At 67.8% G+C, this 102,298-nt stretch carries 76 protein-coding genes; 28 read left to right on the forward strand and 48 right to left on the reverse strand.

Translation table 11 applies throughout. The features are described from left to right. Positions 1–597: 597 nt before the first annotated feature. Together DB30_RS25515 and DB30_RS25520 are read right to left on the reverse strand one after the other, a co-directional pair. Positions 598–2,112: a potassium channel family protein gene (locus DB30_RS25515; RefSeq protein ID WP_165703943.1), complete on the reverse strand. Its 1,515-nt coding sequence runs from the start codon at positions 2,110–2,112 to the stop codon at positions 598–600. Positions 2,113–2,146: 34 nt separating this feature from the next. After that, a complete protein-coding gene (locus DB30_RS25520) occupies positions 2,147–2,545 on the reverse strand; it encodes a helix-turn-helix transcriptional regulator (protein ID WP_052553567.1) in 399 nt (132 codons plus the stop codon). Between the two features lie 354 nt (positions 2,546–2,899). Here DB30_RS25520 and DB30_RS25525 point away from each other — a divergent pair, with 354 nt between their 5' ends. Then, positions 2,900–3,940, forward strand: coding sequence for a tetratricopeptide repeat protein (locus DB30_RS25525; RefSeq protein WP_146660577.1), 1,041 nt, complete (start codon positions 2,900–2,902; stop codon positions 3,938–3,940). 110 nt (positions 3,941–4,050) lie between these two features. Here the strand turns inward: DB30_RS25525 and DB30_RS25530 are convergent, their stop codons facing one another. Both DB30_RS25530 and DB30_RS25535 read right to left on the reverse strand, forming a co-directional pair. Beyond that, entirely contained in the window at positions 4,051–5,175 is a 1,125-nt protein-coding gene (locus DB30_RS25530; RefSeq protein WP_052553571.1) for a S1 family peptidase, read from the reverse strand. A gap of 150 nt (positions 5,176–5,325) precedes the next feature. Then, positions 5,326–6,402: a coproporphyrinogen III oxidase gene (locus DB30_RS25535; RefSeq protein WP_052553573.1), complete on the reverse strand. Its 1,077-nt coding sequence runs from the start codon at positions 6,400–6,402 to the stop codon at positions 5,326–5,328. Positions 6,403–6,520: 118 nt separating this feature from the next. Between DB30_RS25535 and DB30_RS25540 the strand changes: the two genes are divergently transcribed. The 3 genes from DB30_RS25540 to DB30_RS25550 all read left to right on the forward strand — a co-directional run bounded on the left by DB30_RS25540 (position 6,521) and on the right by DB30_RS25550 (position 14,181). Then, on the forward strand, positions 6,521–7,675 hold the full coding sequence (locus DB30_RS25540; RefSeq protein ID WP_205633062.1) for a sulfotransferase family protein: 1,155 nt from the start codon (positions 6,521–6,523) through the stop codon (positions 7,673–7,675). A 107-nt stretch (positions 7,676–7,782) separates the two neighbouring features. Continuing rightward, positions 7,783–13,431, forward strand: coding sequence for a protein kinase domain-containing protein (locus tag DB30_RS25545; protein WP_052553578.1), 5,649 nt, complete (start codon positions 7,783–7,785; stop codon positions 13,429–13,431). 24 nt (positions 13,432–13,455) lie between these two features. Continuing rightward, complete coding sequence (locus DB30_RS25550) at positions 13,456–14,181, forward strand: iron-containing redox enzyme family protein (protein WP_052553580.1); 726 nt, start codon at positions 13,456–13,458, stop codon at positions 14,179–14,181. Positions 14,182–14,195: 14 nt separating this feature from the next. Here the strand turns inward: DB30_RS25550 and DB30_RS25555 are convergent, their stop codons facing one another. Both DB30_RS25555 and DB30_RS25560 read right to left on the reverse strand, forming a co-directional pair. Then, positions 14,196–14,582 carry an SPOR domain-containing protein gene (locus DB30_RS25555; RefSeq protein ID WP_052553582.1) on the reverse strand — a complete coding sequence of 129 codons (387 nt, stop codon included), beginning with the start codon at positions 14,580–14,582 and terminating at the stop codon, positions 14,196–14,198. Between the two features lie 484 nt (positions 14,583–15,066). Next, positions 15,067–15,456 carry a hypothetical protein gene (locus DB30_RS25560; RefSeq protein WP_052553584.1) on the reverse strand — a complete coding sequence of 130 codons (390 nt, stop codon included), beginning with the start codon at positions 15,454–15,456 and terminating at the stop codon, positions 15,067–15,069. Between the two features lie 337 nt (positions 15,457–15,793). Here DB30_RS25560 and DB30_RS25565 point away from each other — a divergent pair, with 337 nt between their 5' ends. The 3 genes from DB30_RS25565 (at position 15,794) to DB30_RS25575 (ending at position 21,706) form a co-directional block, all read left to right on the forward strand. Continuing rightward, positions 15,794–16,414 (forward strand): hypothetical protein, encoded by a 621-nt coding sequence (locus DB30_RS25565; protein WP_052553586.1) that lies wholly within the window; start codon positions 15,794–15,796, stop codon positions 16,412–16,414. Between the two features lie 155 nt (positions 16,415–16,569). Next, a complete protein-coding gene (locus tag DB30_RS25570) occupies positions 16,570–18,135 on the forward strand; it encodes a CotH kinase family protein (protein ID WP_052553588.1) in 1,566 nt (521 codons plus the stop codon). A gap of 847 nt (positions 18,136–18,982) precedes the next feature. Beyond that, positions 18,983–21,706 carry a M48 family metalloprotease gene (locus DB30_RS25575; RefSeq protein ID WP_052553592.1) on the forward strand — a complete coding sequence of 908 codons (2,724 nt, stop codon included), beginning with the start codon at positions 18,983–18,985 and terminating at the stop codon, positions 21,704–21,706. 36 nt (positions 21,707–21,742) lie between these two features. On the opposite strand, the gene DB30_RS25580 is transcribed toward DB30_RS25575, so the two are convergent. The 12 genes from DB30_RS25580 to DB30_RS25630 all read right to left on the reverse strand — a co-directional run bounded on the left by DB30_RS25580 (position 21,743) and on the right by DB30_RS25630 (position 34,905). Then, positions 21,743–23,989, reverse strand: coding sequence for a phytanoyl-CoA dioxygenase family protein (locus DB30_RS25580; RefSeq protein ID WP_052553594.1), 2,247 nt, complete (start codon positions 23,987–23,989; stop codon positions 21,743–21,745). 334 nt (positions 23,990–24,323) lie between these two features. After that, on the reverse strand, positions 24,324–26,297 hold the full coding sequence (locus DB30_RS25585) for a serine/threonine-protein kinase (protein ID WP_052553596.1): 1,974 nt from the start codon (positions 26,295–26,297) through the stop codon (positions 24,324–24,326). A gap of 249 nt (positions 26,298–26,546) precedes the next feature. Next, entirely contained in the window at positions 26,547–27,206 is a 660-nt protein-coding gene (locus DB30_RS25590; RefSeq protein ID WP_052553726.1) for a protein-L-isoaspartate(D-aspartate) O-methyltransferase, read from the reverse strand. Between the two features lie 159 nt (positions 27,207–27,365). Then, entirely contained in the window at positions 27,366–28,529 is a 1,164-nt protein-coding gene (locus DB30_RS25595) for an NHL domain-containing protein (protein ID WP_146660583.1), read from the reverse strand. Between the two features lie 6 nt (positions 28,530–28,535). Then, a complete protein-coding gene (locus tag DB30_RS25600; protein ID WP_052553600.1) occupies positions 28,536–29,054 on the reverse strand; it encodes a hypothetical protein in 519 nt (172 codons plus the stop codon). 44 nt (positions 29,055–29,098) lie between these two features. Beyond that, positions 29,099–29,572, reverse strand: coding sequence for a hypothetical protein (locus DB30_RS25605; RefSeq protein ID WP_052553602.1), 474 nt, complete (start codon positions 29,570–29,572; stop codon positions 29,099–29,101). After that, positions 29,569–30,894 carry an NHL domain-containing protein gene (locus DB30_RS25610; RefSeq protein ID WP_146660585.1) on the reverse strand — a complete coding sequence of 442 codons (1,326 nt, stop codon included), beginning with the start codon at positions 30,892–30,894 and terminating at the stop codon, positions 29,569–29,571. Before DB30_RS25610 ends, DB30_RS25605 begins: the two co-directional genes overlap by 4 nt. After that, on the reverse strand, positions 30,891–32,096 hold the full coding sequence (locus DB30_RS25615) for an NHL repeat-containing protein (RefSeq protein ID WP_052553606.1): 1,206 nt from the start codon (positions 32,094–32,096) through the stop codon (positions 30,891–30,893). Before DB30_RS25615 ends, DB30_RS25610 begins: the two co-directional genes overlap by 4 nt. Continuing rightward, positions 32,093–33,097 (reverse strand): WD40/YVTN/BNR-like repeat-containing protein, encoded by a 1,005-nt coding sequence (locus tag DB30_RS25620; RefSeq protein ID WP_146660587.1) that lies wholly within the window; start codon positions 33,095–33,097, stop codon positions 32,093–32,095. The genes DB30_RS25615 and DB30_RS25620 overlap by 4 nt, the downstream gene beginning before the upstream one ends. Before the next feature lie 126 nt (positions 33,098–33,223). After that, complete coding sequence (locus tag DB30_RS42835) at positions 33,224–33,349, reverse strand: hypothetical protein (RefSeq protein WP_276204381.1); 126 nt, start codon at positions 33,347–33,349, stop codon at positions 33,224–33,226. Between the two features lie 72 nt (positions 33,350–33,421). Continuing rightward, the gene (locus DB30_RS25625; protein WP_052553611.1) at positions 33,422–33,814 is read right to left on the reverse strand and encodes a hypothetical protein; all 393 of its coding nucleotides are present in this window, start codon (positions 33,812–33,814) and stop codon (positions 33,422–33,424) included. Positions 33,815–33,939: 125 nt separating this feature from the next. Beyond that, complete coding sequence (locus DB30_RS25630) at positions 33,940–34,905, reverse strand: aldo/keto reductase (RefSeq protein WP_052553613.1); 966 nt, start codon at positions 34,903–34,905, stop codon at positions 33,940–33,942. Between the two features lie 105 nt (positions 34,906–35,010). Between DB30_RS25630 and DB30_RS25635 the strand changes: the two genes are divergently transcribed. Further along, positions 35,011–36,198 carry a choice-of-anchor L domain-containing protein gene (locus DB30_RS25635; protein ID WP_153258404.1) on the forward strand — a complete coding sequence of 396 codons (1,188 nt, stop codon included), beginning with the start codon at positions 35,011–35,013 and terminating at the stop codon, positions 36,196–36,198. Here the strand turns inward: DB30_RS25635 and DB30_RS25640 are convergent. Together DB30_RS25640 and DB30_RS25645 are read right to left on the reverse strand one after the other, a co-directional pair. Further along, positions 36,195–36,338, reverse strand: a complete 144-nt coding sequence (locus tag DB30_RS25640) for a hypothetical protein (protein WP_153258406.1) — start codon at positions 36,336–36,338, stop codon at positions 36,195–36,197. The genes DB30_RS25635 and DB30_RS25640 overlap by 4 nt on opposite strands. 172 nt (positions 36,339–36,510) lie before the next feature. Next, complete coding sequence (locus tag DB30_RS25645) at positions 36,511–38,637, reverse strand: tetratricopeptide repeat protein (RefSeq protein WP_052553618.1); 2,127 nt, start codon at positions 38,635–38,637, stop codon at positions 36,511–36,513. A 135-nt stretch (positions 38,638–38,772) separates the two neighbouring features. On the opposite strand from DB30_RS25645, the gene DB30_RS25650 reads away from it, so the two are divergent. Next, positions 38,773–39,696 (forward strand): hypothetical protein, encoded by a 924-nt coding sequence (locus tag DB30_RS25650; protein ID WP_052553621.1) that lies wholly within the window; start codon positions 38,773–38,775, stop codon positions 39,694–39,696. A gap of 2 nt (positions 39,697–39,698) precedes the next feature. Here the strand turns inward: DB30_RS25650 and DB30_RS25655 are convergent, their stop codons facing one another. Continuing rightward, positions 39,699–41,588, reverse strand: coding sequence for a radical SAM protein (locus DB30_RS25655; RefSeq protein WP_146660594.1), 1,890 nt, complete (start codon positions 41,586–41,588; stop codon positions 39,699–39,701). A 190-nt stretch (positions 41,589–41,778) separates the two neighbouring features. Between DB30_RS25655 and DB30_RS25660 the strand changes: the two genes are divergently transcribed. Continuing rightward, a complete protein-coding gene (locus tag DB30_RS25660) occupies positions 41,779–44,268 on the forward strand; it encodes a radical SAM protein (protein ID WP_052553625.1) in 2,490 nt (829 codons plus the stop codon). 225 nt (positions 44,269–44,493) lie between these two features. Here the strand turns inward: DB30_RS25660 and DB30_RS25665 are convergent, their stop codons facing one another. Beyond that, the gene (locus tag DB30_RS25665) at positions 44,494–45,423 is read right to left on the reverse strand and encodes a radical SAM protein (RefSeq protein WP_052553629.1); all 930 of its coding nucleotides are present in this window, start codon (positions 45,421–45,423) and stop codon (positions 44,494–44,496) included. A gap of 433 nt (positions 45,424–45,856) precedes the next feature. Between DB30_RS25665 and DB30_RS25670 the strand changes: the two genes are divergently transcribed. Beyond that, positions 45,857–47,185 (forward strand): hypothetical protein, encoded by a 1,329-nt coding sequence (locus DB30_RS25670; RefSeq protein ID WP_052553631.1) that lies wholly within the window; start codon positions 45,857–45,859, stop codon positions 47,183–47,185. A gap of 128 nt (positions 47,186–47,313) precedes the next feature. Here the strand turns inward: DB30_RS25670 and DB30_RS25675 are convergent, their stop codons facing one another. The 3 genes from DB30_RS25675 to DB30_RS25685 form a co-directional block, all read right to left on the reverse strand. Then, positions 47,314–48,501 carry an HEXXH motif domain-containing protein gene (locus tag DB30_RS25675; RefSeq protein WP_052553632.1) on the reverse strand — a complete coding sequence of 396 codons (1,188 nt, stop codon included), beginning with the start codon at positions 48,499–48,501 and terminating at the stop codon, positions 47,314–47,316. Next, complete coding sequence (locus DB30_RS25680) at positions 48,501–49,535, reverse strand: radical SAM protein (RefSeq protein WP_146660599.1); 1,035 nt, start codon at positions 49,533–49,535, stop codon at positions 48,501–48,503. The genes DB30_RS25675 and DB30_RS25680 overlap by 1 nt, the downstream gene beginning before the upstream one ends. A gap of 113 nt (positions 49,536–49,648) precedes the next feature. After that, on the reverse strand, positions 49,649–50,257 hold the full coding sequence (locus DB30_RS25685; protein WP_052553637.1) for a hypothetical protein: 609 nt from the start codon (positions 50,255–50,257) through the stop codon (positions 49,649–49,651). Positions 50,258–50,687: 430 nt separating this feature from the next. On the opposite strand from DB30_RS25685, the gene DB30_RS25690 reads away from it, so the two are divergent. The 6 genes from DB30_RS25690 to hxsC4 all read left to right on the forward strand — a co-directional run bounded on the left by DB30_RS25690 (position 50,688) and on the right by hxsC4 (position 57,019). Next, positions 50,688–52,595: a radical SAM protein gene (locus DB30_RS25690; RefSeq protein WP_146660601.1), complete on the forward strand. Its 1,908-nt coding sequence runs from the start codon at positions 50,688–50,690 to the stop codon at positions 52,593–52,595. 356 nt (positions 52,596–52,951) lie between these two features. Beyond that, the gene (gene hxsD / locus DB30_RS25695; RefSeq protein WP_240480327.1) at positions 52,952–53,413 is read left to right on the forward strand and encodes a His-Xaa-Ser system protein HxsD; all 462 of its coding nucleotides are present in this window, start codon (positions 52,952–52,954) and stop codon (positions 53,411–53,413) included. Continuing rightward, on the forward strand, positions 53,410–53,628 hold the full coding sequence (locus DB30_RS25700) for an HxsD-like protein (protein ID WP_052553643.1): 219 nt from the start codon (positions 53,410–53,412) through the stop codon (positions 53,626–53,628). The genes hxsD and DB30_RS25700 overlap by 4 nt, the downstream gene beginning before the upstream one ends. A gap of 32 nt (positions 53,629–53,660) precedes the next feature. Further along, positions 53,661–55,193, forward strand: a complete 1,533-nt coding sequence (hxsB, locus tag DB30_RS25705) for a His-Xaa-Ser system radical SAM maturase HxsB (RefSeq protein WP_052553646.1) — start codon at positions 53,661–53,663, stop codon at positions 55,191–55,193. A 260-nt stretch (positions 55,194–55,453) separates the two neighbouring features. Continuing rightward, the gene (locus tag DB30_RS25710) at positions 55,454–55,786 is read left to right on the forward strand and encodes a hypothetical protein (protein ID WP_052553647.1); all 333 of its coding nucleotides are present in this window, start codon (positions 55,454–55,456) and stop codon (positions 55,784–55,786) included. Between the two features lie 168 nt (positions 55,787–55,954). Next, positions 55,955–57,019, forward strand: a complete 1,065-nt coding sequence (gene hxsC4 / locus DB30_RS25715) for a radical SAM protein HxsC4 (protein WP_052553649.1) — start codon at positions 55,955–55,957, stop codon at positions 57,017–57,019. 98 nt (positions 57,020–57,117) lie between these two features. Here hxsC4 and DB30_RS25720 read toward each other — a convergent pair whose 3' ends face one another. Further along, positions 57,118–58,068 (reverse strand): alpha/beta hydrolase, encoded by a 951-nt coding sequence (locus tag DB30_RS25720; protein ID WP_052553651.1) that lies wholly within the window; start codon positions 58,066–58,068, stop codon positions 57,118–57,120. Positions 58,069–58,526: 458 nt separating this feature from the next. Here DB30_RS25720 and DB30_RS25725 point away from each other — a divergent pair, with 458 nt between their 5' ends. From DB30_RS25725 to DB30_RS25735, 3 genes are all read left to right on the forward strand, one after another. Then, a complete protein-coding gene (locus DB30_RS25725; protein ID WP_052553654.1) occupies positions 58,527–59,186 on the forward strand; it encodes a hypothetical protein in 660 nt (219 codons plus the stop codon). An 11-nt stretch (positions 59,187–59,197) separates the two neighbouring features. Continuing rightward, positions 59,198–59,914: a hypothetical protein gene (locus DB30_RS25730; RefSeq protein ID WP_052553656.1), complete on the forward strand. Its 717-nt coding sequence runs from the start codon at positions 59,198–59,200 to the stop codon at positions 59,912–59,914. Between the two features lie 178 nt (positions 59,915–60,092). Next, on the forward strand, positions 60,093–60,722 hold the full coding sequence (locus tag DB30_RS25735; RefSeq protein WP_052553659.1) for a hypothetical protein: 630 nt from the start codon (positions 60,093–60,095) through the stop codon (positions 60,720–60,722). 52 nt (positions 60,723–60,774) lie between these two features. Here DB30_RS25735 and DB30_RS25740 read toward each other — a convergent pair whose 3' ends face one another. From DB30_RS25740 to DB30_RS25760, 5 genes are all read right to left on the reverse strand, one after another. Further along, entirely contained in the window at positions 60,775–61,968 is a 1,194-nt protein-coding gene (locus DB30_RS25740) for an FG-GAP repeat domain-containing protein (RefSeq protein ID WP_165703945.1), read from the reverse strand. A gap of 131 nt (positions 61,969–62,099) precedes the next feature. Then, complete coding sequence (locus DB30_RS25745; RefSeq protein WP_146660603.1) at positions 62,100–63,371, reverse strand: NAD-binding protein; 1,272 nt, start codon at positions 63,369–63,371, stop codon at positions 62,100–62,102. A gap of 63 nt (positions 63,372–63,434) precedes the next feature. Continuing rightward, a complete protein-coding gene (locus DB30_RS25750; protein WP_052553666.1) occupies positions 63,435–63,809 on the reverse strand; it encodes a DoxX family protein in 375 nt (124 codons plus the stop codon). Then, complete coding sequence (locus tag DB30_RS25755) at positions 63,806–64,270, reverse strand: SRPBCC family protein (RefSeq protein ID WP_052553668.1); 465 nt, start codon at positions 64,268–64,270, stop codon at positions 63,806–63,808. The genes DB30_RS25750 and DB30_RS25755 overlap by 4 nt, the downstream gene beginning before the upstream one ends. Continuing rightward, on the reverse strand, positions 64,267–64,596 hold the full coding sequence (locus DB30_RS25760) for an ArsR/SmtB family transcription factor (protein ID WP_052553728.1): 330 nt from the start codon (positions 64,594–64,596) through the stop codon (positions 64,267–64,269). The genes DB30_RS25755 and DB30_RS25760 overlap by 4 nt, the downstream gene beginning before the upstream one ends. A gap of 83 nt (positions 64,597–64,679) precedes the next feature. On the opposite strand from DB30_RS25760, the gene DB30_RS25765 reads away from it, so the two are divergent. Together DB30_RS25765 and DB30_RS42840 are read left to right on the forward strand one after the other, a co-directional pair. Then, positions 64,680–65,333, forward strand: coding sequence for an RNA polymerase sigma factor (locus DB30_RS25765; RefSeq protein WP_052553670.1), 654 nt, complete (start codon positions 64,680–64,682; stop codon positions 65,331–65,333). Next, positions 65,330–67,129: a pentapeptide repeat-containing protein gene (locus DB30_RS42840; RefSeq protein WP_052553673.1), complete on the forward strand. Its 1,800-nt coding sequence runs from the start codon at positions 65,330–65,332 to the stop codon at positions 67,127–67,129. The genes DB30_RS25765 and DB30_RS42840 overlap by 4 nt, the downstream gene beginning before the upstream one ends. 31 nt (positions 67,130–67,160) lie before the next feature. Here the strand turns inward: DB30_RS42840 and DB30_RS25775 are convergent, their stop codons facing one another. Together DB30_RS25775 and DB30_RS25780 are read right to left on the reverse strand one after the other, a co-directional pair. Then, positions 67,161–68,630 (reverse strand): trypsin-like serine protease, encoded by a 1,470-nt coding sequence (locus DB30_RS25775; protein ID WP_146660608.1) that lies wholly within the window; start codon positions 68,628–68,630, stop codon positions 67,161–67,163. Between the two features lie 118 nt (positions 68,631–68,748). Beyond that, a complete protein-coding gene (locus DB30_RS25780; protein WP_165703946.1) occupies positions 68,749–69,936 on the reverse strand; it encodes a radical SAM protein in 1,188 nt (395 codons plus the stop codon). A gap of 210 nt (positions 69,937–70,146) precedes the next feature. On the opposite strand from DB30_RS25780, the gene DB30_RS25785 reads away from it, so the two are divergent. The 4 genes from DB30_RS25785 to DB30_RS25800 are packed head-to-tail and all read left to right on the forward strand — an operon-like array spanning position 70,147 to position 77,938. Next, positions 70,147–71,631, forward strand: coding sequence for a TolC family protein (locus DB30_RS25785; protein WP_052553680.1), 1,485 nt, complete (start codon positions 70,147–70,149; stop codon positions 71,629–71,631). Beyond that, complete coding sequence (locus DB30_RS25790) at positions 71,628–73,472, forward strand: efflux RND transporter periplasmic adaptor subunit (RefSeq protein WP_052553683.1); 1,845 nt, start codon at positions 71,628–71,630, stop codon at positions 73,470–73,472. The genes DB30_RS25785 and DB30_RS25790 overlap by 4 nt, the downstream gene beginning before the upstream one ends. Before the next feature lies 1 nt (position 73,473). Then, complete coding sequence (locus DB30_RS25795; RefSeq protein WP_240480326.1) at positions 73,474–77,421, forward strand: efflux RND transporter permease subunit; 3,948 nt, start codon at positions 73,474–73,476, stop codon at positions 77,419–77,421. A 13-nt stretch (positions 77,422–77,434) separates the two neighbouring features. Next, the gene (locus DB30_RS25800; RefSeq protein ID WP_052553685.1) at positions 77,435–77,938 is read left to right on the forward strand and encodes a cupredoxin domain-containing protein; all 504 of its coding nucleotides are present in this window, start codon (positions 77,435–77,437) and stop codon (positions 77,936–77,938) included. 63 nt (positions 77,939–78,001) lie between these two features. Here DB30_RS25800 and DB30_RS25805 read toward each other — a convergent pair whose 3' ends face one another. The 8 genes from DB30_RS25805 to DB30_RS25840 form a co-directional block, all read right to left on the reverse strand. Next, complete coding sequence (locus tag DB30_RS25805; protein WP_052553687.1) at positions 78,002–79,057, reverse strand: radical SAM protein; 1,056 nt, start codon at positions 79,055–79,057, stop codon at positions 78,002–78,004. A 56-nt stretch (positions 79,058–79,113) separates the two neighbouring features. Next, positions 79,114–81,357: a hypothetical protein gene (locus DB30_RS25810; protein ID WP_052553689.1), complete on the reverse strand. Its 2,244-nt coding sequence runs from the start codon at positions 81,355–81,357 to the stop codon at positions 79,114–79,116. Between the two features lie 405 nt (positions 81,358–81,762). Continuing rightward, positions 81,763–82,818: an SMP-30/gluconolactonase/LRE family protein gene (locus tag DB30_RS25815; RefSeq protein WP_052553692.1), complete on the reverse strand. Its 1,056-nt coding sequence runs from the start codon at positions 82,816–82,818 to the stop codon at positions 81,763–81,765. A gap of 23 nt (positions 82,819–82,841) precedes the next feature. Then, a complete protein-coding gene (locus tag DB30_RS25820; protein ID WP_146660611.1) occupies positions 82,842–83,462 on the reverse strand; it encodes a hypothetical protein in 621 nt (206 codons plus the stop codon). Between the two features lie 77 nt (positions 83,463–83,539). Further along, positions 83,540–84,493, reverse strand: a complete 954-nt coding sequence (locus DB30_RS25825; protein ID WP_052553696.1) for a DUF1684 domain-containing protein — start codon at positions 84,491–84,493, stop codon at positions 83,540–83,542. Next, positions 84,490–85,443: a hypothetical protein gene (locus DB30_RS25830; RefSeq protein ID WP_052553698.1), complete on the reverse strand. Its 954-nt coding sequence runs from the start codon at positions 85,441–85,443 to the stop codon at positions 84,490–84,492. The genes DB30_RS25825 and DB30_RS25830 overlap by 4 nt, the downstream gene beginning before the upstream one ends. A gap of 190 nt (positions 85,444–85,633) precedes the next feature. Further along, positions 85,634–87,310 (reverse strand): glucose-6-phosphate isomerase, encoded by a 1,677-nt coding sequence (gene pgi, locus DB30_RS25835; RefSeq protein WP_052553700.1) that lies wholly within the window; start codon positions 87,308–87,310, stop codon positions 85,634–85,636. Positions 87,311–87,441: 131 nt separating this feature from the next. Then, positions 87,442–87,654, reverse strand: a complete 213-nt coding sequence (locus tag DB30_RS25840) for a hypothetical protein (protein ID WP_052553702.1) — start codon at positions 87,652–87,654, stop codon at positions 87,442–87,444. A gap of 413 nt (positions 87,655–88,067) precedes the next feature. Here DB30_RS25840 and DB30_RS25845 point away from each other — a divergent pair, with 413 nt between their 5' ends. Next, the gene (locus DB30_RS25845) at positions 88,068–88,334 is read left to right on the forward strand and encodes a hypothetical protein (protein WP_052553704.1); all 267 of its coding nucleotides are present in this window, start codon (positions 88,068–88,070) and stop codon (positions 88,332–88,334) included. Positions 88,335–88,394: 60 nt separating this feature from the next. On the opposite strand, the gene DB30_RS25850 is transcribed toward DB30_RS25845, so the two are convergent. Then, the gene (locus DB30_RS25850; RefSeq protein WP_146660615.1) at positions 88,395–90,062 is read right to left on the reverse strand and encodes a glycoside hydrolase family 10-like protein; all 1,668 of its coding nucleotides are present in this window, start codon (positions 90,060–90,062) and stop codon (positions 88,395–88,397) included. Here DB30_RS25850 and DB30_RS25855 point away from each other — a divergent pair. Further along, positions 90,061–91,170, forward strand: a complete 1,110-nt coding sequence (locus DB30_RS25855; RefSeq protein WP_052553708.1) for an AAA family ATPase — start codon at positions 90,061–90,063, stop codon at positions 91,168–91,170. The genes DB30_RS25850 and DB30_RS25855 overlap by 2 nt on opposite strands. A 324-nt stretch (positions 91,171–91,494) precedes the next feature. Here the strand turns inward: DB30_RS25855 and DB30_RS25860 are convergent, their stop codons facing one another. From DB30_RS25860 to DB30_RS25885, 6 genes are all read right to left on the reverse strand, one after another. After that, complete coding sequence (locus DB30_RS25860; RefSeq protein WP_052553710.1) at positions 91,495–93,672, reverse strand: vWA domain-containing protein; 2,178 nt, start codon at positions 93,670–93,672, stop codon at positions 91,495–91,497. Then, a complete protein-coding gene (locus DB30_RS25865) occupies positions 93,669–94,769 on the reverse strand; it encodes a DUF58 domain-containing protein (RefSeq protein ID WP_052553713.1) in 1,101 nt (366 codons plus the stop codon). Before DB30_RS25865 ends, DB30_RS25860 begins: the two co-directional genes overlap by 4 nt. Before the next feature lie 78 nt (positions 94,770–94,847). Continuing rightward, positions 94,848–96,566: a PepSY domain-containing protein gene (locus tag DB30_RS25870; RefSeq protein WP_052553714.1), complete on the reverse strand. Its 1,719-nt coding sequence runs from the start codon at positions 96,564–96,566 to the stop codon at positions 94,848–94,850. Then, positions 96,560–97,864, reverse strand: a complete 1,305-nt coding sequence (locus DB30_RS25875) for a lysine N(6)-hydroxylase/L-ornithine N(5)-oxygenase family protein (protein WP_052553716.1) — start codon at positions 97,862–97,864, stop codon at positions 96,560–96,562. The genes DB30_RS25870 and DB30_RS25875 overlap by 7 nt, the downstream gene beginning before the upstream one ends. 2 nt (positions 97,865–97,866) lie before the next feature. Continuing rightward, positions 97,867–99,654, reverse strand: a complete 1,788-nt coding sequence (locus DB30_RS25880) for an IucA/IucC family protein (RefSeq protein WP_052553718.1) — start codon at positions 99,652–99,654, stop codon at positions 97,867–97,869. Then, entirely contained in the window at positions 99,648–102,173 is a 2,526-nt protein-coding gene (locus tag DB30_RS25885) for a GNAT family N-acetyltransferase (protein ID WP_146660622.1), read from the reverse strand. The genes DB30_RS25880 and DB30_RS25885 overlap by 7 nt, the downstream gene beginning before the upstream one ends. Between the last annotated feature and the right edge of the window lie 125 nt (positions 102,174–102,298).

Genomic DNA, 102,298 nt, shown 5'->3' on the forward strand with positions numbered 1-102,298 from the left:
TATTGTGCCCCGCCACGCGACGCGACGCGACGCGACGCGACGCGACGCCCCACGACGCGACGCGACACCACGCGACGCGACGCGACGCCACTCGGATGCTCGCGTGCGACAGCGCCTGGGTCGACGTCGTGCTCGGGGGGCACGGACCGCAGCACGGGCCGCAGCACTCGGAAATCCCATCGGCGCTCGGACGCGCGCGATCGGTGCACCGCTCGATCACTCGAAAGCGTTCGATCGACCACCGCAAGCATCGAGTGCAACCAACGCAGTCAGCATTGTTGGACCCCAAGACGCCCCTCGATCCCGAGCACGTAGCCGCCGTCTCGAACAACGAGAAGCGCACAGAAGACCCGTGAGGGTCTCTCCGGGCACAATAAGAGGGCGTTGCGAGTGCATCACCGAAGCCACAGCCCGACCTCGCCGACAGCGATCCATGACAACGCAAATTAGCGTCTTGAGCCCTCCGTGCCCGGAGAGACCCTCACGGGTCGTGCGCGCTGTCCGATCAGCACATCGACCCCCGCACCCGCTAAGCCGCCCACCGAGGCGATGTCCATGCAGAGGTCCACAAGCTCGACGGTCTGAGGCGAAACCTCGCTAGAGTTCAGGCTCTGCCCTCGACGAGAAGTACAGCACCTTCGACCCCGCGGGGATCATCTGCGTGGCGTCGGGGTTCACGTGGTGCGCGCCGGTCTTCAAGTCCCGGTAGCCCACCACGAGTACCCCATGGCTCAGCTTCAGGTCCTCGAGCACCTGGAGAAATGTCCCCGCCTCGGCGATTCCCTTGCGCGAGACATACAAGCTCTGTGCACCGCGCTCCGCCACCCGCGAGAGCACCTCGGCGGTGCCGGGCATCGAGGTGGCGTGGGCCAGTAGCGCGTAGCCGACCCGCTTGGTCTCGATCACCTCGTCGCAGCCGGCGGTCTGAGCGTGCCCGGCGTTCTCGCTGTCGAGGATCTCGGCCAACAAGTACAGCGGCCGGGCGCGATCGGCACAATGTCGCGCGACATACCTGCGGATCGTGAACGCGGTGAGCACCGTCGTCGCGTCCGCGGTCTGGGCTGAGACCCCGTGCTCAGCCACGATCACCGCGATCGCAGCCTTGTCCATGCGGACCTTGGCCAGCTCACTCTCGCGGGCGGCCTCGCCCGACACCCACGAGAAGTCGGATGGCAGGTCGGCCGGGCGCTCGCCCTTTGCGAACACGACCATGCGATCTGCGTACGTGGACCCGAGCTCCGCCGTGAGATCCGCGAGCAGGCTCTTGGCCGCAGGGTCGTAGCCGCAGACGACCACGTGATCGACATATCCGCTCATTCGAAACTCCTCCTGCCGCATCGTCATGACGACGTTGAGCATGGTGTTGCCAACAATGCCGGCGAACAGCGCCAGCGTGAACATGCCCAGCACCATCAGCACGGCCGCGACCATCCGTCCGACCGAGGTGACCGGAGCGATGTCGCCAAAGCCCACGGTCGTGAGGGTGACGATCGACCACCACAGCCCGTCGGCCAATGTGGTGATGCCGTCGTTGGCATGGCGCTCGATCATGTAGATCGTGGTCCCGAAGGTCACGACGACGACCCCGAGAAAGCTGAGCGCGAAGATGAAGGGCAGCCGGTTGTCGGTCAGCGCCCGCGCGAGCCCAGAGAACGGGCTGGAGTATTGAAACACGCGGGTGCTTCGCAGCAGCCGCAGCAGCCGAAGCGCGCGCAGGCTCCTCAAGGCTGGCACGACCGCCAGGACCGACAGCAGATCGATCAAGTTGAGCGGGCCGGTGAGAAAGCGCAGGCGCCCCACGACCTCCCAGTAGATCCGCTGGGTCGGGCTGCCTGCGTAGAACACGGTCTCTGGCGGTTGGTAGGTCAGCACGCGCGCCGACAGCTCCACGACCAACAGCCACAGCACGACTTTGTCGAAGATCTCGAGTCGGGCCAGCAGCAGCGAGTCGTCGTCCCACCAGATCTCGGCGCCCAGGATCGCAACCGAGCTCAAGATCAGGATGGTGACCACGACCTGCGTGATCGCCCAGCCCGGATCGTTCTCGTCGTGCAGCCACGAACGAAGCGTCTCGACGGGCGAGCGTTCTGCGCTCCGAATCCGGGCTGCCACTTGGGCGCTGTATAGCACGCAGGTTTGGGGAGGATCAGGCCCGCGACGGCGAGGTCCAGCGGGGTGAGCCCACGATCCCGTGCCGATCCGCGAGCCGAAGACCAACCTCGAGCAACCCGCGGCGGCTGTTCGTGCCGCTCTTGGCGTACACCCGGTGCAGGTGCTTGTGCACGGAGGTGTCGCGGATCCCCAGCCGCTCGCCGGTCGCGGCGGCGTCGTGGCCAAACAAGAAGTGATAGAGCAACTCGCGCTCGCGGGCGCTGAGCGGAAACGCGCGACTGAGACCCTCGATGATCCGGGTGAGCATCTCGTTGGCCATGTCGCTGGGGACCCGGTCGACCGAGGACTGCGGGCAGTAGTGGCTGCGCGAGCCATGACGACGGAGCGGGCGACGGGCGGCGGGGCGGGTCTGCGATTGCGCGGCGGGGTTCATCTGGGATCCAATATGGTGGTCGGGTGGGCGAACCGTCAGGGACGCCAGTGCCACCGACGGGTGTCCGACCCGGCGTCGCGGTTGGGTCTGGGGTCCCCCCTCTAGACTGGCTCCTAGGCCGGGTTGGGTGGTCGTTTTCGCTACCTACGGGGTCGCGGCCCAAGCTCCGCGAACCGCACTGTGGCGTCGCGAACCAAGCGTCACCGATCGTCACCACGCGAGTCGGCGGCCCGACCCAGTCAGCCTGTCCGCCTCCCGCAATTTGCGAGCCGGTGACCGGGACCTTTTCACCACCGCCTGCGTCAGTAGCCGCTCGCCGCCGACATCCGCCGGCCACGTCCGTCGAAGGTTCGCATGCACGCATCACGTCGCCCCTGCGCCCGCTTGGCTGCTGTCAGCCTGGCCGCGTTGCTCCTCGTTCCGGCTGTCCGCCACGCCCAAGCTGATGACGACCAGGTCAAGCGACTCGAGCGTCTGATCAAACACACCGAACAGAGCGATCCGGATTACCCGGATTTCTTGTTCCGACTCGCTGACCAATACCTCGCTCGCAAGCACGACCTCCAGGGCCAGGCGTTCGCGCTCTACGACAAGATCGACGCGGCCACGGCCAACGGCAAGCAGGGCCAGGCTCGCGCGCTCGAGACCCAACAGGCCAACCTCTTTGGCGAGGCTCGCATCGCCAGTGAGACCGCGGCCAACATCTACGAGGACTTGGTCGACAACCCGGCGTTCGCGTCCTACTCGCGCCTGGATGAGGCCCTGTACCTCTACGCGTTCGAGCTAGGTGAGCTTGGCGAGGGTCAGCGCATGCGGGCCGCCTACATGCGTCTGATCCAGGATTTTCCCCGCAGCGCCTTCCTCCCGCACGCGTACCTGAGCTTCGCTGAGCACTACTTCAACGAGGGCGACCTCGCGGCGGCCGTCCAGTTCTACGAGAAGGTGGCGCAATTCAGCGGCAGCTCGGTGCGTGCCTATGCGCTGTACAAGCTTGGATGGTGCCACCTCAATCCAATCGGGAGCGCCGCGCCCGACTATGTGGCGAGTCTCCAATCCTTCGTTGCAACCATTGACGCGACCCTCGCAGCTGGTGCGAGCTCGGATCCGCAAGGCAAGCATCTGCGTCGCGAGGCGCGGCGCGACCTGGTCCGCGCTTACGTGCACGTTGGCAAGCCGGGCACGGCGTGGGCGTTTCTTCAGAAGGTCGGCAACGGCCCCGGCGATGACGAGCAGCACGCCCGCGACCTGATGCTTCGGCTCGCCGGGCACTATGCCAACGAGGGCATGTACGGCGATTCAACGATCATCTACGAGGAGCTGAAGACCCAGTTTCCCAACGACCCGCTGACCGCCGACTGGCAGGCCAAGGTCAACGCGAACACCCTGGCCAAGTAGCCGGGCAGGCAACTGGTTTTAGCGTTGCCTGCCCGCCCAGAGCCCGCACCCTCCCGCAGGCAACTTGTTTTAGCGTTGCCCGCCCAGAGCTGTCTCAGCCGAGCGCGAGCTCAGGGACAGCCCGGACCTTCGCAGGTGTTGCCCACGTAGCAGTAGCGCTTCTTCGGCTTGCCGCTGGTCTTGCCGGGGCAGTCGGCGCTGCAGCTGGTGGTGCCGTTGCGGCCGTCGCAGCTCTCGCCGGCTTCGCACACGCCGTTGTCGCAGGTCGCCCCGCCGCCGCCGCCACCACAATCGGGATCCTCGCCGGGACCACACTCGACATTGCACTGGCTGTCCGCCGAGCAATCAGGCGCGGCCTCGCCGATGAAGTCGTCGATGAAGCCCTGGAACGCCGAGACGTTGGTGCTCACGCCATAGAGCAGGCACTGGGCATCGCCGTATGAGGTGATGCCAGCGACGTATTGGGTGCCGTTGCGCGAGATGAACGCCGGACCGCCGCTGTCGCCGTTGCAGGGGCCATAGTAGGGGCTGCCGTCTTGCTCATACGAGAACTGGGTGGTGTACCCACCGCTCGAGCAACCTTGCACCGCGCAGCCCAACCCCGCGATCGGCACCTCGGACTGCAGCTTGACGCCATACTCGCTCTTCTGGATGTCAGCGTAGCCAAAGCCCACGTGGTCGAGCATGACGCCAGCGTCGTTGTTGCTCAGACCGATCGAGGCGGGCAGGTGCGGGACCGTGGGCGAGTCGTGATTGGGCGTGGACAGACGCAGCAGGCAGATGTCGTTGGCGAGCGAGTAGCGGTTGTAGCTGGGGTGGACGAGCACCTCGGACACCCAGTAGAAATCACCGTTGACGGCGTTGCCGACGAACGCCGGGCCGTCGCCAAAATACACGGACGCCTCTTCCGGCTCCATCGGGTTGAAGTTGGACCCACCCATGGCCTCGTCGCAGCAGTGCGCGGCCGTGAGCACGACCTCGGGGCTGATCAGGGTGCCCGTGCAAAATGGGCTGATCGAGACTTGGTTGCCAGAGCGCTGGTGGATGCCGACGGTCGCGGCGTACTTGTCGACGTTGCTGTAAGCCGGGGCGCCATTGATGACGCGAAACTGGTCGTCTCCAGAATCGTCGAGATCGGCGACGCAGCCAAGGCCCAGCGTCATGGCCAGGGTCATGGTGGTCAGACCCGCGCCGAAAATTGTGCGAAGGAACAGTTGGTCGTGTCGGATATTCATGGCGTTGTCCGCCTCGATGAGCGTAGCTCCAACCGAAGGCGTAGGCCTTCTCCCAGACCAGCCCATCAGGATCAAGGAATTAATTTTAGAAGTGTGGCGATTGTGAGCACATTGGCCTTTAGGACAATGCGGTGCAGATCCATCGGTATGTCACGCCCTATGAATTTCGTTTGTCACGATACTACCGCTAGCCTGCAGCGCGAGCGCCTCGGGGTGTGCTCGATAGTGCGCCCGCAAGCGCTTGGCCAGCGCGGCGCGGGTCTCGTCGCTGACGAGGCTTGGCGAGCGCTGGGGCAGCGCGTCCAGGATCCCGCGCAGCAGCGGCTTTTGCACGTCGGGTAGGCGCGGCAGCCAGGACGCGAGCAGCTCGCGATCCACGAACGACGGCAGCGAGCCCATGATGCCGACGTCGTTTTGATCGTGGACCAGCAGGCCCGAGGTGGTTCCGCGGTCGAGCGTGAGGACCTGGAACAGATACAGCGAGTGATAGGCGAGCTGCTGCGCGCGCTGCTCCTCGCTCGGCGGTTGGCTGGGCTCGATCGCCTCGCCGAGCAGCGCGAGGTAGCGGTCGATCGCCGCCTCTCCAAAGCGCTGGGCCAGGCGCAGGTCGGCGTCTAGATCACCGCTCGCGTGACCCTCGAGGTAGTAGTGCGTCGCGCCGCGGCAGCGCCCGAGCGCCGGGATGAAAAAGTAGCGATCCCCCTCGGCGCTGGCCTGGGCATACAGCTCCGGCGCGACCTCGCGCAGGGCCGCGGCGAAGCTGGCGGTCGCTGCAGGATGGGGGATCGCCGGGTTGAGATCGGCCATCAACCGCCAGTACCCAAGTTGATCTGTGTCGGGCTGAGGCCCGGGCTTTGGTGGTGGAAGCCGAGGCTTGCGCTCGGTCCAGCTGATGTGGATGTGGACCGAGGGGGCCCGCGGATCCTGGGGGTGGATGATCGTCGAGAGCGCCGAGGCCGAGCCGAGCTTGCGGCTGGGATCGTCGTCGTAGTGGACCTGCGACACGTTGATCGCCGCTCGGTTGAACACCTGGGTCTGGCCAGCGACGTAGCGGTGCCCGCCGCCGTGACGGCCGTCGTCGCGCAGCCACTCGAGCGTCTCGAACGACGGCGCCGCACCAAGCTGCACGCACAGCTGCTCGAGGCCAAGCTTGAAGCGGCGCTGCAGCGCCTCGACCAGGTCGAGCGCGGAGCCGGCGGACTGCGAGCGGGAGCGGATCCTGGCCACACCCGTTGATAGCGCAGCCGGTCAGGTTCAGGCGAGGGCGGTCGCCAGCGCGCGCGAAAAGCCCGTACCGTTGGACTCCGCCCCACCCCCGCACATGTCCAACAAAAAATTGTGGTTCGTGAACCGTGTGACGTCGCTGCTCCCTGCGCCGTCGTTCGACAACGCGCGGTTGCTCGAGACCGCGGCCAAGCTCGAGGGCAAGACCGACTTCGGCGACGCGTACTTCGAGGCTGGCCTGGCTGCGCTGACCCGCTCGCTCGAGCGCGACGCCAAGCTGTCGCCGATGGGACGCCAAGCGATCTATCGCATGATCATCCGCAATCTGTGCATGCGCCTGCGGCTGGTCGCCGACCAGCGCGAGCGGCCGCAGGTCTACGCCCGACCCCTGACGCCGCCGATCTTGGTGCTGGGGCTGCCGCGCGCTGGCACGACTTTTTTGCATCGCCTGCTCTCGGCCATGCCCGGCGCGCGCCCGGGTCGGACCTGGGAGATCAACCAGCCGCTCCCGCCAACTCGGGGCAAGGACGATCGCTACCGGCAGGCCGCCAAGCAAGTCGCGATGATCCGCAAGCTCGCCCCCGAGCTCGACGCCAAACATCGCGTCGATCCAGACGAGCCCGAGGAGTGCGTCTTCTTGCTCAACCCCAGCTTCTGCAGCATCGCGTGGTGGATGATCGCGCCCGTCTACAGCTACCTCGACTGGTACGACGAGCAGGACCTCGGACCCAGCTACCACGAGTACCACGCCTACTTGCGCGCGCTGCAGGCCGCGGAGCCGGGTCGTTTCGTGCTCAAAGCTCCGGCTCATACTGGTCACCTCGCGCAGATCGTCAGTGAGATCCCAGACGTCGTGATCGTGTACGCCCACCGTGATCCCGTGACCGTCGTGGCCAGCGTCTCGAGCCTGTTCGACAGCATCTTCGGGCTGGTCACCGAGCACCACGACGCGCACCGGACGGCGCGTCGCAACCTGGAGCTGTTCATCAGGATGAGCGATCGCTGTCAGGCCGCGCGCGACGAGGGCCTCGATGATCGGGTGCTCGACATCCACTACGACGACTTGGTCACCGACCCGGTCGCCACGGCCCGGCAGATCTACGCGCACGGTTCGATCCCGTGGCCCGAAGATGGGGAGCAGGCGCTGCGAGCACACCTGCAAGCGGGGCGGCGAACAAAGAGCCGGCACGTGTACCGGCTCGAGGACTGCGGCCTGAGCGAGGCTGAAGTTCGCGCGCGCTTCGGGGCCTATTCCGCTCGCCACCTCGACAGGTGAAGCTGCCGGCTAGCGAGCCGCGATCCGCACCAAGCGTTCCGTGATATCGGCCAGCTAGCTCCCCAGCCATTTCTCCGGCCATTTCTCCAGCTAGTTGGGCGAGACGCATGAACCTTCCACTGCCAGAGTACCGCGTGATCCGCCTGCTGCGCGGCTCAGGCCACGCGCGCGTGTTCGAGGCTGTGTCGGAACGAGATGGGCGTCGCGTGGTCGCGAAGGTCTACGACATCGAGCATGCGTCGGTCGAAGATCGGGTGCTGCACGAGTTCGAGCTGATCGAGCGTCTGGACATCCCGGGGGTCGTCGTTGCTCGCGAGCTGCGCCGGGCTGGCGATCAATTGGTGTTGGTGCTCGACCATGTACCCGGCGTCAACCTGCGCGAGTACGCGAACGGGCAGGCGCTGGCGCTCTCGCGGTTCTGGCCGATCGCGCTCGCGCTCGCAGACATCTTGGCGCAGACCCACGCGTGTCGGGTGATCCACCGCGACATCAAGCCGACGAACATCATCGTCGACGAGGCCGGCGGCGTGCACCTGATCGACTTTGGGATCTCGGTGCTGCTCGAGAGCGAGCGGCGGCACGTCTACGACGTTGACGTGCTCGCCGGCACGCTGCCCTATGTCTCGCCCGAGCAGACCGGGCGGACCAACCGGGCGGTCGATCTGCGCAGTGATCTGTACAGCTTGGGCGTGACCTTTTACGAGCTGTTGACGGGGCAGCGGCCGTTTGAAGATCAGGCGCCGCTCGAGCTGATCCACGCTCATCTCGCGCGCACGCCCGCGCCGCCAAGCCGGCTGCGGAGCTCGCTGCCCGAGCCGCTCTCGCGCCTGGTGATGAAGCTGCTCGAGAAGGCGCCCGAGCACCGCTACCAGACCGCGGCCGGGCTCGCCGCCGACCTGCGCACGCTTCGGGATCTTGGCGAAGAGCTCGAGGGGCGTGACGCCGACGCCGAGCATGCGTTCGTGCTTGGCTCGGCCGATGTCTCGGATCGGCTGGCGCTGCCGCATCAGCTGTACGGGCGCGAGGTCGAGCAGGCGGCGTTGCTTCGCGACTATCGAGCCGCGGTCGAGTCCCGGACCACGCGCGCGAGCTTGGTGACCGGGCCGGTTGGGATCGGGAAGTCGGCGCTGCTGCGTGCGCTCGAGCTGGCGGTCGCCGAGGACAGCGGCTTGCTCGCGCGGGGCAGCTTCGCCGAGCTGCGCGAGCTGCCCTACGCCGGCTTCATCGACGCGCTGACCAGGCTGTGCGAGCAGCTGCTGACCGAGAGCGACGCTGGCCTGGTCCGTTGGCGGTCGCGGCTGCGCGAGGGCCTGGGCAGCTTGGCCAGCGTCGCTGTCGAGCTGATACCCCGGCTGGCCTTGGTGCTCGAGCTCGAGCTCGCGCCGCCGCTGGTGCTCGAGCCGATCGAGGCTCGCAACCGGATGCGCCTCGCGTTGGAGCGCTTGATTGCGAGCTTGTCCGACGGCGAGCGCCCGCTGGTGTTGGTGCTCGAGGATCTAGACCGCGCCGACGCCCCCAGCTTGGGCCTGTTCGAGTCGCTGCTGAGCGCTCGCGCTGGCGGCGGACTGATGCTCGTCGCCACGCTCTGTGACGAGCGCCTCGATCCGGAGGGGCTCCTCGCCAAGCTGATCACAGAGGTCGCCGCGCCAACGCAGCGGGCTCGAAGGGTGCGCCACACCAAGCTCGAGCCGCTCACGCCTGCGTCGATCCAGGCGCTCCTCGCCGACACCTTGGGCCGGCCCGTGACCGAGGTCGAGCCGCTCGCTCGGGTGTTCGCGCGCAAGACTGGGGGCGTGCCCTTGTTTGTCGAGCAGCTGCTTGCCGAGCTGCTCGAGCGCGGCGCGCTGCGTCCGAGCCCGCAGGGCTGGCGCTGGGATCAGGCTGCGGTCGAGCTCGCGCAGATCCCCGACGACGCGGTGCAGATGATGCACGCGAAGTTCTCGGCGCTCGGCGTCCAGGCTCGTGAGCTGCTTGGCCGCGCCGCCTGCATTGGCGCTCGGTTTGGGATCGCACAGCTGGCCACGGTCAGCGAAGCGCCGCGCGCCGAGCTGGCCGCGAGTTGCTTCGCGCTCCTCGATCACGGGGTGTTGTCGAGCGTGGGCCCCGAGTTTGGGTTCGCGCACGAGGGGTTGCGGCGCGCGGCCCTGGCCCAGCTCGCGCCCGAGCAGCAGCGGGTCGTGCATTGGACCTTGGGCCGACACCTGCTCGAGACCCGCGCGAGCGTTGACGCGCAGTTGTTCGACATCGTCGATCACCTCAACGCGGGGATCCCTGCGCAGCTCGACGAGGAGCAACGCCTCGAGCTCGCGCAGCTCGAGCTGCGAGCCGGGGCGCGAGCCTTGGACTCGGGCGCCTACGAGTTCGCGCTGCGATACCTCGATCATGGCATCACGCTGGTCGCACAGTGGACACCGGGCGTGGCCGAGCGGGGACCCAGCAGCGAACACTACGCGCTCTCGTTCGAGCTGCACTTCGCCCGCGCGCAGTCGCTGGCCTTGGCACAGTCGCGCGACCACGCCAACGAGGCGTTCGACGCGTTGCTGCGCTGGCGCCTGGAAGATCACCACTTTGGCAAGGTCGTCGCCCGTCGCTGTCGGATCCTGCGCGAGAACGGCTGCGCCCGAGAAGCGGTCGATCTCGCGTTCGCTGCGATGGCGCGGATGGGCCTGGATCCGGGGCTGCTCGGCAACGCGGGCATGCGCGCGCGGGCGCTGCTTGGCATGCTGCGAACGGCGAGGCGGGTGCGTAGGCTGGGCCGTGAGGGCCTGATGGCGTTGCCTGCATGCACCGACGAGCGCACGGCGGCGCTGATCGAGATCGTCGCTGAGGTCAAGTACTCGGCGTTCATCGTCAACCCCGTGGTGGCGATTCGCGTGGCCGCGATGCACCTGGACTTGATCTGTCGCCACGGCTTCCATCCTTCGGCCTGCGGCGCCCTGGCCGATCTCGCGCTGGGGGTCAGCGGCGCCCTCAACCGGCCCGCAGACGGCGTCGAGATGATCGAGACCGCGCTGGCGCTGTGCGAGCGCACGCCCAACCCCGCGCGCACGCGGCTCGCCGTGATCGCGCCGGGGCTGACGCTCGTGCTGCATCGCGGTCGCAGCTTCGCCGAGGTCTCGGCGATCGTCGACGACAGCTACCCCCGGGCGCTCGAGCTGGGCGAGTTCGGAGCCGCGAATTTCCTTGCCATGCGCGCGTGCCATTTTCCGATGGAGATCGGCACGCACTCGAGCGTGGTCGAGCGACGCTGCGCGGAGCTGCGCGCGGATCTGGATCGCTGGGGCACCAGGCAAGCCGCCACCTTGGTGTGGCTGCTGCATTGCTGGTACGTCACGCTGCTGGGTCAGGCGGCTGGCTCGGACGGGGGCTGTGGTGGGTCGAGCACGCGCGGCGGCCTGGTCGACGCGCGTGACATCGACGCTGAGATGGTCCTCGCGCGGGGCGGCACGGCCACGACCGTGTGCATCAGCGCCGTCAATCGGGCGATCGTGTTGTTGTTGTTCGGGGATTCGCGGGCGGCGATGGCTGCGGCGCTGGGGGTGGTCGGCACGGTCGAGCGGCTCGCCTTGAACGCCTCGCTGATCCCCCAGGCCGCGCTGGTCATGGTCGTGGCGGTCGATCGCCTGCGGGTGTCGGGTGAGCAGCCCCCAGGCCCGGCGCTGGCGGCTGCGCGCAAGGGCTTGCGACTGCTGCGACGCTGGGCCAAGACCGGCCGCGACAGCTACGGGCACTACGCCGAGCTCGCGCTGGGCATGCGAGCGGCCGCGAGCGGGCACTTTGACCAAGCCGCCAAGCACCTCGAGCGTGCATGGACTGGCGCGCGATATCAGGGCTGCCGCTGGGTCGAGGCGCTGTCGGCCGAGTGCACGGCCGAGCTGCTCGACCAGCGTGGCCTGACCCTGCTCGCCGAAGGGGCGTGGCGGCGGACCTGGGATGCCTACGCGCTGTGGGGCGCGGCCGCCAAGCTCGAGCTGCTGCGCGCCGCCAAGCCGACCCTGTTCGTCGAGCTGGCGCGCGCCGAGTCCAGCAGCGAGCAGCTCGAGCGCAGCTCTGACATGCGATCCGAGCACGGCCCCGGCACCCGACCCGGGACGCGCTCGGGCCCCGGGACGCTCGACCTCGACGGTGTGCTGCAGAGCGTCGGGGAGCTCTCGGAGGATCTCGGTCTCGAGCAGGTGTCGTGCCGGGCGCTGGACGCCGCGATGACCAGCGCGGGAGCCGATCACGGCATGCTCTTGCTCGAGCGTGACGGCGAGCTGGCGTTGGTCGCTCACGCCTCGAGCGCGACGGCGGCCACCATGTTCGCGGACGCCCCGGCGCTGCGCGACGCCAGCGAGCGCGCTCCGGCCACGCTGATCAACTTTGTCGCGCGCACCCATCAATGGCTGGTGTTGGACGATGCCCGCGAAGATCCCCGGTTCGCCGCCGATCCATACTTGCAGGCGCACGCGTCGCGCTCGATCTTGGCGCTGCCGATCCTCAAACGCGAGCGGCGCGTGGGCGTGCTCGTGCTCGAGAACCGGCTCACCAGCCACGGCTTCACGCCGGCGATCATCGAGACGCTGCGGCTGATCATGGACGCGGCCGCGAGGATCCTCGACAACGCCCGGCTTCACGCTGCGCTCGGTCGCAGCGAGGCGCGCTGGCGTTCGCTCGTCGACAGCGCCCCCGACGTGATCGCGCTGCTCGACGAGCGCGGTGAGATCGCGCTGCTCAATCGTGGCGGTCCGTTCGCGAGCGTGGCGGCCGGCGGCTCGACCCGCGCCGGCTCGCTGACCAAGGCGTCGACGCTCAGCTGGCGTGAAGCGGTCGCGCGCGTGCTCGACCATGGTCACGCGCAACAGCTCGAGCTGGAGTTCACCACCCCCGAGGGCGCGACCAGCTGGTACGAGGCCCGGCTCGCGCCGATCGAGCTCGCGCCCAGCTTTGTCGCGCCCGAGCCCGAGCCACGCCCGGTTCGGCGCAACGCCGTGGTCGTGGCGACCGATGTCAGCGCCCGCAAGCAAGCCGACGCGGACAAGCAGCTGCTCGAAGCGCAGCTGCGCCAGCAGCAGCGGCTCGACTCGATCGGCACCCTCGCAAGCGGGGTCGCCCACGAGATCAACAACCCGATCCAGGGGATCATGAACTACGCGGAGCTCATCGGGCAGTCGTCGCACAAGCCCGAGGTGGTCGAGGAATTTGCCAGCGAGATCACCCACGAGAGCGATCGGGTCGCAACCATCGTTCGCAACCTGCTCGCGTTCTCGCGGCAGGAGCGAGATGAACAGCGAGAGCTGGTAGAGGTCAGCGGCGTCATCGAGGCCACGCTGTCGCTGATCCGCAGCATCTTGCGCAAGGATCACATCACGCTGGTGCTCGAGCTTGGCGCGGGCACCCCCCGGGTTTACTGCCAGATCCAGGCGATCCAGCAGATCATCATGAACCTGGTCACCAACGCGCGTGACGCCCTCAACGAGCGCTACACGGGCTACGACGCGCGCAAGCGGATCTTCGTTCGCGTCGAGCGGCTGGACACCGAGGCCAACGAAGCTCGGGTCCGCGTCGTCGTCGAAGACACGGGCTCGGGCATCGAGGCCGACGTGCTCGCGCGGATCTTCGACCCCTTCTTCACGACCAAGACCCGCGACCAGGGCACGGGGTTGGGCCTGTCCGTATCGCACGGGATCGCGCTCGACCACGGCGGCGAGCTCTCGGTCGAGACGACGCTTGGGGTTGGCACGCGCTTTTACCTGGACTTGCCATTGGTCGAGTGAGGCCGGTGGAGGCATGATCACGACATGACCCGCGACGGATTTTGCGAGGCGCTGTTGCAGATCATGGAGCGCAAGCAGCACTGGGCGTGGCCAAGCTTCAATTCGGGTGAGGTCGCGGCGGATCGCCTGCATTTGCACCTCGAGCAGGAGTACGCCACCTATGTGCGCGACTTCCCGGTCTTGGTTGGGCGGGCCTACGTACAGTGCCCGGTCCCCGCCGTGCGCCGCGAGCTCGCCGAGAACCTCTACGAAGAAGAGACGGGTGGGATCGCGGCTGGGCGCCCGCACCCCGAGCTGTTCCTCGAGTATCCGCGCGGCCTGGGCATGGACCTGAGCCGGTTCGAGGCGGTCGAGCTGCTGCCGGCCGCGGCGGCCTATCGCGCGACGCTCGACGACCTCACGATCGCGCGTGGCTGGGTCACGGCCGCCTGCGTGGTGACGATCTTCATCGAGGGGACCCGCCACGATCGCGGCGAGCTCGACCCGGACACCCCCCGGCGCCCTGCGCCGCCGCTCGAGCAGCACCCCTTGGTCGTCCACTACGGTCTGCCGCTCGAGGCGCTGGCGCTGACCAAAGCCCACCGCGCCGTCGAGGGCGATCATCGGGCGGCCGCGTGGCGCTGCGTATTGGATCACAGCCCCGAGGGCGCCCGGGCCGAAGCGGTCGCGGCGATGCAGCAGACCCTGACTGCCTGGCTGCGCTACCGCGATGAGGTCGCGGTGTCCTGTGGGCTGACCCCACCCGATTAATTTGCGGCGAGATCTCAGCAGCCAACAACGACGGCGAGCTGGCGGACGAAGCCATCGAAGCCAAGCTGCGCGAGCGTCAGCTGGGCGCGCTCGGCCTGCTCGAACTCGTCGAAGGGGCCCACGCCAATCCGAAAGCTGGGGGGCAGCTCGCCCTCGCCGCCAACGGCCTCGACGAAGACCGAGAGCTCATCGCCAAGGCGCCGCTGCAGGTCGGCGGCCAGCGCGTCCGCGCTGTCGCGGTCGGGGAGCAGCTCGATCTGGACGGCGCTCAGACCCTGGATCGCGGGCGCCTCGAACACGTCGGTGACCGCAACGCGCTGGATCAGATCAATCAGCTCCCCAGCGGCGGGGTCGAAGGAGGAGAACCAGGAGAGGACCACCAGCGAGATCTGCGAGAGCATGGCCGCCGACAGTTCACGGTGCGTGCCAATCTACAAACGGGGTCTGGATGACCCCCACAGGCGCCTTCGCACTTCGGGTCCCTCGCTTCGCTCGCTCCCATCGGGCGTTTGTTCGCAGGGGCATGTGTGGCCCCCTAGGAGCCCTAGAAGGGGGCTCTTCGCTGGCAATGCCCGCCCATGGTGTTCTGAGTAAGCTTGCAATCATTGGTGACAAGTATGATTGCAACACGACGCCGGCAGCACGACGCGGGCAAGTCGCATGGAGCGCCGCCCGGTGGCCGTTGGTGCCCAGACAAGAGCCCCTCCAGACAAGAGCCCCCTTCTAGCAGACAAGAGCCCCTTCTAGCAGACAAGAGCCCCTTCTAGCAGACAAGAGCCCCCTTCTAGGGGGCCACACATACCCCTGCGAACAGCCTACCCATTGGGAGCGAGCGAAGCGAGTGACCGCGAAGTGCGAAACCGGCTGTGGGGGTCTAAGGAGGGTCTAAAACACCCCAGCCGTCGGATCGAAGTGCAAGACGGCGATCGCCGCGCGCGGCATCAACCGCAGCCGGAAGTCGATCGAGTGCTCGGGGTCGGTCACGCGCAGGCGCAAGCTCGTGCCGATCGTCGCTTGGGTCTGGCGTTGATCGCGTTGGAATTCCCAGCGCTTGTAGGGCTCGAAGCCGGCCAGAAAGCCGTAGTCCGTGGCTGGCATCCACTCGACCGGCAGGACCAACATCAAGCGGGCACGCTCGGGCTGGAGTTGAAGCGGCGGCGGCATGGTCCAGCTGAGCCGCTGGATCCCGAACACGGTCGTACCCAGCGCGGGCTGGGGCATGGTTTCGGCGGCCGACTCGGGCTTGGTCGCGCCCGCCTCTGGTGCAGTGAGCACAGTCGCCAGCGACGCCGCGGCAGCGCACGCCCAACTAACGACGCGCGTGGATCGTGAGGGGCGGGGGCTGCAGCGAGACTTGGACATGCCGTGACCTACGCGATCATTGTACTGAACCCACGATCAATTGAGAAGCGTGTCACGCAGCGTGTTCGGATCAATTCGAGGCCTCCGGCAAACGTGGCACAACGCCCCATCGGCGATCGAAAGCGAGCGCTTCACAGCAATTCGAGTGGGGGAGCATGCAAAGTGAACGGTTGCGCCCGCGCGCCAAGCTGTCTTCAGCTCGGGCGAGGGCTTCTCGCCCGCTTGCAAACGTTTTCGTAGACTGCCCGCCGTGCTGCGTCACTTCATCCCGTCCCTCGCGCTCCTCGTCTGCGCGTGCTCGACCACAACTCCCACGCAACCGCCTCCGGCCAAGGAGCACAACGGGGCGGCGTCGTCGGCTGACGCAGACCCAGCCGCTGGGGACGCCGGCGCCACCGCCGAGCCCACGCGACCGTCCGAGCTGGCGCTGCCCAGTGGTCCGCTGTGCGATACCAACGCCGACTGTAGTGACGGGCAGGTGTGTGAGGGGGCAGGCTGCGAACCCGGGCAGGGACGTTGCGTCAGCGCCGAGCGGGCGTGCACCCGAGATCTCGCAGAGTACTGCGGCTGCGATGGCAAGACCTTCTCTGGCTCTGGCTCGTGCCCAGGCGCTCGCTATGCCTACCGCGGCGCGTGTGCGCCCAACAAAGAAGACGGCGAGCCGTGCAGCGACGGCCGCCAGTGTCGCTCTGGTCAGTGCGTGGGCGAAGGTCTCGAGGGTTGCACCAAGGCGGACCTAGGTGTGTGCGGCGTAGCGCCGTGCACCAGGGATCTGGCGACCTATTGTAGTTGCAACAATACATTGATGCAGAGCTCTGGGTCGTGCCCGGATCGGCAGTTTGCCTATCGCGGGCCCTGCGAATCCAACTGATACAAATCGGTGATTGGCTGACGCGGCGCCCCGCAGTTTGTGCGTGGGCGAGGCGCCGTGGCCCGCGATTATAGACATGACACACCAATGACACGCAGATGAAACTAGCGCTATAGAGTTCGAGCGGTGTCACATCGCAGCATTCGAGGTTAGACATGACGAATTCGGTGCGGACAGGTAGTCTCCATATTGCCCTCTCGATTGCGCTGGCCGGGTGCTCCGGGTCAGCGACAGGATCTGGAGATCCTGTCGCCGAGGGCACAGACACGGGCTCGAGTGGGCTCAGCGACCCGGAATCGGGCTCGGACGCGAGCACCGACACGACCGCCGAAGCGGACGACGGGACCGACGACACCACTGACGATGGCGGCGCGATCGAGCCAGACCTTCCACCCGAGACGCCGCCAGATCCCGCCGCGCCAGAAAAATTATTCTCGCACGACTATCTGCCGGTCTATCGGATCACCATGCATGGCGCCGACTGGTCACAAGCCTGGGACTATCTCTTGGCCCAGCTCGACTCCAAAGCCAAGTGCGCGGAGCGGCCGTTCATCGAGGCGGACATCGAGTTCGAGAACCCGTGGACCGGCGAGACCGAGGCCTACGAGCAGGTCGGGTTTCGGATTCGCGGGCACGACCTCCCCGAGCAGATCCTGAGCCAGCCGGACGAGCGCTTCGGGTTCAAGATGTCGTTCGTGGAGTATGTGCCGGGGCGGCGGTTCCACGGGCAGCGACGTCTGAATTTCTTGTCCTCCGAGCGCGACGACACGCTGATGCGACAGTGCCTGGTCTACGAGATCATGCGCGACTTCGATGTCCCGACGGCGCGGTGTAACTTCGCTAGTGTGTATGTCAACGGGGACTATGTTGGCGTGTTCGCGCATGTCGAAGAGCGCGACGACGGCAGCTATGTACAGAATCGCTTCCCCGACGATCCCGACGGCAGCATGTACGAATTTGGGGATTGCTGGGGCGACGAAGAGGACGTCATGAGGGACCTGGGCCCGGATGTCCAGCCATACGCCGAGACCTACCAGCTCGAGGCCGGCACTGTGGAGACCGACATCCTGACCGACCTGATCCCCTTCTCGCAGTGCGCGAGCGCGCCCCAGCAGGAGTTCGAGGCGTGCATCGAGGACCACATCCACCTCGACGAGTGGCACCGCGCGATGGCCTCGATCTTGGCCATCCCCGAGATGGACGGCTGGGCGTCCAGCAGCAGCAATTTCGTGATGTACAACTATGGACCGCTGGGGGCGTCTCGGCGCTTCGTGGTGTTTCCGTGGGACGTGGATCGGGCGTTCAAGGACACCTGCGACGAAAATGATGACGAGGGCGACAACTTGACGGGTCCGTGCCACATCATGGCCAAGAGCTGGGAGGACGGCATGTCACCGCTCCTGGTCAACCGACTGCGGGAGCCCCCGTTCCGCGCGGGGTTCTGCGCCGCGATGGAGTCCTTTGTCGAGCAGCTCTACAATCCCGCGGCGATCGCCTCGCGCGTGGCCGATCTACGCACCCGGCCCCGGCTGGCGGCCAAGCCCTTCGAGGGGATGACCGAGCCCAGCCTGGAGTACTTGATGCAGCACGATCCGCTTTGGGATCACGCGCGCTTCATGGACGGGATTGAGGACATCGTTGAGGAGCGGGTGCCCGACCGACACGCGGCGTTGGTCCAGCAACTCATGGATTGCGAGATGTCGCCGCTCGTTGATGGGTAGCTATTATTTATTACCCCCACAGGCGCCTTCGCACTTCGCGGGCCTTCTGTGACCCCCACAGGCGGTTTCGCACCACGCGGTCACTCGCTTCGCTCGCTCCCAACGGGCCGTTTGTTCGCATCCGCATGTGTGGCCCCCTCGAAGGGGGCTCTCGTCTGGGCACCTGGAGCTGGGTGGGTGCCTCTCCATTTACGTGGTCGATTATGACCCCCACAGGCGCCTTCGCTCCTTGGGGGCGTTTGTTCGGACTTAGAAGGGGGCTCCGAACGCATTTCGTGGGTCGATGGGACGGGCAGCGCGCGGAGATGGAGTGGACTTCGGGTGTGCGGTGCTGCGGGATCCGAAGCTTCGGGGGCGGGCGGACAGCTGCGCGGTGAACTGGGTGAGCAGGAGTCCGACGACGCCGCCTAGCAGGGCCAGGTCATGCCACTGGGCGGTCAGGGCGAGGGCCATCGCGGGGAGCGCCACGCGGGCGGGGGCGCTCCATAGTGTGCTGGCGCCGTCGCGCTGTGCGACCAGCTTGTTCAACGACCGACGGTGGATCAGCAGGTAGCTCTCGCCGGCTGCGACTCCGATCGAGAAGCCCGCGAGGACCAACGCTAGCTGTTCAACCGTCATCTCGTTTGACCTCGCGTCCCGACGCCGATCTGCCGCCAGCAGGGGAGTCGGGTCAGCTTATGCCCAGGGGCGAGTCTTACGCAGCAGTGATGCCGGCAAACAATTCGGAGGGCAGGGCAGGGCAGGCGCAATAATCGACGATGACAACTCCCCGTGAAGCTGCTGCAAGCGGGGATCTGCGCGCCGCCAATGCAACTTGGCTGCCACAGTGGTAGGCCATGAGCAGGCCATGCCCGAAGCTCCAAGCCAGCGACGCGACGCCGCCGGGCGTCTTCACGAGGCCGGCAAGGGCGAGCTGCTCGAGGAGCTGCGCCTCAACGGTGAGCTCGAGCTAGGCGGGGGCAACCGATCGTCGGCGAGCTTGTGCCTGACGAACGCGGGCCTGTACTTGGTGTTGCTGCAGGTGTCGGTGCTGCAGCACGGGCGGGGGCAGCCGCACCCCGATGTGATCGACCTGCTCGGCGCCAACCGGCGGCTCCGCTATCACACGCGGCTGCTCGGTGATCGCCTGGAGATCGATCGTTGGATGTTGAGCGTCCCTCGCGGCCACGCCGAGCAGGCGCTGCGGATGATCGGGCTCGCGCGGATCCGCCGGGCGTTTGGGCGCGTCGCGGGCAGCGGGCCCGAGCGACGCGAGCAACAGGCGGCGCAGGGGCGGGCCCGGATCGATGATCCGGACGGACCGTGGGCGTGGTCGGGGCCCTTCATCGACGAGATCAGCCCGATCGAGCGGGCTTGGCTGCTGCGCTGGCTCGATCGTGACGAGCGACTGCTGGTCTGGAAATTCAGCGACGAACGGCACCGCTTCGACTCCCGCGTGCTCGGGGTGGTCGAGCGTGAACAAGCGCTGGTGATCACCGAGCGTCGGCAGAGCTTGGTCGCGATCTCGCCGGTCGGGGATCCGTGGTCGGCGGCGCTGCCCGACGCGCCGCTCGAGATCATCTCGAGCACGGTGGGGCGCTCGGTCGCGCGCAGCGGGGGCCACCAGCTGCGTCTGTCGCTTGGCGATGGGCGCTCGTTCGAGGAGCTCGCGCTGCTGCCGGGGCGCCGCGGGGTCGCGCGGCTGCGGGGTCTGGCGCGGGCGCTGTGGCGGCACGGTCGAGGCGGGGGCGCGATTGATCGAGCCTCGGCGATCCTCGACGAGCTCGCGCCAAACGATCCATTCGCACGCCTGACGCGGGCGCTGTTGATCGACCCGCGCGATCGTGACGCCGAAGCCAGCGGGCCCGGCCAGGCTCGGCCCGACCCGGACTCCAGCTCGCTCGCTGCGTTGGTGGCCCCGCTCGAGCCAACTTCTGCGCGAGCCTCTGTGAAGGTGGGGGGCCTGCCTGATCCGGTGTTCGAAGCCCTGCGCGAGCTGGTCGAGCATGCGCAGGGGGACGCGGCCGGGATCGGGGCGGCGCTGGTCGAGTGGTGGCGCGACTGGGAGCTGGGCCCCGAGCTTGGCGAGGTGCTCGTCGAGCACCTGTGCGAGCTGGGTCGGGTCGGGCTGGAGATCGGCCTGCCCTTGCACGAGGAGCTGCGTCCGCTGTTGCAAGCCCAGCTCGACGACAACCCGGTCGACGCGGCGTTGCTCGACTTCGTGCTCGCCGAGCATCTGCTCGCGCTCGGTCGGGCGAAGCAGGCGCTGCAGCTGCTCACCCAGCGGCGCCAGCAGCTGCCGAGCGAGCAGCTTCAGGACTTGCTGCCGCCCTCGCCAGCGCGCGGTGGCCAGCGGATTCGCATCGAGCTCCATGAGCTCGCCGCGGCCGCGCATGCCCAGCTTGGTGACGATCAGGGCGTCGCGCTGTCGGAGCTGGCGCGGCTGCAGCCGCTGGTGCTCGAGCGGGTCGAGCAACTGATCGAAGACCTGCGCGCGCGCGCGCTCGAGGATGGCGACCCCAAGCGGTCGCTGCTGATCCGAGCCAAGCGTGTCCGCGAGCTGCTCGACGAGCAGGGCTTCGCGCCCAAGCCGGCGTTGGCGGCCGGCTCGGATCCGCGGCCGGACGCCGAAGCGAGCCCCGAAGGCGACGCAGGCGGGACGCTGGAGCGCTATCGGGTCCGCTCGCTCGACGCTGAGCGGCTCGAGCTCCTGCGCCACCCCGCGGCTCGCGTCGATGGCGTGCTCGGTCGCTTGCAGGGCGCGCTCGCCAAGGTCGCCGTGCCGGACTGCTCGGTGCTCAAGAGCTACTGCGAGCGGGCCAACCTGGCGCGCAACGCCGCGCTGGCGCGGGCGCTGACCGATGCGACCGTGGTCCTCGGGCTTGGCAGCGTAGAGGTGTTCGTGTCGCGGGGCGACAAGTCGGTGGGCTTGCGCGCCTATGAGGGGGACACCTCGTTCTTGCTGGTTGGCGGTGATCACCTCAACCCCAGCAGCGACGCGTTCTTGGATCCGGCCGCGCTACGCTTCGCGGTCGCAGCCGAGCTCGCGCACCTTCGCTACTCGCACACGCGGGTGACCGGCGATGAAGTCTGGGCGGGCACCGTTGGGCTTGGGCTCCAGGGGCTGGGGATGCTGATCGTCGCCGCGCCGATCCTCAAGGGGCTCAAGGCACCGGCGCAGCACCTGCTCGACAAGGTCGGCGCCCCCGCGATCACCCGCTGGCGCAAGAAGCTCGAGGGCCGCGACGCGCACACGCTGGCGAGCGACAACAGCCAGGTCATCGCCGCGCACCGAGCCATGCAGCTGAGCGCCGACCGAGCCGGGCTGGTGGTCTGCGGGGATCCGCGCGCCGCGATCCGGGCCATGTTCTCGGTCCATCCGGCCTACCTCACCCTGTGGCCCTTGGTTGGTAGCCACGGCCTGCGGACCACGGTGACCCGGGAGCTGCGGGCCGACGACGAGCGCGAGCGCAGGCGGCTCGAGGATCTCGCCGTCCGCGTGGCCGCGCTGCTGAGCTTCTACCTGTCCGAGGACTACGCGCTGCTGCGGGCGGCGATCATGCCAGCTGATGCGCCCGCGGACGTCAGCTGATCCCTCGCCACGGGTCGCCGTCTTCGCCTTGGCGCGTCACGGGGTTTGGATCGCCCGATGGATCGCCAGCTCGACCGGCGACAATTGCTCGACCGGTCGCGTGATGTCCAGCGGCTGCTTCATGTACACCATTGGATTGGCCATCCAGCGGATGCGGCCGCTGCGGTTTTGCGAGGCCGAGTGCATCAATAGAGGGTGCAGCAGCAAGATGTCGCCAGCCTCGCCCACGACCTCGTGGAAGCGCTCGCACAATTTGGTGATGCGGCTGCCCCGATCGGTGACGAAGTCGACGCCCGAGGGGTTCGCGGCCAGCTCACGAGCCACGCGCGCGACCGAGTCCAGCGCCAACCACGTGTTGCCCGAGCGCGGCAGCAGCTTGTCGAACAACGCGATGCACACCAGCCCGTTGCGGATCCGATCCACGCGGGTGGTTGGGCTTGGGTCGTCGATGTGCCAGCTGGTCGCGTGGCCCGAGGGTTGATCCTTGGCGTCGGGGTCGTCGTCGCGCAGGTTCAAGATCAGGTAGTTGCCCCAGCTCGTGGTCTCGATCCGCGCGGGGCCACCCAGCAGATCGCAGATCGCCGCCCACGCGGTCGGTGAAAACTCTTCGATGACCAGGGTCTCGGGCCCGAGCAGGTCGATGCGCGAGCGGTTCCAGGTGCTGGGATCGTCGGCCGAGAAGCCCGCGAGCGAGCGGCTCTCGTCGCTGGGATCGTAGCCCCGGACCCACCGCTCGGGCTCGTCGCGGAGGCGTCGCTTGGCGTCTTCCCGCCAGCGGCGGGCCAGCTCGGGATCAAAGGCACCGGGCAACACGATGAAGCCATCGCGCAGGAACTGCTCGATCTGCGCGGCGCTCAGGTAGCGGGGCGTCCACAGCTGGGATGGATCGGAGTCGTCGCGGCGCTGGGCCTCGTGCTCGGTGCGGCGCGCGTCGGCCTGATCCGGCCGCGGCGGACGGACGCCGATCGCCCACACCAGCGTCGCCTCGTACTGCGAGATCAGCTCGTCTTCATCGTGGTGGAGCTTGGCGCAGTGGCTGGGACCCTCGCCGACAGGGGCGACGTGGCGCAGGTGCAGGCGTCCGTTGGATCCCTTGCGCGCGTAGGTGGACAGGCTCACGTCGCGCTCGCTGGTCAGCATCCCGTGGGCGCGCTGGAGGATCTGCGCCTTGATCTCGCGCTCGGCGGCGGGACCGTCATCGGTCCACAGCGACAGGCCCGCGCTCGCGGCCGCGTCGGCGAGCAGCCCGGGCGCCCACTCGAGCAGCTCTTCAAACCGCCGCTCGATGCCGGCGGTGAACTCGTGGGGATCTTGCAGGTGACGCGTCACGGCCAGCGCCAGGTTGATCGCAACCGAGTTCGGCAGCGCGACGCGGGCGCGCTCGAACAGCTCGGCGGCCTCGCCGGGATCATCGACCAGCAGGCGGGTGGCGAGGCCGCGCAGGTACAGCAGCTGCGGATCATCACCGGCCTCGCGGGTCAGCAGCAGCGCTTGGTTGGCGTCGCCCCAGGCCAGCGCGAGCGCGGCCCGCTCGGCGCGCAACGCCGCCGCGTTGGCATCGGAGAGCGCCGCCGCGCGCTGCTCGGCGGACTCGAGCTGATCGAGGAGCAGCTCGAGCCGCAGCCGGGCACGCAGCAGCGCCGGGTGATCTCCGTGGCGGCGCAGCAGCGTGTCCAGGGCCTCGCCGGCCGCGTCCGGGCCATCGCGGAACAACAGCGCGTACGCCTTGCGTGCGCTGAGATCGGGCGGACCTTCGAGCGCTTGTTGGGCGCGGCGACGGATCGCCGCTTGCCGCTGCAGCTCGAGGCCGTGGGCGCGCAGGTGCTTGGCGCCGTGGATGTCGAGGGTGGCGATCGACTCGCGTAGCTCGCGAGCTTCGTGCGACCAGCCCAGCAAGGTCGTGTACTTGAGCGCCAGCTTGCGGGCCCGGGTGGCGACGCCAACCTCATCGTTGGGCCCGGCGTTGGCGGCGGCCCGCGTGAGCGTGGCGACGCCGCGATCGTAGTCGCGGACGGCGATCAGGCCGGCGCCGCAGATCCACAGCAGCAAGGGATCGGGCTGCTGCTGGTCATCCTGGTCATCCTGGTCATGCGTGTCATGCAGCTCGAGCGCGGCGAGAAAGTCCGCGCGGGCGCGGCCCCACGCACGCCGCCGCGCACGCGCGAAGGCCCGAAACGCCAGCGCGCGCGACCCAAGCTGATCCAGCAGCGACTGCGCCTCGGGCGAGTCGAAGCGCGAGTCGTTGAGCTCGGCGAACAGGCGCAGGTACAGCTCTTCGGCCACGGGCACGAGGATAGCGTGTCGAGGCCGCGGTCTCGACACGCTGACGCCAAGCGGTTGGCCAGCGACCGCGCACAGGCGAACGCGGAACGCGGAACCCGCGACGCTGGCCCCAGCCAAGGCCGCCAACACCGTCGAGGTTCGCCTCTCTAGGCCCGAATCAAGCGCTGCGCGCTCGACTCGGGCCTACTATGTCTTCAAGGGGGCTTTCAAAAGCCCCCTCGCTTCGGCGGCGGAGCCCCCTTCGCTCACCCCAAACGCTCGCCTGTCGGCTCGTACTAGCCCCAAATCATTCACCTTTTCCAATTCAGCGCTTGATTTGGGTCTAGGACCACTCTCAGCCCGAGCGAAGCTCGTTTGGCACCCGCCGGAACGACTCTGGCCGCCACACGACAAACAGCGTCAGCGTGAGCACGGCGTGTGAAGCCGACATGATGCACATGCTCAGCTCGTAGGGGGTGGGATCCCAGCTGCGATCCCAATTGGCCAGGGTCCAGGCGACCGCGAGGAAGCCCAAGCCATAGCCGACCGCGGCCGGCCACAGGCGCGGGTCGAGCAAAATTGTGATCATCGCGCTACACACGAACCACAAGAAGAGCTGCAGCAACAACACGAGCTCGACGGAGAACCCGTAAAGGATCCCACCGAGGATCAGCACGAGTGGCGCCGCGATCGAGAACACCATGGCGCTCGCGGCCTTGCGATTGAACGCGGTCTTGGCCAGAGACTCGCGGCCCCAGATCATCACGACCACCATGATCACCACGAACAGCGCGGGGAGGCTGAACATGGTCGTGAGGTCGCTCGGCGGGGGCCACCTCGACAGGACCAACGGCAGCCCGCTCCAGCACGTGCCCAGCATGACGAGCGCGAACCACCGGGTCCGCTGGCCGATGCGTGCGTCGTGGTCGTCGCCAAACTTGCGCAGCCGCTCGACTTCCTCGCGGTCTGCCTCGCTCGCGGCGATCGCCAGCTCGAGCGCGGTGACGAGCTCTGCAGGCGGATCGTGGAGCTCGGCCAGCAGCAAGCTCGCGGCCCGATGTTCGCCGTGGTCGAGCTCGTAGCGGGCGACCAGGGTCAACAGCTCGCGGGTGCCTTGGCGGGCCTCGGGGTTGTCGGTCCAGCGATCCAGCGCGGCCTGAAACCCAAACCGACAGGCGGCGAACAGATCGTGGACCTCGAGGCGCAGGTCGTCCTCGCTGGCGTTGGTTGGGTTGCTGGCTTGGCGAGCGATCGTGGCCTCGAGCGCGACGAGCCGCTCGCGGGCCTCGTGGGCCAAGCGGCGCGAGCCTCGATGCCGCAAGTACGCCTCGATCGCCCCTTGCAGCGCCGCGACGTCGGCGTAGCGATCCTGGGGCGACCTGGCCATGGCCCGGCAACAGACCGCGCGCAGCTCGTCATCCATGCCGCGGACGAAGCGAGGGGACGACTCGACCACGCTGTCGACGAACGCGGTCAGGCTCTCGCAGCGATGCGGCGGTGTGCCCTCGATGATCTCGTAGAGGATCGCGCCGAGCAGGTAGACGTCGGTCTGAACCCCGAGCGCGCTGGCGCTGGCGCTGAGCATCTCGGGCGCCATGTAAGCCGGGGTCCCGACGGTTTGATCGACCTCGCGGGCGAGCGGAAACCGACCGCTGCCGTCATCTTCGAGGCTGACGGCGATGCCCCAGTCGAGCAGGTAGACCTGGCCAAACCGGCCGATCATGACGTTCTCGGGCTTGAGGTCGCGGTGAATGATCCCACGGCTGTGGGCGAACCGGGCCGCGTTGCAGACTTGCAGGAAGATCCGCAGGTTCCAGTCGAGCAGCTCGTCGCTGCCATGCTGCTCGCGGACGGCCTGCTCGTCGCGCATGAGGCTGCCCCAGTCGTTGCCGTCGACGAGCCGCATCATGATCACCGGCGCGCCGTCGGGGTCGAGGCCGACGTCGTAGATCGGCACGATGTTGGGGTGCTCGAGCGCGCCGGTGACCCACGCCTCGCGCAGCAGCTTGAGCGTGGTCGCCTCGCTGCGCGCGTGGACCCGAGCGGTCTTGACCGCGACCGGCCGGCCCATCGAGCGCTGGGTTGCGTGGCGGACGATGCCCATCCCACCCTCGCCAAGGGTCTCGCCTAGCTCGACTTCGCGGCGCAGATCACCGAGGGCGCCCGCTTGTTCGACGAGCGCGGCGACAGCTCGACGGCCGCGGGTGCCCGCGGTCTCGTCCGCCGGCGCCGGGCGGATCGTTGATTTGGGGGAGCGTTGGATCGCGTCGGCGAACGGGCCCAGAGTCTGCAGCAGGGCGGCGGGGAGCGTGTGGTCGTCGCCTTGCATCGGCAGAGCGAGCCTACACCTTCTCGTGCTTCAACGAGCACGAGCTAGGAGCCCGTGGTGCAATGCATCGCGTCGCCTCGCGCCGGGATTTTCGTCGAGATTGAGGAGCCGAAACGCACCTGTACCGGGCGTACTGGAAGTTTCGGCGACGAAGAGCTCGGCGGAAAGACCAAGCGAGGCGGCGTGAGGCGTTGCACCACGGGCTCCTAGGCTGGTATGGGCCCTGACGTGGACCTCGTTCGAGCGCGCTCAGTCTGAAATCGTCCCGGGCAGCATCGGCACGAACGCGACATCGAGCACCTTCTTGCGGACCAAGGCGTCTTGCTCGCGCTCGATCACGATCAGCTGCTGCCAGCCAAGATCGCTGCCGACCGGCGCGACCAGCCGGCCGCCAAGCGCGAGCTGGTCCGTCAGCGCCTCGGGCAGCTTGGGTGGCGCGGCGGTCAGCAGGATCGCGTCGAAGGGCGCGCGCTCCGGCCAGCCCGCGTAGCCGTCGGCGTGGCGAACTTCGACGTTGGCGTAGCCGAGCTCGTGCAGGGTCGCCTCGGCCCGGCGAGCGAGCGCGGCGATCCGCTCGATCGTGTAGACGGTCGCGCCAAGCTCGGCCAGGACCGCCGCTTGGTAGCCAGAGCCGGTCCCGATCTCGAGCACGGTCTCGCCGGCCTCGAGCTCGGCGAGCTGGGTCATCAGCGCGACGATGTAGGGCTGGGAGATCGTGACCCCGTGACCGATCGGCTGGGCTCCGTCCGCGTAGGCTCGACCGGCGACGTTGGCCGGCATGAAGCGATGGCGCGGCACGGCGAGCATGGCCGCGAGCACGCGTGGGTCGTCAATGCCACGGGTCTGCAGCTGACGCGCGACCATCTGGGCCCGCTCGTCCTCGCGTTCGAAGCTGCGCTGGGTGATCATGCTGCGTCCGCTATCGACTGGCGCTTGCTTGGACCGACAGCTGAAGGTCACGACGATGAGCGTCAGTACTCGCAGGGCGCGGCGCATGGGCCGATTGAACCCGAGCCCGACAAGCGGAAAACCGAAAGATCTGCGCGAGGCGCCCGTGGACCTCGCTTGCTAGCGGACACCCACTCGCCAGATCTTGGAGTTTGACTGGTCGACCACCACGAGGCTGGCGTCGTCCAGCGCGATCCGAGCCGTGAACCCCAACGTGGACTCCGTGGCAGGGCCGGGGTTGCCGGGGCCCTGCTTGCCGGTCCCGGCGATCGTCGTGATCACGCCCATGGGGTCGACGCGCCGGATTCGAAAGTTGCTGCGATCGGCGATGTAGAGCGTGCCGTCGTCGTCGCGGGCGAGGCCGAAGGGCTCGTTGAGCTGGGCTTGGGTCGCGGGGCCCCCGTCGCCCTGATCGCCCTCGACGCCGGTGCCAACGACCGTGCTGATGGTGGCGTCGGTCGCGAGCCGGCGCACGGCGTGGTTGAAGGTGTCGACGATGTACAGGTTGCCCTCGCCGTCGAGCTCGAGCGCGGTCGGCCAGCGCAGCGCCGCCTGAGTGGCCGGCCCCCCGTCGCCGCTGTAGGCCGCCTCGCCGGTGCCTGCGACGGTCGTGATGACGCCGGCTTCGATCTTGCGGACCCGGTTGGCCAGGCTGTCCGACACGTAGATCGTGTCGTCGGGCGTGACCGCGATCCCGTCGAGCTGGATGAACAAGGCGTCAATGGCCGGGCCCCCGTCGCCCTCATCGCCGACCGTGCCGACGACCCCATCCGCGGCGCCGGCGATCGTCTCGAGCGTGCCGTCGTCCGCGACCGCTAGCACCCGGGGGTCGTGATAGGACACGAACACCGGGCGATCATCCGACAAGAACGCGAAGTCGATCGGGTTCTCGAGCGGGGTGTCCCGAACCGGCAGATCGACCGACGCGATCGCATGAAAGCCGCTACCGACGACGGTCTCGAACAGCCCATCTTCGCCGATCCGGCGAAACCGCTGGTTGTTGAAGTCCATGACGTAGAGCAGCCCGTCCGGACCCCGTCGCGCCGCCGAGGGCAAGAAGAAGTCGGTGTCCTCTGGCGCGAGTCCGTCGCGGTTGAAGCCAAGATCGCCAGTGCCTGCTAGGTGGCACAGCTCGCCCAATTGAGCCCCATCGTCGCAGGGATCCGACGCACAGCCAGCCATGACCAAGCCGACCACGCCGACCAAGCCGACCACGCCCAGCGCCCAAGACCCGGCCCAAGACCCGGACCCAGCGAAGCTTCGGCGCTGTGATGTGCTACCCACGAGCTCCTAGCCGCGCGCAGGCGTGACCTGCACCGCGATGACTTCCCAGGTGTTCGGGCCATGGTTGTGGACGTGAAGTTGAATCTCGGCGTTGGGGGGAACGCTGTGGCCAACGCTGAAGCTCTGCTTGAACACGGCCGCAGCGGCGGGGATCGGGACCTCGAACTCCCAGACGAGCTCACCGTCGAGCGCCAGGCCGAGGTAGCCAAGCGCGGGCTCGGGCGCGCTCAGATCGTCGTGATAGCCCGAGACCGTCACCAGGTCGTTGGGGCCCAGCTCCCGCAGGATCGTCTGGCTCAGCGTGAGGTAGTTGCACACGTCAGTCTCGATCTCGATCGACTGCGCGAAGGGATCGACAAACCAGCCGGCGTCGTCACACGCCGCGTCTGCGGGTCGCTGGTCGGCGAACGCGTCGGCGCTGGGATCCGTGATCCGTGCCCACGCGTCGGCGCTGACGAGGGCCACGGGATCGGGGTCGGGGCCCGGCGGTGTCGGCTCGTCGGGGCAGCCCGCCAGCGTCAACATGCAGACACACACAGACAATGGCGAGACGCGAGCGGGCATCGGGTTCACGGCATCGCGCAGGTTCCGTCGTACCCTTCGGGGCCGACCCCGCACCCGGTGTGGCAACCAATGCACCGCGGCGCGTCTTCGTCGAGCACCTTGCGCTCGAGGTCGACCCGCTGCCAGGCCCAGTCCAGGGTGTCGGGTGCGCTGCCGTCCGGCAGCCGCCGCATCACCGTCCACTGCTTGATCGGCCCGGTGCAGTCGAAGTCACCAAAGTCGTACTCTTCTTTGAGGACCACCGCGTCGACCGGGAACGGCTCGACCCGGCCCTGATAGGGCTCGAGCGCGGTGGGCCCGGCGAGGATGCGGATGTTGTTGAGGTCATGATCGCCGCTGCCACGGCAGTCGCGGACCTCGACGTAGCTGGCCTCGTAGTCGGCCGGAAAGTCCGGCTCGATCTCGGGGTCTTCGTCCGGACATCCGCTGAGCAAGCCCAGCACGAGCGCGGCGGTGAGGAGGTTGATCGAGCGGGTCACGGCAGCAAGATACTCCGAATCACGCTGTTGCCGGTGTCGCTGACGAGCAACCGCCCATCGGCCCACTCCACGCCGAATGGAAGGTTGAGCAGGGCGTCCTCGGGCGGACCGCCGTCACCCTCGAAGCCGGACTCGCCGCAGCGGCCGACCGCCGTGCGGATCATGCCGTCTGTGTCGATTGCGCGGACGCAATGGTTGTACACGTCGGTGAAGTACAGCGTGCCGTCATCGGCCAGCGCGAGGTCGACCGGGAAGTTGAGCTTGGCGTCGAGCGCCGGCCCGCCGTCACCCGCGTAGCCGCTCTGCGGCACGCCCGACTGGGGTGGGGTGCCGGCGACGCGGCGGACCATGCCGTCGGTGTCGATCATGCGGATCAAGTGATTGGCGGTGTCGGCGAACAACAGGTTGCCCGCCGGGTCGAACAGGATCCGACCCGCCGGTGACGCCGACTGCCCAAACGGCTGCGCCATGCGCATCTGCGCGGCAGGGATGTCATCGCCCGAGTACCCGGGCGTGCAGGGCTTCGAGCAATACTCGTCGATGTCGCCGCAGGTGAATTTGCCGGACGGGCCGTTGGGACCGTCGGGACACTGCACGGGGTCAACGCCATCGGGGCACGGACCCGGGCCGCCGGGCGCGGGCGCGTCGACGATGCACTGGCCGGCGAGCAGGTGAATGTCGCCGCCCGGATCGACCATGCGCAGCACCTGATTGGCCTGATCCATGATCACCAAGTTGCCGTTGGGATCAAACGCCAAGCTGGCCGGCAGATCCAACGACGAGCTGGCCGCGTCGCCGCCGTCACCAAAGTACGCGCGCTTGCCATCGCCGCAGGTGTCCGAGACGACCCCGGTCGCGCGGTTGACCGTGCGGATCTTGCTGTTGTGCCAGGCCGCGATGATGATGTTCTCGCCGCTGGCGTCGAAGATGATGTTGGTCGGGTGGTTGAAGTCACCGTTGGCCGGATCATCGAGGCTGCCGCCAAGCTCCCCGCGGCCAGCGAGCCAGCTCAGGTTGCCTTCGGTGTCGAGCAGCCGCAGCCGGTGGTTGTTCCAGTCGAGGATGTTGATCGAGCCATCGGGCGAGGTCAGCGTGTCCTGCGGCAGCGACATCTTGGCCTCGAGCGCGTCGAGCACGGTGTCGTCGGCGTTGCGGTCGTAGCCGTTCTCGCCGTTGCCCGCGATCGTGCAGATCGTCCCGACCACGGTTGGATCGCAGTGGGGGAGCTCGGGCTCGCCGGGACAGCCGGTCAGGACCACGGCGCCCCACGACGCGAGCGCGGCGGCGCCGAGCACCGAAGAAGCTGAGCGAGGCGCGTTCATCGGGCCACCTTGACGATGCGAGAGTTGAGCGTGTCCATGACGTAGAGGTTGCCGTCGGGATCGAACGCGACGCCAAACGGGCGCCGCAGCTTGATCTCGGTGGCGAGCATGCCCTCGGTGTCCTCGATCCCCAGCTCACCCGTGCCGACCACGGTTCGGATCATGCCGGTCTCGAGGTTGATCGCGCGGACCTTGCCGTTGTCGGTGTCGGCGAAGTAGAGGTCCCCGTCGGGGCCGATCTCGAGGTCGCGCGGGCCGTTGAGCTGGGCGTTGATCGCCGGGCCGTTGTCGCCCGAGTCGCCGCCCTCGTAGGTGCCCGCGAAGCGGTTGATCGTGCCTGCCTCGAGGTCGATCACGCGGATCACGTCGGCCTCGGTCTCGGACAGGTACAGCATGCCCTCGTGGTACAGGATGCCGCCGCTGGGGTTGGGGTTGGACCCGACGGCCCACGAGAACTGGGCCATCGCGGCGGGCCCACCATCACCGTTGGTGGCGCCGTCACTGTTGCTCGTGCCGTCGCCCGCGATCGTGGTGATGATCCCGTTGGTGTCGATCTTGCGGACCCGCTGGTTTTGCTGGTCCACGATGTAGAGGTTGCCCGCCTCGTCGAAGCTGGCGTCGTTGAGCTGCTTGAACAGCGCCGACTCGGCCGCCAACATGCCGTCGCCCGCGTAGCCCGCTCCGCCGCCACAGACCACCGTCACGAACCCAGTGTCCGGGTCGACGGTGAGCAGCTTGTGGTTGTGCCACGCGACGACCAGCACCTTGCCGTCGGGCTGCATCAGCAGGTTTGTTGGGTGGTTCAACAACCAGTCCGAGCCGTTGGCGCCCATCGGCGGCAAGCCGGAGAAGGGGCCGTCACCGGGGAAGATTGGGTTGGTCAAGCCAACGACCGACTCGACCGTGTCATCGGTCAGGACCCGGCGGACCAAGAAGTTGTTGAAGTCGGTGAACCACGCGGTGCCGTCGGGCAAGAACAGCAGGTCTTGTGGCTGGTTGAGCAGGGTCTCGCGGCGGTGGAGGTTGTCACCGTTGAAGCCCTCGCCGCTGCGCAGGCCGATCCACGTGCACGCGTGCCCTGGCTCGAGATCCTTGCAGGGCTGATCGATGTTGGGCTCGTCTTCGCAGCCGGCGAGGCAAACCAGGCCCAGGGCCAAGACCGAGGCGAACAGCCGGGGTTGGAGCTTAGAGAAGTTTTTCATAGTCCACCGCTGGGGATCGACGGTCCCCGATGAATCAGCAGTCCGTCGTTAAATGGCGGGCTATAGACTTGCCCACCGACTGCCCACACGCAACCTTGGTCGTCGATCCAGGCCGCGTGAAGGGTCATGCCAAGGTTGAAGCCGAGGTCTTCGGCAGCCCACCCGGCGGAGGAGCGCGTGTACACGGCGCCGAAGCTACCGACCGCGACACCAAAGTCGTCCTCGCCGAGCGCGACGCCCGAGAGCCCCGGTGCTGGCGGATCGACGGCGACCGTTGTCCACTGGCCAGCTTCGTACTCCGAGATGATGCCCGTGGCCGCCCCACCAACGGCGACGTAGCGATCTTCGCTGGCGTGCACGGTGAACAACGAAGAGCCCACCCCCGAGTCCCCGAGCGTGAGCGCGGTGCCGTCCCAGTGCATGGCGACGCCGTTGCTGCCGACGAGCCAAGCATCATCTGGGCTGGTGCCAAACACCTTCCAGATCGATCCGGCGTCGCTGACCTCGGCGGGCAGCGACGGTTCGGGGGTCCAGGTGTCGCCGCTCAGCCGCCACACAAACCCGCCGGTCGAGTCCGACGCGCCCCCGACCGCCCACACATCGTCGGCGCTCGCCCCCCAGATCCCGAACACGGTGTCGGTGCCTGGCGTGTCCATGAGGGTGAACTCGCCGGCCTCGTAGCGAAGGATCACGCCGCCCTCGCCACCCATGAACACGGGGCCGTCCTCGAACCCGAACACCCACCACAGGCTGCCTTGGGTCTGGCCCGACTCCACGCGCGTCCAGGTCTCGCCGTCGAAGTGGATGATCGTGGGGCCCAGGCCATCCTGGCTGTCGCCGCCCACGGCCCAGACGTTGGTGGAGCTGGTACCCCAGACCGAGAGCAGCGCGCCGGGCAAGCCGCGATGGACGATCTCCCAGCCCTCTTCTGGGGGGTCTGGCTCGCTTGGACACGCGACCAGACACGAGGACATGAGCACGAGCAGAAGTGGGCGTGACACGTTCTAGCAGCCTAACAGCCGCCGAATTACCCGACAAGCTGCGCGCTCGTGAGCGCACACCCTCGCTGGATCGCCATGCAGCGTGATCGAACCCGGCCTGTGATGGCACGGGTGTTCTAGAGCGCTCTAGGGGTTCGACTTCGTGGTCGCGCTGGGCTTGTCTGCGAATGGGCTGCTCTCGCCGGTCAACCACGCGATCGCGACCAGGACCGAGACGAACAGCAGCGCCATGATCAACCCTCGTGCTCGCACGCCGCGATTGTGCCATGCACCGTTGGTTCGCGCCTCGTCGCCGCGCCAGCTCGCCGAAGCGGTCGCGCAGCGCTAGCTCTGCGGGTCGGCGGGCGGGTCCGCGGGCGGGTCGGGCGTCTCGGTTGGGTCGTCGGACTTGCCGCGGATGATCCCCTGGACCCGATCTTCGAGCCCCCGGCGCGCCTGATTCCGCGCCTCGATCAACGCTTGGATCGCCAAGTTCGCGTCGGCGTCGGCCATGGCCTGGTCGACGGCGAGGTTGGCGAGCGCGGTGATCCGGTCACCCCAGTGCTGCTCGAGGTGCCGCTTGGCCGCGTCCTTCAGCAGCTCGCGGTACGCCTCGCGGACGATCGACTCGGCCTCGTCGAACATCACCGCGTGCAGCTCGAAGTCCAAGAAGCTGGTGTCGGGGCCTCCGTTGCGAGAGCCCTGCGTGCATTGATCGTCCTGCTCGTGCTCACTCATTGCTACCTCTGGGCGCCATCATGGCACGAGGGCGGGAGTGGCGGAAACCACGACTCGCTTGGCCGCGGGAGGGCCGGGACGCGGGGCCGGCAGGGCCGCACTCGCGGCGGGTGTTCACGAGCCGCTCAGACCCGGGTGCGATCCACATGCGGCTGCAGGGCCGCCCAGATCTTCTCGCGTCCGATCAGCTCGAGCGCGCGGACCTGCTCGGCGACCTGCGCGGCCCGCTTGGCCCCGACAATCGCCACGCTCACGCCGGGCTGACGCAGCACCCACCCAACCGCCAGCGCGGCCGGCGGGACGTTCAGCTTGGCGCCAACGAGCCGCAGCGCGGACACCAACCCCTGCGCGCGCGACCACAGGGGCTCGCGGAAGCGCTCGTCGTTGTGGCGCAGATCCGTGCTTGGGAACCGCGGCGCCGCACCAAACTTGCCGGTCAACATCCCCCGGCACAGGGTCTCGTAGGCGAGCATGCCGAGCGCCTGCTCGCCCTCGGGCGCGACCACGTCGCGCAGCGCGAACTCGAATTCTCGGCGCAGCATCGAGTAGGGCGTCTGCAGCGACGCGAGCTCGGGCGCGTAGGCGAGCGCCTGTTGCAGCGGGCGGCTCGCGTAATTGCACAGCCCGAAGTAGCGGATCTTGCCGCCGTCGCGCAGGGCCATCAGGGCCTCGAGGGTGGCCTCGAGCGGCGTGCTGCACTCGCAGGGCCAGTGGACTTGCAACAGGGGGATCGTGTCCAGCCGCAGGCGGCGGAGGATGCACTCGCAGTCCTCGATGATGTGGTCGGGGCTGAGATCGCTGAACGCGTGATCGTTGATCTGGTGGCGCCACCGGACGCCGACCTTGGACGCGATGATCACGTCGTGACGCCGACTCCCGAGCGCCTTGGCGAGCAGCTCCTCGGCGTGGCCGTGACCGTACAGCGGCGCGGTGTCAAACCAGTTGATGCCGTGGTCCACGGCCGCGTGGATGGCCGCTATCGAGCTCTTGTCGTCGACGTCGTCGCCCCACCACTTGCCGCCGATCGCCCAGCAGCCGAACCCGATCGCGGACAGCTGCAGATCGGTGCGGGGCAGCGTCCGGTACTTCATCGGCGCGCATTGTACCCAAAAGTTGCGCACGCGGGCGGTGCGCCTGTCACGATCACGAACAACCCTTGAATCCGTGGCCGTTTGGCGTGACGATCACACCTCATCATGCAGCTTGAATTTTCGCAGCTCAAGTCCTCGCTACGTCAGACGATCCTGACTCCTTTGTGGGCGTGCCTCGTGTTGGCGCCGCTCGGCTGCAGCGATGACACCAGCGGTCGCGACACCGAGACGGGTGTCAACACCGCCAACAACACGAGCAACAACGACACCACTGGCGACGGCGACGGCGACGGTGACTCGGGCGACGGCGACACGGGCGACGGCGACACGGGCGACGGCGATCCAACCGAGGACACCGGGCCGATCCCCGAGCCCAAGTGGGACGTCGGCACGATGCCCGACTCGCCAGACATCTGCCTGGTGCCCAACCACCAGCCGTGTGATCACCTCGACTTCCCCAGCGAAGAGCAGCGGGCATGGCGAGCGCTCGGGCTCAACTGTCCCGGCGAGTTTCAGGCGATCCTAGACTACAACGGCCACTACGACGCGCTCGAGGTGCTCGTCGAAGATCTCGGCACCCACAACCCGCCAACCTACCCGATCCTCGAGGGCGTCAAGATGGTCGCGCTGTCAACCGGCAACGCCCTCGACATCCTGATGCCGGGCAGCGACGGCGACACCACCCTGCCTGGCAACGACCCCGGCGCGCTGCCGGCCCCCATGAATCCCAACGCGGTGGCGGGTGACTGCGTTCAAGATCCGGGGCTGGTCGGCACCGGCGACTGCTCGGGCACGATCGGGCCGCAGTTCATCAACACCGCGGGCGCGTTCGACTACGCCGAGATGCGGTTTAGCATCGACGTCCCCGAGGCCGTCAACGGCTTCGCCTACAACGTCGCGTTCATGTCGTGGGAGTACCCCAACTTCTACGGCTGGGCATACAACGACATCTACATTGCGTGGCTCGAGTCCGAAGAGTGGACCGGCAACATCACCTTCGATGACTTTGGCGCGCCGCTGTCACTCAATGCAGGCTTTCTCGACTTCAAGGACGCCCCCAATGACATCGACTGCCCGCTGCCCTGCTCCGCCCCGGAGCTCGATGGCACCGGCGTAGAGGGGCACGCGGGCACCCGCTGGCTCGAGACCAACACCGGCGTGACGGCGGGCGAGAACATCACGGTGATCTTCGCGATCATGGACATTCAGGACAACATCGTGGATTCCGTCGTGCTGCTCGACAACTTCCGCTGGACGTGCATCGGTGGCACGCCCGGCACGGTCGTCGGTTAGCGATCACTGGCGCGGCGGCCACCCGACACGCGACCTTTTTGCTTGCCGCGAAGGTCGAAGCTGTAGCCCTCACCGTAGATGAGGCACAGGCCGCCGATGATCAGAATGACAACGCTGGAGGTGACTGCGATGAGTGACATGCCGGACTTGACTGCATGTTCTGGACCCACACACAGCGGCACTCACTGGCACAAAATCATCAGCAAAATCAAACGCTTGCTAATAGGCAGCGAGTGTCACACATCGTAGGGCAACCTGTGTTGCCAGCGTACATCTAGAAACTCTCGAATCCTGGATGCTGCGCTGGCCAGCTCAGACCGCCCGCGGACCTTTGTAGTGCGCGAGTGCCTTGAGCAGCATGCGCTTGGCTTGCTCGAGGTGCTCGTGCTCGCGCTCGTGCGGGCCGTGGCCGGAGTGGGGCCACAGCTGGACGAAGCGCATCTTGTGATCGCGGGTCCAGTAGCTGAGCAACCCCGAAGACCGGTTGCCACCCATCATTTTCAGGGCGTGCTCGAGCACCGCGACCTTGACCTCGGTCGCCGGCTCCCAGCCCGCGTCGCCCACGATCGTCACGTCGAGCTCGTAGGCCGCGTCCGACAGCAGACCCGACGCCTGCTCGTCCCGCAGCCGGCGCCACAGCGGCTCGAAGGACTCGAGCATGCCCTTGGCGTGGTAGGCGAGCGCGAGGTTGATCGTCCCGCTCGCGCGCGCCGGGTGCCACTGAACCGACTTCTCGAGCTCGGGGATGGCCTCGTCGAGCATGCCGAGCTTGCGCTTGGCTTCGCCGCGGTACACGTACACCGCGGGTCCCTCGGTGCCATTCATGACGCGGATGCCCTTGGCGTTGATGTCGAGGGTGTACTGGTAGTCGCCGTTGACGAGGCCCAGGGTGGACAGGCCGATGTACGCCCAGCGGGTGCCGCTGACCTCGGCGATCGCCCGCTCGAGGTCGGCCTTGCCGCCTTCATAGTCGCCAAGCCACAGCTTGAGCTCGCCGCGGTGGCAGTAGGTCAGCGACGAGCCGGGGTACTTCTCTACGAGCGGATCGTAGAGCGCCATGCACTCGTCGCCCGGCGCCACGCGCAGCAGCTGCAAGACCCAGCGCGACTCGTGGCGACACCCGGTGCGGGCGTGCAGCCGGGTCAGCTCGCCGTTGACGACGTGGGTCGCGTAGATGCCCCGGTTGCCGCGCAGCGCCGTCATGGCGGCCTCGACCGCGGCGACGATGTCCGCGTCCTTGCGCGAGCTCAGGCATTGTTCGGCGAGCGCGGGGCACAGCTCGCGGATCACGTCGTCAAACTCTTCGGTGCGGCGCGCGGGGATAATGGCGTCGGGCGGGGTCTGCTCGTCGTACGAGACGATCAGGTAGCGCAGCAGCCACGCCACGAACAAGAACCCGCCAGCGTTCATGGTCCCGTTGTGCAGCTGGGCGTGGGCTTCGTCGTAGCGCTGGGTCCGAAGGTACGCCTCGCTCAGCCACACGTGCGCTTGGTACTCCTTCGGGTCGAGCTCGACGGCGCGGCGCAGCGTTGCAATTGCCTCGTCGTAGCGCTTGGCCAGGACCTGCAGCGCGCCCTGCATGCGCACGGCTGGGGCGTATTCGCGGTCGAGCGCGAGCGCCTGCTCGGTGTGGGCGAGCGCTTGCGCGTCGTCGCCTTGCCAGCTGCGCAGCTCGGCCAGCTTGACGTGGTGCTCGGGGTCTTGGGGATCGAGCTCGATCGCGCGGTTCAGGCACGCGAGCGCGGTCTCGAAATCGCTGGCGTCGATCGCCACGCGGGCGCCCTCGATCCGATACGCGAGCTCTTGATCCGCCGGGATGTTGGCCAGCGCCCGCGCGAGCGCGGCCGCGGCCGGCTCGCGCTGATCGAGCTGGGCGTGGAGCCCGGCCGCCTCCATCCACATCCGCGAGGCCTCCGGCGCCAGCTCGAGGGCCCGCAGCGCGTGCTCGAGCGCCTTTTGCCAGTAGCGACCGCGGACGAAGAAGCGCACGGCCTGGGCGTGCCAGGTGGGATCTTCGGGCTCGGCCGCGATCCCGGCCTCGAGCGCGCGGCGAACATCGTGCTCCCAGCCCAAGCTGCCGGCCGCGCCAATGATCTGCTGGTAGGCCCGGTGCGCCGCGTTGGGCGACAGCTTGGCCGCGCTCTCGAACTGGTTGAGGGCGCGCTGATAGTCGCGGGTTGCGTACAACACCATCGCGGCGACCAGCTCGACGACCGGGTTGCCGCGCCCGACCTCGAGCGCCTGGTCGACGTCGGCCCGCGCCGAGCCGTACTGGTGGTCCTGGGCCAAGTAGCAGGCCCGCAGCAGGCGAGGGAGCGCGCTCGGGGCCGCGAGGATCCGCTGGGTCAACGCCGAGTCGTAGCGCTTGGCGTCGAGCTCACCAAGCAGCTGCTCGGTCACCCGGATGTTGCGCCGACGCATCATCGTGTTGGTGTTCACGGGGCGCAGGGTACTATGGGAGCTCGTGGTGCAACGCACCGCGTCGCCTCGCGCAGGAATTTACGCTGGGCCACGCCGATCGAAGGGGGGCCCGCACCAACACCCGAAGGTCGCGCTCTCGTGATAGCCTGGGCCATGAGAAACGGTCAGCTTCGGCGCGCATCATGGACAGCTGGATGGCTCGCGCTGGTCTCGCTCGGCGCCTGCACCAGTGACCCCGAGGTCCACACGTGCGTGGTCCAAGAAGATTGCCCGGCGTCGCTTTCTTGTCTGCAGCAGGTCTGCGAGTCGATCGCGCTGCCGCAGGTCACGCTGCTCAACCCCGAAGACGATCAGGTCTACCCGTGGAACGGAGATGGAAGCGCGCACACCGAGCTGCTCACGATCGTGGCCGCTGATCTGGTGCTGCGCCCGAAGGCCGAGTCCAGCGCGCGGGTTGTGGGTGACGGCTACCTGGTCGTGTTCGTTGACGAGGTCGAGGTCGCGACGATCGACTCTGGCGATCTCCAGGCGGGGGTTCAGGTCGAGGTCAGCTTCGACGACACGCCGGGTGTCCATCGCCTGCGTGTCCAGGCCAGGCTCAACGACGGCACCGACTACGACAATGGCGAAGGCTCCGCCCGCAGCCTGCTCTGGGTTGACGACGGACGCGAGCATGTCGCGCTGCGCCAGCCGTGGCCCGGCGACGCCTTCTCACTCGACAGCCAGCTCATCGACGCCGAAGTCGTCGCGATGCCAGGGGGCGCCGTCACGATCGCGCCGCCCTCCACTGAACAGCAGATCGGCCACGTGCACTACGACGCGGAGCCGTTTGATCTGTGCTTGATGGAGCCGCAATGCGTCGTTGGATACAACGGGGTCGTTCCCAGCAATGAGGATGCGTTCGGGCCGGTGCTATTGCCTAGGTCGGAGGCGGGCATGGTCGCCCTGACGGTGCTGGTCACGCACCACTATCACACGCCGTACTTCTATGACGACGAGATGGGGATCGAGCGGCAGGTGTACTCGTCGATCCAGATCGAGCGCACCGACACCGTGGTCACACCACCCCGGCCGTGAAGTCAGCCTTCAACCGGCTGCATCAGCGCGAACCCGTGCGCGCGGATGTAGCTGATGTGCATGCCCCGGCAGTCCTGCGTGTAGATGCAGGTCTTGCAGCGCAGCGACTTCCGCCAGTAGCGATCCATGATGTAGCGCTTGATGTAGCGGAAGATCTCGAGCTTCCCCTGCAGGTTCATCATGCTGGTGTCGAGCTGCTCACGCCGCGTGCGAGCCGGCCGACCGATCACGCAGCTGGGTACGTCGTCGACCGGGACCGCGTGCTGGAACTGCGAGAAGAACACCGGCAGATCCAAGTCGAGCTCGCCGGACTCGGTCTGGCGCTCGTAGGTCGGCTGGCGCAGGGCCAAGCGCGCGGGCGCCTGCTCGCGGGCGGCGACCTCGAGCAGCCACGGCTCGACGTGCTTCGACAGCTCCACGCAGACCTCGAAGTCGGCGTCGACGGCCAACATCGCCTCGGCGTCGGCCGCCGTCCGCACGATCACGCGGGTGACCTGCTTGCCAAACAGGGTGGGGGACTTCGCCAGCGCCTCGGCGACGCCAGCGTAGTTCTGCAGCTGTAGCTCGAGCTGCGTGGTCCCAGCGAACAGTGAATCGATCCGCGCGGCGTCGGCCTGGGCGTGCTCGAGATCCGGCGACACCAACCACAGCGACACCGCGCCCGCGCGCTCGATCTGGGTTGGCAGCGGCGGGTACTCGGGCTTTTTGTAGGCGCTGCCCGGACCCACCCCGAGCAGCGGCAGCCGCAGCTTGCGGTGCTCGACCTGGTCCTGCGGGATCCCAAACGCCGCCGCCGCGGCCTCCGATGCGATCTGGCTGCCGTCGCCCTCGGCCTCGGCCAGCATCTCGACCATCTTGCGCCGGGTCTTGCTGCGCTCGGCCGAGGCCGGGTCGCCGCCAAACACCGCGCCTTGGGCCGCGTCCCACTCCGTGTCGTAGCGGATCACCTCGAACTTCGACTCCGCCACGGTCGCGCGCACGTCCTCGAGCTCGTCACAGATCGGCTCGAGGTAGCAGTGCGAGCAGCGGTGCGGGTTGCGACAGTCCAGCGGCACGCCGTGGTCGATCAGCAGCTCGTACTCTTCTTTGCGCCCGCGGATCTCGTCGTTGAGCTTGTAGGGATCCTGGATCAGGTTCTCGTAGCCCTCGAGGTGTGGGACCGGGAACCGGTTGAGCCAGATGTGCATGTTGGGGCGCTTCGAGTACTCGAAGGCCTTCAACAGGTACGGCCGCATCTCTTCGAGGTCGTAGAACAGCGTCTCTTTGCCCTCGGTGTAGGCATTGCCGAACGGGATCACGTGCAGGAGGTCGTACTCGTAGACCCCCATGTTGGTGAACTTCTCGAGCAGATCCGGGAGCGTCTTGACGTTGCCCCGGTTCACGCACACGTCGATGTTGACGATCACCCGGCCGTCGTCGAGCGCGTTTTGAAGCCCGCGGACCTCTTGCTCGAACGCGCCCTTGCTGCCGACCAGCGCGTCGTGGATCCGGGCGTTGACGCCGTGGATCGAGAAGGTGATCTCGCCAAGGCCCGCGTCGATGCTGCGGGTGATGAACTCTTTGTAGCCAAACAGCCGCCCGTTGGTGACGGTCTGGATCTTTTTATAGCCAGCGAGCCGCCCAAGCTTCACGAACTGCACGAAGTCCGGGTGGATCGTTGGCTCGCCGCCCGAGAGGATCAGCCGCTCGGCGCCCTTGCGGCGACCGTCGAGGATCTGGGCCTTGACCTCTTCGCGCGAGCGGTTGGTGCCGTTGTGCGTGTGGGCGTCGAGGCAGAACACGCAGTGGTCGTTGCAGTCGAAGGTCAGCCGCACCCAGTTGCGCTTCTGATGCGCGGCGTCTTCTTTTTCAACTTCCTTGAGAGCCTGGGATTGCGCAGTTCCGCCGTCCATCGCCGGCATCATACTCGGCCCCGCGTGCTGGCGTCGAAGCGTCGGCGGCGTGCGCGAGCGCCGAACCCCCGCGCATGCACCAGGCGCGAAGGTCGGGCCGCGGGTGACCCTCACCACTTGGCGCACGCGCGTGAGGTTGACGAAGTTGCAGCCCAGGGCCCGAGTGCGTGGCGTGATATGCTGCGCGACGATGGGGGAACCCCGCGTCCTGGTTATCCACCCGCCCGTCAGCGTCGCGCGGGACTTCATCGACTATCCGTATTTCGCCGATCTTGGCGCGGTGCAGCTGGCCGCCGTGCTCGAGCATGATCGTGGCCGAGCGCATGTCGAGCTGGTCGACAGCTTCGCGCTCCCGGGCGCGCAGCTGCGGTGGCGCGAGGACGGTCGCGCGCACCTGGGCGTCGAGGTTGATCAGGCGCTCGCGCAGGTGCTCAGGCTCGCGGCGGACCAGGACTTCGCGGCGATCGTGGTCGCGTACACCGTGTTTCATCGGCCGCCGCATCGCGATGATGTGCTCGCGGCGGTGCTCGAGGGCCTGCGCGCGCGGTTTGAGACTGCGCCGATCCTGCTCGCCGATTGCTACCAGTCGGGCCAGCACTACATCGAGTTCCCGGGTGACGCGGTGCTCGCCAGCTACCCAGAGGTCGACGCCTACATTAAGTACGAGGCCGAGGTCACCGTGCCGCAGCTGCTCGCCAGCTACTTGGTTGACATGGTTGACATGGCTGACGCCGACCCTACCCGCCCGCGCGGGAGTCATCGCGGGGCCTCGCCCAAGCTCGACGAGCTGCCGTTCCCGGCCTGGGATCGCGTGGATCTGGCCGCCTACGATCAGTTCAAGCACAGCGTCGTCGCCGAGCTCGGGCGGCCGGTGTGGACCTTCCCGATCGACGGTCGCACGATGCCGTTGGTCACCAGCCGCGGCTGCCCGTTCACCTGCATTCACTGCTCGAGCAACCCCGAAGCTCGCAAGCCGTGGGTTACGGATGACTCCTCGGGCGCGCAAGCCGAGCAGCCCCGCGAGCCCAAAGTGCAGCGCCGCTACTCGCCCGAGCGCCTGCGCGAGTACCTGCGCTTCCTCGCCTCGCTCGGGGCCACGCGCCTCGAGGTCAGCGATGAGCTCATCAACGTCAACGAGCGGCACTTCGACGTGTTCCTCGAAGAGGTCGTCGCGCTGGATCTGAAGTTCGACTGCCCCAACGGCATGCGCGCGGACTACCTGCTGCCGCGTCACCTCGAGCAGATGCGCGGGCGCGTCAACATGCTCAGCGTCAGCGCGGAGTCCGGGGTCCAGCGGGTCGTGACGGAGGTCGTCAAGAAGCGCTTGGATCTGCGCGCGGTCGAGGACGCGGCCAAGCACGCCGACGAGGCCGGGGTGCCGCTCATGATCCATTATATGATCGGCCTGCCCGGCGAGAGCGCAGAGGAGATCAACGGCACGCTCGGGTTTGCGCTGCGCTTGTGGGACGAATTCCACGCGTGGCCGGCGGTCCAGTACGCGACCCCGCTGCCCGGCACCGAGCTGGCCGCGATCGCGCAAGAACGCAGCGGTCACAAGCTTCCGGTGATCCCAAACATCGAAGACTGGGGCCCGTATTTTCAGACCGCGCCCTCGAACTCGACCGGCGATGGGGTTGATCAAGCCACGCTCGAGAGCTTCATGTGGACGTTCCAACAGCGCTTGAACGCCTCGCAGGGGGCCAAGAAGCTGATCATGAACGTCACCTACGTGTGCAACAACCACTGCACCTTCTGTGCGGTCGGTACGCGCACGCAGCTCGACGGCCACCCCACGCGCCAGCGCGAGAAGCTGCTCGAGTACCGCAAGCAGGGCGTGGTCATGGTCGACTTCGACGGCGGCGAGCCCACCCTCAACCCCGAGCTGATCCCGCTGATCAAGTCGGCGCGGGCGATGGGCTACCAGCGCGTCAACGTGACCACCAACGGTCGCCGCTGCGTCTATGACAAGTACGCTTCGTCGCTGGTCAACTCTGGGCTGACGACGCTGCTGTTCTCGGTCCACGGCCACGACGCCCGCACCCACGCGCAGCAAGTTGGCGTCGCCGAGGCGTTCCAGCAGACCACCGACGGGATCCGCAACTGCCTGCGCTACGCCCCCAAGGGCGTGGAGCTGGGCATGAACATCACGGTCACCAAGGGCAACCACGACAAGGTCGACCTGCTCGCGCAGCTGTGCTGGGACCTGGGCCTGCGGTGGATGAACATCCAGTTCCTCACGCCCTTTGGTCGCGCGACCAGCTGGGTCGCCCCCGACACCCAAAAGGCGGCCGACAACGCGGTCGCGGTGATGGACGCGTGGGCCGGCAAGATCCGGTTTCAGGTCATCAACCTGCCGTTTTGCTTCATGCCCAAGCACCGCGATCTGATGCAGGGCGACCTCGCCAAGCTCGAGCGGCACATGGTGTTCGTCAACAACGAGACCGTGAACCTGGCCGAGTATCTGGCCGAGCGGCGGGTCCGCAAGCCGGTGTGCAAGACCTGTCCGCACGCGTGTTTTTGTGGTGGCTTCTATGAGCTCGATCAGGTCCCCGAGCCGCCGTGGTTGATCTCCGCCGACGACCTGGTCCGCCCGCTCAATGATCCGCGCCGCCACGAGTCGGTGCCAGCCGGCTTCTCGGACCGCGTCAAGAAACGCCTACGCGACGAAGGCGTGATGTAGTTTAGACCCCCACACACGCCTTCGCACTTCGCGGTCACTCGCTTCGCTCGCTCCCAAGGGGCCGTTTGTTCGCCCTCGTATGTGTGGCCCCCTCGAAGGGGGCTCTCGTCTGGGCATCTACGGCCACCGGATGGCGCTCCATCCGAATCGCGCTTCGGCGGGGGTGTGTGGGGGCCCTAACAGGGCTACCAGGGCCCGCCAAAAGAAACCCAAAGGGGCCTAAACTCAAGGCCTGATTGGGAGGCGGACGACGCCGGGGATCGTGGGGGCTTGGCCTCGGGCCGTGGCGATCTCGGTGTCGCCGAAGCGCTGTAGGTAATCGTCTCGCACGCCCGGACAGATCGCTTCGAACTGACAGCCTGCGCAGGCTGGGACGTGGTTTCGGCCGGCGAGGCGGCTGTCTTCGAGCTCGAAGGTGGCGTCGGGGGTGACGACGAGGACCCGCATCGAGCCGGGATCCCACGCGTGCGTCCAGTCTTCGCCAAGCAGGCAGCGGGGGATGTGCAGCGAGGAGATCTGCAGGCCGCGCTCGCGCCCGATCGCCAGCGCGCGGCGGACGAAGGGCATGGTCGTCGTCATTGCTGGCAGGCTCTCGACGCGGGCGGCGTTGCCGTCGGTCAGCGAGACGTACCAGAGGTGAACCTCCTCGACCCCGCGCGCGGCGATCCACTCGATCGCGTCGGGCAGGCGCCGGTAGGTGTCGGTCTTGATGATCACGTCCACGACCACGTGGCGACCCGAAGCCACGACGTTGCGCAAGCCCTGCTCCATCAGCGCGTAGGCGCCGTCACGCTGGACCAAGGCGTCGTAGGCCGTCGCGTCGTGGGTGTGGATCGAGATGTGAAAGCGCGTGACTCCAGCGTTGACCAGACGCGCGACGTTGGCCTCGGAGAACAGCAGGCCGTTGCTCTGAACCTTGATGTCTTCGAACCCGAGCTGGCGCGCGGCCTTGATCAGCGCGACCAGATCCGTGCGGATCGTCGGCTCGCCACCCGTGAACGCGATGCGGTCGTAGGCCTGGCTGCGACCGCGTCGCATCGCCGCGACCACGGCCTTGGGGGCGAGCGCTCGCTCGCGCATGGTCGGCGTGATCGTGCAGTAGTCGCAGGCGAGGTTGCAGTCGTAACCAAGGATCACGTCGAGGAGGCCGGGCATGCGCGCACCTTGCTTGTCCCATGCTTTGCGAGCGGTTTGGATCTCGGCCGATCTGCGGTCCGAGGGATCGACTGCCACGACTGACGACATGTGAGATCTCGGACCGCCAGATGTGGCGCGCGCAGAGCGAGGCTGCGCGGGTTGCTCACCGACCGGTCTGTGACTTGGTGGTTGGCCACGACCGACGGTCGGTGAGCGCGTCGTCGCTCGCCGCAGCCGAGGCGTGTGCGCGGTTGTAGATGTGGTCTGATTATCTCACAGGGCGGGTCTGCGTCGCCGTATAGGCGCGAACCCGCGAGTTCATGACCCGACAGCGTGAACAGCGCTATCGGAGCGACTCGGGCGTGGGATTCGATCGAGAATCGCGACCTATCAGCGCCGACTTTCTGGTATGAGTAGAACCGGCCCTTCGGCTTAACTGGACGTCCACGCCATGGTTTCTCGCACGCTCCCCACTAGCCTCATCCTCTCCCTCGCACTGGTTGGCACCGCCTGTAACGACGACGTCACTGCGGATGCGACGACGACGTTCAGCACTTCGGCGTCGACGAGCTCCGACACGGGCGACACCGCCGACGAGACGGCTGACAGCTCGATGGGCGATGGCGATGGCGATGGCGACACCAATAGCGGTGATGGTGACGGCGACCCTGGCGACGGTGACGGCGATGGCGACGGTGATGGCGACGGCGACGGGGACGGCGACGGTGACGGCGACGGCGAGTGCCTCGACCTCGACCAGGACGGCTTCGGCAACAACTGCCCAATGGGCACGGATTGCGACGACAGCGACTTCAATAACCACACCGTCGACGGTTGCGCGAACTGTGCAGACAACGACGGCGACGGCTACTGGGTCGGCTGCGACACCTTCGACGAGAACAAGCCCGGGCCAGACTGCGACGACGCTGACTTCAACGTCTTCACGCCCAATGGCTGCGCCAACTGTACCGACAACGACAACGACGGCGTCTGGGTTGGCTGCGATCAGTACGGCCCCATGAAGCCGGGCCCCGACTGCGACGATGGCAACGCCAACGTCGGTCTCGACGACGCAGAAGAGATCTGCAACGGCTTGGCAGAGAACTGCGCTGGCGAGGTCGACAACGCGCCACCCAGCGAGATGTGCCCGCCGATGGGCGTCGTCGCGCCAAACGTCGCGCCGCAGGGCGGGTGGTGCTGCGATCCGCCAGCTCCGGGTCAAGACGGCTGCAAGATCTGTGGCTGCGTGGAGCAGTACTACGATCTCGACGAAGTCGTGAACAACGGCTGTGAGTGCCAAGGCACCTCGCGGACCAGCAGCCTCGCGGCCTGCTCCAACGCACCGCAAGGCTACCTCGGCGCAATCGGTGAGAGCGAGCAGCTGCAGAACGCGGTGATCGGCACCATCCCGCAGATCGACAACCTCATCGGCAACGGTCGCGAGGACTGGTACTCGGTCGACTTCGAGGAGAACGACGCCATTGGCATCCGGCCCAACACTGGCAGCATTCGGGTCAGCTTCGCGCTGAACGAGGGCAACGACTACCGCTTCGAGGTGTTCCGCTCGTGCCAGGGTGTGGCCTTTGCTGGCAGCCTGGCGACCCAGTATGGGGTCGGCGCTCCTCCAAGCCGCGAGTGGTGGTTCTTCGACAACCACGCCGCCCCGGCGCCGCAGAACGACGTGGCGTGGCCGAGCAAGGTGTACATCCGGGTGTTCCGGGTTCAGAACGACAAGACCTGCAACCACTACCAGCTGGCGGTTCAGCGCGTCGACAACTAGTCCGACGCCAACCACCGACAAAAGGGCCCCTCTCGAGGGGCCCTCTTTTTTGGCTCGGGGTTTTGGCTCGGGGCCTTTGGTTCGGGCGAGGCCCGCCCCGTCGGGGCTCCGTCCAGCTCAGTGGGTGTTCACCACGGATGCGCGTCCCAGCGACGCAGCTCGTCGAGCAACCCACGGCCGATCTCGGTTGGTTGGCCATGCTCGAGCAACACGCTCGCGCCCTCATGGTTGCCCTTGATGATCTGCGCGTAGCGGCGCTCGAAGTCGGGCCGGCCCGTACCTTCATGACCGGCCTCGCGCATCAGCTGATACAGACGCGCGACGGGAACGAAGGCATGGACCGCCAGCAGCACCCCCTGCAGTGGACGCGGGTCGGGACGAACCGGGGAGCCGTAGAGCGGGTGGAAGGCGTTGTGTAGCAGCGGATCGAGCTCGAGCTGGGCGTGCAGCTTGTTGTGCTGGAACTCGTGGATTGTCGCCTCGACCATGGTCATCAGCTGCGGGTGCAAGGTCATGTAGACCGTGCCGATCACCTCTTGATACGAGGCCGAGAGGTGCGTGTGTTCGTCGTAGCCAACCGGGACGATCTGATGCAGGTAGAGATCGATCTCGCCGCGCAGCGCGGGCATGTAGCGGCCGATCAGATCGAGCGCGCTGGCCAGCGTGTCAGCCCACGCCTTGGCCGGGCGGCCGCCAAGGTCCAGGCTGTTGCCGGCCTTGTCGGGGTGGGCCTCGGACATTGCGAGGGGGTTGTTGTCGACGCAGGCCAGCGACAGCTGATCGGTGATCTTCACGAACGCAGCCTCGTCGCTCGCGGCCTGCTCGAGCGCGATCGTTGTCCGGCCGGCGGGCCCGATCAACACCAGCTCGTGGTTGCGAAACTCGGCGCGCTCGATCTGCGGGGGGATCGTGACGACCCGGCGAGCCGGCAGGCTCACGATCCGCGCGGGCAGGCGCCGCTGCGAGACCGGTTGGCTCAGGGCGCCCGCAAGCGCGAGGTCGGTGTGAATGGTTGCGAGCAGCTCGGCGACCCCAGCCGAGAAGTCGAGCTCGGGGGCGCGCCGTCGCAGGCAACGAAGCAAGCCAGAGACCGTAGGTGATCGCAGCACGCTGGCCACGGCGCCAGGGGACTCGGACAACAAGCGCTTGAGGGTGGGCTTGAACGCGCGCAGCTCGGGATCCGGGGCCGCGGTCAGCCGCATCAGATCCTGCATCGCCTTGCGGATCGAGCCCGACAGCGCGTCGCGGGCGGTGGTCGAGCCAGGCTCGGGGATCGTCAGATCACGCGGCGCGAGCTTGGGCGTGGACGATGTCATCAGGGCACGGGATCGGTGGGGCCGCTGTCGTTCGGGAGCACGGGCAGCCGCAGTGACTTCTTGGTCTCGCCGCCAGCCTCATCACCAGCTTGGGGGCTGACGGGTGTACGCAATTGCGGAGGCCGCTCGACGAGCTCGCCAACACCCACGAACATTCGCATGAGCTTCTGGCGGCCGTGATCGAAGGGGCTGATCGGCCGCGCCGGTCCGGGCCGCAGCTCGCTCCCGCCAAACACCTCGAGGTAAGCCGGATCGACCCCAGCACAGCGCGGCTTCGCGGGACATTGGGCGCACGCGGCCGCGTAGACACCCGGCGGTGAGCCGGCCTCGGCTGGCAGCGCGGCCGCGGCGAACGGCCCAAGCGAACACAGCGGGGCGCCACGGATCCAGGCCGAGAGCGCGTGGCGTCGGGCTTGTTCGAGGGCGTGCAGCGCCCAGGGCATGGCCATGCCAAAGCGCGGAACGATCCGCGCGAACCCATCGGCGGCGCGGCCGTAGGGGCGAACCGGTTGCAGCAACCACGCCGAGACACCGCGACGCTTGAGCATCGGGGGCATCTTGGGCAGCTCACGAAGATTCGAGCGGGTCACGATCGTGGTGACGACCACGCTGAGGTTTGCCCGCTGCCCACGCGCGAGGAGCTCGAGACAGTTGGCGAAGCTCCCCGGGCGACCCGTGTGAAAGTCGTGGGCTTCGGCGCTGGGGCCGTGGATCGACAGGTGGAGATCCGTCAGGCCCGCTTCTACGAGCGCGGTGAACAGGCCCGGTTGGGTGGCCAGCGCCCAGCCGTTGGTCTGCAGTCCAACGGCGCTGAAGCCGAGCGCGCGCGCCGTCTCGATCGCGCCGGGCAGGCGAGCATCGAGGGCCGGTTCGCCACCGACGAAGCTCAGCTCGTCGTGGTGCTCGCGCAGCTGCACGAGCTGCTGTTCACCGATCTCGACCGCGTCAGCGCGACCGTCTTGCCCGCAGAAGACACATGCGTTGTCGCAGGCGAAGCTCAGTCGGACGATGGCCCTGGACGCTGAAGACGGCACTTGTCGAGATACAAACGGCGAGCCGAGGCCCGCCGTGGATGGTTGCCGAGCGAGGCCCGGCGTTGTGTTGTTCGAGCGGGGAGGAGGGCCCTCCCGCTTGGGGGCGGCTCAGCTTACCCGAGGATGCCGTAGTTGCCGAACGGATGCTGGCGCTCGCGCTGGGCGAAGGTCATCAGCTCGGGGAGCGGCGCGCCGCTTCGCTCGGTCCGCGAGATGTGGTGCGCGAGCACCTTGACACCACGCGCCTGCCACTCGTCCGTGGACTTGGAGCCGTTGCCGCTGTTGGCGATGAACAGGCTGAAGTGCTTGGTGTCCGCGAGGCCCGCTGCGCTCGCGTCACGCCGGAGCATGTCGACCTGGAAGGCGTCGCCCTTGGGCGTGCGCATGACCACCGCGATCGCGCCGAGCCGCGGCGCTTGAACCTTCTCGATTGACCAGTTGCCCATGTCGAGGCCGGCCGGGATCAAGGCCTCCACCATTGCGAGCTCGCGCGCCGTCGCGGCGTCGTACTCGATCTGTTGGACGGCCTCCTGCGCGGTCACGGTGTCCGCGGCAGGCTGTGCACCGGCAGCGCCGACGTCGGCAGCCGAGCCAGCGGCGCGGGCCGTGCCCACTCCGACCAGGGCAATGCCAGCGACAGCCGTCGTGATACCGGCGAGGGTGCAGAGGGCCTGACGACGGCCGATCAAGTTACGCTCAAAGGTCGATTGCTCGTACGTCATGGGACTCCAGCGGAATCGACGCTAGCCCGGCATGGCCCTCCGCGTCAAGCAAAGTTCATGGGCGGGACCTCGAATTTCGAGCGGCACGAGCGGGCCCCGACCATTGGGTAGTTCGGGTGTTTGCGTGGGGTGCGAGCGGCCTTCGAGTGGGAGGACCGTCGGTCGGCGTGGTCGCCCCACCAGTGGGCGTAGCGTGGTCTTTGGGGTCGCGCGGCGATGCCTCTGTGATCAGTGAGTTCGCAGCTCGCGGTCAGTTCGCGCTGATCCCACGCGTCGTCCTTCGTCAGCTTGCCCATCGTTCGAATCAGCGCAGGGCGGGGGTTCCTGGTGCATGCGGGGGACCGCGGGGATCGCCCCGGCCGCGCGCTGAGCGATCGCTCCAAGAACGCGACCCACTGAGCCCCGGCTCCCTCCGCTACACTGCGCGGACGTGAGTAGCCCAGGCCAAGCGAGCGAGCGCGAACGGACGCGTGCGTTGGGAGTGTTGCCGGGATCTCGAAGCGGCACGAAAGCGCTGATCAAGGTCGGCTACGCGTGCAACGAGCACTGCTCGTTTTGCCACACGCTCGAGGTCCGTCACATCCAAGGATCGACCGCGGAGGTCGACCACAAGATTCGCCGCGCCGCCGAGCTCGGTCACGAGATGGTCGTGCTCTCGGGTGGCGAGCCAACCATCCGGCCCGAGCTGGTTCACTGGGCCTCGCTGACCGCGTCGCTGGGCCTCGACTTTGGGTTGGTCACCAACGGGCAGATGCTGGCGTATCCCGAGCTGGTCGAAAAATTGATCGCTCGGCGGCTGCGCTATGTGTACCTGTCGCTCCATGGTGGGACCCGCAAGATCCACAACCTCATGGTCCGCAGCGACGCGTTCGATTCGGCCTACAAGGCGGTCGAGCAGCTGTCTGGCCGCGGCCTCGACTTCGCTGTCAATTGCGTGGTCACCCGCCACAACGTCGAGCACCTGATCGGGCTCGTCGACGCGCTGCTTCCGTACCCCGACGTCGGGGTCAAGTTCTCGATGGTCGAGCCCAAGGGCGGCGGCGACAAGCTGTTCGACCACCTGATGCCGCGGGTCGAGCTGGTCGCCGAGCGCGTGATGCAGGCGATCGAGTACGGCGATCGTCGGGTCGCCGCGCTCGGCCAGTCCGGGCCAAGCTTCAGTCATGGGGCGATCCCGCTGTGTCTAATGCCGGGCTACGAAGATCGCTTCGACGATCTCAAGACCCACGCGTATCGAACCATGATCGAGGTCGGCGAGCCCGACTTCTTCCCGGTCGACGACCTCAACAAGACCCACGCCACGCCGTGCCACGCGTGCGCGCTGCGGGGCCCGTGTCCAGGGCTCTACAAGGGCTACCACGAGGTCTACGGCGCGACCGAGGTCCACCCGCACCGGGATCGCCCGCGCTCGAATTCGTACAACTACAAGCTCGAGAAGCTGGTCAGCGTCGGGTTCGAAGGCTCGACTCACACCGAGTGTCCGCTCGTCAATGGCCTCGGGGTGACACCCTGGGATCGCGGTCGTGATCTGTTCGTCCGCAACGGCAAGCGCGTCGCCAGGTTCCGGGCCGAGAGCCGCGACTTCTCCGACCAAGAGATCATCGAGATCAAGCACGACCTCGGTCAGCTGTACCTCGATGTCTCGACCAAGCCCGCGCCCGACGACTTCGCCCGCGACCTCGTGCAGCTGGTCCGCAGCCCGCTGTGTGACGGCTGTCCCAGCTTTGGCGCGTGCACCGGGATGTTCGAGCCGCTGTTCGAGGACGTGTTCACCCGCGATGACACCAAGGTCCGCGAGGTGCTCGCGCAGCTCCGCGGCGAGATCCTGGATCTTGGCTGCGGCGAGGGCCCCTACGAGGACATCCTCGCGCCGCTCGCAACCGCCGGGACGATCAACTACCTGGGCGTAGATCCCCACGCGGGTGCGATCGCAGCGCTGCGCGAGCGGTGGCCGTGGGCGCAGCTGCGCCAGACCGGTGGTGAGGAGCTCGAGCTCGAGCCCGAGCGTCGCTTCGATCACGTGTTGATCCTGCGCGCTTGGAACCACCTGCGCGAGCCGGACAAGATCCTCGCCGAGCTGCTGCCGCGCATCCGCGCGGGCGGAACGCTGACGATCGTCGACAACGTCGCGTTTGGCCTGGCCCGGACCCGCGACCAGACCCAGCGTGCGGAGCGGTCTCGAGCCGCGTTCGAGCACTATCGCAACGACAGCTCCAACGACGCTGCGCGGGTGCTCGAGCCGTTTATGGAGCGCTTTGGCCTGGCGGTGATCGCTCGCCACGAGGTCGGTCCGCACGCGAGCAACCAGTGGCTGCTGCGCGTTCGAGTGGATGGCTAGTGGCTTCTCGCCCGCTTGCGGACACCCATGTGGACTGGTTCACCCTGGGCAGCGAACTGTTTTCAGCTCGGGCGAGGGCTTCTCGCCCGCTTGCGGACGCTTTCGTAGACGGGTGCACCCTGGGCAGCGAACTGTTTTCAGCTCGGGCGAGGGCTTGCGGACACCCATGTGGACTGGTTCACCCTGGGCAGCGAACTTTTGCCGAACTCCAGAGACATGCGACGGGTCGGCTGTTACCCTCGCCCGCGAACTTTTGACCCCGACGGGTAGTTCAGATGAGCAGCGAAAATCAGATTTCATTCACAGACATCCCCGACGCCATCGCCTCCGCCTCCGGTACGGATCGCTCGGTGAGCATGACGGTCGACAGCGAGCTGTATCCGCTGCAGGCCGTGTACGGGGCGTCTTACATCTTCATCGATCGCTGCTACGTGTTCATCGATCGTCCCGCGCCCGGCAGCTATCGGATCACCTTGTCGGCCAAACAGTCTGTCGAAGAGGCCGAAGCCCTGCGCCAGCTCGTTGGCGAGTTCGCCAACGAGCTGCTGTCGTGCACGTGGCGGCACCAGGTCACCCAGGACAACCGGGTGGCGATCGAGACCGTGACCGTCCAGGCGATCGCCGGGGCCATGGGTGAGCCCTCGCTCGACGATCTCGCCGACTTCGACTTCACCGACGAGGCGCTCGACGATCCGCTTGGCATCGCGCAGTCGTGGGAAGAGAAGCACGGACGGCCCAGCCCCGACGCCAAGGCCAAGACCGCCAGTGAGCCTGGGGCCGACGAAGCCAAGGCCGACGCCGAGGAGGCCTCGGCGTGACCGAGCTTCGCTTTGCGCGCGACGTCTACGCAGGCGAGGCCGTCGACGAGGCGGTCAAGACCTGGAGCCGCTTCGCCGACTTTGCGCTGACCGAGACCGAGGCGCACTGGGTCGTGCAAGTCACCCCCAAGCACGAGGCCGCCGCCCGCCAGATCATCGGTGAGTTCGGCAATTTCGTCCTGGGCCTGACCGTCGACCGCGGCGGCGTCAGCTGAACTCCCCCCCAAAAAACCAAACGAGTGATGACATGAAGCCGATCAACCTCGCCGAGATCAAACCCCGCCCTGGTACTCAGGCATTCTTTCGCTGGCGCCAGATCGGCGACGACGCGATCCTGATCACCAACCTCGAGGGCAACTGGCTGATCCTCACCGTCGAGGAGTTCACGCAGTTCGCCCGCGGCGAGTCCACGCCCGACTCGCCGCTGCACGAGCGCCTGCTCGACAAGAACTTCCTGCGCAGCAACTACGACGTCCAGGCCGCCTCCGAGCGGGTCAAGGCGCGCAAGTACTTCGTCCACGGCGGGCCGCTGCTGCATGTCATGGTCGTCACGCTGCGCTGCAACGAGACCTGCGTGTACTGCCATGCCTCGCGCGCCAACATGGACGAGGTCGACACCGACATGTCGATCGAGACCGCGCGCAAGGCCGTGGATCTGGCGCTGTCGAGCACCAACGGGTTCATCACGATCGAGTTCCAGGGCGGCGAGCCGCTCGTCAACTTCCCAGTCGTCAAAGAGATCATCGAGTACGCGACCGAGCGCAACAAAGAGATCCAAAAGCGCCTCGAGTTCACGATGGTCTCGAACTTCGCGCTGCTGACCGAAGAGAAGCTGCAGTACCTGCTGGCCAACAAGGTCCAGCTGTGCACCAGCATCGACGGGCCAGAGGAGCTGCACAACGCCCAGCGCAAGCTGCCGGTCAGCCACAACGCGTTCCAGGCCGCGGCCGGCTGGATCAAGCGGGTCAACGAGGCCTACATCGAGATCGGCCTCGACCCGACGCTCTATCACGTAGAGGCCCTGCTCACGACGACCAAGGCCACGCTCGGAAAGTGGAAAGAGGTCGTCGACACCTACGTCGGGCTGGGTTGCAAGACCATCTTCTTGCGGCCCGTCGATCCCTTCGGCTTCGCCGAGCGGGCGCGGCTGCGGCTCGAGTACCCGCGCGGCGAGTACCTCGAGTTCTATCGCAAGTCCGTCGACTACATGATCGAGCTCAACAAGCAGGGCGTCGAGATCCTCGAGCGCTACGCGGCGATCTTCCTGACCAAGATGCTGCGCGGCGAGGACCCCAACTTCCTCGACAACCGCAACCCGGCCGGCGCCGGGATCGGCCAGCTCGCGTACAGCTACGACGGCAAGGTCTACAGCTGCGACGAGGGCCGCATGCTCGCGGCCACCCAGGATCAGACCTTCTGTCTGGGCGACGTCGACACCCCGTATCGCAAGATCGTCGGACACGAGACGATCCGCGCGATGGTGATCGCCACCAACCTCGATCAGCAGCCGGATTGCGTAAACTGCGCCTACAACCCGTACTGCGGAACGAACGCGGCCTACAACTACAAGGCCCAGGGCTCGGTGTTTGGGCGCATGCGCGATAACAACGTGTGCGCCGTTCACAAGGGTATCCAGGATTACCTGTTCGAGAAGTTGGCTGAGAACGACCCCGAGGTCATGGCCATCTTCGAGCGCTGGACCACGATTCGGCCGCGCGAGCACTTCGTTCAGGATCCAGGACAGACCCCCGCCCTCGAGGCCGCGGAAGCGGAAGTCTGACTGTCCCAACCGCTCACGTGAGCCGCGCAACTGCGGCTATCCCGGCGCCCAAGTGGGCGCCGTTGGCTTGTCGCCGACCAGGCCCGCGCTGAAAACACTGTCGGTTGGGGGATCGGCCCGACCGGCGACAGGTGCGACGCTCTTGCGACTTCGTCCAAAAATCTGTGCGCCAGGTCCCGATCAAATCACGACAAGGGCCCACCGCTCGTGATAGTGTTCGAGCGCATCCTTCAGTCTAACTCCTGAAGAGGTCCCTAAAAATGGCAAACGATCCGAAGAACCCCGTCGAGCTCGAGCTTCCCGTGTTTGGGCGCAAAGCCAGCCCTCTGCTCAACTCGGAACAGCGCGAGATCTCTGACAACGCGGTCGCCTTCGCTGACACCTCGCGCTCGGTCGCGATGTTCGAGGCACCCGGCGATCCTGGCCACGGTTCGCACGGCTCGCACGGCAGCCACGGCTCGCACGGCAGCCACGGCTCGCACGGTTCGCACGGCAGCCACGGCAGCCACGGTTCGCACGGCTCGCACGGCAGCCACGGCTCGCACGGTTCGCACGGCAGCCACGGCAGCCACGGTTCCCACGGCAGCTGGTGAGGCCGCTGCCCCAGCGAGACGCCCGAGCTGAAACCAGCTCGCTGCCCAAGGTGAACCAGTCTACGAGTGTGTTCGCAAGCGGGCGAGAAGCCCTCGCCCGAGCTGAAAACAACAGGCGGATGCAGGTACCTGTGTCCGCCTTTGGCTTGGTTTTGAGGTTCAACGTCCATGCTCGATCAACCAGCCCATACGCAGTCTGAAGCGGCGGAGCCGAGCTCCGAAGAGACCGTTGCCCAGCGGATCTCCAGTCGCGCCGCGCGGGTTCACATCCTCACGGGTGCGGTCTGCAACAACAACTGCGTGTTCTGCATGGAAGAGGATCGCGAGCAGCGCTACGTGACCAACTCGCAGACCACCGACGAGACCGTCACGTGGATCTTGAGTCAGCACGAGCAGTTCGAAGAGGTCTGCTTCACCTCGGGCGAGCCCACCACCAACCCGCGGCTGCACCATTGGGTGAAGATGGCCAAGGACGCGGGCGCGCGCTGCATCTCGATGATGACCAACGGCCGCGCGCTGAGCCACGAGAAGTTCGCTCGGCGGCTCATGGCCTTGGGCATGAACCGCTTCTACATCTCGATCCACGGCCACACCAAGAAGCTCCACGAGGGCCTCACCCGCACGCCCGACTGCTTCGAGCAGACCGTTGGCGGGCTCGACATGATCGCCAGCTTCAAGCGCTACGGGATCGAGCTGCACACCAGCACGGTGATCACCCGGCGCAACCTCCCGCACATGGGCGAGATCTATCGCTTCTTGCGCTCACACGGCGTCGACCAGGTCGTCTTCAACATCATGCAGGCGAACGGGCGGGCCGACACGTACTTCGACCTGCTGTTTCCGACCTACTTGGAGATCGCCGCCGTCGCGCGCGAGTTCCTGGCCGAGCAAGGCAAGCGCGAGGATCCGATCAACGCAGTGTTGGTCGACATCCCGCTGTGCACGACCGAGGGCATGCCCGACGTGAACCGCGGGTACGTCGAAGCGTACGTCCACTACGAGCACGAGGACACGCACGGGCTGCTGAGCCAGGAGATCCTGGGCGAGCGAACCGGCGGCAAAGCTGGCGAGCTCGTGCAGATTCGGCGCAGTGATCTCGACGAGAGCGCCCGGCACAAGCGGGCGGAGTGCAAGACCTGCAAGTACGACAGCGTCTGCGAGGGCGTGTGGGGCAACTACCTGCGCCGACGCGGGTGGGACGAGTTCGTGCCGATCCCTGCTGCAGGTAGCTGAGCCCAGGCGCTGCGCCCAGGAGCTGAGCCCAGGAGCTGAGCCCAGGAGCTGAGCCCAGTAGCTGAGCCCAACTCCTGAGTCCTTCCGTTCGCCGAGCTCTAGCCGTTCGCCAAACGTGGCCTAGGGTCGAAGTCGGCCGCGGGCACCGTCGCGTCGCCAAACCAGGCTTCCACGTGCTCGCCGATCGCCTCGAGAGCTTGGTTGGCGTCGGGCAACGCTGGCGCGAAGAAGTGCCAGACGTGCCAGAGATCCTCGTAGATGTCGACGCGAACGTCGACGCCTGCCGCTCGGGCGCGTTGCTCAAAGCGGGTCGAGTCCGACAGCAGAATCTCTTGCCCCCCCACGTGGATCAAGATCGGCGGGAGACCCCGGAGGTCGGCTTTGAGGGGCGAGGCCAACGCCAACTCGGGGTTGGCCCCATAGGCCCGTACCATGAGCTCGCACCCGGCCGCCGTAATCCATGGGTCGACGTCGGCGAGCGACGTCATGGTTGGTCCCGAGAGCGTTGGATCGAGCCACGGCGAGAGCATCACGATCGCCCGGGGCTGGGGCAGGTGCGTGTCTTTGGCGAGCAGGGCCATTGACACCATGAGCGCGCAGCCGGCCGAGTCTCCGGCAAAGATGATCTGACTTGCTGCGGTCCCTTGACGGAGCAAGGCGCGATATACCGCCATCAGATCCTGAAGACCCGCAGGGAACGGGTGTTCTGGTGCGAGGCGATACTCCGGGACGATGCACTGTGCGCGGCAGACGGTGGCGACGCGTGCGGCCAACGCCCGGTGCGAGTCACATGAGCCTGAGCAGTAGCCCCCGCCGTGGACGTAGATCACGACTCGCTCCGCGCGCGACAAGGGGGTGAGGCGCTCGACCGCGACGCCGCCAAAGGTGTCCCGCTCGACCAGGACCCCTGTCGGTATTTCCGCTTGCGAGCCCAATGCGTCGAGCGTGCCACGCTGGACCTCGATCGGAACGTCGGCGCCGAGCAGTGGCGCGAGGTCGTTGGCAATCATCGTGCGCATTTGATCCCTGATCTGTGTGGTCTTGCTCATTCGTACCTCGTATGTATAGGGTCGCGGAATTTAGAACGATTAGCTCATCTTTTTTCCAAGAAATTCACGGGCTGAAACTTACGTGACTGTCTGCGCGAAATGCATGCGCCCATTGCGTTCACCACGCATGGTTTTCGTGCTGCTAGACTAGGCTAGAGCCTGCGTGAAGCCCAAGTAGGGGGGGACCGCTGATGTCGGGCACGGGCGCGCGCCGACGAGCATTTGCACTCGCCATTGAAGGCGCGCTCGGTAAGCGCGCTCGCGAATGAACATGTACTGGTGCTAGTGGCACTCGATCGCTGCTCGCGCCCGCGCTTGGGGCGGCGCCGTCGACGGGGGCGCCGCGGCGCGACCGAGCGGCGCCATGTAGGACTCGGCGAAAATCCGCATCGCTGAACTCGGCGTAGAACTCCGAGGCGGGTGCGTTCGATCGTGGTGTTGTCCCAAGGATCGTCAGCTTGTCGTCGCCGACTCTGGAGGCCGCGCGGATCAGCTTCCTCACCCCCGTCGTGCAGGCGGGTCGTCAGTTTGGCGGCGACGCACAACGCTGCCACACTCGCCGGGTGGATCCCGACGATCGAAGCGCACGGATCATCGCAGCCAACGCTGGCTTCGAGATCGTCGAGGTGGAGGGTCGGGTGTGGTTCTTCGATCGTCGCACCCGCGGCCCGGGCATCGCGGCCGCCGTGAGCGGCGGCGTCGCTGGGATCACGTTGATCAACGCCTTCGTCATGGCGCTCGGCGCCCTGTCCGGTGCGAACCTTGGGGGGTCGTGGTGGGGAGCGCTGGCGCTCGGTGGCGTGGCTGCGCTCGCGGGTGGGGTCTGCCGCGCGGCGTTGGCCTTGCGGCAGCGGCGACTTGGCTGCAAGCGGGCGGACCTCCGGCCCATCGCCATGGTCGATCGTGCGGGCGGGACCGTGCTCGACGCTCGCGGCACAGCGATCGCTCCGGTCGCCCAGGTTCGCGCGGGGCGGGGCATGTTGATCGGCAGCTCGGCGCCCGCGCTGTTCCTGCGGCCGCCCGGCGGGGGCCGGATCGAGGTGTTTCGCGGTTCGCTGTTCGGCGGTGGGATCGAGCGCGCCCAGGTGGCCTTGGCGAAGCTGGGCTTTTCTCGCTAGGGTGGGCAGCGGTGGACACGCTCAAGCAAGGCTGGGGAGCGCTTGGGAGCACGGTCTTGGCGATCGCGTGTGTCCCCCGGGTCTCGGCTTCGATCGTGGTCGAGCCGCCTCCGAAGCCGCCCAAGGCAGAGGGGCCGGCCACGGCCGATGTCGCCAAGCCCAAGCCGCGCACGCGCGGCGATGACCCGGGTCCACCTCAGATCGTTCGCGCCGAGCAGCTGTCAGCGTCGCAGCTGCGCCTGCACTTTAGCGAAGCGATCGCGCCGCTCGGCGAGGTCGATCCCAACGACTTTCGCGTCAGCGTGTTGAGCGTCTACATCAACCCGCGGGCGGGCTACTCCTACGCCTACTACTACGACTTTGGGTACCGCTCCTACGGCCAGATGCTGCGCTTCACGAGCGCGCAGGCGGGCACGCTCGAGCTTGATTTGTACTTCGCGCCCGCGGTGCCGCAGCACTACTGCCGGCAGCTCGACTATCAAAACAGCTACGCGCCGCCGGGCGCCCACGCCGAGACCGCCCTGTTCCTGCACTACGCGGCCGGAGCCATCCCGATCCTCGATACGGGCGGCACCGCGCTCCAGAATTTTGGCGCCGATTGGGTCGTGGCCGGGCGAGGCGACGCGCCCGAGAGCCGTCGGGAGGTCCCGAAATCCCAGGCGCAGCGAGCCGGGCAGGGCTTGGTGCGGATCGAGTGTGGGCCGGCAATTCCGCCGGGTCCCCGATGAGCGGGACGCTGGGTTGAATGTGAAAGATCAATCCAACTCGCGCGTCGTTGTTGCGATCATGCCAACGAGTCCCTCCCCCGCGCGCGTGCCCGCTTTGGTCGAGTTATTGGGAGTTGGTGCGGCTACTCTGGGGGTCTCGGGGCTGGCGTGCTCGATGCCAAGCGCGAACATTGGGTCGGTGGCGCCTGGTCCCGACAAGGCGAGCGATGCCAAGCAGACCCGCAGCCAGGCCAAGGCCGCGCGCAAGTCTGCGGCGCCCCGGCAAGGACCCACGCTGACAGAGGCGGAGCTGCTCGGCGAGGGCGAGCACCTCCGCCTGCACTTCAGCGAGCCGCTCGCGCCCACGGATCGCGTTGATCCCAATGACTTTCGCCTGAGCATGGCAATGGTCTATTCGTACAAGATGTATGCATATGCGTATTACTACGATCCAGGTCTGGCCGAGGGCGAAGAGCTGATGGTCGTCACGTCCATGCGCGGTCAGGGGGACACGCTCGATCTCTACCTCAGCCCGCCCTTCGAGCTCGCCTATTGTGAAGAGCTGCGGCGGGAGCTCGCCGACATGCAGAGCGAGCCGGGCGTGCGCGCCGACGGTGGGGTGTTCTTGCACTACGCTCCGGGCGAGGTGCCGATCACCGATCTCGACGGCAATCACATGGCGGCGGTCGCTGCCGAGTGGGTGCTGCACAGGCGCCGCGGGACCGAGGACCCCGAAGAGATGTACTTCGAGGGCCCGCCGGCCCGTCGCGCGCTGCGGGAGCCGATCCGCGTGCGCTGTGGGCCGCGGCTGCCACCTGGGCCGCGGTAGGGTGAACGTTGCCGACCGCGGCGGGTCGCCAGTGGGGGGCGAGCAGACACGATCAGGGCGCGCTCGACATCATGATGCAGATGCCAGCGTCGGTCATTGTCGCGACGTCGCCCACGCAGTCGCCGTTGAGGTCACCAATCGCGACCTGCTTGGGGTTTTGACCCTGACACACACCCTGGATCGCCAGACCGAAGCCCGTGCCCGTGGACAGGTAGGCGGCGATCGTGGTGCCGCCAACGATCGCCACGTCGTCGCGCCCGTCGAGATCGATGTCGCCCAGCGCGACGCTGGTGGGTGCAGACGGGGCCGAGATCTCGACGTCGGGTCCCAGGGCGCCAGTGCCATCGCCAAAGAACAGATGTCCCGCGTCGAAGCCCCCGCCGAGCGTGGTGACGACGACGTCGAGGTGGTCGTCGCCGTCGACGTCGCCGATCGCCACGTCGCTGGCCGCGCCCATGAACGTCTGCGGTGAACCTGGAGCGACGATGCCCATGCCCGAGTTGATCGCAACGTAGACTTGCCCGAGCGCGGCCACGACGACGTCGTTGCTCTCGTCTTCGTCGAAGTTGCCGATCGCCACGCCGCCAAGGTTGGCGCCCCACGGGGCGCCGCTCACGATCGGGCTCTCGGGCAGGTAGCTCTCTTGCAACGATGCGCCAAACATGTACGTCAGCGCGGCCTTGGGCGACACGATGTCGATCGTCGCGTCGCCGTTCATCTGGCCAAGCGCGAACAACGGTGACGGGGCATCGAGCGACTCGTAGTCGTTGAACCCGCCGCTGCCGTCACCGCGCATGCGGACCAGCACGGTCGTGTTGGTGTACGCTCGAAACACGACATCGTAGACTCCGTCAGCGATCGCCTGGCCGTGGACCGCCGAAGGAAAGGTCTCGACCGGGAGCATCGTGATCACCGGAGCGCCAAAGCTGCCGTCGCCAGCGCCGAGGTAGACCCGCAGCTCGTGGTCGTCGTAGCTCGTCGAGACGAGATCGAGCGCGCCGTCGCCATCGACGTCACCGAGCGTGAGTCCCTGCGGGTTGGCGCCGGCCAGGAGCATGATCGGATCGGCGTAGTTGACCGGGTAGGGACCCCCTTCACACGTTTCGGGGTCACCGTCACCGTCGCCATCGCCATCGCCATCACCGTCGCCGTCGCCGTCGCCGTCACCCGGGTCACCATCACCATCACCATCACCGTCGCCCGTCTCGTCCTCACCCGTCTCGTCCGCACCCGTGGGAGGAACCATCGGATCCTCGAAGCACCCGAACAGGGTGAGAGCCAAGATCGTCGAGAGTGGACAGAGCGGTCGCAGTCGCATGACAAGCTTCTTCGAGCCGGTAGTCTACACCGTCCGGCGGTGCGACCGGCCAGCCCCGATCAGTCTGGCGACTCCGCGAACCACCGCTGGGGCATGCTGCGGCTGATCAGCTCGGCGAGCACGAACGGGTGCAGCTCCGTCTTGGCCGAGACCTGCGTGGCAAACGGCGAGTGCCCAAAGCTGCGCACGGTGATGTGCGCAGTTGGGTAGCGGCGGCGCAGGTCCAGCGCGGCGTGAAAGTTGGTGCCCTCGTCGCCGGTCCCGACCACGATCACTGGATCCCCGACGTCGCCCGCGAGCACCTCGTCGATCTGCCGCCAGATCGCTGGGTGCCGAAGGTGGCCCTCGAACACGTGGCGGGGATGATCGCAGAACCCCGGGCTCTCGGCGAACTTCAGCGCGTTGGCGTTGGCCTCGAGATCGACCAGCACGATCGTGCCAAACGCCTCGCTGGCTTGGGTCTGCAGCTGATGCAGGACCGTCTGACCGAAGCGGCCAAACCCGGCGAGCACGACCAGGTCGCGGTGGGTCGATGCCCCAAACCGAGCGATCAGGCGTTGCTCGACCAGCTGGATCGCGGCGGACTCGAGGCTGTTGAAGGCTTCGTAGCCGCCGTCGATCGCCTCGGCTGGGACCGCGCGCATGAACGCGAGATCGGCCACGTGCGCGACGATCCGCCCGCGCAACCAGGGGCGCCGGATCAAGACCCGCGAGGCCGTGTCGAGGTTGACGAAGTCGTCGCCGGTCAGCAGCATCACGCGGCGCGCCCGGGCGATGCCGACGGCGTCGCGGACCTCGTCACTGCGGATGTCGCCGATGACCACGAGCGCCTTGTAGGCGTGCTCGAGCTCGCTGATCCGAGGATTGTTGGGGTCCCGCTCGAGCACGACCACGTGGACGTCTGGGTCGAGCTCGCGCAGGCGCTTGATGTACAGCAGCGAGAGCCGACCCGCCCCGCCAACGATCACGTGATCGCGCATGCGTCGGACCCGACGCGCGAACGGGTTCAAGATCCGCAGCGCGGCCTCGACCACGGCGCTCGCGGTGATCACCGGCGCAAAAAAGTACGCTCCCCACAGCACCCCGCGCCAGATCGGCGGCCCGCCGTGGGGCGTGCCAAGGTCGACGCCGCCGACCACGAACAAGCCGAGCGCGTAGTAGGCCTTCGCCCAGTAGCCGACCTCGCTCAGCTCGCGCTCGCTCACCTCGACCCCCGAAGACAGGCCGAAGAAGCCGGCGAAGAACACGAGCACCACCGGGATTGCGCGCCAAGCCCTCGCGCGGGGCCCGAGCCCCGTGGGTGACGACAGGCCGGTACGAATGTTCGGCATGGGTAACGGTAGCAAGTAACCACCCCCACAGAGACCTCGGCGAAGGCCGAGGTCTGTGAGGGGTCAACTACCGTTCGGCCTTTTTAGGACCAGCCTGCCGTACGCAATGAACGTGCAGATGGCAGCCACGACCAGCCAGTAGATCATGGGACCGTGACTCGGGTCACCGGAGCAGACGTGCAACGCGACAAACAGCAGCATCTCGGCGGCGATGCAGCCTGCGGCGATCGGGGCCAGCTTGGCCAGGCGCTTGTTGAAGGCTGGCAAGATCAGGGCCACGCTGCAAAGTAGCTCGATCACGCTCAGCGCCAGCCAGACTGCGTGGGGCATCGCGTCGAGCGAAGGTATCATCTGCTCCGAATTCGAGAACTTCCACACCGCACCCGTGACGGTGTGCAGGGCGAGCAGCACTTGAAGTACCCACAGCAGAATGTTCATGGCTCAGCTCGCCAATCCTTGTCGAGCAAGTCGACGAGCTTCCCGCCCATCAGCTTCCAGCCGTAGCGCGCGCCGCCAAAGTTCTGCTTCTGCGCCGGCTTGAAGCCCGACTGCACGAGCGAGAGATGGGTGCCCGACGGGGTGGGGGTGAGCGTGAACGTGACCACGGTGTCCAGCTCCATGTCGCCGACAACCCACGCGTAGCTCAGCTTCCGAGGCGGCTCGGCCGCGAGGATCCGGCAGTTCACGGTCCCGTCCCACCCCGGGTGCGGCTGGGTCTTGAACGTGAACGCGGTCCCCGGCTCGAGCGCGAGCGCGGGCTCGACAATGGGCAGGAGCCACTCGCTGAGCAGCACGGGGTCGGTGAGCGCGTGCCAGACTCGCTCTGGTGAATGACGCAGATCGAATTCAAACGAGATTGACTCGCTCTGCGATGGGACTGTCGTGTCGATAGGTGTCATTGGTCCATCTTGTCGAGCAGTTGTTCGAGGCGATCGACGCGCTCTGTCCAGAACGCACGGTAGTGCGCGATCCAATCGATGAGGGGCTCCATTCCACGCGGCTCGACGCGGTAGTGGACAAGGCGTCCCTCTCGTCGACTGGTGACCAAACCTGCGCGCTTCAAAGTGGCGAGGTGCTGTGAGACCGCTGGCTGCGAGATGTTGAATTGGGCAGTGAGGTCCTTGACCGCCGCTTCGCCGCGGGTGAGCGACTCGAAGATCGCCCGGCGGCTGGGGTCCGCTAGCGCTTGGAAGATCTTGTCCTCGAGCCCGGTCGCGCGCGGCACGGACAACAGATAAGCCGTGGCTTATCTGTTGTCAAGCACGGGTCGAGCTGCAAATTCATCGAGCGTGGCGACACTCAGTCTCGATGACGCGACTCGCATCCGACGTCGATGTGGAGAGCCTCGCGTTCGAGGCTGGCGTTGGGGCCGTCTATGCTGTCCCCGAAGTGAGCCGGGAGGTCGAGCTGATGCGAGCCGCGATCGCGGGCGACCCGGCGGCGATGCGGTCGATCTACGAACGCGAGGCTCCGCGCCTACTTCGACGGCTTGGGCACCTCTGCGGTGACCCTGCGCTCGCCCAAGACCTGCTGCAAGAGTGCTTCTTGCGGGCCTTCGCGGGCGAGGTCAGCTTCTCGGGCACCTCGACGGCGGCGCCCTGGCTGCATGGGGTCGCGCTCAATCTCTGGCGCAACGAGCTGCGCAAACGCGAGCGGCGAGGCGGCCTCCTGCGCAGGCAGGGCGAGGCCCTCGAGCCGCGTGCGCTCGCAGCCCCGGGGGAGCGGCGGGAGCACGACGAACTCGCGCTCCGGTTGCGCGAGGCGCTAGCTACGCTCGACCCAAAGCTGCGCGAAGCCTTCGTGCTGCGGGTGCTCGAAGAGCTTCCGCTCGCGCAGGCCTCGGTCCTGGCCGGGGTGTCGATGGCCACGCTCTCGCGCCGAACCAAGCGTGCGGAGGCCAAGCTCCGCAGTCACTTCGAAGACTCCAACCGCCGCGCGAACGAAAAACTGAGGGCCCCATGAGCTACGAACGAGCAATTACACAGACCCGATCGGGCGCCCAACCTGGCGCCGCCACGCTCCCAGATTTTGCCGACCTCGCGCCGCGGATCGCCGAGCGTCGGGCGGCGCGGAGCGGCGACGACGTGCGCGTGCGAGTCCGGGCCAGGCGCTGGTTTGTGGTCGCGATGGCGGCATTTGGACTGATCCCCGCCGATGTCCTGTTGTACGCGTGGCTCACCGACACCGCGCCGCAGTTCCAGGGGATCGCGCCCGCTGTGTTGCTGCCGATCGTCATGCTGGCCTGGGCAGCCCGACTCGTCACTCGCCCCAGCTTCCGCGCGCAGGTGCTCGTTCGCTCAATCGCGGTGTCCAACTTGATCGTCGCGCTGTTGCTCGCGCTCTCGGTCGGAGGGGTGTTCGGGGCCGCGTCGCAGATCATCATCGCGGTCAGCTGCGCGCGCGTGCTGAGCCTGCTTGGAGATCGGGGCCTCGACGTGAGCGAGGGCGACGCAACCTTCACCCCTGTCGCGTTTCGCGGGTTCCTGTTGCTCGCCCTGATCATGGCCTTCGCGGACGCGCAGACGCTGATGTTCTCGGCGCTGACACAGGGCAGCTTCCTGTTCACCGATCCGCGGACCATGCTCATCACCTCCCGCATGGTGCCGACCCTGATCGCAGCGGGGATCATGGCCTGGAACGTGTGGGGCCTGTTTCGGCTCCGCACGTGGGCGATGCTGCTCAACATCGTCGCCAACCTGGTCATCGCCCGCATGGCTCTGACGGGGGCCTTGAGCGTGAGCGTGTGGGTGGCAGGGTCGCTGTCCCTGACGGCGGCCGTGCAGCTGCTGCTGCCGGTTCCGATCCTCGCGACGTGGCTCGGCGACCAAAATGCTGGCGGCCGCGAGTGGCAATGGGGTGCACGCCTGCTGCGCGCGTGTGCGCCTGTGGCGGTCGTGTTGACGATGATGGCGGCCGTGTCGAACTTAGGCTTGGTGCGCATGTGGGGCTGGCTCGACGGCAACATCGGCGCGACAGCCAACTGGCGTGGCGTCCCATTGACCGACGCTCAGATCGCCTCAGAACACCCCCTTGGGGGCGGCGACCCCAGCGTTGCCTATGGACCGCTGTTGGGCCCCGGCATGAGCTTGGAGTACGCGGTCATGACTGATTGCGATCTGTCGGACGCACGCGCCCCGGGGCTGATCGTCAAAGCGGGATTGTACATGAACGCCGACTTCAGCAGGGCGACGCTCCGGGACGCGGTGTTCGTGGGAGCGCGGCTGACCGGCGCCAGCTTCCGAGACGCCGACCTCGAGGGAGCCATGCTCGCGGAGTGCGAGCTCGACGACATCGACTGGCGCGGCGCGACCTGTCCCGACGGCTTCGTCGCCACCGCCGACACAGGCTGCCTCGAACACCTGAGCCACGCCCGCCGCGTGGAGGCCGAAGCGCTCGCGCGCTGGATGGGCCCCGCCCGGAATGCGTGCATGCTCGACGGCGCGCTCGCCCACGAGTGCGACGCGCTCGATCGCAACGACAGCGCCGATCTGTTCGCGCGTGGAGATGATCTTGTCATTGCGTGGGGTCCAACGGACGCGCGGCACGAGCTCGTACTCGAGCGTGAAAGCGGCGTGTCCTGGTCAAACGAGGGGAAGCTCGTGCGGCTCATCGCGACCCCCACGGCGAATGGGCACTTCGACGTGCTCGTCGTCGATCAACGCCTGTCAGGCAGGAGCTACTGGCGGAGCAGCTGGGCCCGGGCAGAGCCATGGCGCGCGCGGCTCGACTGGTTGCACAACGCGTTGCCATGGCGCTGAGCCAGGCCCTGGTCTCACTCGCCCCGACCGCTCAGGATCGGCGACGCAGCCCAACCACCAGCAACAGCCCAAGCCCGAACGCAATCGCCCCACCACCCTCGTTGCGGGCATCGGTCGCGCACGCGCACCCGTTGTCCCCGTCGCCAACCCCAGGCCCGGTGCTGAAGCCCGTATCGAAGCCCGTATCGAAGCCCGTGTCGGGGGACCCCGTCTCGCCGTCGCTGTCTTCACCGCCGCCGCCATCACCGTCGCCGTCGCCGTCGCCGTCTCCGGGATCGCCATCGCCATCACCATCGCCGCCGCCGTCGCCCACGATGATCGTCACGGTCGCCGACTCGGCGGTGTTGCCGGAGAAGTCCTCGGCGATCGCAACCAAGCTGTAGGTCCCCGTTGGGAAGCTGGCGTTGGCAAACACCCACGGCGCCTTGTTGTCCGTCGCGACCTGCTCGCCGTCGATCAGCAGCGCGACGTTGACGACCCCAAACTCTGGATCCTGCGCGTCGACAACGATGTCGAGCAGCTCATCTGGGACAATGTTGGCGCCATCGATTGGATCCAAGATTGCGACAGACGGCGGGTTGTTGTCGGGCGGCGATCCAAACGCCGGCCCGCAGGTGGACTTCAGGCTCGACAGCTGGGTCGAGCAGCCGCTGTTCCACGAGACCGCGCTGTTGGTTGGATCCGTAGCGAACCCGCCGCAGGCCGCGGTCGGGTTCCACGTGCCGTCAACGTCGTGGCAAGGCGTGATGTCGACGCCGGAGTTCTCTTCGATGAAGGGCACCGCGCGGTGGATCAGCGAGTAGGTGTCGGCCCCCTGACCGCACGGCGGACCGCCCGAGACGATCCCAAACGCGTGCCAGCTGCCGTCGGGAAATTGAAAGTAGGCCGGACCGCCCGAGTCGCCGCCGCACGCAGCGGATCCAACCTGACCAACGGCGACGATCTCACTGCCCTGCAGCACCGGCGTCTGGATGATCGTCTCGGCCCAGCGCTTGGTCCCGGCCCCGCTCTCACCTTGGTTGGCGCCAAACCCCACGATCATCGAAGGGGCGTTGGGCGTGAGCATGTCGAGCTCGCAGCCGTACATGGGCGGCGTGATTGGGACGTCGTTGACCGGCTGCGAGAGCTTGCAGAACGCATAGTCGTCGCCGTTGACCCCGTTGTTGTCGTTGGGGTTCCAGGCCGGGTTGCGCATGCAGAAGTCGACGCCGACCGAGCGATCGGGGTTGCCCATCGACTCGCCAAAGCGGACCTGGTTGACGGTGGGACAGTGCGCGGCCGTGACCACGATCTGGGGGTGGACGAGGGTGCCCGAGCACAGGTTGCCGTTGCTCGTGATCAGCACGGTCGTGGGCCACTGACAGTTCTGCGCCGGGGTGCCGCTCGAGATCAGCGGGTCGGTGCTGGGTGCCTCGACTTCAGGTTCGGCAGCTTTGGCGCCGAGCGGGAGGAGCGTGAGCAAAGACAGGGAAGCCGCGAGGGGCCAGGGGTACCGACGCATCGCCGGAAAGTATCACTTATTGCGCGCGCATCCAGACATATGACCAAGCGGAGTCATGTGAGCGCCGCATGGTCACTTCACGACCAAACTGCAATTCAAATTGCAGAATATTGAGGCTCTATTCGTTGGTGAGCGCCCGCTCGATCAGCTTGGTGTTCTCGAGCGAGACCCCCGACTTCTCGGCCTTCTTGCCCTCTGCGCGGCGCTTGGCCTCGAACAGCTTGCGGCTCTTGTCGGTCACCGCGCCGACGGTGGGCCCTTCCCCCCGCATGCTGGCGGGGGGCAGATCGCTGTCGTTGTTGGCGGCGACCGGCGGACCGTCGAAGCTGTCCTTCCACTCGTCGAGGGTCAGCTTGCCAAAGCTGGGATCGGTGGGGTCGCGCAGGATCGTCTCGACGATCGCGTCGCGGCTGACGAACACCGGCGAGAGCTCGGCTGGATCGTAGGCGTTGCCGCGGTCGAACACGCCGCCGCAGATCGAACGCAGCGAGCACTGCTCACACGCGGGCGCGTACTTGTGGCCCCACTCGCGCTGCCGCACGGTCTGCTTATCGTCGAGGAAATGCACGATGCGCTCCTCGGACTTGACGATCTTGCGGGTCTCTGTGCTGGCCCAGGCGAAGTCGGTCATGTAGCACAGGGGGACCTTCTCGATTCGGAAGGTCCGACCGCTGCGCTGCAGCAACCGGCAGCCACGGTGCAGTGAGAGCTCGAATTCGGCGAGCCGCGGGGTGTACTGATCTTGGTTGACCTCGGCCCGGCCCATTGAAGGATCGAGGTTGTTCCACACGAAGTGGCGAATGTACGGGTGGTGCTCGATGAAGTAGCGAATGTTGAGGTCTAGGTGATCCGCGTTGAGCTTGTTGATCACGCAGTTCATGTTGACGTCGATGCCAAACTCCGCGGCGTTGTCGAGCGCCTGCAGGGCGATTGGCAGGGTCCCCGGGGTCCCGCGCAGGATGTCCTCGACCTCTTCCTTGACCGAGTAGATCGACACGTGGACGATCTTCAGGCCGGCGTCGGCCATGGCCTTGGCGAACTTCTTGTCGGCCATCCGCGTGCCGTTGGTGATCATGCGGACGTGCAGGCCGCTGTCGCTGGCGTACTGGCAGATCTTCGGGAGCTCGGGGTGCAAGCTTGGCTCACCGCCGGTCAGGATCACGCCAAAATAGCCACGCTCGACGAAGTCGTCGACGAGCACCTTCATGGACTCGAAGGTGTGCGAGTAGGGGGTCGTTGGGTTGGAGCAGAACCCGCAAAAATGGTTGCAGTGCCGAACGACCTGGATGTACCCGATGTTTGCCACTGGGGGCAGCATAGCCTTGGTCGCGGTGCGCTCACCAGGTCGGCGTTGTGGCGCGGGTGTGCGCCAGCGGCTGCAGCGGCGAGGTGCGAAGGTCGCCGCGTTGGAGGTGACCGCCCAGGCTTTCCCAGATCGGCGAGATCTGTAACGCTCACGCTGCCGCTGCGTCCGAGCTAGGTGGACGCGGCACGGGACCCGACGAGGCGACACAACGTGCTCGAGAACTCGCTGCTGCAAGGTGACACCACGGGCGCACGCGGAGCGCGATCGCGCAGCCGCGCCAACACCACGCTGGCGGGTGTGTTGGTGGTTGGGCTGAGCACGGCCTGCGCCGGGAGTGCGCAGCGATCCATGCAGGCCGAGCTCGAGCGCGCGGGCGTGGGCTTGGCCGCCGTGCCGCAGGCGGGGTCCAACGCGCCGCTCGGCAACGAGGGGGCCGCGAGCGAGCTGCCGCGCTTCGACGGGACGCCCGAGCCCTACGTCACCTACGCGCTTGTCCAAAGCCACGAGCTGCGGGCCAGCTGGGAGCGGTGGCGAGCGGCGACCCATCGGGTCGCGCGCGAGCGACGAATGCCGTCGCCCACGCTGACCTACGCGGTGTTCGTGTCGCCGGTCGAGACCCGCGTGGGGCCGCAGCGGCATCGCCTGGGGGTGCATCAGCGGTTCCCGTGGCCGGGCGAGCTGCTCGCGGGGGCCGACGCAGCCACGGCGGCGGCCCGGGTCGAGCAGCGCAAATTCGAGGCGGCGGCGCTCGAGCTGCGGGCGCGGGTGTTGGTTGCGTACTGGCAGCTGTGGACGCTGCGCGAGATCGAGGTGGTCGAGCGCGAGCAGCTCGAGCTGTACGAGTCGCTGATCGAGATCGCGAGGGGTCGGCTCGAGGTCGGGCAGGCGTCGCTCGCCAATGTCCAGCAGCTCGAGCTTGGCCGCGCGCGCCTGGCCGATCAGATCGACGGGCTCCGCGAGGCTCAGCGCGCGGCCCAGGCTGCGCTGCTGGGGGCCGTCGCGGCGCCGCCCGACACCCCAACGCCAACCACCTCGCAGCTGCCAACCTTGGTCCAGCCACGCGCCAGCGAAGCCTCGCTGCGCCAGGCGCTCGTGGATCATCCCAGCTTGGGCCGCTGGCAGGCGCAGGCGGAGGTCGGGGATCTGCGGGTCAAGGAAGCCCGGCACGCGCGGGCGCCTGGGTTCTCGGTGGGGGTTGACTGGGTCGAGGTTGGGCCGGCGCGCATGGACAACGTCGCGGACTCGGGCAAGGACGCGGTCTCGATCAGCGTCGGGCTGGAGTTGCCGCTGTGGCAGCGCAACTACGCGGAGGACCAGCGCGCGGCACAGGCCGACGCCGCGGCCGCGCGGGCCGAGTGGGCGGCCACGCGGGATCGGGCGACGGCGCAGCTGGGCGCCGCGCTCTCGCAGATCCGCGACACGGCCCGCCGCGCGGCCCTGCACGAGGACACGCTGATCCCCCAGGCCCAGAGCGCGCTCGAGTCCACGCTGGGCGGGTACGCGACGGGGGACGTCCAGTTCGCCGCGATCTTGCTGGCCGAGCGCGAGCTGCTCGAGCTGCGCTTGGCGGCGGTGCAGCTGCATGCCCAGCACGCGATCGCGTGGGCCGATCTCGAGGCGATCGTCGGGCGCAGCGTGGCGGGCCAGTCTGCCGCGCAACCCCAGGATCCGCGACCGGAGGCTGACAAGCCATGAGCAAGATCCCCAGTGAAGCGCCCAGCTCATGGTTGCCGTGGCTGCTGGTCCCGATCGTCGCGTTGTTGGCGTTTGGACTGGGCCGCTGCGTCCCCGAGCTCGTCACACCCGCCAAGCCCAACGACCACGCCCACGAGGACAGCGCCGAGGTCTGGACCTGCTCGATGCACCCGCAAGTCCGCCAGCCAACGCCCGGCGACTGTCCCATCTGCGGCATGGATCTGATCCCGCTCACGGATGTCGGTGGCGGCAGCGAGCAAGTGGTGCTGTCAAAGCGCGCGGCCGTGCTCGCGCGGATCGAGACCGTCGCCGTTCAGCGGATCGCAACCCCTGGCGTGGACCTGCGCTTGCTCGGCCGGGTCGAGGTCGACGAGAGCCGCATGCGCAACGTCAGCGCGTGGATCGGCGGTCGCGTCGACAAGCTGTTCGTGCGCGAGACCGGCACGGTCGTGCGCCGCGGCCAGCCGATCGCCAGCCTCTACAGCCCCGAGGTCTACGCCGCCCACCAAGACCTGCTGACCGCGAACAAGTCGGTCACCAAGCTGCGCAACGCCAGCGAGCTGGCGCGGTCCTCGGCCGAGGCCACGCTCGCGGCCGCCCGCCAACGCCTGAGCCTGCTCGGGCTGGCAGACGCCGAGATCGATCGCATGGCCGAGGCTGGCGCGCCGCGCAAGTCCGTGACGATCAACGCGACCGACGGCGGCACCGTCACCGAGCGGCTTGCGACCCAGGGCCAGTACGTGGAAGCCGGCACGGTGTTGTTTCGGATCGCCGATCTCTCGCGCCTGTGGGTCCAGCTCGACGCCTACGAGAGTGACCTGCCGGCCTTGATGGAAGGCCAGAGCGTCGACATTGAAGTCGAGGCGCTCGCGGGCGAGCGGTTCACGGGGGAGGTCGCGTTCATCGCTCCGCTGGTCGACGCGCGTCGGCGGGTCACGCGTGTGCGGGTCGAGGTCGACAACCCCACCGGCAAGCTGCGCCCGGGTATGTTCGTGGAGGCCGTGGTCCGCGGCGGCGCGGTCGGGGAGGCCAAGCAAAAGCCGCTGGTGGTCCCGGTCACCGCGCCGCTGTTCACCGGGCGGCGCTCGCTGGTCTACGTGGAGCTGCCGCCGACCGAGCAGGGCGGGCGTCCCAGCTACGTGCCCCGGGTCGTCGAGCTGGGGCCGCGCATGGGTGATCTGTATCCGGTCGTCGCGGGGCTGTCCGCTGGCGAGCGCGTGGTCGTGCACGGGGCGTTTGCGATCGACGCGGATCTGCAGATCCGCGGCGGCGCGAGCATGATGACGCAGGCCGACGCGAACGCGGAGCGCGAGCCGCTCGCACGGATCGAGCCCAACCAAAAATTGCGCAGCGAGCTCGCGGCGGTGCTTGGCGCGTACTTGGACATGCAGGTGGCCCTGGCCGACGACGACTGGCACGCGGCCCAAGCTGCGGCCGGGCGCATGCTCGAGGCCACGCGTGCGGTCGCGCCGGCTCGCGACTCGGCGGCGGACCAGGCGTGGTCGGTGATCGGGGCGGCGCTGGAGTCCCACGCCAAGCAGGCCGCGGAGTCGCAGGCGATCGAGGGCGCGCGCGGGGCCTTCTTGCACGCGAGCGGCCTGGCGCAGCAGATCCTGGCGGTGTTTGGCAACCCCCTCGACACGCCGCTGCGCTTGGCGTTCTGCCCGATGGCCGGCGCCAACGAGGGCGCCGAGTGGATCCAAGCCACCGACGTGCTCGCCAACAGCTACTTCGGCGAGAGCATGCTCAGCTGCGGTGAGTTCCGCTCGACGATCGAGCCGGGCCAGTACCTATTGTCAACGGCCGGCGCCCCGGTGAGCGCTGGCGGGGGGGGGCGCTAGCGTGGTCGAGTCGAGCGAGTCGGGTGTCTCGGCGTCGATGTCGGGGGAGATCGAGAGTCTGGATCTGGATCTCGGTGACGACGACGAATCTGGCGAGCCGCTCGAGCCGCTCGAGCATGACGACAATTGGGCGAAGCTGCTCGGGTGGTTCGTGGCCAACCGGCTCGCCGTGTTCGTGCTCGCGCTGCTGATCGCCCTGGCCGGCGTGTGGGCTTCGCCCTTCGTGTGGGACACCGGCCCGCTGCCGCGCTCGCCGGTGCCGGTCGACGCGATCCCCGACGTCGGCGAGAACCAGCAGATCGTGTTCAGCGAGTGGCCGGGTCGCTCGCCGCGGGACATCGAGGATCAGATCACCTACCCGCTGACGACCGCGCTGCTGGGGATCCCGGCGGTCAAGACGGTGCGCAGCGCCTCGGCGTTTGGGTTCTCGACGATCTACGTGATCTTCGAGGATGACGCCGAGTTCTACTGGGCGCGCAGCCGCGTGCTCGAGAAGCTCGCCTCGCTGCAACCGGGGACCGTGCCCGAGGGCGTGAGCCCGACCCTGGGACCCGACGCGACCGCGCTTGGCCAGGTGTTTTGGTACACGCTCGAGGGCCACGATCCGGCCACGGGAGAGCTCGTGGGCGGCTGGGATCTGCACGAGCTGCGCTCGATCCAAGACTGGACCCTGCGCTTCGCCCTGCAGTCGGTGTCGGGCGTGTCCGAGGTCGCGTCGATCGGTGGGTTTGTCCGGGAGTACCAAGTTGACGTCGATCCCGAGGCCCTGCGCGCGCAAGGGGTCACGCTCGATCAGGTCGCGCGGGCGGTCGCCGGATCCAACTTGGACGTTGGCGCGCGGACCCTGGAGATCAACCAGGTCGAGTACCTGATCCGCAGCGTTGGCTTCATCGAGGATCAGCGCGACATCGAAGAGGCGGTGGTCGTCTCGCACGAGCACACCCCGATCCGCGTGCGCGACGTGGCCCGGGTCAGCATGGGTCCGGCCCAGCGCCGGGGCGCCCTCGACGACGCTGGCGCCGAGGTCGTGGGCGGGGTCGTGGTCGCGCGCTACGGGGCCAACCCGCTCGAGACGATCGAGGCGGTCAAGCAACGGATCGCCGAGATCCAAGCCGGGCTGCCGCGCAAGACCCTGGCCAACGGGCGCGAGAGCCAGGTCACCGTCGTGCCGTTTTACGATCGCACGGAGCTGATCCACGAGACCCTAGACACGCTCTCGACGGCGCTGTGGCAGGAGATCCTGGTCACGATCATCGTGGTGTTGGTGCTGCTGCGAGACCTTCGCAGCTCGCTGTTGATCTCGGCGATGCTGCCGCTTGGCGTGCTCGCGACCTTCGTGGTCATGAAGCTGACCGGCGTCGACGCCAACGTGATGGCGCTTGGGGGGATCGCCATCGCAATCGGCACGATGGTCGACATCGGGATCGTGCTGACCGAGAACATCGCGACCCGGCTGCAAGCGGGCGCGGGCGCGGGCTCGATTGATCAGCGCGCCCAGATCGTGCGCCGGGCCGCGTCCGAGGTCGCGCCAGCGGTCGTGACCTCGGTGTTGACCACCGTCGTCAGCTTCTTGCCGGTGTTTGGCCTGACCGCGTCCGAGTCGCGGCTGTTCACCCCGCTGGCGCTGACCAAGACCTACGCGATGGTGGGCGCGCTGGGTCTGTCGCTGCTGATCCTGCCCGCGCTGGCGCTGGTGCTCATGCGCCCGCAGCCAACCAAGCCCGCGCACCCGCGCGGTGGCCCCGGTCGGCGGGCTCTGGCGTCGATGCTGCGGTGGGTTCACCTGCGCGACTGGGTGCTCGCGGGCCTCGGGCTCGCGCTGTTGATGTGGGTCCACGTTGGGCTTGGGCTGTTGGTCCTCGCAATGGCGGGGTTTCGCCTGGCCCGACCGCTGCTGCCCAAGCAAGCGGTGACGGTTGGGGTGGTGGTCGAGAACGTCCTGGCGATCATCGTGGTCGCGCTCGCGCTCACGCGCAGCTGGCTGCCGCTTGGGCCCGCGCCCGGGGTCGCCGTCAACGCGCTGTTCGTGGGCGGGATCGTTGGCGGGGTGGTCGTGGGTCTGCGCGCCTTCATGTGGCTGTACCCGGCGCTGCTGCGGGTGTTCTTGCGACACAAGCTCGCGTTCATGCTCGCGCCCGCGCTGGTCGTACTGCTTGGCGCAACGGTGTGGCTGGGCGCGCTGCGGGTGTTTGGCTGGGCGATCGACGAGGACGAGACCCAGCGCGGGACCGTGGCCACGACCTTGGTGAGCGCCGCCCCCGGGTTTGGCCGCGAGTACATGCCGCCCTTCGACGAGGGCGCGTTCTTGTACATGCCCACCACCATGCCGCACGCGTCGCTGGGCCAAGCGCTCGAGATGCTGCAGCAGATCGACGCTGCGATCGCGGCGATCCCCGAGGTGGATCGCGTGGTCGGCAAGCTCGGGCGGGTCGACAGCGCGCTGGATCCCGCGCCGGTCTCGATGATCGAGACGGTGATCACCTACGTGCCCGAGTACAGGATCGAGGCCGACGGCAGCCGGGTCCGACAGTGGCGCGACCAGATCCGCACGACCCAAGACATCTGGGACGAGATCGTCGCGGCGGCGCAGATGCCAGGGTTGACCAGCGCGCCCGTGCTCATGCCGATCAACGCCCGCATCGTGATGCTGCAAAGCGGCATGCGGGCGCCGATGGGCATCAAGATCGCGGGGCCGGATCTGGAGAGCATCGAGCGCTTTGGCCTGGCGCTCGAGCCGATCTTGCGCGACGTGCCCGAGCTGCGGGCCGAGACCGTGTTCGCGGATCGGGTGGTCGGCAAGCCCTACCTCGAGCTCGAGCTCGATCGCCGCGAGATCGCCCACCAGGGCCTGACGATCGCCGAGGTCCAGCATCAGCTGCAGGTCGCCCTTGGCGGCATGGTGTTGACGCGCACCGTCGAGGGCCGCGAGCGCTACGGGGTCCGGGTTCGCTACATGCGGGAAGATCGCGACTCGCTCCCGGCGATCGAGCGCCTGCCGATCGCCGTCGCGGGCCAAGAGCCGATCCCGCTCGGGCAGCTCGCACAGGTTCGCTACGTCCGCGGGCCGCAGATGATCAAGGCCGAGGACACCTTCGCGACGGCCTACGTGTTGTTCGATCGAGTCGCCGAGGTCGCCGAGGTCGAGGCCGTCGAGGCCGCCCACGCGCGGATCGAGGCCGCGCTCGCAAGCGGGGAGCTGGTCCTGCCAGACGGCGTCAGCTATCGGTTCTCGGGCAGCTACGAGAACCAGCTGCGCAGCGAGGCGCGCCTGCTGGTGCTGATCCCGGTCGCGCTCGCGCTGGTGTTCATCCTGCTGCACCTGCGGTTTAGGCGGGTCGCGGTGACGGTGATGATCTACTCGGGCGTCGCGGTCGCGGTCAGCGGGGGGTTCTTGCTGCTGTGGGCTTGGGGCCAGCCGGGGTTCATGGACTTCGAGCTGCTCGGCACCAACATGGGCGCGCTGCTTGGAGTCGGGCCGATCAATTTGTCGGTCGCGGTCTGGGTGGGTGTGATCGCGCTGATCGGGATCGCGACCGACGACGGCGTGGTCATGGCCACGTATCTGTCGCAGAAATTTGCGAGCGCGCCGCCGCGGACGGTTCAGGAGATCCGCGCGCGCACGCTCGACGCGGGCAAGCGACGCGTGCGTCCGTGCCTGATGACAACGGCCACGACCTTGCTAGCCCTGATGCCGGTGGTTGCGTCACAAGGGCGCGGCGGTGACGTGATGGCGCCGATGGCGGTGCCGATCCTCGGCGGCATGTTGATCGAGCTGCTCACGCTGTTCGTGGTCCCGGTGCTGTGGTGTTGGATGGAAGAGATCAGGTTCGCGCGCGCGCGGCGGGCCGCTGTCGTCCAGCGAGTTGGCCCAAACCGGCGACAGCCGAGCGTGCGCGTGCGCCTAGACGAGCCGGTGGAAGCGAAGCTCGAATCGAGCGAAGATCTGTAGAAGCGAAGACGACATGTTGCGCAATCAGACGATCACGAATTTCTTGGCGCTTGGTTTTGCGGCGGCGCTGGTGTGCCTGCCCGCCTGCGACAAGGGCACGGACAAGGCTGGCGCCGACAAGGCTGGCGCGGACAAGGCTGGCGCGGACAAGGCTGGGGCGGACAAGCCTGGGGCGGACAAGGCCGCGCCCGCGACCCCAGCGGCGGACGACAAGCCCGACGCGGCGGCGGACCTGGTCGAGATCGACGGCGACGGGCGGATTGACGTGATCGTTGACGCGGGCGGCTACCACCCCTCGGAGGTTCGGGCCCCGGCCGGCAGCAAGGTCACGCTCGCGTTCACCCGCACGACCGAGCAAGGCTGCGGGCAAGAGCTGGTCGTGGAGGCGATGGAGATCAAGCGGACGCTGCCGCTCAACGAGGCGGTCGAGATCGAGGTCGTGGTGCCGGCCAGCGGCGAGGTCGGGTTCGCCTGCGGGATGAACATGTATCAGGGCAAGGTCGCGCCGAAGGCCTGAGCGCTGGGGCGCGGATTGACATCCCGCGCGCCGCCGACGAGCGCGGGGTGTTCGAGCTGACGCTCACGGGCGGCGAGCCGCTGCAGTGGGGGACACCACATGGACACGAAATGTCCCGGTATCGAACAAGAGCACGACGCGCTCGTCACGTCGGACTCGAAACCGGCCAGGGCTGTCCCGGATGTGCTGCGCCAGCGTGCTGTCCAACGGTCGCGGCTCTCGGCCGAAGAGCGCTGCGGGATGCGCCCAGCTGAGGTCGAGCGCATGGGGTGCTGGCTCGCTGAAGTGCATCGGATGGCGGTCGAGACAGCGATCCATCAATGTGTCGCCAATACGACCGAGCTGGTCGTGTCCACTGGGAAAGCCCGGCTTCGCGGGCGCTCCTCGCAGCAGCGTACCATCGGGCTGGACCAGGACGTACAGGCCGCGCAGATGGGCCCCTGTCAGCTCGGAGATCGGAGCCGACAGCGAGGGCGTGCCCGCTGCCATGCTGGAGAGGCGCAGATCAAACGCCGCCGGCAGGTCCTCGCGCATGCTTGCGATCTCCAGCTTCAGTTCGCGCAGCGCCGCGGGTGTCAGCGGCACCATCCCACAGCCGGGTATCGCATGCAGCGGCGAGAGATCGTGTGCGGCCACGCCCTCGGCCACCAACATCTGCGTCAGCTCCCGCCAGCGGCCGAGGTTCCCCATGTGCACCACGGTGACCACCTCGACCTGGTCGACGCAGCTGCGGAGCCTGCGGAGCCCCGCCAGGGCGCGCGCAAAGGTGCCCGGTCCCCTGACCTGCTCGTGCACATCCACGGGACCATCCAGGCTAATACGAACGCGACGAGGCGCGAGCGCCGTGACGAGCTCGAGCCCGCGCGCGTCGATCAGCGTGGCGTTGGTGGCGATCTGCAGCGACGTGAACCCCAGGCGCACCCCCGCCGCCGCCACGTCCTCGAGCCCCGGCCACTGCAGCGGCTCGCCGCCCGTGAGCGTCACCTCGAACACCCCGCGCTCGTCGGCGGCGCGCAGGATGTCGAGCAGCGCCGCCCCCGACAGCTCCGGGTGAGGGTCATCGGAGCGTGATGCACAGAACCCGCAGCGCAGGTTGCATCGTCGGGTGAGGTCGACCATGACCCGCAGCGGGTCGACGCCCCCGTCCGCACGGACCAGCGGGTGTGAGCACGCAATCAAGACACTGTCCAGGAGTCGTCCCCGCTGGCCACCATGGTGATCGGAGCAGATCGCCCCGGCGCGTCGGCGTCTGCCAGGTCCTTGGTGAGCTCCACCAGCGCGTTGAAGGGCACGACCTCGGTCTCGATCACATCTCGCAGAAAGCTGTCGCGGATCTTGCGACGATACGACTTCAGCTGGTTCCGCGCATAGTTGTTGTACCCCGCGTAGTCCACGGACGCGTGACAGTTGGTCGTCGTCATGAACGCGCTGTTCGAGACGTTGAACACCTGTCCGGTGCGCGCGTCCCGGTAGCGCAGGAGATAGGCGCCGAACCCTTCATTGTAGCGCTCGGGGGACGAGCTGATCTCACCCATGCGATTTGACATCAGCTGGTTCAGCACGGCGACCATCGGCGTCCGGGATTCATCCACGAACGCGTTGATCTGGAACTGGGTATCGAACGCGGTGTTCTCGTACAGCTCCAGTTCCTTCATCAGGACCGTCTTGTAGCGCGCCACTTTCCAGAAGTAGGGCAAGGTCTGAAGGAGTCCGGCGTTCGCGGAGTAGAGCACATTGCTGAGATTCAGCAGCAGATCCCCGTTGATCGACTTCAACTCGTCAGCCAGGTTGTCCAGCTGGAGCGGGTTGGCGTTGGGCCCGAAGGTGCTGGCGTTGTGATGATACGTCTGCATTTTCCGCTCGATCCCATCGATGTAATTCGACAGTTGACCGAGCTCGAACGTGGCCAGCGCCTCGCCGATCATCCGGGTAAACTCGGCCCGGATCTCTGCCCACGTCGGCACCGGTTCCTTCGGCCACACCAGCCCGATCACGGTGCCAACCATCTGGAAAGGTGGGATCCCCGTCAGGTGCCCCATGGTGTTGAAGAAGGCCACGGTCAGGTCCTTCTCGCTGGGGGGCGTCGCGGCCCTGAGCGTCGGCGTTGGCGTCGGCGCCGGCGCCTCGACGAAGGACCAGGTCGGAAACACAGGACCGGCATGATCTGTCTTGGTCCAGGGCCGCAGACCCAGCGCCCCCTCGCCGCCGATCTGCAGATAGGCGCCCGAATGAGCGCCGACCAGGAAATAGGTAGCGCGGGTGGTCGCCGGCTGCCCGCGCGGGATCTCCATGGCGCGCACGAAGAAGCTACCGCCCGCCTGCGGGCCGTCCGCCAGGATCGGGCCACAGTCGGACTTGCTGTCGTGGAGGTAGCGCCCGTCCGATGTGGACTGGAGTTGGAACACGTCTTCAGTCATCAGCGCGGCTCCGGGCTGCTGGTTCTGCGCACCCAGCAACGTCCACACCGCTGGCCCCTCGTCCTCGTCGAGGGTCCCCGCAGCGCCGAGCAGGCCGCCGCTGCCGATCGGCCAGGCGCTGCCGCCACGGAGCACGACCCGGTCGCCAAACCGCAGCGGGCTCGATCCCGCGTACCAGCCCTCTGGCGGCACGCCGACCGCGGTCGCGCAGCAGCGCACCACGCCCGCGACCGCGTCCTGCAGCTCGAGGGTGAGGTCTCGGGTCACGTGGGCGAGGTAGTGCTGAAGCTGCGATCCGTTGGGCTCGTTGACAAGCACCTTCTCATACCAGGCCGTCCAGTCCGCGGCGTACTCATCGTCGGCCCACGGGTCGATGATGCCACCGTCACAGCCCTGAGCGATCGACCTCGAGCGCGCCGTCACGGCGGCATCCGCCGCCTCCCGGAGCGCTTCGGCGTACAAGCGAAACGTGGCCTCGAGGCGCTCGTCCGCGGCCGCCCAGCCGCCTCGCCGCGCCCCGTGAGCGGTGCGCATCATCTCGATCTGCGTCGCTAGGTGGACGATCATCAGCCGGCACAATAGGGGCACCCGCTCGGAGCCCCCGGACTCCAGAATCAGACGTCGCCCCGCTTCGCCAGCTTGCCGTTCGAGCGTCTCGAGCCCCGACCACCGCGCCTCGACAGCCTCGACATCCTCGACAGCCTCGGCATCGCGCGTGTATCCGCGGAGGGCATCGGGTCGCCCCGCGAGCCAACCATCGAGCACGGCCGCGTGCCGCTCCAATCGAGCCAGCTCACCCTCGACCCCGCTCTGAGTCAGCGGGCGCGGGCGCGGGGACGAGACATCGGGCTCGCTGCGCTTGCCAGGGGCGGCGAACAGCGCGAGCACCTCGTCCAGCACCGGCGCCTCAGGTGCGCGTGATGCCAGCAGACCTGCCGCCGCAGTGTTCTGACAGTAGAAGTTGACGATCTGATGGCGAAGACGATTGGTAAAGCGGGTCACGGGTGATCCTGGTACGGGATAACGCAGCTCTCACATGCGATGATTGTGATTCACGCACGACGTCGAGAACAATCCGCTGCCTCGACGCACCCAATCCAGTATTCGCGACGACGGCGCTCGGACAAATAGGCTGGTCAGATGATTGTCATCGATGAGGTCGATACTGCTCGCAACCGGCGTGAGTGGCCCAGGAGCGACGTTCGCCAGGCCGAGCCCGGTTCCCAGTCGACCACGATGAGCAGCCTTGCTCCGTCGTGCCACCGGCGCCTCGCGTGGTCTGCCCACCTCGCGCGACACCGTGGAGGCGATGGCGATCAGGCGGACGCTGCGTCCCGCTCAACGAAGCGGTCGCGATCGAGGTTGGGTTCGCCCGCGGGATGAACATGTATCGGGGCAAGGTCGGCGTCACTGCTTGCTCGGCACGCCGATCTCGACCTCGATCACGTTGTATTCGTTGTAGGGCTGGGGAAGAAACAGCGAGGTCTCGCTCCACTCGCCGATCCCCGAGCCCCACTGCAGTCCGTGGCCGTACTCGATCTCGTTCCAGTCCACGAATAGCTCGCCGAGACCGCCGCCGGCCGGGATCTTGTAGAGCCCGCGCGAGTGAAACTCGGCCGCGTACACGTTGCCGCAGGCGTCGACGCCAAGGCCATCGACGAGGGTCAGCACGCCGGGATCTTCGCCGCCGGTCTCGCTGCCGCCGGGGTCTTCGCCGCCTGTGTCGGTGCCCGTGTCGGTGCCCGTGTCCGAGGGATCGAGCGGTGGGTTGTCGTCGAGCGGCAGCGTGCCCCACTCGACGGGGGTCCCGGCTTCGCCCGTTGCGCTGATCGGCACCCGGTAGATCGTGGGACTCCGGCCTCCGATGAACAGGCCGTCGTAGTCGCGATCGAAGCTCAGCCACCGCGACGAAAAGTCCGGCGTCTCGAGCCAGACCTCGGCCTCGCCCGAGGCCGCGTCGACCCGCATCACGCGGATCTCATCGCCAATGAAGATGTTGCCGTCGCGATCTTCGACGAGCCCGAACGGGTACTCGAGGTTGCCGGCCAGCAGCGCCGAGCTGCCGTCTGGCGTCAGCACCAAGACCCGAAAGAACATCTCTTGGACCACGGCGAGGCGGCCGTCCGACAGCTGCCGCACGGCCGCGCGACTGGGGATGCCGGGCACCCACAGGGCCGGTTGACCGGTGGCGCTGGTGGCCCGAAATAGATCTTGGGTGTTGCTGCCGATCAGGTTGCCGAGCGGGTCGAAGGCGATGTCCGCGGCGCCGATCGGGCCGTCGAGCTGGCGGACCCGCGGGGCAGGGAGGTCCGCGCAGTCGTAGGACTCACCGCCGGACTCACTGCTGGTCGGGGTGGTCTCGCTGGCGTCCGCGCTTGGGGGCCCGCCGCATGCCGTGCCCAGCGCGATGACGCTGAGCGCGAAAGCAAGGGCGCCGACAGCCAATGCGTGGCGCGTGCTCATTGTGGGCATGGCTCGAGCGGCGCTCAGCGCTGGCGGCGAAGCGCAGGCACGAGCAAGAACAACGGGAGCGCGAGCAGTGCCCACGGCGAGGGTGGCGTGGCTTGAACGCTGCATCCACCGCCACCGCCGCCGCCACCGTCGGTGGTGCCGCCGTCGGTTGTGCCGCCGTCGGTTGTGCCGTCGTCGGTGCCGCCGCCGTCGTCGGTGCCGCCGCCGTCGTCGGTGCCGCCGCCGTCGTCGGTGCCAGACGGGGGCTCCTCGTCAACGTAGACCGTGACGCCGGTGGTGTAGCCGGTGCTGGCCTGGAGGCTGAGCGAGTGGACGCCCTGATCGAGCACGATGTCGGCGAAGGTGCAGCCATCGGGACAGTCTTGGACGCCGATCGACACGTCGTTGACGAACACCTCGACCGTCGTGATCGGGCCATCGTCGAGGCCTTGGTACACACCGATCTCCGCGTCGAACATCACGGGTGCGCCCTCGAACACCTCGTTGGGCAGCGGCGAGATGAACCAGGCCGTGGAGATGTCGCCGGCGAGGCCCTCGTCGCCGCTGGGGTCGGGCACGGCGAAGGCATCACCAGAGACGAGCATGAAGCTCGCGGCCGCAGTCAATGCAATGAGGAGTCGCTTGGATAGGTGCACGGGTCCATTGTGCCGTGAGCAGCCGTGGTCGATCATGGTTGCGCGCAGATCGACGATAAGCTGGCCCCGGCGGCGTTCTAGTGCGCGGTGGGGGAGCCCGCGCCCGCGCGGATGGCGACCTCGAGCGTGTTGTTTCGGGGCGGCACCGGGCAGTTGAAGTGCTCGCTGTAGGCACACAAGGGGTTGGTCGCGCGGTTGAAGTCGAGCTCGAGCGCGGTCCCGGTGGGGGCCTGAAGCTCGAGGTAGCGGCCCGCGGCGTAGCTCTGGTGCCCGCTGGTCTGATCGCGAAACGGGATCAGCAGCGGCTCGTTGGGTGTGGCCGTTGGCGCGTAGCCGAACGCTTGCAAGCTCAGCGCCTGGCCGTTGATCTCGAAGTGGGCTTCGCCGACCACGTACAGCGTCTTGGTCAGCCCGCGACTGGTCTGCAGCAGCACGCCCTCGCGGGTGGGCGAAGGCTCAAACCGGGCGGTGACGATCACGGCGCCGTCGATGGGAAACCACGCGACGCCGGGGAAGCTGGCGCGCAGCTCGGCGTCGCGGTCGTGGATCTGGACCCGCCAGCTCTCGCTCTGCGGGGAGATCGCAACGGCGAAGCGGCTGTCTTCTCCGTCACCGTCACCGTCGCCAAGGGGGATCAGCGTCGTCTCGCGAACCGTGGCCTCGCGGATGCCGGTCACCAGCAGCTGCTCGGGCGTGGCCTCGAAGCTCAGCTGCGCGGCGTCGTCAGCTTTGGCGGGCGGACCCCAGCTGCCGTTGAAGCGGGCGAGCTTCAGCTGCTCACCGGGCGCGAGGTAGTAGGCCGCGACCACCGTCAAGAACGAGCGATCGTCCTCGCGCAGCTCACGGTCAAGCTCGAGCTGAAACGCGCGGGCACGCTCGAGGGCGGCCGGGTCAGCGGTTGGTGGTGGGGCCGCGACGGGCGGCGCAGAGTCGGTGCGCGGCTCGGCGACCGTGCACGCGACGGCGAGCGCGGCCAGGGCCGCGAGCCACAGCGATCGTCGAGGGAGCAGCGGCGTCATGGTGTTCGTCACGCCAACAACCCATGGGCCTGCATGAACTCGCGCAGCTCGGGCCAGCAGCGCGCGAGGTAGTCGAACCGGCCCGGTCGGATCCCGTGGATCAGCGCGCTGATCTCCTGACCCGAGTGCACGCCGCGGTAGTTGTCCTCACGCTCGCCGAGCCGCGTCAGCGCGTAGGCTTCGAGCAGCTGCAGCTGGCGGATCCCCGCGCCCGAGACCGTGCCCTCGATCGCGTCCCACTTGCTGCCGAGCTCACGCAGCAGCTGCTCCCAGGCGTCGTCGCGAGCCAGCAGAAACGCGTTGGCCACGAACCAATGCCGCTCGAGATCCGCGGCGCAGCGGTGGCCTTCGGCGCGCCAGCGAACGGCCGCCTGCAGGTCGCCATCGAGCACCGAGGCCAAGGTTGCCGCGGCGTACACCGCTGGCGCCAGGCTCTGCAGGGTCTTGCGATTGCCCAGCCACCCCGAGTCGACGACCATGTGAATGCGCTCGCGGGCCTCGCTGAACTCGCCGCGGCGGATCGCCACCAGCGCCCGGTAGTAGGCGGCGAGCGGGCGGATGTTGGGTGGGGTCCGACGGCTGGCGAGGAGCTGATCGAGCAGCGACGCGGCCTCGTCGGCGCGCCCGAGGTCCAGCAGCTCGCGGGCGCGCTCGTTGGCCGCGATCGCCCGATGGGCATCGCCGCGTCGGCGAAAGCTCCAGCCCAGCAGACCGCCAAACAGCAGCGCGAAGGCCAGCCAGGTCCAGCTCGTCAGCGCCCAGCCCAGCCCCGCCAGCAGCTCGATGCCAAGCACCACACCAAACGCTCGCAGGGATACCTGGCGCGGCTTGAGGAGCTTCGGCAGCGCCGGGTTCACCTCGCGCGGCTGGCGTGCGAGCGAGGTCGGCTCGAGCTCCTGGGAAGGATCGTGGGTAGGCTCAGCGCCGGGGTTGGCGGCGGGCGGTGTGCTTTGCTCGGGCACGGGGCGGATGATAGACGCCCGCGGGCGAGGTCCGTGTGCACAACAGCAAACGGGACGCAGAAGCGGCTCTGCCGGTCATGCGGCGACGTTTGTGCGGGCGACCGCGGATCACCGCCGCCGTGGTGCACCCGCCGCCAAGAAATGCGCGGCGGGTCGTGACGCTGACCAGGGGCGCGTCGCTGCGGAGCGTCTAGGACGATCGTAAGGCGCGATAGCGGCGGATCAGCGCGTTGGTCGACGTGTCGTGGCCGAGCGCCTCGTCGCTCGCCGCGACCAGCTCGGGGACGATGCGCTTGGCCAGGACCTTGCCCAGCTCCACGCCCCACTGGTCGAACGAGTCGATCCCCCAGATCACGCCCTGGGTGAACACATCATGCTCGTACAGCGCAACGAGCCGGCCGAGGGCCGCGGGGGTCATGCGCTCGAGCATCATCACGTTGGTTGGGCGGTTGCCGTCGAACTCGCGGTGCAGCGCGAGCCAGGCCGGGCTGCCCTCGGCCTCGGCCTGCGCGGCGGTTTGCCCAAACGCCAGCGCCTCGGCCTGGGCGAACACGTTGGCGATCAGCAGATCTTGATGATCACCCAGGGGCGTGACGAGCGGGTTGAGGCTATTTGCAAAGGCGATGAAGTCCACGGGGACCAGGCGCGTGCCCTGGTGGATCAGCTGATAAAACGAGTGCTGCCCGTTGGTGCCAGGTTCGCCCCAATAGATCGGGCTGGTGTCCACGTCGACGCGGCGGCCGTCGACGCCGACCTGCTTGCCGTTGCTCTCCATCGTGAGCTGCTGCAAGTACGCTGGCAGCCGGTGGAGGTACTGCTCGTAGGGCAACACCGCCATGGTCTGGGCGCCAAAGAAATTGTTGTACCAGATCGACAGCAGGGCCTTGAGCACCGGGAGGTTGCGCTCGAACGGGGCCGTACGGAAGTGCTCGTCCATCTCGTGGAACCCGTCCAACATCGAGCGGAATTCGTCGGGTCCGATCGCCAGCATCGTGGACAGGCCGATCGCGGACGTCATCGAGTAGCGCCCGCCGACCCAGTCCCAAAACCCAAACATGTTGGCCGTGTCGATGCCAAACGCGGAGACGGCCTCGGCGTTGGTCGACAGGGCGACGAAGTGGCGCCCGACTGCGCGCGTGTCCCCCGTGTCTTCGCCAAGGCCCGCGAGCAACCACGCCCGCGCGGTGTGGGCGTTGGCCATGGTCTCGAGGGTGGTGAAGGTCTTGGACGCGATCACGAACAAGGTCCGCGCCGGGTCGAGATCCCGGGTCGCCTCGGCGAAGTCGGTTCCGTCGACGTTGGACACGAAGCGGAAGGTCAGCTTGCGATCGGCGTAGTGGCGCAGGGCCTCGTAGGCCATCGAGGGCCCGAGGTCCGATCCGCCGATCCCAATGTTGACCACGTTGTCGATCCGCTGGCCGGTGTGCCCTGTCCACGCGCCGCTGCGGACCCGCTCGGCGAAGTCGCGCATCTGGTCGAGCACCGCGTGGACCTGCGGGACCACGTCTTCACCGTCAACGAAGATCTGCTGGTCTCGCGGGGCTCGCAGCGCGACATGCAGGACCGCGCGGTCTTCGGTCACGTTGATCCGCTCGCCGCCAAACATCGCGTTGATCCGCTCGCGCAGGCCAGACTCGTTGGCGAGCTGGATCAACAGCCGCAGGGTCTCGTCGGTGATGCGGTTCTTGGAGTAGTCCAAGAAGATGCCCGCAGCTTCGAGGCTGAACCGCTCGGCGCGGGCGGGATCCTGGGCGAACAGCTCGCGCAGGTGCTGGGGCGCGAGTTGTTCGTGGTGGGCTTGCAGCGCTGACCAGGCAGGGCGCAGGCGCAACGCAGACGGTGGCGTGTCGGTTGGCGGGCTGGTCATGGGTCATGCTCGATGTTGGGCGCGATCCGTGTCAAGGATCCCCTTCGGATGGTTGGTCGGGGAAAAGGCTGAACGGGTCTGGGGACGGCCGTGACAACGTCATCGCCGGCAGCGCCCAGCTGGCGGGGAATCTACGGGACCGGATAGCCCCAGAAGTAGCGCTGGCCGGGCACGTAGCGGTCGAGCTCGCCGGACTCCAGGAGGGACTCCAACGCTGCAGCGATCTCGAGGCGCCGGGGCTCGCCGGCGTAGAAGAAGGGGCGGCAGTCCATGCCGGTCCATGCTTCGAGGCGGTGGCACAGCGGGAGGTAGGTCCCGATACCAGCGGGCGTTGCGGTCGTCACTCTCGAGAACCTCGCGCAACATGGGGAGATCCTCCGAAGCCGCAACGCTGGCGCAGACGAGGAGCGACACTCGGTTGAGCGCGAGCGGGTCGGGATGGTGAAAAAAAAGGCTGTAGGAGCCGAGCGTGACGGTGGTCGCCGTGCTTGGCCCGCTCGACCACTGCCGCCAGGACGATCCAGGGATTCGTCGAATGGAGCGGCGCGTTTGATAGCAGATCGAACTTGGGTGCGTGGTTTCAGTGCAGGCCGTTCCCGAGCCAGCTAAAGCAGCCGTGGAGAAAGGATGGAAGGTCTTCCGTTATCATCGTCGAGTTCTCCAGATCGCCTAGCTCAGGCCATGGACTTTGCGGTGATACACGCTCTTACGTTTTTTCGTGCGCGCGTTGTGCCGCCCTCGCAGGGTCGAGGTAGCCGTGGACGACAATCGCCGGGATGACCGCGACCGCGGCGACACGTACACCGACTTGGTCGACGCTGTCGTTCGCGGGACCTTGCACGGTACAGGCACACTCGACGAACTGAGGCTCCGTCGTGCCTACATCGTGGAGTTGGGCGACTGGGAGCAGATGATCGCCGAGTTGTTCATGGATGTGCTGGCGGATGAGGGGTGCCTACGCCGGGCGCGGACACCGTCTTCGCCCGGCGTCCGTGGCACGTACATCGTCGAGTTCGACGAATGAGATCGACGGGCTACCAGCCCTTCGACCGACGGAGCTGCGCGCGTTGAGCGTACCCAAGCCTCACAGTTCGACAACCACCCCCTGACTCTCGACGTTGTGCCACCCAGCCGCCGTGATCGCCCAGCGCCCAGGCCCAAGCTCAACCGCGTCCCCCCCAAGCGGATCCACGGGAACGATCTGATCAACCCGCCAAGCCCCGCCCTCCTCCGCATAAACCACCCACGCCCGCACCCGCTGCCCGGGCGCGGCGTCGAGCATCGCCGAGTCGCCGCTCAACGCAACCTGCGGCGGCGCCACGACCTGATCGAGCCGCTCCGCCAGCGCCGGGGTCAAGGCCGGCTGCCCGTAGAATTCATCGTACAACGCCGCGTTGATCCCCAGCGTGTCCGCGAGCAGCGGCTGGACCTGAAAGAACACGTTGCCCCTGGAATTCTGGTCGCTGTACAAGCGACTGAGCTCAACCTGCAACAACATCTCGTCGAGCGTCCAGTCCGCGTCCGTGCCCAGCTTGCTCAGATAATTCCCCGCGAACACATACCGCGAAGGGTTTTGCTGGGTCCACCAGTCGAGCAGGACCTCGTAGTCTTGCTGGGCGTAGGTCGTTGGCCAATACAGCTGCGGCGCCAAATAGTCGACCCAGCCCTGCTGAAACCACAACAATGGATCCGCGTAGAGCTGCGCATATTGGTCAAACCCCACAATCCCCTCGGGGATACCTGGTCGATAGATCCCAAATGGCGCGATCCCAAACCGAACATCCGGGTCCGCGGCGTAGATCGAGTCGTGCAGCTCCTCAACGAGGTCGTTGACATTGTCGCGGCGCCAGTCGGCCAGCGCGAGCATGCCCCCGTCTTGCAGGTATTGATTCCAGGTCAGGTCATCGGGGTAGGGGCTGCCGTCGGGGTAGGGATAGAAGTAATCGTCGAGGTGGATACCGTCGATGTCGTAGCGATCAACGATGTCAATCACCACGTCAACGACGTGCTCCCGGACCGGGATCGCGCCGGGATCCATCCACAGCCCGCCGTTGTAGACGTGGGCGTGCGCTGGCTGTTGCAGGGCAATGTGCGGCTGGGCCAGGCTCGCGGCCGCCGAGGCTGCGGCCCGGTAGGGGTTGATCCAGCCGTGGACCTCGATGTTGCGCGCGTGGGCCTGCTCGATCAGAAAGCTCAGCGGATCCCAGCCAGGGTCGCCGCCTTGGGCGCCGGTCAGGTAGCGGCTCCACGGCTCGAGCTGCGAGGCATACAGCGCGTCGGACTCTGGCCGGACTTGGAACACGATCGCGTTGAGGTTGATCGCCTCACAGGTCTCGACAATGTCGATCAGCTCGGCCTGCGCCGCGCCAATGTCCAGGCCGCTGTTGCTCGGCCAATTGATGTTGTAGACGGTCGCAACCCACACGGCTCGAAACTCGCGCTCGTGATCAACATCGACCAGCTCGGGCATCGGCCGGTCGGGGAGGTCGGACACGCCGGTCGTGTCTGAGTCGCCGTCGCCGTCGCCGTCGCCGGGGTCGCCGTCGCCGTCGCCGTTGGTCTCAGCGGACGAACCGGTCACGCTGGTGTCTTCGTGGGCGGTGCCCTGCGAGCAGGCAAGCGTGAGGCACAGAATCGGGAAGGGGAGACGACGCGACACATGCATGCAGGTTGTGCGGGGATCGTACACGATCCCGAGCAGACGCCGGCCCATCGACGTGATCGGTGCCACGGGGTATGAAAAGGACGCCATGACCGACGGACTCGCGCGGCTTCACATCACCGGCTTCGGCTCGCTGGCCGACGTCAGCCTCGAGCCTGGGCGGTTGACCGTGCTGATTGGCGCCAACGGATCTGGAAAGTCGAACCTGTTGCGGGCGCTGCGAATGGTGCCGCTCATGCGGACGGGCTCGCTGCAGCGCTTCGTGGCCGAGGCGGGTGGCGCGTCCGCGTTGCTGCACTACGGGCCCAAGCGTACCCAGGCGATCAGCGTTGAACTCGAGTTTACCCAGTCGGGGCGTCGCAACCGGTACTTCGCCCGGCTCGGCTTCGCTGCGGGAGATCGGCTCATGTACCTCGACGAGTCAGTCGGAGAGCAGCCCGATCCAGACGCGCCGATGCGAATGACCTCACTCGGCACAGGCCACTGGGAGTCGTTGTTGCGGGACACCAAGGCCGACACCACAGCGCAGACCGTCAACTACTGGATCTCGCAGCTGAGCTTCTTCCACTTTCACGACACGTCAATGACGTCGGCGCTGCGGACCCACGCGCGCGGTGAAGATGATCGCTTCTTGCGCTCGGACGGCAGCAATTTGGCGGCCTATCTTGGCCGCCTCGAGCAGAGCTCGGACGAGGCCGATCAAAAGGCGTGGCACCGCATCAATCGCTTCGTCCATCGGATTGCCCCATCGGTGAAAACGCTGTGCCCAACGCCAGTGCACAACGGTGGCACCAGCGTCCGGCTGGACTGGATCGATGACCAAGACGAGCGCTTCGGCGCACACCAGCTGTCCGATGGCACGTTGCGGGCGATCGCCCTGATCACCGCGCTGGCTCAGCCAACCGACAAGCTGCCCAAGTTCGTCAGCATCGACGAGCCCGAGCTTGGACTGCATCCCGCGGCGATCCGGCTGCTCTCGGAGCTGGTGCGCTCGGTCTCGCGGCATACTCAGGTCTTGTTCGCGACCCAGTCCACCGCGTTTCTCGACTACTTCGAGCCCCACGAAGTCGTTGTGGTCGAACGAAGCGCCGGCGCGAGCTCGTTTAGTCGACTCGTCGCACACTCTCTCGATGGCTGGCTCGAAGACTACAGCTTGTCCGAGATCTTCGACAAGGGTGTGATCGGGGGCCGTCCGTGACGACCTTCATTCGGCTGATCGTGGTCGTCGAAGGTCCGACGGAGGAGATCTTTGTCAAAGAAGTGTTGGCACCACACCTCTCGGCTCGACGGGTCCACGCGTCGGCGACGGTCGTCGGCAAGGTGTTGGCACAACGTCGCGGATCTGGAGGCCGAGGAGGTGGAGGGGGGCACTTTCGCAGTTGGCGTCGAGAACTTGGCCGAGGCCAGCGTTACGTGAGCGCTCAGCGGGTCCCGCTTGCGTGGCGCAGCGGCTTGGGCCCGTGCGGAAGCTGATAGCTACGTCACCGCGATTCCCACCCGCGTCGTCGCGCGGAGCAACGCGTCAGCGCGCCAACCACAACCGGGCGCCCGCCTCGATACCAAGCAGCAACAGCACGATCAACGCCAGCTCGCGCCAGCGGGGCTCGTAGATCGTCACGGTCCCGACTTCGCCGCTGGGCGCCGCGCGGGCGAGCGTTGCGGGGCTGGTGTCGGCCTCGCGGGCGTCGAACTCGACCACGAAGCGCTCGGCGTCTTCGCTCGATTGGGTCTGGGCGCTGTCGTTCTCGCGGGCCCGGGCGCGGTAGTGCCCGGGGGAGTCGGTTGCGTCGAAGCTGGCCAGCTCACCCTCGTGCTTGGGCGTGACCGGCAGGCTCTGGCCGCTGGGGGTTGTCACGGTGTAGGCGGTCGCGCGCGCGAAGGTCTTGCGTGCACCCACCGACACGACGCCGCCGCCACCAGGGCCACGCGCGCCGGCCAGCCACGCGAGCGTGCGCGTCGCGAGGGGGACGAAGCCGGGTCGCAGCGGGAGGTCGCCCCAGTCACGGTCGATCGTCGTCGTCAGCAGGGCGACCCGACCCAGCATGTGCTCGCGGGTGATCAAGGCTGGCGCGCCGCTGGTGAAGGCGACCGCGATGTCGGCTCCGCGGCGCGGGTCGGGCTCGAGCAAGAACATGCGCCGCGCTCGGGTCCCGCCAAGATCGATGTCGGCGGTGGCGTCGGTGGTGGCACCAGCAAAGATCGGGTGCGAGAGCTGAACCGGGGCGATGCTCTCGCCGCGGGCTTCGGTGCGGCCGGGTGCGGTGCCGGTGTAGATCGCCTCGCGCAGCAGCAGCGGCATCAGCTCGCCAAACCGGGCGTTGTAGTCGGTCGCGCTGACCCGATCACCCACGGTGATCCACAGGCCCATGCCCGCGGCCACCCGGGCGCGGATCCGCGGCGCGAGCTCGGCCGGCAGCGCCCGCACGTTGGCCAACACGAGCACGTCGACGTCGGCGAGGGGGTCTTGGCTGGCGTCGCCGCGCAGGCGATCCTCGAGCTGATCGAGGGCGAGGCCGCGCAGCTGCATGCGCTCGGCCAGCTCGCTGGCGCCGAGCGCCGTCGAGAGAAAGAAGATCTCGTCGTTGGCCCGGGTCTCGCTGGGATCGCCGTTGACGACCAGGACGTCGACGACCTCGGTGGTCGCCAACCACACGTGTCGGCGATCGTCGACCGGAAACGGATCGTCTTCGCGGTCGAGCAAGTGCACGCGGGCCCGGGTGCCGCGGTCGCCGTCCTCGTCGCCGCCAACGTCGAGGGTGTGGGTGAACTCGAGCGAGGCGTCGGCGTTGGGCTCGAGCGCGACGCGGGTCCGCGCGACCTCGATGTTGTCGATCTCGAGCGCCGCGGTGACCTCGAGGGTCTCGTGGTCTCCGTCCGTATGGGGCCCGTAGCGGTGGACCAGCGCCTGAATCCGCACGGCGTTGGGATCGAGCTCGGGGGCCGGCGTCCACTCGAGCTCGCGCAGCCCAACGTGCTCGGGCGGCGGCGGTGGTTCGGCGCCTGGGACCCCGCGGGTGGGGACGCCGACCACGGTCACGGCGGCCGCGGTCAGCTCGGGCAGCGACGCGAGGCCGCGGTCGGTGGGATCGCCGATCGCATAGATCACCCGCGGCCTAGCCTGCGAGTCGGACAGCAGCGCGCTCGCGCGGGGCAGCGCCTCGGCGAGCGTCCAGGCGCCGGGGCGAGGGCCCCGATCTTCGCTGCGCATCCAGCCGTCGATCGCGGCCCGGATCCGCGGGCGACCCTGGCCGAGCTCGCTCAGCGCCACCGATGGCGCGCGTGGATCCGAGATCGTCAGGCCCACGCTGCTACCCGGCGGGAGCGCGTCGAGCAGCGTGTCGAGCCGCTCGAGCGCGCGCTCTCGATCGCTGCGGCCGTCCACGCGCAGCTCCATGCTGGCCGACGCGTCGAGCAGGATCACGGCGTCGTGCGGCTCGGCGAGCACCGCGACGGCGGCCTCGCTGCCGACCACGGGTCGCGCGAGCACGACCACGAACAGGGCCAGCAGCAGCAGTCGGATCAACAGCAGCGGCCAGTCTCGCAGCTCGCGACGCTGGGTGATCACGACCTCGCGGGGGGCCACGAAGCGGACCGCGGCGAACCGGATCTTCTGCGGCTTCTCGCGCCCGAGCAGGTGGGCGATCAACGGCAGCGCCAGGCCGAGCAGGCCAAGCAGCGCGAGCGGGGCCAGCAGGCTCACGCGGGCCCCCGATCCTGATCCTGATCTCGATCATGACTCACCGCGTCGGTCGGGACCCCGGCCAGGCGCCCAAGCAGCTCGAGCAGCTGCGCCGCCGGGTCCTCGTCGGTGACCACCCGCGCGAGCAACAGGCCGCCGCGCTCACACGACTGCTCGAGCCAGCGCAGGTGGGCGTGGAGGCGCTCGAGGTAGCCCGCGCGCATGCGGGTCCCTGCACCTTCGATCGTGGGCCGACGCGCGCGGAGATCCTCGAGCTCGAGCACCCGCGGTTGATCCCACGGGAACTCGAGCTCGTCGCGGTGCAGCACTTGGACCAGCGCAACATCGTGGCCGCCAGTTCGCAGCAGCGTCAGCCCATGCTGAAGCGACTCGTCGGCGTTGCGCTCGGGTGGCTCGCGCTCGGCGTCGGGGCGCACCCCCGCACCCTCGCCGCCAGGATCCAGGAAGTCCGAGATCACCACGACCAGCGCGCGTCGGCGCAGGCGGGGGGCCACGGCCTCGAGCAGCGATGGCCACGGGCAGTCGCCGCTGGCCTCGCTGGCGAACATGTCGGCGATCGTTCGCAGGCGATCCCGACGGGCGACCGGTTCGATCGCGGCGAGCTCGGTCGCGCCGTCGCGGCCAACCGCGAACCCAACCCGATCACCTTGGCGCAGCGCCAGGCTGGTCAGCGCGGCGGCCACGGTCCCCGCCCGCCGCCACTTTTGATCGTGAAGCCCACGCTCGCGGCCGTAGGCCATGCCACCCGAGCCATCGAGGAGCAGGACCAGGTCGAGCTCCTCTTCGCTCTCGGTCTGGCGGATCACCAGCCGCTGCGAGCGTGCGGCCGCGCGCCAGTCGAGCCGGCGTGGATCGTCGCCGGGCACGTAGGGCCGGTAGTCGCGAAAGTCTCGGCCGACACCGGGTCGCAGAGATCGGTGCGCGCCGTGGCGAGCTCCCGCGACCGGTCGGCGCACCAGCAGCTCGCGGTTGGCCAGCGCGGCCCGCAACGGCGCCGGGATCAACCGCGCGATCGGGTCGTCTGGATCGTCGGCGAGGGTGTTCGATGCGCCACGCGCTCGGCTCGGCTCGTTTGGGTCACGAGGGTCGGAAGGCACGAATTCGTCCCGGGTGCCGGAGTATATCGGCGGCCCGGGACCAACGCGAATCCCTGCTCGCGGGCGCCAGCGCCGGAGTCAGGAAGCACGCAGCTCGCGGTGGCGGCGAGCTGCCCGAGCGCGGTGGCTCACGACGATGCTCGCCGCCCCGAGCCAGGCGAGGCCCTCGATCGCGCCCGGCTGGACCAGCCCGAGCACCCAGCCCAGCACCGGCAGGGCGGCGAGCATCACGGCCACGCTGATCAGCAGCTGGCGACGACGGGTGGCGAGGTCGCCGGTCGCGACGTGCACGGCGATCACCACGCAGGTCAGCCCCACCAGCGCGAGCGTCGAGTCGGCGTCGCGGGCAACCGCGGGGATCCTGGACATCAGCGCGAGCTCGACCGTGATCACCACGAGCCCCACGCCCACGCCGGTCAGCCATCGCTGCAGCCGGGCCGCGCCGCGGAGGTCACCTTCACGGGTTCGCCGACGCACGAGCAGGCCGCCGCCCAACCACGCGAGCGCGACGAGGGCACAACCGAGGATCGTGTAGACGAGATCGACGACGATCCGCAGGTCGTCCCGGCCGTCCCATTCGCCCCATTCACCATAGTGAAGCGCGATCGACCCCATGAAACCCAGCATCCCCACCCCCGCGCTCGGCAGCGCTCGGCAGTCACGAATGTCCAGCTCCGCAGCCCCCAGCGTGACCGAGCCCCGCGCCAACAGGCCGGGCCCCTCGAGGCCAACCCGCACCACCGCGCTCGCGCGACCCGGGTGACGGACGACGAGCTGGTGAACCGTGGCGTTCGGGAGCCACGCGTCGAGCTCGGCGCAGCGGCGCTGGCTGATCGCCTGCAGATCTGGGTATTCGCTGGGTTCGTCGATCAGCGGCGTGCGGTCGGCGGCCAGCACGTCGCGCATCAAGGCCGCGCGATCGCCCTGGTACGCCGCGCCGCCCACGATCGGCACGATCACCAAGGTCAGCCCCAGCATCGCGCCGGACCAGGCCCACAGCGTCGCGGCGGGGATCAACCCTGCGCCCAACCATTGGTGCACGAGCATCGCGCGTGGACGCGGCGTACGAACGCGCTCGCGCGGGCCGACTCGCAGCCACCGTCGCGTCGCCAAGCCGGACAGCAGGATCATGCCCAGGCCCAGCCCGATGAGCCCCAGCACGGGCTCGCCGAGCTGCGGCGGGATCAGCAGGTGGCGATGCAGCTCGCGCAGCAACCACAGCGGCGGCTCGCCCCGGGCAATGACCTCGCCGCTCGCGGGATCCAGATCCACCCGCAGGTGCTCGCGCTGGGCGTTGAGGAACTCCGCGCGAATCCACGGCTCCGAGCGGCTCGCGGGGTGCAGCGTGACCTGGCCCGTCGACAGCTCGGGGTGCTCGCGCAACAGGGTCGCCAGCGCGGCGTCGAGCGCCTGATCCGAGGCAGGCCCGGGCAGCGCTCGTGCCTGACCGGCGGCGGGCACGGCCTGCCACCCTGCCAGCGCCCGATCCAGCACCGCGCCCACGCCCGAGCCAAACACCAACATCGCGGCGAGGGTGAGCGCGGCCCCGAGCCGACGGTGCAGCGCGAACAGCTGCCGACGCGCGTGACCTGGGCGCGCGCGCCGATACGCAGCCACACCCGCGAGCGCAAACGTGGTCCACACGGGGACCAAGAGCACGGCCGCCAGCGTGGCGCGCTCGACCGGCGGCCCCGGCCACAGCCGCGCGAACAGCCAGGTCGAGGCGCACGCCAACAGCCCCGACGCGACCACGATCACGCCCGTGCGGCCCCACTGCTGGGCACCCGTGGTCAACACGCCTCGCTTTGCGGCACCCAGCTGGGATCCGCCTGCCACCGGATCAGCTCGCGCTCGCGCCCGACGTCAAATCGCGGCCGGCCGATCACGTCGTTGAGGATCACCGCCGAGCGCCACGCCATCAGGCTCAGCTGCGACTCCGCGATCCCGTGGGTGCTGCGTCCGCCGTTGACGATGTACAGCCGCTCGCCCCCGTGCCGACGGCGTCGCAGCTCGAAGCTGCGTCCCACGAGCGGCTGCTGTCGATCATCGAGCTCGAGGCTGCCCAGCAGCGGCTCCACGCAGCTCGGAAGCTGCTCGCGCAGGCCGGTACACAAGATCACCCAGTCGGCGGTGATCCGCTCGTGGGTCTCGTCGAGTTGGTTGCGCAGGCCCAGCTCGAAGCCACCCGAGCCCCGAAGGTCGAGCAGCTCGCGGGCTGGCAACAGCTCCAGGCGCAGCGCCGAGCCCGAGACGTCGAGCTCGTAGGCCCGGTCATGCAGCGCGCGCAGGGTCGAGAGCGAGATCCCATCGCCCGCGAGCTTGTGCCGCTCGAGCAAGCTCGCGCGGCGCGGGGCTTCGAGGCGGTGAAACATCGCCATGAACCCGGGGGTGAACAGGTGGTTGGCGAACGGGCTCTCGTCGAGCGGCTCGAAGTTGAGCCGACGCGAGACCCAGCTCAGCCGCGCCGGCTCGCCCCAGGTCCCGCGCAGCAGCTCGAGCACGATCTCGGCCCCGGTCTGTCCGCCGCCCACCACCGCGACCGAAGATCCGCGCAGATCCAGCTTGCGCGAGAGGGTGTCGATCGCGTGGAAGCAGCGCGGACCCAGGTATTTGGCCGCACACGCGGGCACGTTGGGCACGCGCCCGGTGCCCAGCACCACACTCTGCGCGCGGGTCCGGCCGCGGTCGTGGATCAGCTCGAAGCCGCGGCGCCCAACCCGAAGCTCGCGGACCTCGTCGGCGAAGCGTAGCGACTCGAGCTGACTCGCGACCCAGCTGAGGTAGTCGGCAAATTCCAGCCGCCCGATCGCGGCCTGCTCCGTGGCCAAGAACGAATAAAAGCGCCCGTGCGAGACCAGGTAATTCAAGAACGAGTGGGGGTTGGTCGGGCTGACCGCCGTGACCAGATCCTTGAGAAACGAGGTCTGCATGCGCGAGCCCTCGAACATCAGCCCCGGGTGCCAGGCGAAGCGCTCGCGTCGCTCGAAGAAGCGGGTGCGCAGCTCGGGCACCTCGTCGGCCAGCGCCGCGATGCTCAGGTTGAAGGGGCCGACGCCGACGCCAGCGAGATCGACCTCGTCGATTGTCATGTCCATGCTCATGTCTCGTCCTCGAATTCAGCCAATGGGTTACACAGCGGAGGCCCGAGCTCCGGTACGGGTCGTTGGGCGCCGCCGCCGTGACCCGATCGCAGGCGCGAGCGATTCAGACAGATCCGGGCCATTTCGGGCTGAAACGGATCAAAGCGAGCAAACGCGTCGCGCAGCTGCGGGTGCGCGGCTTGGTAGCCCCGCAGCGTGCGACCGAGCAGCGCGAGGAGCGTAGGCTCGGGCACGCCCAAGCTGCGCTCGACCAGCGGCGCGACGAAGCGCAGCACGCTGACGAAGTAGCCGGTGTACAGATCGTGCAGCAGCTGCTCGTCCGGGAGCGCAGACAGCCCGGCCAGCGCGGATCCAGGCGCGAACGTGACCCGCTCGCTGCGGCGCAGATCCCCATGAAAGTCACGCAAGAACAGCCCCACGGGCAGCCCCTCGCGCAGGATCAGCCCCAAGTTTTGGCCGTGGGCGATCGCCCCGAGGCCGTGGGCACACAGCAAGTGATAGAGCGGGACCGCGGTGTGTTCGAACAAGCTGGCGAGCCAGTCCAAGGCCGTCACGCCGCTGCGCTGGACCCACGTCGCCAGCAGCGGGACGCCGGCCAGATCACACTGCTGCAGGGCCGCGGCGGGGACCTCGACCTCGCCTGGCTCGAGCCGCGTCGCCGCGCTGGTTCGCCAGATCACCCCAAGCATCTCGCGGAGCCGGTAGGGCGCGTGCTCGAGGGCCTCGAACGCGGGGTGGGGGACGTGCACGCCGCCTAGATCGGCGAGCACGCGCACATTGGCGAGCGCAGGGTCGGCCGCGACCCGCTCGCGCAGCGCTGCCCCGATCGCGCCGCCCCGAACCACGTGCTGGCCCGGCAGGCCCCGCCAACACGAGGTGTTGAGGATCGTCAGCGAGAGCTTGAGATCCGCGGCGGTACGACGGTCGACGTTGGCCAGGGTTCGGATCGACAGCCGCGGCGCGTAGTGATCCCCAAACTGACCCAGCGAGACGATCCGACCCTGGCCAAATTCGCGGGCGAACTGCGGGCCGATCCACCGCTGCCACTGCCACGGGTGAACGGGCACCAGCACGCCGCGGCCGACCAGCTCGGGGGCGCGGGCGGCCACGCAGGCGTCGAGCCTGGCGCGCTCGTTGGCGTCGCAGCAATGGTCGACCAGCGCGGATCCATCGGGCTCGGCGGCGCCGCTGCGAAGGGTGAGATCGGGGTCGACGACCAGCCAGTGCAGGCGCACACGCGCGCCGCTCTCGGGCGCGTGGGCGTGAAGATCCTCGAGCCCCCAGCCAACGCGACCGCGATGCGCGATCAGCTTGGGGTGGCCGTCCAGGCGCTGCTCGAGGTCCAGCGTGTCGAGCGAGGCCAAGGCCGGGGCGTCGAGGCCCCGCAGCGCATCACACTGGATCGCCTCGGCGACCAAGGATGTGTGGATCTCCTCGAACCAGCCAGCGAGCACCTCGGCGGTCGTGCCCAGCTCGCGGCGAGCATCGAGCAACAGCTGGGTCGGCGAGTCGACGGGCTCGAACGGCCCCGAGCCCGCGCGTCGCTCGACGCTGCCAACCTCGACGTGGACACCTCCCCACGCGCTTGGCCGGGCCCGAAACCGGTAGCTCACCGCGTACGCGAGGTGCAGCTCGTAGTCGCCGACGCCGCTCTTGGAGCTGGAGACGCGCCGCGGATCGAGCAGGCACTCGAAGCTCAGCTCGCCGATCGCCTGGGCCAAGCGTCGCGCGCTCGCGATCGCCCAGGTCTGTCGCCATTGCAGCTTGTCAGCTTCCGTCAACACGGCGCGTCGCTCCCAAAGTTGGCGAAGAAGCGCTCGCGGGTCAGGACCATCAGCACCGCGCGCTTGTGCGGGAACCGAACCTCGCCCCACTCGCTCCACGCGGTCGTGTCTGCCCAGCGGCGCACCCGGGCCTGATCGACCCGTGGCTCGCCGACCAGTCGCTGGGTTCGTGGTTCATCCAAGAAGCAAAAGTGGGCCATCGCCAAGAACCACTGCCGGCCCCAGCCGCGGTGGCGAACTTCCGGCTCGCCGATCGCCATGTGAAACCCGCGATCGAAGTCATGCGCGTCGTAGTGCGGGCCGAGCCGGTCCTCCTTGGCCCAATAGATCTCGTAGTAGGCGAAGGGCAGATCGTCGAAGCGGCCGATCGCGGGGATCACCCGCGGATCCGCGATCAGCTCGTCCATGCGATCTCGCAGGCGGGCGCGCGGCCAGTCCTGCTCCCAGAATTGCGCGACCACGGGATCCTGCATCCACGTACAGAAGCGATCGAAGTCGCGGTCGGGATCAAAGGTGTGCAGGCTGAAATTGCGATCGATGCTCGGGCAGTAGCGGCTGTAGAGCTGGCCCGCTGGCGCGCTTGGGCGGCGCGGGTGCTCGACGGTGCCCGTCCAGGTCCGGTCGCGCTCGGGCGGTCGCGCTGGGTTGGCGTGGTGCCACGGCTGGGGTCGCTGGTAGAAGCTGTCGCGGATCACCAGCTCGCCATCGACGACCACGTGGCGAAGCTGCGCCCGGGTCGCGAACAGGTGATCCAGGGTCGCCGCGTGGGCCCGCTCGGAGCCAGCGTCGAGCCAGCGCAGCTCGGCGCGGGCACCCGACTCGCGCAGCTCAAAGCGGCGCTGCTCGGCGCCAAGCTCGATCTCACCGCGCCGCCAGCCGGGACTGCGGGGCGGGTCGAAGCGCTCGAACAGCTCGAACAGCTGGAACAGCTGGACATGGGCGGTCTGTTCGCCGCCGCCATCCGGGTCACGGAAGCGGCCGGCGCAGCGGCGCGCGGCCGGACGCGGCTGCTCGCTCGTGCTGGCGCGGGCGAGCGGGTTGGCGATCGCCCGGTAGACCGTCTGTGGATCGGCGAGCGAGACCTCGTCGAGGTCGCTGGCGAAGCAAAACAGGTTGGCTTTGGTCCACAGCTGCGGCGCGTCGAGCAGGTAGTCGATCCCGCGCGGATCGATCGGCCCGCGCGCGCGCTGGGCCTCGAGCACCGCCCGCAGCTGCTCGACGAGCGCAGACACGGCGACCCCGGGGATCATCGCAAGCGAGGCGATCACGTTGAACACCCCGTTGATCACCACCGAGTAGGCCCAGACCCGCTCGGCCAGCGGCGAGCGAAACGTGGATCGGGTCACCGCCGGCAGCTGCTCGCCAAACCGACGCGCCGCCAGATCGGTGTACGCGGTGCCCTGGGCGTCGCGGAACCAGGCGATCTGCGGCTCGATGCCCGCGAGCGGACCGGCGCTGGCGAACCCGAGCACCAGGTTCTGCTGGTGGGCGCTCAGCAGCAGGCCAAAGTCCGCCTGCGCTTCGATGATCGGATCCAAGACCACGGCGGTGAAGCGCCCGAACCACTGGTGGGCGAGGGCGACGGCCGGCAGGCCCGAGCGCGCTGCGGCTGCCTCGATCCGCAGCGCCAGCCGGCTGCGACCCGTGACCGCGTGATCCTGAAGCAGGGTCGCTAGCACCTCGGCCCGCTGCGCGGCGCGAAACGGGTTGTCGCGCAAGGCAACGAAGGACGCGCGCGGACCCGGCCCACCGTCGGCGTCGCGCAGGCCGAAGTAGGCTGGCTCGCGCAGGATCCTGAAGTTGGGGTGGCGGCGCTCGAGCGCGCCCGCGCCGGTCTCGTCGAGGATCCGGCCAAGCAGCACGCCCCGCTCGAGCTCGGCTGGCGACAGGGTCCGCAGCGAGTTGGTCAGGCGGATCGGCAGCGAGACCTTCAGCATCCACGGGCAGCCGTCCGCGAACACAGTGCGCAGCGACGAGGTTGGAGACCACGGGCGTCCGATCGGGCCAAGCGCTCGCAGCCGCCCGCGCGCGTGGACGCGCTCGCCCTCGAGCGCGCGGGCCTGACACGGGTGCAGCGGCACCAAGCTGAAGTCATCGTCGAGCGTGGCGGCTTGGGCGGCCCACGCGGGGTCGCTCGCGATCAGCTCGTTGAGGCGCGCGCTCGCGGTCTCGCCACCGCCGACGACGAGCCGCTCGCGCGCGACCGCCCACAGATGCAGCGACGTCGCGCCGCGCAGCTCGGGCACGTAGTGGTTGTCGGTGTCGTCGCGCAGGCCTTCGCGCAGGCGGGGCGCCGGGTGGACCGAGTGCCCGAGCACCAGCCCTTGCTCGGCCTCGATGAAGCCAAGCGGATCATGGGCGAGGTGATCGATGTCGTCGGCTCGGGCCGCGAGGGTCTGCGCGAGGTTGGCCGCGCTGGCCCGGACCCGCGCGACGAAGCGCTCGCGGGTGGCCGCGCTGGCCTGATCCAGCCCGATCGCCGCGCAGATCCGCGGCTCGGAGATCAAGCGGGCGACCACCTCGTTGACGTCGAGCGCTCGCTCGCTGCTCGCCGCCCCGACAGGCGGCTTCTCGTCGCCAACCGCGTCGAGCTACAGCTTGGCCGCTACGACGAGGCCGAGTCTCGCTTCGTCGATGGCATCGC

It is taken from the genome of Enhygromyxa salina (assembly GCF_000737335.2).
Taxonomy (GTDB): Bacteria; Myxococcota_A; Polyangia; order Nannocystales; family Nannocystaceae; genus Plesiocystis; species Plesiocystis salina_C.

Bases quoted from the DNA above. Each gene is read 5' to 3' on its own strand.
- DB30_RS25520 (WP_052553567.1), bottom strand. From the start codon at position 2,545: ATGAACCCCGCCGCGCAATCGCAGACCCGCCCCGCCGCCCGTCGCCCG.
- DB30_RS25525 (WP_146660577.1), top strand. From the start codon at position 2,900: ATGCACGCATCACGTCGCCCCTGCGCCCGCTTGGCTGCTGTCAGCCTG.
- DB30_RS25530 (WP_052553571.1), bottom strand. From the start codon at position 5,175: ATGAATATCCGACACGACCAACTGTTCCTTCGCACAATTTTCGGCGCG.
- DB30_RS25545 (WP_052553578.1), top strand. From the start codon at position 7,783: ATGAACCTTCCACTGCCAGAGTACCGCGTGATCCGCCTGCTGCGCGGC.
- DB30_RS25550 (WP_052553580.1), top strand. From the start codon at position 13,456: ATGACCCGCGACGGATTTTGCGAGGCGCTGTTGCAGATCATGGAGCGC.
- DB30_RS25555 (WP_052553582.1), bottom strand. From the start codon at position 14,582: ATGCTCTCGCAGATCTCGCTGGTGGTCCTCTCCTGGTTCTCCTCCTTC.
- DB30_RS25570 (WP_052553588.1), top strand. From the start codon at position 16,570: ATGACGAATTCGGTGCGGACAGGTAGTCTCCATATTGCCCTCTCGATT.
- DB30_RS25575 (WP_052553592.1), top strand. From the start codon at position 18,983: ATGCCCGAAGCTCCAAGCCAGCGACGCGACGCCGCCGGGCGTCTTCAC.
- DB30_RS25585 (WP_052553596.1), bottom strand. From the start codon at position 26,297: ATGCAAGGCGACGACCACACGCTCCCCGCCGCCCTGCTGCAGACTCTG.
- DB30_RS25590 (WP_052553726.1), bottom strand. From the start codon at position 27,206: ATGATCACCCAGCGCAGCTTCGAACGCGAGGACGAGCGGGCCCAGATG.
- DB30_RS25600 (WP_052553600.1), bottom strand. From the start codon at position 29,054: ATGTTGACGCTGGCGGGCTGCCCCGACGAGCCGACACCGCCGGGCCCC.
- DB30_RS25610 (WP_146660585.1), bottom strand. From the start codon at position 30,894: ATGAACGCGCCTCGCTCAGCTTCTTCGGTGCTCGGCGCCGCCGCGCTC.
- DB30_RS25615 (WP_052553606.1), bottom strand. From the start codon at position 32,096: ATGAAAAACTTCTCTAAGCTCCAACCCCGGCTGTTCGCCTCGGTCTTG.
- DB30_RS25625 (WP_052553611.1), bottom strand. From the start codon at position 33,814: ATGAGTGAGCACGAGCAGGACGATCAATGCACGCAGGGCTCTCGCAAC.
- DB30_RS25630 (WP_052553613.1), bottom strand. From the start codon at position 34,905: ATGAAGTACCGGACGCTGCCCCGCACCGATCTGCAGCTGTCCGCGATC.
- DB30_RS25635 (WP_153258404.1), top strand. From the start codon at position 35,011: ATGCAGCTTGAATTTTCGCAGCTCAAGTCCTCGCTACGTCAGACGATC.
- DB30_RS25640 (WP_153258406.1), bottom strand. From the start codon at position 36,338: ATGTCACTCATCGCAGTCACCTCCAGCGTTGTCATTCTGATCATCGGC.
- DB30_RS25650 (WP_052553621.1), top strand. From the start codon at position 38,773: ATGAGAAACGGTCAGCTTCGGCGCGCATCATGGACAGCTGGATGGCTC.
- DB30_RS25655 (WP_146660594.1), bottom strand. From the start codon at position 41,588: ATGGACGGCGGAACTGCGCAATCCCAGGCTCTCAAGGAAGTTGAAAAA.
- DB30_RS25660 (WP_052553625.1), top strand. From the start codon at position 41,779: ATGGGGGAACCCCGCGTCCTGGTTATCCACCCGCCCGTCAGCGTCGCG.
- DB30_RS25665 (WP_052553629.1), bottom strand. From the start codon at position 45,423: ATGCCCGGCCTCCTCGACGTGATCCTTGGTTACGACTGCAACCTCGCC.
- DB30_RS25670 (WP_052553631.1), top strand. From the start codon at position 45,857: ATGGTTTCTCGCACGCTCCCCACTAGCCTCATCCTCTCCCTCGCACTG.
- DB30_RS25675 (WP_052553632.1), bottom strand. From the start codon at position 48,501: ATGACATCGTCCACGCCCAAGCTCGCGCCGCGTGATCTGACGATCCCC.
- DB30_RS25685 (WP_052553637.1), bottom strand. From the start codon at position 50,257: ATGACGTACGAGCAATCGACCTTTGAGCGTAACTTGATCGGCCGTCGT.
- hxsD (WP_240480327.1), top strand. From the start codon at position 52,952: ATGACGGTCGACAGCGAGCTGTATCCGCTGCAGGCCGTGTACGGGGCG.
- hxsB (WP_052553646.1), top strand. From the start codon at position 53,661: ATGAAGCCGATCAACCTCGCCGAGATCAAACCCCGCCCTGGTACTCAG.
- DB30_RS25710 (WP_052553647.1), top strand. From the start codon at position 55,454: ATGGCAAACGATCCGAAGAACCCCGTCGAGCTCGAGCTTCCCGTGTTT.
- hxsC4 (WP_052553649.1), top strand. From the start codon at position 55,955: ATGCTCGATCAACCAGCCCATACGCAGTCTGAAGCGGCGGAGCCGAGC.
- DB30_RS25720 (WP_052553651.1), bottom strand. From the start codon at position 58,068: ATGAGCAAGACCACACAGATCAGGGATCAAATGCGCACGATGATTGCC.
- DB30_RS25740 (WP_165703945.1), bottom strand. From the start codon at position 61,968: ATGGTTCCTCCCACGGGTGCGGACGAGACGGGTGAGGACGAGACGGGC.
- DB30_RS25745 (WP_146660603.1), bottom strand. From the start codon at position 63,371: ATGCCGAACATTCGTACCGGCCTGTCGTCACCCACGGGGCTCGGGCCC.
- DB30_RS25750 (WP_052553666.1), bottom strand. From the start codon at position 63,809: ATGAACATTCTGCTGTGGGTACTTCAAGTGCTGCTCGCCCTGCACACC.
- DB30_RS25755 (WP_052553668.1), bottom strand. From the start codon at position 64,270: ATGACACCTATCGACACGACAGTCCCATCGCAGAGCGAGTCAATCTCG.
- DB30_RS25765 (WP_052553670.1), top strand. From the start codon at position 64,680: ATGACGCGACTCGCATCCGACGTCGATGTGGAGAGCCTCGCGTTCGAG.
- DB30_RS42840 (WP_052553673.1), top strand. From the start codon at position 65,330: ATGAGCTACGAACGAGCAATTACACAGACCCGATCGGGCGCCCAACCT.
- DB30_RS25775 (WP_146660608.1), bottom strand. From the start codon at position 68,630: ATGCGTCGGTACCCCTGGCCCCTCGCGGCTTCCCTGTCTTTGCTCACG.
- DB30_RS25790 (WP_052553683.1), top strand. From the start codon at position 71,628: ATGAGCAAGATCCCCAGTGAAGCGCCCAGCTCATGGTTGCCGTGGCTG.
- DB30_RS25800 (WP_052553685.1), top strand. From the start codon at position 77,435: ATGTTGCGCAATCAGACGATCACGAATTTCTTGGCGCTTGGTTTTGCG.
- DB30_RS25805 (WP_052553687.1), bottom strand. From the start codon at position 79,057: ATGGTCGACCTCACCCGACGATGCAACCTGCGCTGCGGGTTCTGTGCA.
- DB30_RS25815 (WP_052553692.1), bottom strand. From the start codon at position 82,818: ATGAGCACGCGCCACGCATTGGCTGTCGGCGCCCTTGCTTTCGCGCTC.
- pgi (WP_052553700.1), bottom strand. From the start codon at position 87,310: ATGACCAGCCCGCCAACCGACACGCCACCGTCTGCGTTGCGCCTGCGC.
- DB30_RS25855 (WP_052553708.1), top strand. From the start codon at position 90,061: ATGACCGACGGACTCGCGCGGCTTCACATCACCGGCTTCGGCTCGCTG.
- DB30_RS25850 (WP_146660615.1), bottom strand. From the start codon at position 90,062: ATGGCGTCCTTTTCATACCCCGTGGCACCGATCACGTCGATGGGCCGG.
- DB30_RS25875 (WP_052553716.1), bottom strand. From the start codon at position 97,864: ATGGACATGACAATCGACGAGGTCGATCTCGCTGGCGTCGGCGTCGGC.